This window comes from Ornithinibacillus jepli (assembly GCF_047228935.1).
In the GTDB taxonomy this organism is placed as follows: Bacteria; Bacillota; Bacilli; order Bacillales; family Amphibacillaceae; genus Ornithinibacillus.
The window spans coordinates 1-115343 of the sequence record NZ_JBFEGG010000003.1 but is presented as its reverse complement, the minus strand read 5'-3'; the positions used below and the strand labels follow the sequence as shown (position 1 = coordinate 115343).

Here is a 115343-nt window from a genome sequence, read left to right as displayed (position 1 = left end):
TATATCAAAGTAACACCCATGGAACAGATGTATTCATTAGTCTTCATTATGATTACTTTAGTGATTCTAATGTAAATGGTATTAACACATACTACTATAACGAAGACACAAGCAAAGAACTTTCTGAGAATATCCATACAGCATTGGTTGATGAGCTTGATATGACAGATCGAGGAATAAAAAATGAAGCTTATTATGTTCTAAAACACAATCAAAATTCTGCTGTACTATTAGAATTAGGCTTTATGTCTAATTCAAGTGACCTTGAAAAAATACAAACAGAAGAATACCAAAGAGAAGTTGCGGAAGCAATTACGAATGGACTAGTGGAATACTTCGACGATGAACCTGATGAATAGTTAACCCTCCCTTATTATATAGTTGCACCAGTTTAATTTCTGGTGCACTTTTTTTGTGGCAGAATAAGATTAGGAGCTGTAAAACATTATTACAAGCTCCTCTCAAACTACACCTCATATTCTAACTTTTTAAAGCGAAATTCTTCTAATGCTGCTTCATCAATTTCATACCCTATACCTGGCGACGTCGGAACTTTGATTACACCATTTTCTACTACAACTTCAGGTTTAATAATATCCTTTTCCCAATATCTAGAAGAACCAGCAGTGTCACCTGGTAATACAAAGTTGGATAACGTCGTAATAGCGACATTATGAGCCCTTCCAACTCCCGCTTCTAGCATGCCTCCACACCATACCGGAATTCCGTGTACTTTACAATAATCATGAATTTTAATCGATTCAGATAATCCACCTACACGCCCAACTTTAATATTGATAATTTTACAGCTTCCTAGTTCAATTGCTTTCTCAGCATCATACAAGGAGTGAATACTTTCATCTAAACAAATTGGTGTATGGAGTTCCTTTTGTAGCTTTGCATGATCAATAATATCATAATGTTGTAGAGGTTGTTCAATCATTAATAAATTTAGATCATCCAGTTGTTTTAACATATGAATATCATCTAATGTATATGCCGAATTGGCATCTGCCATAATCGGAGTATCCGGAAAAGCTTTACGAACTTCCCTTAGCATGTCCACATCATGACCTGGCTTAATCTTTAACTTAATACGCTTATATCCTTGATCTAGAAATCCAGCAATTTTTTTCAGCAACTCATCTATTGTTGGTTGGATTCCTATACTAATTCCGACATCTATTTCCGTCTTCTCTCCACCAAGTGCCTGTGCTAACGATATACCTTCCCTTTTAGCAAAAAGGTCCCATACTGCACCTTCAATAGCAGCCTTTGCCATATTATTTCCACGTAATCTCCCAAAAAGAGGAAACACTTCATTCGGATGTTGTATCTCATTATCTCTTAAAATCGGAATCAAAAAATCTTCAATAATATTTAAATTAGACTTTACTGTTTCTTCTGTATACCATGGTATCGGAAATGCAACACCTTCACCAAATCCGCGGTTTCCATTAATGTCGACTGCTTCAACAAGGAAGAACTCCTTGTCCTGCATCGTACCGAAGCTAGTAGCGAACGGATCAACCATACGCATATTTAATCGATGTATGATAAATTTTTTAAATGGAATTACCATCCTACACCCTTCTTCCTTTTTATTTTACAAAACAATAATAGCTTACATTTTCATCACGAATAACATATCTACCTTTATACCCATTAGAAAATAATAATTGGAATAGTTCTCTTGTCATTGTTCGCCATTTAATTGCTAACTCCAAGTTTTCCTCTTTTATTTCTTGAATGTTTTTAGGAATAGCTATGAACCATTTATCACTCTCATTTTGAAAGATGACATTCGTTCTAATTGGTTCCTTATTTTGATCCATTTCTACTAGTACCTTGGATGGATCAAACGATACCGCCAATGCTTCCTGTTCCTGTTTACATTTCCACTCCACAACAAAACGGTCTGAAGCTAGTCCTTTATTTAACCCGTCATCCATCATCCCATAATAATTTTCTTTATAGGTAGTAGCTATAGCTCCTAATTTATGTAAATTCAAGAAAGCATTTACGCTGTGGAGTGGATCAAAGGTCCAAATCATTTTATCATATCCTTTGTGTGCTGCTACATCTCGCTGCTTACGTTTTATTTTTTCCCCAATGCCTGACTTACGATATGCTGGAAGAATGGCTAATGAGTGTGAAACTAGATAAATCTCATTGCCATCAAAGCCAGGAAAGCTATATTGAAAGCCAATCATTTCCCCTTTTAGGAAAGCACCAATTATAACACCACCATTACGCAGTGCCGTTAATGTTTGATGTAACGGTATAGGGGTTTCCTGCCAGACTACCTCTTCTATTCTCTGCATTTGTTCCAATTCTTCTATCGTTGTAATTTCTTTAATTTCTATTTTCATCAGATCACCCTAAACCATGGTACTTTTTTACCGTCTTCTTTAACGCCTTTACTAAAATTTCAACACTAGGCTTAATGGCTTTATGATTAAACGTCATTTGTGGATGATGAAGTCCTGGCTCTAAATCACAACCTATCGCAAGCATTGTAGCTTTTAGGGATGGTCTTTTTATCGTATAAAAGTGAAAATCATCTCCACCTGTAGTGGTAATCATCGGTATCATGTGCTCTTTTCCAATCGTATCTATGATCGCTTCCTCCATTAATTTACTTGCTTCCTCATTGATAACAGCTGCAGCCACACTAGAAGTGATAGTCAGATCTATGTTAACTTCATGGTACTCGGAAAGCATTATAGCGATTCGCTCTACTTTTTCCAATAATTGTTCCATCGCCTCATTTGTTTGTGCTCGCATATCAACTGAAAACGTAGCATTACCTGGAATGATATTGGTACTCTCACCACCAGCATGAAAGCTTGTCATCTTTACAGAGTGAGGGATCATTGGATCAATATAAATATTATTTAAATGCTGAAAAAACTCTGCACCAACTTGAATCGCATTGACATTAAGATGTGGTCTTGCACCATGGGCGTCTTCTCCCGTAATGACCCCTTGAAGTGACCACGAAGCACCATGCCTAATTGCAGGCGAAAATTGACCATGCTTTAGCTCTTGTATCGGACGCAAATGCAGGCCATAAAGGTAATCAACATCATCCACAACACCTTGTTCGACTAGAGTTAATGCCCCTTCTCCCTTTTCTTCAGCAGGCTGGAAAATAAATCGGAATGTTCCTTGGTCAGAAATCCCTTCTTCTAATAAGGTAAATAAAACACCTAATACAATCGTCATATGAGCATCGTGCCCACAAGAATGATTTGCTCTAAATTCACCGTCTACCTCTTGCCATAACGCATCAATATCCGCCCTAACTGCCACAACTGGCTTTCCACTTCCAATTTCTACGGCTAAACCCGTTATGTCTTGGAATGTTTGAATATTTACTTCCTTATTTTCTAACAATCCTTTAATATATTCTGTTGTTTGATATTCCTTCCAGCTAATCTCTGGATTACCATGTAAGTATTCAAAGATTTCTTTTAATATTGGTTCTAAATTAACATTAGATATACTCATGATGTCCCCTATACCCCTTTCTACTTCCATCTTATGCATTATTTTATCTTTTTCTATTCCCTAAATTGCACATGTTGAATCCTTTTTCTCTTGTTGTCAAGCTTAGGACAAAAAAGGAGTAGAGTCAATGTCAGTATGTTTCTTACTTTAATAAAATGTGATACGATGTAATGGAAATTTAAGTTGTTGGGAGAGAGCTTATCCTTGATAGAAATATATACGGACGGGGCATCTAGTGGAAACCCTGGTATAAGTGGAGCAGGCATTTACATAAAAGCAGCTGGTAAACATCTTCAATACAGTATTCCACTTGGTGAAATGACAAATCATGAGGCAGAGTTTCATGCTGTAATAAAAGCACTAGAGATTTGTGAAAAAGATTTTCCAAATGAAATTTTGTCCTTTCGATCTGATTCCCAAACGGTGGTACATGTAGTTGATAATGATTATACTAAAAATAAAACGTTCCTCCCTCTACTCGAAATGATTCGGGAGAAAACAGCGAAGTTTCCCTATTTCTTCATTAAATGGATACCAGAAAAAGAAAATACACACGCCGATCGCTTATCTCGTAAAGCTATACAAGATCAGAGGATATAATGACTCCATCATAATGCTTACTTGGAATCATGAACAAGGTTAATAAAAGTAAACTTACATTGAACAAAAAAATAATCTAAGGAGTTAATACCTATGGAAAGAGTATGCCTAGCAGAAGATTTATCTTTTTCTAGAATCATTCACGGATTTTGGCGTCTAGCAGATTGGGATTACAGCTCAGACCAAGTACTAGATTTAATTGAATATTGTATCGAGCAGGGGGTCACTACGTTTGATCATGCCGATATTTATGGTGGATTTGTATGTGAGGAGCTATTTGGGAAGGCACTAGCACTGAAGCCAGAACTTAGAGAAAAAATGGAGATTGTAACCAAATGTGGAATTGTATTTCCATCACCTAACCGACCAGAACGTAAATCACACCATTACAATACTTCAAAAAAACATATAATCCAATCTGTAGAAAATTCCTTAAAAAATTTCCAGACAGATTATATTGATACGTTATTAATCCATCGACCAGATCCGTTTATGGATCCGGAACAGGTAGCAAGTGCTTTTCATGAATTAAAGGCCACTGGTAAAGTAAGACACTTTGGCGTATCCAATTTCAAACGTCATCAGCTAACAATGCTAGAATCCTATCTAGATGTTGAACTAGTGACGAATCAAATAGAAATCTCAGCGTATGAGTTAGAAAACATTGAAGATGGAACATTAAACCTTTGTCTAGAAAAGCGGGTAGCACCAATGGCATGGTCACCATTAGCTAGGGGAAAAGTCTTTACAAGCGAAGATGAAAAGGCTGTTCGACTTAGAAACGTATTAGAGAAAGTAGCAAGTGAAATAAATGCAAATGGTATAGATGAAATATTATATGCATGGTTATTAAATCATCCTGCTAACATCATGCCTATTGTCGGGTCGAGTAAAAAAGAAAGAATTCAAAAAGCAGTAACTGCACTTCAAATCGAACTATCATTAGATCAATGGTTTGAAATCCTACACGCTTCCATGGGACATGAAGTACCGTAAAAAAATAACGCCGCACCTATAGAAGGCAAAAACTCACCTCTTAGGTGCGGTACATGTTATTACTTAATTTAACTCTTCAATATCTGTAACCGTAAAGTTATTCTTATCTAAATCAAGTCTAATTTTTTCCGCCAATACTTCATCCACTTCTTTTGGTAATACAATACAAACCCGTCTTACATATTTTGAATTATTATTTAAGGAAATAACACTTTGAACATTGCAATGACGGTTTACTACTTTTAGCATTTTTTGTAGTGCACCGGCATATTCGATTGTACCGATTGTAAAGGAGTAGCTACCATTATGTACTCCCCAGGCATTTTCTAATACTTGAATTACATTACCGTTTGTTAAAATCCCTAAAAAGTCCATGGATTCATTGACAACTGCTAGATAAGGGAGCTTTTTAATTGATGAGAATACTTTAAAGAATGGGGCATCTTCCTTAATATATCCCTCGCGATCAGATACTAATTCTGATAACGTGCCGACCATTGAATGATCAAGCTCATACTCTAATAAATCAACTTTATAAATATTCCCTACATACTTCTCTCCTGTTTCATCTAGAACTGGAATACAGCGATATCCAGAATCATCTAATGCCTTCATAACGGATTCTAGGCTATCATTTTCTTTTACGAACACAACATCTTTCTTGTTAACATAATCATTTTTTACTAGCATTGTTATCCCCCCATGACTTTTTGGGCACTTTAAAACTTTTTATATGCCTTCAACTCATTTTCCTATATTTTCTGTAAAATATCAATATCCTTCATTCTACGAACAAAGGATTCATATATACCAGATTATGAAATAAATGGAGCCATTATTCTTTAAAATACAATAAAAAAGACTAACAGCCAGTTTCACTACTAAGCTATCAGCCTATATTATTTAAAGCCTATTCATCTTCTTCTAAAAAGTCAAATTCTTCTATTAAGTGATCATAATGCTTTGCAACTGCATCACTTTTCTCTTCTGATATAGTATTTAATTCCACTACCTCAGCATCCAAAGCTAACAATTCTTCTTCTGAAATATTTGGATCAATTAGAGCATCAAAAAATTCTTTTTCTTTTAAGACAGCTGCTTCAATAGAACTAGCCAACTCTTGATTCAGTTTGTGATATTCTTTTGTTGCATCATGTTCTGCTGTTTGGGAATCATAAAATCCGATTATTTCATTAACTAATGGAATTATTTCATTATCATACATATCAATTACTTCTTCTTCTGTTTCTACAGAATTCATTTGATCATAAATACTCGTTAATTGATCTAGTTTAGGATGAATTGTATCTACCACAGCATTATGGTATTCTAATACTTCATCTGCCTCTGGTGAACTACAAGCTACAAGTACCATTGCTAGTACAAGCCCTGTAACTAATAATAATGTCTTTTTCATAAAACTATCCCCTTTGTTGTTTACTCTTATGTCATTTTAATGTAAATCCAAAAACTGTCAATTGTGCATAAAACACTAATACGAAATAAATAGTCAATTTGACTCACACCGAGCCAACGTTAGTAACGTTTTATTACAAAAATTCCCCATTAAAAAAGGAATATACACCCATAAAATTCCCATTAATTGGTAGAAATATAGTTATAAAGACTCATTTTACTAATTTAAATTAAAAATAATGTAATTTCCCCTACCTAAAAAATGCCTCCACCGAATTAGGTAAGAGGACATTCTAGTATTCTACGCTTTTTTATGGTAGTTTACGATAATAATACCAATAGCCACTAAAGCAATCGCTACAAGGATAAAGTTATTTAGCCTTTCGCCTGGAATAAAGATTGCGGATAAAATCGCTCCAGAAACCGGTACAATAAATTTATACATACTCAACTCTCCAGCGTTATTATACTTCAGTAACGAGTACCAAAGCGCAAATGCTAAAGCAGAAAGAAGTGCAGAATAAATAAATAGGCCTAACCCAAAATGTGTGTAAATAATATCTCCTTCCTTTAAGAAAGGAAATCCAATCACTAGCATGATGAAACCACCAATTGTTAATTGCCAACCTGTAATCGCAAAAGGATGGATTCCTGTCGCTAGCTCCTTAGCCATTATTGTTGCAATTGCAGCAGTTAATCCGGATAAAATCATAAATCCTTCTCCGTCCCACTGAAAGCTAATTTGGAACTCTTGCCCCCAATTAGCTACAGCTATTCCTACAAAACCTAAAATCAGTCCAACTGATTTCCTCCAGTTCATACGGTCACTCCTATAATAGAAGTGAGCTAACAATACGGTAAAAAATGTCCCAGCAGATGAAAGAATCGCACCTTGCATCCCCGTAACATTGGCAAGTCCATTATAGAAAAAGAAATATTGCAACGATGTTTGCACAATACCTAATATGATTAATACGAAAAATTGCCTTCTCGTGACCTTTATCCGCTTCCAGGTACTAAACATTAGAAAAAGCAGTACCATTAATCCAGCTAGTAAAAATCGACCACCTGCGAATACAATCTTGGCAGCTATATCATCTTGGGCCATTTGTAACTCCTCATAGCTAACCTTCAAAACTGGAAAAGCGCTCCCCCATAAAATAGAACAGAAGACAGCTATTCCAATAACAGACCATTTATGTTGAAAAATCCCTTTCAAGATTTCCATCTCCTAATGTATATTATTAAATTCCCAAATACGTATCATATGCCAAATTTCAACTAAAAGCAATCCATAAAAATTATTTAACGACGTGTAAGTTGCTCAATATCATTTCAATTGATATAGTGGTGGAAAATACTGTTAAAACATAAACAACACTGGAGGAGATTTTTTGAGGTTTTTGCTTCGTAGTTTAATGATCGTTCTCTTTATCTTCTTGGCTGCCTGTCAAAACGATGGAACAGATAGTGTTTATTTTGAGGATTACCAACTTGAAAAAATTATTCGTGCAGAAATTAACAAAGAAAATGATGACATTTTAGTAGAAGAATTACAATCGATTACAGAATTAGATTTATCAGGTAAACATATTAAATCATTAATCGGCATAGAGCATTTAGACGCCGTTACAAAGCTTAAATTACAAAACAATCAATTACAGAGTTTATCGCCATTAGAAGAAATGGATAGTTTAAAGACAGTATATGTTGGTGGGAATCCTTATGAAGAGTCAGACATAAAACGTCTTGAATCTAAAAATATAACCGTCATAACTAAAGTGGAAGTTGAAGTTCGAGGCGAGTTAGACGGTCCTGGAGGATATTTATGGAAAATTCAAAATGGTGATACGACCGTTTTTTTACAAGGGACTATCCATTTAGCTACAGAAGACTTCTTTCCTTTAAATCGCAAAATTGAAGAAGCTTATGCAGAAGCAGATGTAATTGTTCCTGAAGTGGATCTGAATAATATGGATATGTTTGAAATGCAAGCAATCTATATGAAATATGCTATTTATGAAGATGGATCTACTATTCAAGATCACGTTTCTACAGATTTATATGAAGAACTAGTTCACACATATGCAGAATTAGGTTACTCTATTGAGATGTTCGCACAATATAAACCATGGTTTCACTCTACATTAATACAAAATCTCATGACAGAAAAGCTTAAGTTTATTGATGGAGTTGACATGTATTTCTTAAATCGGGCAGAACAAGACCAAAAAGATATAATCGCATTAGAAACTGCTGAAGACCAACTTTCTATTTTTGCTGAAGTATCTCCGGAATACCAAGTACAAATGCTAGAGGAATCACTAATTGAAATGGATGAACTTGAAACACAAATGTTAGAAATGTTTAGCTTATATAAGGCGGGTGACGGGGAAAAACTATTGAATTATTTTATGGTTGAAGGTGAAGCAAGTGCAGAGGAGCAAGCTTATATAGAGGCGTTAAATGATAACCGAAACTATAACATGGCGGAAAAAATTGCGACATTCTTAGAAGAAGATAGTGGAAGGACATACTTTGTTATCGTTGGTAGCCTTCACCTACTACAAGAACCCCATATCCGTTCCATTTTAGAAGAAGAAGGATATACAATTCAACAAGTATTATAAGATTAATGCTGGGACAAAAGTGATTTAGTCCCAGCATCTTAATTATTGTTCTATATTATATTCGCAACTAACTCACTATACACATTCAGTACATTTAATTCATCTGCTCCAAACTCTTTTAATCTTGCAGGGACAGAAATATACATAACTCCTTTTATTTCCCTACCTGTGGTAATTGGTACAGCTAGTATAGAATCCCAATCAGGTAATCCATTAACGGTATTAATTTTCTCCGTAGCTTCCCAATCAATCGTATATATACCACGAACTTCTTTCATTACAGTCGAAATGATTTTTTGATTAAACGTATTTTCCACTACCCAATCCTCATCTTGAGACTTTCTACCATAAGTTTGGGTAATCGTTTCACCATCGGCCAGTAAAATATATCCGTATTGTGCTTCAATAATTTCAATCATTCTACCGAGGAATTGATAGATTTTCTCTTCTACCGTAATACTCTCATTTGTCAATTGGATTAGTTCTACTAAAGCTAGTACATTTCTAGCATCTCTTATTTCATCACCAGAAATGATTCCCGTTAATTTATTTGCAGGCTTCACATTATCTTCAAAGTCTTTTTGCCAAACCTGAGAATTGTTGCGCCCATTTTCTTTCGCCATATATAGTGCTTGGTCTGCTTTTAGAATTAGCTCACGAACGGTTTGACCATGTTCCGGGTAAGACGCTAGTCCCATACTTAACGTTACTTCGTGTTTATCACCTAATAGTTTTTGACTTTGGACAGTGGAACGAAGCTTTTCCGCGATTTCCTTCGCTTTACTAACTTTGACTGATGGAAGAATAATAATAAACTCTTCTCCACCATACCGACCAAAAAAGCTGTTCTGATCGAGATGATTTAAAATAATTTGGGAAACCTCTCTTAGTATTTTGTCACCAATTTGGTGTCCATAACGATCATTAACCCCTTTAAACTTATCAAGGTCAAACATAATAATACTGAATTCATTTCCATTTTTTCTCGTAAACTCTAAAGTATTTTGTAAGGCATCTTCTAAATATTTCCTCGTCAGTGCACCCGTTAATTTATCAATAGATGCAGAAATAGTTAATTGGCGTTTCTCCAATAGCAATACGAGGAAATTCACTAATTGCATGCAATTTTTTAGACCTTGTTGATTAAAATTATTTACTATTCTATCGGTTTCCAAATAGATATATCCTAAAATCTGTTGATTCTCACCAATAAGAGGCTGACTTTCTAATCGCTTAATAATCGGAATACATAAAACAGCCTTCCTATCATCTGGTAGAAAATGTGGTTCAAGTTTATCATCGTTCGCCCATCCTGATAGAAGAGACGGCTTCATCGTAGATCTTACCCGATTAAAGATAGATACATTATCAGGTATACCATTACTCCCATCAACAGAGGAAAGTACCGTTAGTTCTTGACCTTTTTCTTCTGCAATAATATATCCTTTAGTCGCAAGTAATCTACCAGCAAGAAACTTCACTATCATTTTTAGATTTTTGGACACATCACTATCAAGGTGCTTGAATAAATCCTCTTGACGGAGTATCCCATCTGAAAGTTTCTCCATATACTTACTACTAATTTTTTGCATAAACTGTTGATTCTCAATAAAGTCATCGACCACAGTAACATTTAAGACACTCTCTAGTTCTTCAAGAGATGTAACTTTCGTAATTATTGCATCCGTATCTAGTATATTTTCTTGTATTGATTCTAGCCATTTCTTAATTTCTGCTAATCGGTAAAATTCCTTTGAAAAATTTCGTCCGTTAATATAGTCTAATTTATACTCATCAGGAAGCTGCTGTATTAACTCTTTTACCCCTTCTAATCCTTCTAAGTAATAGTAAGCAGCATCATAATACTTTTCTAACACAAAGTAACTATTTCCTAAGTCTGCTTGTATTCGAGCAGTTAGTTCCTTATTTTTCGATTTTTTGGCTAAATGTAAGCTTCTTTCTAAATAGCTAATAGAATTTTCTCGATTTACTCCAAACTCTACTATCCCTTTAGCATGCTCATATACAGCCCGTAGTCTGTATGGTGTAGCTTGAGTAATGTAACCATCGACTTTAGAAAGCAATAGTTGTGTTAGGTTATATTTCCCTTTTCTACCTAAGTGCTGAATAGCTTCACATAGTCGCTCAATATTAACCGCCTTATTGGTAATTTTTTCGGCAATGATTAGTATTTGCTTCACTAAATAATCATCGAAATCCCGTCCTGGCCCTTGCAATTGATTTATCAGCACATCAACTGTTGCAGTATACTTTAGAATATTTTCATGTTCACTATGGAAATGAATAATCTTTTGGTTGTAACGTTCTGCTTCAAAATAATTACCAAGTGCCTGATAAACCCTAGCACAAGTCTGATAATAGTTACTAATATCAAACCCTTTATTTGGATTGTCATGTAAATCCTTTTTTAACTTTTGGAAATAGTCTAGTGCATCTGCAAAATTATTTCTTTCCAAACTTACTTGTGTTAAATAGTTTAATAGCATATATTTCTCTAATACGAGATTATGACGCTCGGCTTTCGTTAAAGCTAAATTAAAGTGATCAAAAGCAGTATCAAAATCATATTGATTTAAATAAGACTCGGCTATATTAATCAGAGCAAATACTTCACTTGTATAAATTCCATATTCTTCGCTAAGGCTTTTCACTTGAAGGTGGTACTCCATTGCCTTATCAAAATCATCATAAACCTCTGCATAAAGTGCACCTATATTATTTAGTGAGAATAATATACCTCTAGCATTATTAATTTCACCTAATAATTTACTAGACTGATGGTACATTTCTAAGGCCATATCTGCTTTTCCTAGTTGAACATAAATAAACCCTAATGTTCTATAAGCATTTCCCTTAATTTTTTTATATTGATCTCCACACTCTTCAATTAACTCTTCAAACATTTCGCGAGCCTCAAAGATTTGATTATCTTCGGTAAGTAAAACTGCACGGATTCGTTTGATTTCTAGCTCAGCTGCTTTACTCGGAAAATAGTTTATAATATTTTCAACTTTATCAATATAACCTAATAACTTAGTATTATCATAGGAAAGAAGGCTTGTATTAGATAGGACCAAGTAAGTCTCTAATAAGAGCTTTTTATCGCCACTCTCAATTGCATGTTCTTCAGCAGTCTCCAAGTATTTAAAAGCTAAATTAGTTTCACCTGTATCAGTAAGTAAATCCCCGATTTCAATATTTAGTTTAATCCTTTCTTTTCTATTCTCAGTTATTTCTAAAGCCTTTTGCAAATTCTCAATTTGTTTTTTTGTGTTTCGACTAACTTTCATTTGCTCAGCTTTTTCTATATAATATGTTCTTGCCTTTTCAAAATTTTTCGAACTAGTGAAATGATAAATTAGTTCATCAAGGCTATTATCGAGATCAATATGCTCTTCTAAACTAGTAGCTGCAAGCTGATGTTTTACGACTCTCTCCTCTTCGTCAATTTTATCGTAAACAATCTTTTTCAAAACTTTTGTTCGAAAGTCATAAAGATAAGAGCTGTCCCCAATTAAACGTTGTAGTATTCCTTTTTTAATTAAATCCTCTAACCGCTCATTTAGATGTTCATTATGGGATAAAAACGTCGCTATTGCGTCGGCAGAAACCGGCTTGGAGAAGATAGAAACTGTTCTTAAAATCTCTTGACTATATGGGTCTAGGTCCGTCAACTGATTCATTAACGCATGCTCAATATTATCTGGTAAATCCAGTAAATTATAATCTCCTGACTCTTCAGGTAAATCAATTTGCCATCTTCCAGTTTCATCACTTATATAGATTACACGCCGGCTATATAGATCTTTCATAATTTCAGTTATAAATAGTGGATTTCCATATGACTGACGATAGATTCTTCGAGAAATTTTCTTAGGTGTAAAGGAAATAGATAAAATACTTTTAATCATCTCTCCAGTATGTTTTTCATCTAATTGCTCTAATCGAATGGTTTCGGAGTCTGAGCGTCTTTTCATGTTATAAATAAACTCAGATCCAACAGAATTAGGTGAAATCTCGCTGTCTGTGCAGGAGAAAATCAACGTTAAATTTGTGTTCTCTAACACTTCTGTACATAAATAATTAAACGTATCAATCGTAAAATCATCAGCAAGATGTATATTATCAATAATCATGACTGCAGGATGATTTTGTATACTTTCATTTACAAACCCAGCAATTCTATTTAAAAGGCGATATTTCATATTTTGCTCATTCGTATAATTAAGCGAGCTAGCATAATTTTTATCCATTAATTCAGGAAAATACTTCATTAATTCCGTTTTATATTTTTCAACGATACTATTATCTGTTTCCATTATTAATTTTCGTAAAATATCTATCCACATTTCTTTACTATCCGCGGAAGCGTTATTTAGGCTAAAACTAGAATAGACACTAGCTTTACTCAAATCTAATAAAAAATTTATTTCTTGAAGAAAACGTGTTTTACCTACACCACTAGCACCTTGTACAAAAAAGATTCGCTTACCTGGTTGGTAGGAAATCATTTTGTCATAGGCTTTCACTATTTCCTCAATATGCTCATCTCTACCAACAAGCTTTGTATATAGATTTAACCCATCAAATTCTTCCTTATTAATAATGGAATAGTTTGTTTCTAGTGCGTTGTTAAGGTCCACGATTAATTCATACAAATTCTGATAGCTATACTCATTATCTGTATTTAATAGGTTTTCAAGAACAGGAATTATTTTTGTTATATTTGGGTCTGTTGTTTCCTTAAGTAAGGCTAATTCCTTTCTAGGATCGTTTAAAGATGGTTTTTTTGTCAGCATAGCTAATAAGATTACACCTAAAGAATAGATATCCGACTCTTCATCTTCCGGCATACCCGCTAATACTTTTGGATAGATGTAGGCAGAGTCTTCAAGTTGCTCTCTATGGGTTAATCTTTCCATCTGAACAGTAGCAATATCTTTAAGTAATACTTGATAATCTCCATCTTCTACCTTCAGTTGAATAGAATGACGATTAAGTGAACTATAAATAAAACCTTTAGAATGAAGATAATAAACAGCCGTGCTTATTTTAATAAAGCATTCTATTATTTCTTTAAAGTTCATTTCATATGTCACATGGAACAGATCTTTGGTACCGACGATATAATCTGAAGTAAAAAAGTACTGTGGGTCTGCTTGTAGTTTATTATCGATATAGGAAACAGTATTAAAACTATAATTTTTAATAATTGCTTTACTAGTTAAACTTTTAATTTCAAGAAAACGATTAATAAAGAAGTCAATAATAGACTTCGGCAAATATTCAGTATTTAGTAAGTTTAATAGAATAATTCTATTTTCGTTACGCATATCATATGCAGAGTAAACCATGACATGCCTTTCTTGTTTCAATAGTTCTTTTAGCCTATATCTATTATTAATGATTTCCATTACCTTCACTCCACTTAAAAATCATTCTCATTTATATACGGATCGTTACCATAGATTAGTTAGTAAACCTTGGGAGTATGTATACTTTACCTTATTATTTTCCACCATAATAAAAAGCTATTCATATATGTGAATAGCCAAAAAACCGTTTTTGGTAGCCAGGCGATCATCGTTTTTTCAACATTAGACCCTAAGCTTTGCGTCCTATCCTTTCGAATAGTTTGCCTTTTTCAACATTCTTGTTATTCAGTTACTATTACTTATTACCTATTTTACACCAATTCAATAATAATTCAATAATTTGACAAAATAAATATTTAATGTTTCGTAAAATTATAAATTTAACATAAAATTCTAGTTCTATATACCCTATTTACTATTGAGTAAAACTTTTTTATATAAAATAAAAAAACAAACCTATCTAGTAGATTTGTTTTTTATTTATACTTAGATATTCCCGCTAGAAGAATAACAGTCCTATTGAAATTGGAATAAAGCTCCATAATAGTACCATGACGCAGAAGCCCATAATGTCACGGACTTTTAGCCCAGCTATAGCTAGTAATGGCAATGCCCAGAAAGGTTGGATCATGTTTGTCCATGCGTCCCCCCAAGCAACAGCCATAGCTGTTTTGGCAGTATCTGCTCCAAGTTGTGTAGCGGCTTCCATCATAATCGGACCTTGGATTGCCCACTGTCCACCACCAGATGGGATGAAGAAATTCAAAATACCAGCACTGATGAAGCTTAACCATGGTAATGTATATTCATTTGAAATATCAACGAAGAACAAGGATAATTGTTCAGACAATCCAGAACTAGACATCATACCCATAATCCCTGCATAGAACGGGAATTGAATAATAATCCCTCCCGCATTTTTCACAGCACCAGACACACTATTCAAGAAATTACGCGGTGTTCCATGGAATAAAATCCCTAAAAATAAGAATATAAAGTTTACTATATTTAAATTTAAATCAAATCCATTTTCCACAAAATGATAAATAACAAATGCTAATCCTAGTAAACTAATTAATAGTGATATGATTCTACTATTTTCCAAACGTTCTGCTGGAGTTGTTGCTTCTTTTGTTTCTAGCACTTCTTCATCAATTTCCATTGCTTTAGCCTGTAATGCTAATAATTCAGGATCAATTTGTCCTACCTTTTTAGCTGACTTCATCAATATTCTATTTAGCAATGGGAGCGATAATAATAAGGAAACGACAATAAAAATATTTGGAGCACCAAATAAAGTTTCCGTAACCGGTACTATACCAACTTTTTCTATTACTATATTTTTATCTCCTGCAATCTCTAGTGGAATTGAACCTGACAGTCCTCCATGCCAAAGTAAAAAGCCACTATATGCACTTGCCATTAGTAGGCGATAATCTGCTGAAGGTACACGTTTTGCGACGTGAATCGCTAGTAATGCCCCTACTACTAGACCGAACCCATAGTTGATTAAACAGGCAATGGATGCTACAAGTGTTACAAGTAATACTGCTTGTCCAGGAGAATTAGCTAATTTACTAATCTTTCCTAAAAACTTTTTTACTATCGGACTATTAGCAAGGATATATCCTGTCACGACTATGAGAGACATTTGCATGGCGAACTGTAATAATCCCCAGAAGCCACCGCCCCAGTACTCTACCATTTTAACTGGTGAGCTACCTGTAAATATCAAACCAAGTATAAACACAACGAACGTTAGGATAATTGCAAATAAAAACGCATCAGGTAAATACCTTCGAACCATTCGATCGAAAAAATTCGTGATAGCACCTAGCATATGTTCCCCTCCTCTTATTTAACTCATTACATTTTATTCTTCTAAGTAGACTTTATTCTCATTCCATTATTATAGTTTATTCGTTTTTATGTAAAAAACCAAGTATCTTAAGAGTTTTTACAAGATTGGTAGAAAGAGGCAATTTCAATGAAAAAAGCAACACATTATATTAACGCATTGCTAAATCACTTAATCTATTATTAAAAATAAATCTAACGCACCTACTGTATGAAATTCTAATGGCAATCTAATGACTTTCTCATAACCAAATAAATTTGTCGATCCTTCAATAACCGTTGGTGCCGTTATATCTGTCTTCAAACCACTTTGCCCAATATTCGTAGATAATCCTCCTGCAATGATATTCCCTAATTCACCACTTAGTGAAATAACCATCTCCTCTTGAATTGGCATACCAAACATTGCTTCTCCAATAGAACTGAAAACTTGCATTTCACCTGATAAAATTAATTTGCCTCTCACATCACCAGTAATACCTATTAATACACCAAAATGGAGCTGTAATGATTTACCTGAAAGCTCAGGTTTACCAAAATTTGATTCAATTGGAATCGAATTTTTAACAGACATCATCGTCCCGTTAAGTAAATGAGTAATGGCTTTACTCTTATCATCTGTTATGCTCAAAACTGCTCCCCCCCCATTTAAATCATGTTAGTATGTTTAATTTTTTCTATTTTTCAACATATTTGTTACTTGTTATTTTAGTATAAAGATAAACAACAATTAAAATCAACAATTTCCGACAAAAAAATCCACCTCTTTTAACAGAAGTGGAAATTATCTATTATTTTCTTTTTCGGAAAAGAAGTGCTGCTGCCACAACCGCTCCTGCTGCACCAACGTATTTCACACCAGTAATCGATTTTTGTAACCAAAAACGACGAATAGATTCCATATCTTGAATTATTTCAGAAATCTCTTCATAAAGGAATCTTTTTTCCATTGGAGTTAAATCTTTTCTCTTCAAGCTATTCTTTAGCTCATCTATTTTAGAAGCATGTTTCTTCTTATCTTTGTCTGTTATCTTGGTACTTTGAATGTTCATCTCTTCAAGAAAGGTGAGAATTTCATTAGCAAGTTTTATTGCGTCAGTACGCCTAATTAGTGTACTTATATAATTCTCTAACGCAAGCTCTCGCAACTCCCCTAACTCGTTGACAGCCTGACTAATTTCATTGCTAAACCCTTCTAGCTGAAAATCATGTCTCTTCCTTTGTCCCATTGCAATCACCCTACGTAGAAATTAAGTCAAATCTCTCACTTATCATACAACATTTCACTTCAAAATAGGATTACATTTATATTTCAAATCAAAAGGTTCTAGGTGCCAAATTTATCGGCACCACTTTTCTCCTTTTATACATAATTATGTATGAATTGCACATGAATAATTTGAGGTGAAATTATGCTAAATCGCGCAATGACTACTGCTTTAATCGGGATTGGTGCAGCACAATTTTTAAAAGTACCACTTCATTATAAGGAGACAGGAGTCTGGGATTGGAATAAGATGTTCGGTTCCGGGGATATGCCAAGTTCCCATTCAGCAGCAGTTACATCACTTACTACATATATCGGCTTAAGACGAGGCATTTCTTCTATGGATTTTGGTATTAGTAGTATTTTCGGGTTAATTGTTATGTATGATGCAATGGGAATTCGCTGGCAAGCTGGACAAACTGCTATTGCTGTAAATGATATGTATGAGGAGCTAGAAAAATTGGCTCAGCATCACCCAGATTATAAATATCGAAAACGAGAAAAAGAACTAAAGGAAATGCTTGGACATTTGCCAATTGAAGTATTGGGTGGTGCTATTCTTGGTATCGGTATTGGTGCAATTAGCCACCTTTTAGAAAATGGAGACTAAAGGATTGTCCCTCACACATTGTTATCGGAGGGGCATCCTACAGATCTCTTCAACGGTATAGATAAGCAGGTCAGGAAGTGATGACTCGGGGAGAAACTTGGTTTTGGTTTCGGTTTCTTTTTCCCACTTCCCTTTCAACCATTCTGTACATTGCTTCGCACGTATTCTTGGATCTAGATTACGAATCATTTCTGGCATTTCCAGATCAATTAATATTGACAATACCCCTAGCTCATTGGCAAACACCACATCATGGTCAATTCGGTCTCCAACATGGGCAATAATCTCATTATTGGCTGCTTGAAGTTGATTAACCATACTGGTCTGTGGTTTGCCATATCCTACCTTTTCAGGAGTGATGATAACATCAAATAACGCAGTAAGTCCCAGTTCATCCATGACTGGCTTTTGGTATTTCTCAAAACCATTTGTCACTACTGCTAAATGAAACCCTTGCTCTCGTAATTTACCTAATGCTTGGAGAACATTTCTCTCTAATAAGTACACTTTTGGACGAATCGAATGTTTAATAACTAATTCTGTTACATCAATAGATTCCGACATCCCAAATTCAAAAAATACCTTTCGTACAATATCGTCCCAATTATAAGCCTCCACAACAAAACCTTCCTGCATTCGCTTTCTATGTTCTTTAACAAGCCTATTATAAACCCCTTCCGTGTTACCTACTGCTTTTTTATATCGTTGAACAATCTCTGGGAAAACCCACTCACCGAAAGGATTTTGCATTAATGTTCCATCTAAATCAAAGGTAATCCATTTTTTCTTCATATTTTCATCGCTCCTCTCGTCATAGAATCTATAAATGTTTACGTAGCAAAGTATGTATTTCGTAAAAAAAAATGGGAATCATTAACCAAAAACAATAACAAATTTAGGAATTGACTAACAATTTACAGTTAATAAAAGTTACTTTATACTATTTTCATTGTCCATTATTTGGGAGAATTTTTAAAAATCATGGACGATAAACAGTATTATTTTTTTGAAAGACCAAAAGAAAACCATAATTATGAGAGGACCCGCGATGAAAAATTCACTGCAACTTTCTTTAATATATGAAGAAAAGCAAGCTACGAAGTGGTTTTTAGGATTATTCTATGGAACTTTTTTAATCTATGAAGTTTTTTATCATTACTTATTCCCAACGGTTCCTTGGGCTGAAGTTAATTCGGTTACAACATATATGTTTGACTACATTTTATATGTTGTCATGATCGCTTTAATTCCTATTTCATATGTACTAATGAAAAACGATAATCCTTCCATTATCAAATATATTTATTTTATAAGTTACACGATTATCTCCTTACTTAACGACATTTGGTTTTATTCTAATAACCCGGATGTTCCTTACAGTAGTGGAAATTTAGTAGAAGTAGTCATCATTTTATTCTCGCCTATCTTTATTAATACAAAATATTTTTACTTAGTATTCTTGGGGACGACCTTTAAATATTTTGTAGCTGGATTATTACTTAAATTTAATATAGTACTGCTACCTTTAGTAATAGTTGTTATCCTTTCATCAATTGTTTTCATCCTCCTTCTCCGCATTATAAGCTATGTAGAATCTGTGAAAGATTCGTATGATAAGAAAATCGAAGGCATCGTAAAAGGTATAATTACGACACTGGAGTTAAAAGACCCTTATACACGCGGCCATAGTGAACGAGTTGCAGAATACGCAATATTATTAGCGACAAAAACTGGAAAATTCGATAAAAAAGAGTTAAAATATTTTTATTACGCTTGCTTATTACATGATATTGGAAAAATTCATATTCCTGATGCCATATTAACAAAATCTGATAAATTGACAAAAGAAGAATATGACATTATTAAAATGCATCCCCTCGTTGGAGCTACTGCTGTACAAGAAATAGATGGTATTTCTGCTAATATTGATGTTATTTTACATCACCATGAAAGATGGGATGGTCTCGGCTATCCTGATGGACTAATAGGGAAGGAAACGCCAATTCTTGCTAGAATTACAGCACTAGCTGACGCTTTTGATGCGATGACTTCCTCAAGATCGTATCGCTCGGCTTTATCATTAGAAGTAGCATACTCCCGCATTCTAGATGGTAAAGGTACGCAATTCGATCCAGAGTTAGTGGAAGTGTTTAAAACTGTTTATCCTAAATGGAAAGAAATTCACGATAAATATAATCATATCTCACCCCTTTAATGGAAGGAGGTGCACTCAAATGAAAATCCGTAAACTTAAAAAAATTAAAACTACTTGCTGGTGGTGCTTTTTCGTACCAACTCATTAATTATTGAAGGATGCTATTTTATATTAGCATCCTATTATTTTGAAAAAGTGCGGTGTATCTATGAAATTAACACTTCAATCTAAGCTTAGCTTAATTGATCTAGAGATTCACAAGGATAAAAAGCATTATATTGTTGAAGACAAAGAGAATGGTGAATTTTATGAAATGCCTAAAGTTTGCATTGATGCCATTGAACAAATAAACAAAGGAAGAGATTTAACAGACATCGAGAATACTCTAAAAGAACATTACCCTGAGGAAGACATAGATATTATCCCATTTGTTCAACAACTAACCGATTTTGGATTAGTTAAAGAAATTAATGGTGAATCCGTTACTGTTCAAAAGAATAGCACTTCAGTTAAAGGCTTCGAATGGATATCATCTAATTTCTCAGGAATATTTTTTAATAAAGTATCTAATAAAATCTATACTTTGTTGTTTTTAACCAATTTCGGTATCATCCTTTTTAATCCTGCACTTCTACCAAATTATCACGATATTTTTCTATTTAATTCGATGGTAGCAAATATACTAACATACATGGCCATATCCCTCATACTCATTATAATCCATGAATTTGGCCATATTTTAGCAATACGTTCATATAATTTACCAACAAAACTTGATATTGGCAACCGATTATTTTTAATCGTTTTCGAAACAGATTTAACACCTGCTTGGAAGCTTCCATCGAGGGAACGAAACACACTTTATCTAGCTGGAATGTCCTTTGAACAAGCTGTACTCTTTGTTGCTTTCATTTTAACTATAGTAATTGGAGATACTCATCCCGTTCTAATAGGGTTACTAGGCATTGTTATATTGGATGTTTTCGTCAAAACGATTTACCAGTTCAGCTTTTTTATGAAGACCGATATCTATTTTGTCATGGAAAATTTGACTGGGTGCTATAACTTAATGGAAAGCGGGAAAGCTTACTTACGAAAATGGATTCCGTTCATCAAAAAAGCTTCTACTGAAAAGATTTTCGATAACGATATACCTGCTGTGAGATTATATAGTGTGTTTTATTGTTTAGGTACTTTACTTACGATATGCATATTTGTTTTCTATTTCGTACCACAAGTGGTAGAAGTATATTTTCATATAATCAAATACGTAATTAAGCCTAGTAGCCCCTACTTCTGGGATTCTATCATGTTACTAGGAATCTTTATGCTAATGTTTGGGCTTCTATTATATGCCAAGACCAAATCAAAAAGGGACAGCTCTTAAGCGCTTTAACTCTTGAAGCGCTTCTAGAATGTCCCTTTATTCCTTATTTCATCAACTCCGGTAAAAATAACACACCATTTTTAACGTATTACATTAATAATGTACCCCTTGACCCAACCATGCAGCCGCACTTTCAAATAAAGCTTCAGAAATAGTTGGATGTGGAAAAATCATCGAATCAAGTTCCTCTACTGTTCCTTCTAAATGAATAAAGGAGGTTGCTTGGCTAATCATTTCCGTCACATGTGCTCCTACCATGACAACGCCAAGAATTTCACCGTATTGTTCATCCACAATAATTTTCATAAATCCCTTGTTTTCAAAGGAAGCAATCGCCTTGCCGTTTCCAGCTAAATCTACCTTTTGAGTGCGCACCGAATATCCTTTAGCTATAGCTTGTTCTTCCGTCATCCCAACACTAGCAATCTCAGGGAAAGTGTAAACACACCGAGGTACCGCTAAATCAAACTTCTTACCCTTACCAATTATATGATTTATAGCGTGAATCCCTTCCTCACTAGCAACATGGGCAAGTTGGTAGCCTCCAATTAAGTCGCCAATTGCATAAATACCGTCTACGGAAGTACGCATATACTCATCAACTTTTACAAAGCGTCCATCAAAGGTGACACCTGTTTCCTCTATTCCTGTTGTATTAGGGATACGCCCGACAGACACTAATACGGTATCAGTTTCAATCGAAGCTTTCTCACCATTCTTTTCCAGTTCAACTAAAACACTTTCACCTTTTTTAAAGCCGGTGATCTTCGTTCCTGTATGAATGTTGATCCCTTTTCCAACTAATTGCTTCGTTAAAAATAGTGATGCATCCGGGTCCTCTGCTGGAATAACACGGTCAGCCATTTCAACTATATCCACTTCTGTGCCTAAACTATTAAACACACAAGCTATCTCTAGTCCTATGACCCCACCACCCATAATAACTAGCCGTTTTGGTACTTCATCTATATCAAATATAGTATCACTAGTATGGTAGTAAATATTTGCTAATCCAGGTATCGTTGGAACAAATGGCTTAGATCCAGTAGCGAGAATGATATACTTTGCTTCTAATTCTTCTTTGTTGTCGCCTGATTCAACCTTAACCTTTTTATCGTTATAAACTGTTCCGTATCCATTATAAAGTGTAATCTTATTCTGTTTCAGTAATCCTTTTATCCCATTCTGTAATTGCTTAATTACTTGATTTTTACGTGTTACCATTTCTGGAAAAGAAAAAGAGACGTTCTGTACAGAAATTCCAAATTGATTTGCATGATGAATTTGATTTAACACTTCTGCATGCTTTAGTAAAGTTTTCGAAGGGATACAACCTCGATTCAAGCAGGTACCACCAAGTTCTCTTCCTTCAACAAGAGCAACAGACAACCCAGACTTTGCAGCACGAATCGCTGCTACATAACCTCCGGGTCCACCTCCTATAATAGCCACATCAAATGATTTCATCGGCAATCCTCCTAAACCAACAAACTGAATGGATTCTCTAAGCTTTCCTTCAGCGCAGTTAAAAATTCTGCAGCAGGTGCTCCATCGATTACACGGTGATCGAATGATAAGCTTAGTACCATCATTGGTCTAACTTCCACTTGACCGTTTACAACCACTGGCTTTTCTGCTATTCTACCGACACCAAGAATTGCTGTTTCTGGTGGATTAATAATAGGTGTAAATCCATCTATCGCATACATGCCTAGATTACTTATCGTAAAGGTACTTCCACGCATTTCATCAGACGTAAGTTTGTTTTCACGAGCTTTCTTACCTAATGTTTTACTCATTTCGGTTAGTTCAGCTAAGCCCTTCCTATTAACTCGTTTCAAAGAAGGAACAATCAGCCCATTTTCAACTGCAACTGCTAGCCCAATATTTACATCCTCATTATAAACAATTTCGTTATCGATTAAGGAGGCATTTACTTTCGGGTGCTTACCTAGAACCTGTGCCACCGTCTTCATAATGATTTCAGTATACGATAAGCGATAACCTGTTTGTCTTTCTATCATAGGAAGTAATGCTTTTCGTACTTCGATTGCCTTAGTCATATCGACTTCACTAGTTAAAGTAACATGTGGTATTGTACGAACACTTTCGAGCATTTTATCTGCAATTGCTTTACGCAGCCCCTTTAATTTCACTCGTTCTCCTGTATACGGAGATGATTGTTGTGTTTTAGCATTATCAATAAAGTTCAGAACATCAGCTTTTTCGATTTTGCCATGTACACCTGTACCTGTCACCTCATTTAGATCTACGCCATTTTCTTGAGCTATTTTCTTCGCTAATGGAGTTACTAGCACTCTATTATTCTCTAATGCTTGTAAAACATCTTGTTGATGAATTCTTCCTTTTGGACCAGAGCCAGATACAGTGCTTAACGTTATATCATTTTCCCGAGCCACTCTTCTTGCCGCTGGAGTTGCACGTACTTTCCCATTAACAGTAGAAGTTGTTTCAGTCTCCAAAACTTTTCCAGTACTCGTTAGAGTCGTAGTGGTTTCGTTAGTGCTTTCATTTGAACTATTGAGTTTTTCTAAAGGTTCTTCCCCACTAACGCCCGGAGACTCTGCTGGTACCGATTCATTTTGGTTACCAATATATCCGATTACAGTATTTACAGGAATTTCATCGTCTTCTTGGAAATATTGTTTCAATAAGATTCCTTCCTCATAAGACTCTACTTCAATATTGATCTTATCGGTCATAATCTCAAATAATGGTTCACCAACCTCAACAGGATCGCCTTCCTCTTTAAACCATTGAAGCAATGTACCTACAGCCATTGTACTACTTAGCTTGGGCATGAATATTTCTTTTGCCATGTTGTTCCCTCCCTTATGTGCGGTTTACAGTTTCTTTTACTGCTTGAACAATATCTGGAACTTGTGGTACATGGGCTTTTTCCAAATCAGGATTATAAGGAATTGGCGATTCCGCTCCACCTAAACGTTTTATTGGTGCATCAAGATAATCAAATGCTTCACTTTCAGCTATGACACTAGCAATCTCTCCACCAAATCCACCACGTTTTACTGCTTCATGTACAACAACAACACGACCTGTTTTCTTCACTGATTCAATAATTGTATCCGTATCAAGTGGTACTAGAGTACGCGGATCAACTACTTCTACACTAATCCCATCTTTTTCAAGCTCTTTTGCTGCTTCTAGTGCTTTATGCACCATAATTGCTGTTGCTACAATCGTTACATCTGTTCCTTCTCGCTTAATATCTGCTTTTCCTAATGGAATGGAATATTGATCTTCAGGAACCTCAGAACTTGTTTTATAGAGTAATTTGTGTTCATAAAAAATAACTGGATTTTCATCGTCCATTGCAGCTTTTAAAAGTCCTTTAGCATCATAAGCGGTTGAAGGTTGCACGACTTTAAGACCTGGAATATGTGCCACCCAGGCTTCTAGACTTTGTGAATGCTGAGCAGCTGCCCCTGTACCAGAACCACTTGGAGTACGAACTACCATCGGAACTTTTCCTTTTCCTCCATACATGTAACGAATCTTCGCAGCTTGGTTAACGAGTTGATCTAAAGCAATTGTAATGAAATCCGAGAATTGTAATTCTAGTATTGGTCGCATACCTGTTAGGGCTGAGCCTACTGCTGTTCCCGCAATTCCTGCTTCACTGATAGGCGTATTACGTACACGCTCCGGCCCAAATTCCTCAATCATACCCCGTGTTACACCAAATGCACCACCGTAAACGCCAATATCCTCCCCTAAAATATAGACATCATCATTTTTACGCATTTCCTGACTCATTGCTTCCCGTACTGCTTCTAAGTAAGTAATCTCTCTCATCAGTTTCCCCCTCCTATGCATAAACATCCGTTAATAGGTCATCTAGTGTTGGTGCAGGACTTTGCTCTGCAAATTTTACCGCTTCTTCAATTTCTTTTTTCACTTCCAAGCGGATTTCTTCTGCTTTTTCTTCTGTTAGTAATCCTGCTTCAATTAGTACATCCTTATAACGCTTAATTGGATCCTTTTTACGCCATTCTTGTTCTTCCTCACGAGTTCGGTATTTCTTCGCATCACTCTTAGAATGTCCTTTCCAGCGATAAGTCTTTGCTTCAATTAAAGTTGGACCTTTTCCTCGTTTTACTCGCTTAATAGCTTCATCTGTAACATTCATCATTTCTATAATATCGTTTCCATCTGCCACTACGCCTGGGATTCCATATGCATGAGCACGGTCCGCAATATGTTCTACTCTCGTCATCTCTTTCACAGATCCCGACATTCCATACTGGTTATTTTCACATACAAATATGACAGGTAAATCCCAGATAGCTGCTAAATTTACCGCTTCATGAAAACTTCCTTCATTTGTAGCACCATCACCGAAGAAACAGACGGTTACATAATCAAGCTTTTTCATTTTCGCTGTTAACGCTGATCCAACTGCAAGAGGTATACCTCCACCTACAATTCCATTGGCACCAAGGTTACCCATATCTACATCTGCAATATGCATGGATCCACCTTTTCCTTTACAGTATCCAGTTGTTCTCCCAAATAACTCTGCCATCATTCTTTCAGCAGTAGCGCCCTTAGCAATACAATGTCCATGCCCACGATGTGTACTGGTGATTTTATCTTCTACCGTTAGTAACGCACAAACACCAGCAGCACTTGCTTCTTGGCCAACCGCTAAGTGAGTCGTTCCATGGATCATCCCTTTAGCAAAAAATTCATCTACTTTTTCATCAAATAGGCGAATTAACCACATTTGTTTGTATAGGTCTAGAAGTTTTTGATTACTAATCTCTGGGACTAGTATTTTTTCCTTTGTCAATTGCATAACCATTCACTCCTACTTATCACTTTTTTACATTTGTTCATTAGTGTTACATTTGTAAATATCGTATATCGTTTTTGTTTTTTAGTCAAGAAATAAAACGTTTTCAATTTCGAATTTTTAGTTAACAATAGGGAGAGGCTCTCTCAACTGGTTAAATACCTTAAAATGAGAAAGCCTCCTTTTTTTATTAATTATTTAATTTTTGTTTTACTTGTTCATACATGTCTTCAATACCGAAACCAGTTAACAATGGTACACCATCAATCACTTTATCTTTTACATTATCCGGGGTTAATGTAGTTGAAATCACTACATCATAATCATCAATTCTATTTATTTCATCAGAAATTTTAGACTGATAAAGTTGTACTTTATCTTCAAATCCATTCTCTTTTAACCAATCTTTCACCTTTCCTGTTACTACTGTTGAAGTTGCAATTCCTGTACCACACATAATTAATAATTTTTTCATGTTAAATTCCCCCTAGCATTTTATTTTTGACCATAAGATGTTGCATAAAAATCATGACACATTTCTATTACATCATGCGGCAGCGGCTTGATGGTTGGATTAAGTTGTAATGCATAGTATGCATATTCTGCTGTTTCTTCTAAGATAACAGCTGCCTTCAATGCTTTATTGATTGTTTTTCCAACAGTAAACACGCCATGATTCTTTAATAGAACTGCTGGTGAATCACCTATATTTTCCACAATTTCCCTACCAATTTCTTCGTTTCCAATAGATGCAAAATCCGAGCAAGGGACACTATATTTGAAAACATTAGCAGCAGTTGTCGTATAGCTTGGAATGCTTATTCCAGCTATGGCAAAACTAGTAGCAAATGGCGAATGCGTGTGAATAACACTTCCAACATCCTCCTTATGCTTATAGACATAGAGATGACTTGATGTGTCAACAGACGGTTTCAAATCACCTTCTACCACATTTCCATCAAGATCAACAATGACCATATTCTCAGGAGTTAAGTCATCAAAATCTAGACCACTAGGCTTAATGATAACTAGATTGGTATCTGGAATACGACAGCTAACATTTCCACTAGTCCAGCGTACTAATCCATTCTCTTTCAGTTTTTTATTGGCCAAACATACTTCCGTTCGTAAGGCATCATACATTTATGCCACTCCTTCATCAGAAGTTTTAATCTGCTTCTTCGGCTTAATTTTATTTACATAAATTAAACCACCTAGGATGATTAGACCGAGTAAGCCTATACCCCACCAGCTAAATACTTTTGGCAGCCATACGAATACGAATGTTGTCCATACTGCACCGTCAACTAGTGCAGAAATGCTTGTATTAGATCCCATATCAAAGTTCGCTGCAATAGCTGCATCCGTAAACAATGGAGATACCCATGTTGCAATATAAAGGCCAACTGCGATATATACTGAACCTGCTATCACTGTACGGATTATATTTCCTCTAAATACAGGTACCATTAAACAAATTAGAAATGGAATAGTTGCTAAGTCACCAAATGGTAAAACGGTATTACCTGGAAGAAACACAGCTAGGAATAAAGTTACCGGAACGATTATCAGTGATGCTGAAAGCACTGCCGGATGTCCTACTGATAATGCACTATCCATACCAATATATAAATCTCTTCCTGGGAAGCGTTTCTTTACAAAGTTCCCTGCCGCTTCAGATACAGGAGATAAGCCTTCCATTAATAAAGCTACCATTCTAGGCATTAACATCATCACCGCACCAGTCTGTACAGAAAGCTGTAGTACTTCGGAAACATTATAGCCAGCTAAAATACCAATAACGATACCAATCATAACCCCCATAACTGTTGAATCACCGAAGATTCCCATCCTTTTTTGGATTGTCTCAGGATTTGCTTCCAATTTATTAAAGCCAGGGATACGATCAAATAACCAGTTAAAAGGTAAAGCCACTAAAAATGAAGGTGCTGATGCCCCATGTGGGAATGTAATATTTTTGAATCCATAAAATTTCTCAATGTACTTAGCAAGTACGTCTCCTAAGAAGAAAATTAGTAAAATATGAACAATAATAGTTAAAATTGCTAGACCAAAATCACCTGTGAGCGCATAGACTAGTGAACCTGTAAAAGCACAGTGCCAATAATCCCAAACGTCAACATTCAACGTTCTTGTTAGCCCGATACCCAGCAAGATAACGTTAGCTGCAATACCAAGTGGAATTGCTAAACTCCCCAATGCAGTTCCGTAAGAAATTGCGGCAGCTGCTGGCCACCCAACATCAATGGTGTTTAATTGAAATCCAAAATTATCTACCATTGCTTGAGCTGCTGGACCTAAACTATCTGTTAGTAATCCTATGACTAGATTTAATCCAATAAAACCTATACCAACAGTTAAACCAGAGCGAAATGCTTTACCTGGTTTTGATCCTAGAATTAATGCAAAAACAAAGATAATTATCGGAAGCATGACACTTGCTCCAAGATCAACAAACCACTGTAAGAATTCCATCATTTTTCCTCCATCCAACTTATAATTTATTTATTATTTGTTACGGATCCCTCTGTAAACTTTAGAATTGAATCAATTACTTCACTTTTCAAATCACTGTTTGTTAACGCTTTCAAAAAATCTTTATTTTGAATCAAGCCAATCACTGTTTGTAACACTTCTAATTGATTCTCAGGCTTCTTTAGTGCTAACATAAATACTAATTGTACATTTACTTCCTGATTTCCCATGCCCATATGCCGGAATGGGACTGGTTCTTTTAATATTCCAATACAGATTGCTTCTTCATTTACATGTTCGGGATCTGTATGTGGTAGGGCAACACCTAAAGTCTCTGTAGCTAATCCAGTGGGGAACTCTTCCTCTCTTAATGTAATAGCTTTTAAATAACTAGTTTTCACGATCCCTCTTTCATATAACTTTTGAAACATTATTTCAAACAACTCATCCTTACTACTTACATCTAGAAAAAAAACTAGCTCTTCAGAGATTACTTTATTAAAACTCATAGTTTTCCTCCCTCCTACATTTTTAAGCCCTTACAAAAAACAGAATTAAAAGATAATTACATTTGTTATAAGGTGTTACGTTTGTAAAAATGATAACCTCTTTTAAAATTGTTGTCAATATAATTTTCAATTTACTCACTATTTGTTCACAAAAAAAACAGATATGGAATGCCCATTATCTGTTTTTCCTAATAACTGTTGTTGCAGTATCTTCATCTGTAACTAACACATCAATATATCCACCTCTAAGCATAGCTAGTAAGGCATCTGCCTTATACGTACCGGAAACTATCGCTATGACCTTATCAATATTCTTTATGTCATCAAGTGACATGCCTACTATTTTTTTGTCAAAAGGGTTTTCAACCTTATTACCCAGACTATCAAAAAATCTGAATCCTATATCTCCCACTACTCCTAAATCACGAAGCTGTTGAATCTCATGATCATCTATATATCCTAAACTCTTTAGAGTAGAATTTTCAAATGGGTTACCAAGGCTAATTAACGCCATATCAACATGTTTACCTTCTTCAATAACAGAATTAATGTCTTCCATACTAAGTAAATGATTCAATAATTCCTCCGACTCAACGATTGCCGGTGCATATAATAAGGAATATTCCGCTCCCATTTTCTTAGCTAATTCATAAGCCAATTGGTTAGCATGAATCTCTACTTTCTTCCTTCCCATTCCACCTTCAAGTGGAACAACCTTTATATCTTCCTTTAATTCATATGGGTATTCTTGTACAAAGGTAGTAAGGGTTTCCCCCCAGGATATTCCGATACTATTGATATGTTTGCTATTTTTATAAACGTAGTTAGCAGCTGCACGTCCTACAGATTGTACCGTTAGATCCGCTTTATTAGAATGGGATGGAACCACCTTAGCATCTTGCAGATTAAACTCTTCTTCCAGTCTTTTCTCAAGACTAACAGTTTGCATGGTTTCATCCTTTATATATACCTCAACTATGCCTATTTCTTTTGCCCTTTGAAGAGCCTTTGAAATAATTGGTCTGGAAACAGACATCTTCTTGGCTATTTGTTCCTGGGTCCAGTTTTCTTCATAATATAAATCCGCAATTTTTACCAACTGCCTTCTTTCTTCCCAATTTACCAATCTTATCTCCCTTTCACGCATGATCATTAATAACACTATATAGTAAAAAATTTACAACTAGCAACTAATATAATCTTTCTCAAATTAGAGAATCCTTTGCCTACCAGTTGTGGCATCTTAGTACAGCCATTATTGAAAACGCTATCATTTAGGTTCAATTTATAGTAAACCAAAAAACTAATGAATTGAGAAGTCATATGATTTAATATTTCAACTAATAGATTAAACAACAATCCCTCAACACTTTACAATTTATAAGTAGTGAGGGACTGTATTAGGTTACTAACTTATACTAAATTTTCACAGAGTCGAAGAATGAACGACTTCCTTAACAGATTCAACTATCTTAAAATCCTTCATCCCATTATCAATCACCAGTGATTGGGTTCTATATTTAGTAGATTCCATTTTAATACCTTTCAGGAAAACTGTATTGGTGATAGCAGTTGCAACAAATAGCCCTTCCTCACTTGCCATTAAATCTTGATGTTGTAAAGTTGCTTTTGGATCGGCAAATCCCATTCCTAAGCAACGATTATACTCCTCTTCATTACGAAACTTTAGTCTAGCCTGCATTTCCCCACCAAGACATTTTACAGCTACTGCAGATAATACGCCTTCAGGTGCTCCACCAATGTTGTACAGCATATCGTATTTATCTGGTTTCATACATGGTAATAGTGCTTTTAATATATCTCCATCTTGAAACAATTCTACTGTAACTCCATTATCTCTCATGATTCGTATAGCATCCGCATGTCTAGGACGGTCTTGAATTAAGACCGTTAGCTCGTCCAACCGTTTATTTTTTACTTTTGCTACAGCCTTTAAATTTTGTAAAAGTGGTGCTTCTAAATCAATAACACCACTTGCTTCCTTGCCTACTACCATTTTCTCCATATACATGTCAGGTGCATGTAATAATGATCCCCTAGGAGCCGCAGCAATAACAGCGATACCATTATCTTTTCCCTCAACTGTTGGCGTTGTGCCATCAATCGGATCGACTGCAATATCTAATTCTTCCCCATAACCTTTTCCGACTTTTTCATTAATATAAAGCATTGGTGCCTCATCAATTTCTCCCTCACCAATGACAACGACACTATTCATCTTCATTTGATTCAACTGATTACGCATTGCTGACGTCGCTGCTTGGTCAGCCCCATTTTTGTCCCCACTACCAACCCATGGTAGTGCTTGAATAGCTGCTTCTTCCGTCACCTTTAGAAAATCACTTAATAAATGATACACTCGTCACACCCCGTTGTTATATATCAGCTTATGTTCCTATCAAACTATACTATATTATAGATGAAATTTCTATACTGTACTGGATAACTTAATTTGTTTTTCGCTTCGTATATACTTTGGAAAAAAATTAGTAAAAAAGGATTCCACTATTTACATGTAAATCCTTGTTATTCGACTTTTTTCGTTATACTATTAATCTGTGATAATTAATTCATTTAACCTATCTTGTTACATAGAAAAGGAGATTATTAGAAATGACTAATTCTGTTGAACAATTATCGATTAATGCGATCCGAACGTTATCAATCGACGCCATTGAGAAAGCAAACTCTGGACACCCTGGATTGCCAATGGGAGCGGCACCTATGGCGTATACGCTTTGGACAGATTTTATGAATCACAATCCGAAAAACTCTAAATGGTTTAATCGTGACCGCTTTATCCTATCTGCTGGTCATGGTTCTATGCTTTTATATAGCTTACTTCATTTATCAGGCTATCAGGTAACAATTGATGACTTGAAAAACTTTAGACAATGGGGTTCTAAAACACCAGGACATCCTGAGGTAAACCATACAGATGGTGTAGAAGCTACCACTGGTCCATTAGGGCAAGGAATCGCTATGGCAGTCGGAATGGCAATGGCAGAACGTCATTTAGCAAGTAAATATAATAAAGAAAACTTACCTGTTGTAGACCATTACACGTATTCATTAGTTGGTGATGGGGACTTAATGGAAGGAATCTCCCATGAAGCCGCTTCCCTTGCAGGTCATTTAGGACTTGGAAAATTAATCGTTCTTTACGATTCAAACGATATTTCACTAGATGGAGACCTTAATCGCTCCTTCTCAGAAAACACACAAGAGCGTTTCAAAGCACTTGGCTGGCAAGTATTATATGTAGAAGATGGGACAAATATAGAAGAAATTAAAAAAGCTATCAGTACTGCTCAAGCGAACAGTGAACAACCTACCCTTATCGAAATTAAAACGATAATCGGGTACGGTTCACCGAATAAATCAGCATCCTCTGCCGTTCATGGTGCTCCACTAGGTGAAGACGAAGTAAAACTAACAAAAGACTTTTACGGTTGGGAACATGAACCTTTCCACGTACCAGAAGAAGTTTATGCTGATTTCAATGAAAAAGTGGTAAAATCTGGTGTAGAAAAAGAAGCAGCATGGAATTCTTTACTTGGTCAATATGAAGAACAATATCCAGAATTAGCAAAAGAGTTCAAGCTTGCAATCAATGGTGAGCTTCCTGAAGGATGGGAATCCTCTATTCCTACATTCGAAGCAGGTAAAGATAAACTTGCAACACGTGAATCTTCTGGAAAAGTTTTAAATGCTGTTGCAAAGGCTGTGCCTAACTTCCTAGGTGGAAGTGCCGATCTTGCTGGTTCTAACAAAACTACTATTAACGGTGAGGAAGACTTTACTAGAAATGATTATACAGGACGAAACATCTGGTTCGGTGTACGTGAACATGCAATGGGTGCTGCTTTAAACGGTATGGCATTACACGGAGGATTAAAAGTTTATGGTGGTACATTCTTCGTATTCAATGACTATTTACGTCCATCTATCCGCTTAGCGGCAATTATGAACCAACCAGTAACATATGTCTTAACACATGATTCTATCGCAGTTGGGGAAGACGGTCCTACCCATGAACCAGTTGAGCACCTAGCAGCATTACGTGCAATGCCTGGACTTTCTACTATCCGCCCAGCAGATGGTAATGAAACAGCAGCAGCATGGCGTTTAGCAGTAGAATCTACGGACACACCAACAGCATTAGTCTTAACTAGGCAAGCACTTCCTACATTAGAAGGAACAAAAGAACATGCTTACGAAGGAGTTAAAAAAGGAGCATACATCATCAGCGATTCAGAAAAAGAAACACCTGATGCACTTCTATTGGCTACAGGATCTGAAGTTCAATTAGCTGTTCAAGCTAAAAGTGAATTAAAAGCTAAAGGGATAGATGTTCGTGTTGTAAGTATGCCTTCTTGGGATCGCTTTGAGAAGCAAGATGCATCATACAAAAATAGTGTTATCCCATCTAATGTAAAAGCACGCGTAGCAGTAGAAATGGGCTCAACACTTGGTTGGGAACGCTATGTCGGCCTAGACGGAAAAGTTTTAGGAATTGACCGCTTTGGGGCATCAGCACCTGGAAATGAAGTTATCGAACAATACGGATTTACAGTTGAAAACGTAGTGAAAGCTGTAGAAGAAGTATTATAATTGATTAATTACCCCCTTTAAGTAGGTAGACTTTGGGTCTAGATACATAGAGGGGGTTTTGTTTTGGAAGCATTGTTAAATCGTTTTTTATTCTGTTGGACATATTTATATACTTTTTAGGCATGTTGGTATCTAATGGACATATTTTCTTTATTCTGCTCTGTTTTGTCTAATAGATTGAGTCTATTAAACAATAAACTCTTGTTTGTTTCATTTTTGTCTAATATAAAGTTGCTAATAGACAAAAGCTACTTCTTGTTTTCCGTTTTTGTCTATTAGATACATTCTTTTGGACAACATTCCACCCTCCATATGGATTTTGTCCAATAGCTGTGCATAATGAGTTTGAAATCGAAGTGCATCTGTTACCTTTTTCCGCCTCTCCATCTTAGTTTGGGTTAATAAATAGAGACCATATCTATTACCTTTTTTGGCTTCCTAATTCTATTTTGGGGTTAGAGAACCCATGTCTGTTACCTTTTTCGGTTTCTATATCCAAAATTGGGATTAGAAAACCGCTATCTGTTACCTTTATTAACCTCTCTTTCTATCTTTAGGCTCATACACCTTAAATCTTTCACTCTATATACCTAAATTCTGGTAATCAACATCAAAAAGCCCCCTGCTTCATCAACAGGGAGGCTACATTAAAAATCATCCGGATTCGAGCCAGATCTTTCATTAATATTTAATCCATCAATCTTCGTCATTTCTTCTTTAGTTAGTTCAAAATCAAAGATGTCGGCATTTTCTCGAATTCGTTCTTCCTTAATCGATTTCGGTATGGTGATAACCTGATTTTGAATATCCCAACGCAAAATGATTTGTGCTACGGATTTACCATATTTTTCCCCTATCTCTTTTAATGTCGGCTCATCTAGTAGTCTTCCCCGTTTTAAAGGGGACCAGGCTTCCATTTGTATATTTTCCTTCTCACAAAAGGCTTTTAATTCAACTTGAGTCAAATGTGGATGATATTCTACCTGATTAACCGCCGGCTTTATATTACAATCTACAAGCAAATCTTCTAAATGATGAATATGAAAATTACTAACCCCTATCGCACGAACTCTTCCATCTTCATATATTTTTTCCAAAGCACGGTACGTCTCCTTAAACTTTCCACTAACTGGCCAGTGCACTAAATATAAGTCTAAATAATCTGTCCCAAGCTTCTCTAAACTGTCTTCAAATGCTCTCAAAGTCAGATCATAGCCTTGTTGATCATTCCATACTTTCGAAGTAATAAATAACTCCTCTCGAGGTATTCCAGATTCGCTTACCGCCTTACCTACCCCACGTTCATTGTCATAAAAAGAAGCGGTATCAATATGGCGGTAACCAGATTCAATAGCAGCTCTAACAGCCCGGACCACCTGGTTACCATCTTCTACCTTGTAAACTCCTAATCCAAATCCAGGCATTTCCACACCATTATTTAAAACCACTTTACCGTCTAGACTAGAAATCATCTGCTACACCCTTTCTATTTCGAGGTCCCTCCTCTGTTATTCTACATTCTATCATTAATACGAATTTCCTATCACTAAATAGAACCTCATAAATATTAGCTTGGACATGAAAATTCTCTTTCATGAAATGAGCCGATCACACATACACTGATTAATACTCAAGAAGGCAGAAACGATATTTTACATTGTAAGTCATAAGATTTTTAATAAAAAAACACATAGAAATAACCGTGAAGCCTACAGAGCTATAAGCTCAATAAATTCTTACGGAGGGGAAATTTCGCACGTGAAAAGCTTACAAATCAAAAGACCAACCGTAATCAGAATCAGGAGAACGGTGTATAGTGAGGAGGAGTTAGAAGAAATTAAAAATTATGCAGAACGTGGAGGTGCACAGATTATCAGTGAAACTCCAGTACAGCACGGGCAGATGGTGTCGGTAATTCTTGAATTAGATAGAAAAAAAAGACAGTTTTGAGGCTAGAGAATCCTAACATAATAGGGACTGACTTCTCTGTATAACCACAATCTTACAGCAGAGAACAGTCCTTTTCATTTATCGATAAATATCTGAATTATTAAACTTTTATATAAAAGCCCTTACATTCAAAAAATGAATTGTCATATTAATTAAATAGTATTACTATTAAAAGCAACATAATTTTTCGTGTTTCGAAATAATTATGAAAAATAATGAGAAGAAGGTGTATGTATGTCCCAAATGCTAGCATTAGTTATTGTTGTTTTAATCCTATTAATCGGGGATTGGGTTGCTATTCGAACGAAGGCTTGGGTGCCATCTATGTTCATTAGTGCTGTTCTGTTCCTTATTGGTTACTGGACATTTTTCCCAAAAGAAATTGTCTCCACCGCTGGTATTCCATCAGTAGTGGCCACGATGCTAATGTATTTATTAATTACGAACATGGGTACACTACTTTCCTTAAAGGAACTAAAAGCCCAATGGAAAACTATTTTAATCGCTTTATCCGGAATTGTCGGAATTATCGTATTTTTACTCGGAATTGGTTCTCTAATCTTTGGACTTAAAACGATGATTGTTGCTATCCCGCCTTTAGTCGGGGGCGTTGTATCGGCACTGATTATGTCAGATGGTGCAAATGCAGCTGGACTTACTTCTTTAGCCGTTTTTGCTATCGTTATCTACGTGATGCAAGGTTTTGCCGGATACCCGATTACATCTATTATGTTGAAAAAAGAAGGTAATCGATTACTAAAAAAATATCGGAGTGGCGATTTAGAACAAGTAGAAGCAGCAGAAGAATTAGCGGTTACAACAGAACCTAAACTGAAACTTTTTAAAAACTTACCTGAGAAATATAACACGGAATTTTTTAAGTTTTTCAGACTTTCATTAGTAGCCTTTCTAGCATATCTAGTTTCAACATTAGTAGCTCCTATCGTTTCCATCAGTCCATTTGTACTTTGCTTATTATTCGGGATTATCGCAAAAAGTATCGGATTTTTAGAAAAGCAAGTATTACAAAAAGCTAATGGATTCGGATTTGCGATTATGGGTCTGATGTTATTTATATTTGATGGATTAAAACAAGCGACACCTAGCATGATGCTGGAAATTATCCTACCTCTAGTTGGTGCAATCGTGATTGGTGTCTTCGGGATGTACATTTTCTCCTTTATTGCAGGCAAATTCTTAAAGGTTAGTAAAGAGATGGCATTTGCTGTTTCCTTAACCGCACTATATGGATTTCCAGCAGATTATATCATTACAAATGAAGTAATCAATTCACTAACAAATGATGAAAAAGAAAAAGAAGTACTCACAAGCCACATGCTACCCCCAATGCTCGTTGGAGGATTTATTACCGTAACTATTGTTTCGGTTATTCTAGCAGGCATATTCGTAAGTTTCTTGTAAGAATCGGAGGAGATTAATTTGAATAACCTTCAAGCACGTATTGAAGAACATATTGAAACATTAAGTAAGTTTACTGCTACGCCTGGACAAGGCACAACTAGGCTAACTTATAGCAATGAAGACAAAAAGGCAAGAGAATATTTAAAAGAAAAAATGAAGGAATACGGTTTAAACGTTCAGGAAGATGGTCTCGGGAATATTTTTGGAAAACTAGATGGAACTCTCCCAGACGCCCCAAGTGTCTTAATCGGATCTCATTTTGATTCTGTTCCAAATGGTGGTTCCTATGATGGACCTGCAGGGGTCGTAGCTGGCTTAGAAGTAGCCGCGTTGTTTGCAGAGAATAATCTAAAACCGAAATATCCGCTAGAAGTTATTGCCCTTGTTGAAGAAGAAGGCTCTAGATTTGGCGGAGGATTGATGGGATCAAGAGGAATTACTGGTTTACTTAGTGAAGATGAGTTTAAAAATCTGACCGATCATGACGGTATTTCTACCGTGGAAGCGATGACGAAAATAGGGCTAGATCCAACACTTCCGATAAAAAGAGATCCTAAAACGATGAAAGCATTCCTTGAACTCCATATTGAGCAAGGGCCAATCTTAGAGGATAAAAACATTCCAATTGGTGTAGTAGAGACTATCGTTGGGTTAACACAATTTGAAATAACAGTAGAAGGCCAGGCAGGACATGCAGGTACAACACCAATGGATCGACGTTCAGATGCGTTAGTAACTGCTGCCAACATGATTGCGCGTTTCCCTTCTCTTGCAACCGAGGAAGGAGAAGGTACTGTCGTCACGACTGGTAAACTTCATGTTTTTCCAAATGGTGCAAATGTCATTCCGAAAAAGACTGTTTTCACCGTTGATATTCGTTCAGGAAAAGAAGAACATATCCAAAATGTGATAAAAAAATTAAATAGATTAATAGCGTCTTATAGTAAAGATGGGATTCACATAAGTGCTATCCAGCAATTATATATGAAGCCAAAAAAGATGAACCAAGAAATCGTTTCGCTATTAAAGCAAACTAGTAATGAATTAGATATAGACTATTTTCCTATTAATAGTGGTGCTGGGCATGATGCGATGGTGTTAGCGGATGTAACCGATGTAGGGATGATATTTATCCCAAGTAAAGACGGACTCAGTCACTGCCCTGAAGAGTGGTCTGACTCACGTGATATAGCAAAGGCCGTTGACATCCTATTTCAAACAGCGAAGAAATTAACGGAGGTAGAGAAGAAATGATTAACCAAGTATTAAAAACAGCCGTACAAAAATACAGTGATGAACTGACGGCCCTGCGCAGAAAGCTTCATAATGAACCTGAACTTTCTTGGGAAGAATTCCAAACTACCAATTTTGTTTGTGATTACTTAGACCAATTAGGGATTTCCTACCAAAGAGCGGAACCAACTGGCGTCATAGCAACAATAGAGGGTGCTAAGCCTGGTAAGACTGTTGCATTACGGGGCGACATGGATGCACTTTCCGTTGAAGAACTGAATGAAGATTTACCTTATGCATCTAAATTCCCTGGGAAAATGCATGCTTGTGGTCATGATGCCCATACCGCAATGTTGCTTATTGCTGCAAAAGTTTTAAATGAAAATAAAGCAATTTTACCTGGTAAAGTAAGATTACTTTTCCAGCCTGCAGAAGAAGTTGCAGAGGGAGCAAAAGCATTCGTCAAGCAAGGAGCAGTTGATGATGTTGACAACGTCTTTGGGATTCATATTTGGTCCCAAATGCCAACTGGTAAAGTGTCGTGTACACCAGGTCCATCCTTTGCTTCGGCTGATTTATTTAACGTAACATTCAAAGGAAAAGGTGGTCATGGTGCACTTCCTCATGATTGTGTGGATACCGCTGTTGTCGCTTCTTCGTTTGTGATGAATGCCCAAAGCATTGTATCTAGAACGATTGACACACAACAGCCGGCAGTGTTAACGATTGGAAAGATGATTGTTGGTACACGTTTCAATGTTATTGCTGAAAACGCAGAAATCGAAGGAACAGTCCGTTGTTTTGATCCAAAGGTACGTGACCATATTGAAGCACAACTTAAACATTATGCAAACCAAGTCGCTGCTCTCTATGGAGCAACTGCCAAATTAGAATATACTCGAGGAACACAAGCGGTTATTAACGATGAAGATAGTGCTCTGTTAGCTCAAAATGTTATAACAGAGGCATTTGGTACAAATGCCGTATATCATGAAAAGCCAACCATGGGTGGTGAGGACTTCAGTGATTATTTCGAAAAAGCTCCTGGTTGCTTTGCACTAGTTGGTAGCGGGAACCCTGAAAAAGATACCGAGTGGGCTCATCACCATGGCAAATTCAATATCGATGAAGATGCTCTAGTAATTGGGGCAGAGTTGTATGCTCAGTATGCTTGGAGCTATTTAAATACGTAAATGGTATTTATTATAGTCAGTTCCACTTTTTTTGAGTTGGAACTGACTATTTTATTGGACAAATCCTATGATAATCTATGTTTTTAGTGCAAGTGAATCCCTCTATTGGACAAATTCACACTCTTTTTTTAATATTGTCTGATTGAAGGCTTTTATTAGACAACTCTAAAACTTATTTTTTTCTTTTGTCTAATATAACGTTTCTATTAGACACTTTATACTTCTCGAGTTGTAACCTTGCCCAATAGAACCTATTACTTATAGCCTAACTCACGCCCCACTTCTACTAGATTCATAAGCCAAAAGCGCAACCTCCAACGCTTTCAAGCCGTCATAGCCAGATATCGATGGCTCTTTACCACTTTCTATACAGTTCACAAAATCCTTTATTAAGGATAAGTCCATATCCGTTCCATACAAAACATGTGTTAATGGTTTATCAACACTCCTATACATACGGAAGTATTCTCCAAAGGCACTCGCACTAGCTGATTGTTTTGTCCCGATAACTTCAATAGTTGCATCACCCCAAATTGGATATACATGAGGTCTCGACCAGCTGGCATCATGGGAGGCAATCACACCATTTTCAAATTCCAAAGTTAGCAAACAAGCATCATCAATTTCACCAGCACCAAAAAACGTATCTATTAGTGCATTAACCTCTACAACTTCTTTCCCTAAGAACCAGCGCATAATATCGACCATATGGACCGTATGGTCTAACACCGCTCCCCCACCACTTATGTTTGCATCAACAAACCAACCTCCTGGATTCTGGCCCCGATTTGTGGTGCGAAACGCGACAATCTCCCCTAACTCTCCACGATCGATTAACGTTTTCAAACGCATAATTGGCTCACTAAACCTCACAGGAAAAGCAATTTGCAAAATGACGCCGTTATCTTCACATGCCGTTATCATCTCTTTCGCATCAGCAAGATTAGTAGCAATAGGCTTTTCACATAAAATATGTTTACCAGCATTTGCAGCACTTAGCACCATCTCTTTATGACGGTTGTTTTCACTGCAAATAATGACTGCATCCATATCCAGCGATAGAAAATCATTCTGATCAACGTAATATTTTGTATTATAGTGATCTGCCGCTTCCTTCCCGCGAATGACGTTATCATCAAATATCCCAACGAAATCTACATTCGTAAGTTTACCAATGCAATCGGCATAACTGTAGGCGTGCATATGAGCAAAACTCATGATTCCAATTCTCATTTCCCCTCGCCTCCTATCAGCCTTTGATATTTCATAAATGTGTCTATAACGGAATCTATCTCCTTAGCATTTTTTATAATAGAATCTACACGATATTGAAGTGGCATTAACTTAGGCTTCATTGGTGTTAGATCATCACTATGAAATTCAATCAACTTCCCTACACCACTCCACTCTATCTCGACAAGTTCTTTCCTGAGATACGTATATTCAACATGGGCAATCACACCTTTATAGTGGATCATTAAAATAATATGGGACGGTTCCACCCCTTCACGACTCCGCTTTATTACCATATTTTCCGGTATATCAAAAATAGATTCGAGTACACATAGATCACTAGAAATTACTGCACTAGCTTCCACATTTTCAAACACTCGCCTAAATCGAAACACACCTTTCGACCCGCCATCCTCTTCAATTTGACCTCTTATTTCTTGAAAAAACGGCAGCACAGCAAGCTCATGATAAACATATATGTCCCCAACCAATTCCAATTCAAGTTTGCTAGCTGGAGCATAAACGCGATGGTCAACCAGTTCACTTAAAGTACAGGAATTCAAATCCATTAGTACTGTTTCAGCGCCAACTCTATCAACGGAATCAACTAGTTTAAAATCACTAGTTTCTACGTTAACCCTGTTCAAATCTACAAGAATAACATTACCCATTACACTACCTCCACTACAATTAATTATCTAAATGAAAAAGAACAGGAAATTATCCTGTCCCAAATCTTACTTAAGCAGTCTTTTGCTTTCGTTGCAATAACACAGCAACTATTACGATAACACCTTTAAATGCCTCTCTAAGGAAAGGCGGTACTCCGAATAAGTTTAGTAAATTATTCATCACAGCAATAATTAACATCCCGTAAACTGTACCAAGAATGAATCCACGACCACCAAGCATATTTGTTCCACCAACTACCGCAGCAGCAATCGCATCCATTTCCATTCCTCGCCCCGCATTAGAGAAGTCCATCGAGCCAATACGAGACACTTGAATAATAGCCGCAATCGAAACTAATAGCCCCATTAAACCATATACCCGAAGCTTTACTTTATTCACATTGACCCCAGAAAGCTTCGCTGCTCGTTCATTTGACCCAACTGCAATAATCTGTCTTCCGAATATCGTACGCTTTGAAACATAGTAAAGAATTGCCGCTATAATAATCCAGTAGATAATTGGCATAATCATATAGTTACCGATTTTAAAGCTAGAAATCTGTAAAAACTCCGTTGGAACAGTTGTGTTATAGCCCTGGGCAAAATGCTGTGTGACACTCCGGAAAATCATCATAGCACCTAGGGTTGCAATAAACGGTGGCACCATTCCCTTTGTAATGGTTACCCCTATAAGGGAACCTAACAAATAACCAAAGGCCATTACTAATAACACAGTAAGAATAATTGCAGGAACTCCGGTTACACCTACACTCCCTAGAATCCCTTGTGCACCGGTATCAAGAAGATACATAGTGAATGCACCTGTAATAACTAAAGTAGAACCAACGGATAAATCAATACCCCCGGTCATAATGACAAAAGTCATTCCTAACGCAACAATCCCTATCCCTGCATTATTTCGCAAAATATTGATCCAGTTATTTGTCCAAGCTTGGAACCATTCACCGAAAGAACCATAGTCAAACCCAAGTGTTAACGTTTGTAAGATAACCATAATGATAAGGGCAATAAGAATACTAAATAACGGATCGTTTTTCCATTTCCGTTTAAACCATCCAATGAATGTCTTTTTTTCTACTATCTCACTTGAATTTACTACCTTAGGCTCCATTTCTGGTTTCATTTCTGATATACCCCCTTTTCTTCATCCAGCCTTCCACCTGTAGCTAGCCGCATTATCGAATGTTCACTCATTTCTTCCTCGGTGAGTTCCCCTTGAATTACTCCATGATACATAACGAGTGCTCGGTCACATACCCGGATAATTTCTTGTGCTTCACTAGACAAAACAATTACAGCTATATCTTCTTCCGCTAACTTTAGAATAATATCGTAAATGTCTTCCTTAGCCCCTACATCCACACCTTGAGTCGGGTTATCTAAAATAAGCACCTTAGGACTTGCAGCTAACCATTTGGATAATACTACCTTCTGTTGATTGCCCCCGGAAAGACTTGTAATACTATCGGTTAATTGATCCATTTTAATTCTAAGCGCATCTCGATGTCCCTCGAATACTTGTTTATGTTTTACTCGATTTATAACACCTCGTTTTGCAAACATTGGCCAGGTTGCAATAGAGGCATTTTCAAGAATATCCATATCCTTAATAATGGCATTCTCTTTCCGATTCCGGGGTAAATAAGCGATTCCTTCTTTAATCGCCTGATATGTCGTATTTATCGCAACTTCTTTTTCATTTAAGTAAATTTTTCCAGATTGATACTTATCTGCACCAAAAATCGCCTGAAAGAGCTCACTTCTACCATCACCTAAAAGTCCTGTAATCCCTACTATTTCACCAGCGTGAACCGAGAAGCTTATATCCCGAAAATGCTGTGCATTTGTTAACCCATCTACTCGTAAAACTTCTCTTCCAATAGCTTCTTTATCTTTGTTCCTGCGTAAAGATTCTGTCCTAACATCAAAACCTACCATGAAACTTGCCAAATCTTTTTTGGTTACATTAGCTACATTTCCTTCTGATACAAGTTTTCCATCTCGCAAGACAACATATTGATTACAAATTTCCAATACTTCATTTAATTTATGAGAAATAAAAATAATACCAACATTGTGATCCACAAGCGTCCTCATCATCCCGAAAACTCGTTCAATCTCTGAGTCTGTTAAAGATGTCGTTGGCTCATCCATGATAATGATAGAGGCATTCATCATCATTGCCCTGCAGATTTCAACGATCTGCTTATAAGAAGCATCAAGCTCCCCGACCATCTTTGCTGGATCCAAATCCACATTCATTTTTTTAAACATTTCATTAGTTTGGTCATACATTTGCTTCAGGTCTAGGCTTCCTCTTTTCGATTTAAGCTCCCGACCGAGGAACATATTTTCATAGATAGGCAAATCATTTATTAGGTTTAATTCTTGATGAATAAAAGCAATACCTGATTCCATTGAATCTACTGGATTGGCAAAGTTCACCACTTCCCCGTCAACTAGAATTGAACCAGAATCCATTGGAATTACACCACCGAGAATATTCATTAATGTGGATTTTCCAGCACCATTTTCTCCGAGTAAAGCACAAATATCTCCACCCTCAAGAGAGAAAGATACATCCTTTAGTACATCATTACTTCCAAAGGACTTGTATATATGTTTCATCTCAATTTTCATGCAATCACTTCCATCTTTTTTATAAATGGATTTTTATAAACTTTTTTAGAAAAGGAGGGCTATAGCAATGCCATAACCCTCTTTAAGTTATAATCCTTAATATGGAGATTCAGCATCTAAAAATTCTTCATAATTCTCCCTATCCACCACAGTAGTAGGAATAATAGTCTCCATCTCTACATCTTCACCTTTAAGAATTTTAACCGCTGTATCCACAGCATCCTTTACCATTGCAGGACTATAAAGTGCAGACTGAATCCAAATATCCTCATTTTCTGGCATCATGTTGAAGTATTCTTGCATACCGCCACCACCAGTTACAACTTTTATATCTGTTCTTCCTGCTTCATCGATAGCTTGTAATACGCCAATAGATGTTTCATCATCTAAGGAATAAACTGCATCAATATGATTTAGACTAGTTAAAATATCCGCAAAATCCTTCAATCCGTCTTCTCTAGTAAATTGTGTTGCATAAGAATGTAGATTCATTTCTGGAGCAATTTCCTCGATTGTTTCAACGAATCCTGCTGTTCTTAGCTCGGATACAGATCCTGATGTAGGTACTTCTAAAATAACTACTTCACCTTCCGTACCAATTTTATCCACGATGTAATTGGCACCTTGAACACCCATATCATAATTATCACCTGCAACACGATATACTCCATCAACATCAATCACAATATCGAAGTTTACTACTTTAATGCCTTCGTCCAAAGCACGTTGAATCGGCACTTCCATTCCTTCCCATTGCGGGAAAGCTACAATCGCATCTGCACCCCATGTAATAAGATCATCTAGCTGTGAAGTCATTTCCGACTCATTACTACTTGTATAAATTTGATAATCAATCTCGTCAGATAGCTCCTTGGCACGGTTTTCAGCATGGTATGCAACCGCTGCTACCCAACCATGTGTTACTGCTGGGGCAAGAATTCCTACTTTGTACTTTTCCCCTGAGCCACTACTACCTGACCCACAGGCTGCAAGTATCGGTACCATGAATAACACAACTAAAATAAATACTTTAACAAACTTCCTCATTTCATAAACCCCCTCAATTTTTTAAAATTATAGTAAAAAAATATGAAACCAATAGTAATCAAATCTTTACTACTTGACCTGTATTAAGTGATTTCTCAATTGCTTCTAGAATCTCTAACACATATAAAATGTCCGAAATCGGAACGACTGTATTTTTTTGATTATGATCAATACAATCAATAAAATAACTAAGCTCTTCTTGAAACGCATCGGTTTGTTTTATTTCCACTTCTGTAATTTGTTTTTTTTCATACAGGAGAAAATGGCTATTATTAATGCTTTCGATATTTTCTCCAGCCTTTAACTGAAAATCTAATGTATCTTCTTGATTTTGCATCCGGAATCCCATTGTAAAGGGATAACCCTTTGTCATACGATGAGATGCCTCTACGAATGCTTTTGCACCATTCTGAAAAGAAAGCGTTGTCATTATGTGGCTCCATGCACCGTATTGATTTTGTGTTCCTACTGCATATACTTCATCCACTTTTCCAAGTAAGTAATATACAAAATCAATATCATGTAAATGCAGGTCAAACAATGCACCTCCACTTTTATCCGGTTGCTGGAACCACTCACTCCAAGATGGTAATTGTCCTAACCGCTGTGCATGAACTATGTCAATACTTCCAAGTTTTTTCGTTTCACTATATGCCTTTATTGCGCTATACTCAGGCCAAAACCTGAGTACCTGCCCTACAAATAATCGTACACCAGCCTTCTGAACTTCTTCATATATCCTATGTGCACTTGCCCTTGAAAGAGTTAAAGGCTTCTCGCAGATTATATGTTTCTTTGCTTTAGCGGCTTTTAGTATGAATTCTTCATGTAAATAAGTAGGTATGCATATATCCACAACATCAATCTGATCATCGCTTAGTAAGCCTTCATAATCCGAAACAAAGTTATAAGAAGATAACGCTTCCTCATCATTTCTACTTTTTGTATAAATAGCGGTAACCTCAACATTTGGAATATGATTATATGCTTCTAAATGGCTCTTTCCAATAAAACCTAATCCAACAAGCCCCACTCTTTGCATTAGCATCCACTCTTTCAATCTATTATTTGGTCGATTGAATCAAAGGAAAACCTATCAAAGTCATCCCTGGAGTATTTTTTCAATCACTTTCAAAGAAGCTATTGCCTCTCGACCAGTGACGAGGGAATCTTTATCATGTACAATACAATCAATAAACGCATCAATAACTCCCGTGCTTGTTTGGTTATCATTTGTTTGTAGTTGTTCAAGCTCATATTTCACAACTGAGCCATCATGCATTTCTATAATTAGTTGTGCATCTGGATCGTGATAGATTTTGAGTAATCCTTTTTGGCAGTATATGGTAGTTGAATTATCCTCCGCTCCGTAATATGTCCACGAAAAGGATGCGGTACCGAGCCTGCCCTTTCTCGTTTTGAATGCACAAACTGCATTATCTGGTACCTCAATCGGATTCCTATTCTCATCCACTTTATCAAGTGCACCGTAAAAAGCTTTTACATCCTCAATCTCATCATCCAGTAGCCAATGGATGAGATCAATTTTATGTATACCTAAGTCCCCAGCAACACCGGAATGAGAACGTTCTTTTCTAAAGAACCAGGTGGCGTTTGATTTGGTCACACCCCAACTCTCTGGCCCCTTATGGCCAAAGGTAGTCTTAAATGTCAGTACGTCTCCTAATTCTTTTTTCTCAATAATTTCCTTTGCCTTTGTATGAGCCTTTGTAAATCGTTGGTTATGATCAATCATTAAAATTTTACCTGACCTACGCTCTGCTTCGATGATTTCTTCAGCTTGCTCCACACTAATTGCTAGTGGCTTTTCGCATAACACATGCTTTCCGCTTAGTAAAGCTTTCGTTGTGTGAAAATGATGGGCTTCATTGGAGGAACAATCACTAATTGCAACGATGGAAGGATCGTTTAGTAGCTCATCTAAATCTTTTGCAACCCGACCATCAAATTCTAATGCTAAACTCTTTGCACGCTCAATATTACGATCATAGAAAACTATTTTCTCTACATGTGGATTTGCTTTATATTCAGGAGCGTGGCGATACCTTGTAATGGAGCCACATCCGATGATACCTACATTAAATCTCATCAGCAAAACCCTCCTCATTAATGGTTAGATGTTTCTATTACCCCATGGTAGATTCACGAATGATTAATTCATGATCCAATACGATATTCTCCACCTTTTCCCCTTTCATACTACTCATCAGCATTTCGGCAGCGTTACATCCCATGTCATACATTGGTTGAGATACCGTTGTCAGAGTAGGATTTGTCATACTAGAAAAGGTAATATTATCAAAACCAACTACAGCAATTGGCCCCAAATCCTTCGCTTCATTATTGATTGCTTTAAGCGCACCAATTGCTAACGTATCAGAAACAGCAAATACCGCGGTCGGTTTTTCCTCTTGCTGAAGTAACATACGCATCGCATGAACACCATGTTGAAAATCTAATCCTTTTGTATGATAAATCCATTCATCACGAATGGGTAGATGAAATTCTTTTAATGCCCGCTCATATCCTGCGCGTCTTTGTCTAGCATACAAAAATTTTTCATCGGAATTAATGAGTGCAATTTTTTCATTACCAAGCTTAATTAAATGCTTTACCGCTTGATAAGCAGCTAGTTCACTATCGACAGTAACATATGGAATACAACCACCCTCTTCATATTCACTACAAAGAATGACAGGATGTTGTTCAGCAAGTTCATTAAGTTTTTTCATGTTAATAGTCGGGTCCATTGAAATAACACCATCGGCAAGCTTGTTCTTAACCATATTAAAATATATATTTTCTCGTTCAGGTTTTGAGTCTGTTTCGCATAACAGAATATTATATCCTTTTGAAATGACAGTATCCTGAATGCCGTTGATAATTTCTGAATAAAATGGATTAGAGAAATTCGGTAAGAGAATTAATATGAGTCGGCTCTCTGAATTTCTTAAGTTCCTTCCTAACATACTCGGTTGATAATTTAATTCTTTAATCGCATTTTCCACTCTATTTCTTGTTTTAGGTGATACAGTCGTTGCATTATTTAAAACTCTAGAAACCGTTGCAACTGACACACCTGCCCTCTCGGCGATTTGTTGAATATTTGCCATGATGATTCCTACTTTCAGCAATAAATGTAATCGATTACAATTTGATTGTAATTTTATAAGAATTGTTTGTCAATACTGAAATAACCATTTATTTAAAAAATTATATTGATTTTGATTGTTTTTATGTATAATAGATGTAACGGATTACATTTTGGGAGGTATTGAATATGAAATTAGGGGTGTTTACTGTATTATTTTCAGATAAAAATCTGGAGGAGATGCTAGATTATGTTGCAGCAAAAGGAATAGAAGCAGTCGAGTTAGGGACTGGTGGATACCCAGGTAATGCTCATTGTAAATTAGACGATTTACTCGAAAATCAAGAAAAGCAAGAGGAATTCATGAGTAAAATTAACAATCTGGGATTAATTGTAAGCGCTTTAAGTTGTCATGGTAACCCGCTTCATCCACAAAAGAATATAGCAGATGAAGCAGATAAGACTCTTACGAAAACAATCAAACTTGCAAGTCAATTAGGTATACCAGTAGTTAATACATTTTCAGGTTGTCCTGGAGATCATGAAAATGCAAAATATCCAAACTGGCCAGTTGCACCATGGCCAAATGAATTCCAAGAAATTTTAACGTGGCAATGGGAGCAAAAAATTATCCCGTATTGGAAAGAGAAAGCCGCCTTAGCAGAACAACATAATGTAAAAATTGGTCTAGAGCTTCATGGTGGTTTTTCCGTTCATACACCGGCAACACTATTACGATTACGTAAAGAATGTGGACCAGCAATTGGTGCTAACTTAGATCCTAGTCATATGTGGTGGCAAGGAATTGACCCAGTTGAATCCATTAAAATTCTAGGTAGAGAAAATGCCATCCATCATTTCCACGCTAAGGATACAATCATCGATCAACCAAATGTGAATAAAAATGGATTAACCGATATGACCTCTTATTCCGATATGCAAAATCGAGCTTGGTACTTCCGCACAGTTGGATTCGGGCATGACGGAAAAGAGTGGGCAGATATGATTAGCACACTTCGCCTTTACGGATATGATTATGTTGTAAGTATTGAGCATGAAGACGGATTAATGTCCATAGAAGAAGGCTTCACAAAGGCTGTAGAAACGTTAAAACCAGTAATGGTAAAAGAATCTGTTGGAGATATGTGGTGGACGTAGGGTAATCTAATTCTATTGAAAGTTATAAAAAGACACCAACTGCCTTAGTGGACTCTTAGGCACTTGGTGTCCTTTTATCTAAAAAATAGGGGGTATATATCAGTAAACCTGAAAGCGACAATTGAAAAAGTAGTAATCCTTACTACACTTTTAATTATAATTACCATTTATTACCTCAACATTAACCCGTTGTAAACTCTTTGTTAACTATTAAACTTATGTAATATACTTCCATCCTCTTTTATATCATGAACCTCACTTATTAATAGAAACATTGAGGGACTTTCTCCCCTTCATGTATAATCAAGAAGGGGGCCTTATCATGGACTTTACATTTAAAATCGCAGGTGACCAATCAATCTTACTATCGTTTCCTAGTGAAATAAATGATGAGACTAGTAAGTTAGTAAGAAAACTAGCAGAGCATATCGAGTTGAAAAAGCTAGAAGGAATAGAGGAAGTGATTCTAGGATATTCAAGCCTTCTTATACACTATAATCCAATCAAAATTGCCTATAAATCAGTTCAACTAAAACTGGAAGAAATGATTCATGCTATCGACTTAACCGAAAAGGAACAAACTAACTTGATTGAAATTCCCGTATTATATGGTGGGGAACTAGGTCCTGACATAACCGATGTAGCAAGGATTAATCATCTTACCGAAGAAGAAGTAATTGAAATTCACACCGAGCCAATCTATATGGTTAACTTTTTAGGATTTACACCAGGATTTCCATTTCTAAGTGGCCTTTCTAGCAAGATTCATACCTCTCGACTTCGAGACCCACGAACAAAGATTAAAGCAGGTAGCGTTGGAATTGGAAACAACCAAACTGGCATCTATCCAGTTAGTAGTCCTGGGGGCTGGAGGTTAATCGGACATACACCAATTACATTGTACAACCCAAAAAGTGAACGTCCGTTTTTACTATCACCTGGAGATATGGTTAAATTTAAAGCAATTACAAAAGAAGAATACGATAGACTTGGTGGTGATTCCAATATTTGAAGTATTAAAACCCGGTCTTTTAACATCTATTCAAGATTTAGGAAGAAAAGGATATCAAAAATTTGGACTTGCTGTGTCTGGTGCAGCTGACCCGTATGCACATCGAATTGCGAATATTCTTGTAGCAAACCCAGACAACGAAGCAACAATCGAAGTTACGTTGTTTGGCTTGCAAATAAAAGCTCTAAAAAACATGGTAATTGCTATAACTGGCGGAAACCTTCAACCTGAATTAAATCAACAACCAGCACCAATGTGGACTTCCTTTTCTGTTAAGAAGGGAGATATTCTCGCCTTCAAAGGAGGTTCTTCTGGATGTCGTTCATACATTGCTGTAGCTGGAGGAATAAAGGCAGATCAAGTAATGGGAAGTAAATCAACCGATTTAATTGGTGGCATAGGTGGAATGGATGGGAGAGCATTGCAAAAAGGTGACATAATTGATACTTTCAAAGATTCTTCCTACCAATCATATAGAAGAAGATTACCAATAAGCCTAATCCCAACGTATCCAAATCATATTAAAGTTCGCATCCTCCTTGGTCCACAAGATGATAAATTCACTGAAAATGGAATCGATACGTTTCTTTCTTCTGAATATGCAGTATCAACCTCTTCTGACCGTATGGCTTGTCGTCTAGAAGGGCCAACAATTGAACACATGTGTGGAGCTGATATTCTATCTGAAGGAATGTTCCACGGTGCCATTCAAGTCCCGCAGAACGGACTACCTATTCTTTTTCAGGTTGGGAGACAAAGCGTTGGTGGTTATACGAAAATAGCAGGCGTTATTACCGTAGACCTTCCGAAAATAGCCCAATTAAAACCGGGGGACCTGGTTTCCTTTCAGAAAGTTACATTGGAAGAGGCACATCAACTATTACGCAAACAAGAAAACATGTTTAAAATCCTGAAAGCAAGTCTAAAAGGAGGGCAATCATAAAAATGAAATACATCGATCTAAATTGTGATATAGGAGAAAGTTTCGGAGCCTATCAATTAGGAAGAGACGATGAAGTAATAAAACTAGTGTCTTCTGTCAACATTGCTTGCGGATTTCACGGAGGAGATCCGGATGTTATGGACCGCACCGTACAGATGGCTAAAAAATATCATGTTGGTGTTGGTGCACACCCCGGTTTTCCAAACCTTTTAGGATTTGGTCGTTGGAATATGGATATACCACCTAAGACACTAACTAATCTCATTCTCTATCAAATTGGTGCATTAGATATATTTTGTAAAAAACATGGGGTAGCTATGCAGCATGTGAAGCCTCATGGTAACCTTAACAACATGGCAGATACGAATACTAGTATTGCTACTAGTATCGTAGAAGCAGTTCAATCGGTCGATATGAATTTACCTATTTATGTTAAACCTAATTCTGAACTAGAAAGAGTAGCAAAGCAAAAAGGTCAGCCTGTTCTTTTAGAATTGTTTGCTGATAGAGCCTATAACAAAGACTTAACTTTAGTATCACGAAGCCAGCCAGGGTCTGTAATCAATGAACCAGAACAAGTTGCTAGCAATGTTCTAAAGATAGTAACAGAAAATAAAATTACAGCGATAACTGGAGAAGAAATAGATGTAGTCGGAGAAACTATTTGTGTTCATGGTGATACTCCATCAGCGGTCGAGATGATTAAATTATTGCGGGAGAAATTGGAGCAGGTTAATATTTCAATTAAATCTAGTTTTAAACGTTGACCCTGAAGCAGAACCTCTTACAACAAGACGTTCTGCTTTCCTTTGCCAATTACCCGCACATATTACTTACAATTCTTTCAGTACCTCACCAGTCTCACCATCTTCAATTCTACCCTCAATTAACTTCTCACTTTGTCCATTGATAATGAGTATTACCTTTTCATTTTTACTGTTGATCAGCTGAACTTCCCATAATTCAGCACCTAGATCATTTTCTTTAATTGGAATAAATTTAGTTGAAAGAACTTCATCAAATTCTGCTGGGACAAGTTCTTTTGCCAGTTTAATTGCCTCTTCTTCATTCATCGGTTGAGTTAACATTAACCCCCCAAATAGGATGATTGTTAATACTAAAACTATGATCCACGGAGTTCGATTACTAGATTCTTTTTCCAATACGTATCCCTCAAATTTTTTATTTTTTCTCTATTCTATCACAAATTCCCTTCCATGTAGATTAGAGACTTGAAGAATCGTAACCCCTTCTATCGTTAATGACAATATATTGTTCTGGAGAAAAGGATATTAATTCCATTCAAGGTTTACCAAGATTGGGAATAGACTGATATATTAATCCAAATCCCTATCTGTACTTGAAACTTCTTTCCTCCATTTTATAAATTCTATGATGGATCGTAGTTCTTGAATTTTTTCTTTTTCATTTCCGAACTTTCGTAGTTCTTCAATGAAATCCATCCATTCTATATCCATTTCAACATTGGTTGACGTCTTATTATCTACCAATGTTTGAATATCGACATGTAATGCTTTTGAAATTCTTTCTAATACCTGAATGGAAGGATTCTCATTTAAGTTTCGTTCGATATTACTTAGATATGATTTAGAAATAGATGATTTTTCAGCAAGCTCTGATAGGCTAAGTCCCCTTACTAACCTTATTTTTTTTAGATTTTTACCAATCATTTAGAATTACCTCTTTTTCATAGGTTTGATGATGACCTTTCCTATATCCATTTGGATTGAGCCGCTGCCACCTCCATGTATCTTCACACATTGCTACTACGTTTTTCCTGGCCATCCAACTTAATTCCTCTCGTGCCTTCGATACATCTGCATAACATATAGCGACATCACCCTTTCGACGCGATACAATTTTATACGGAATTTTTCTTTTAGATACTTGTTCAAAAGCCTTTATCATTTCCAAAACTGTATAACCTTTTCCAGTTCCTAAGTTGTACGTATCAAAACCTATTGATTGTGTCACTTTTTCAAGAGCACAAAGGTGCCCTTTCGCCAAATCTACAACATGAATATAATCCCTTACCCCTGTTCCGTCCTTTGTTGGATAGTCGTTTCCATAAATAAAAAGCATCGGTAATTTACCGATAGCGACATTCGCGATAAATGGAACTAAGTTATTAGGTATTCCCTTTGGATCTTCACCTATTAGACCACTTTCATGGGCACCTACTGGGTTAAAGTAACGTAAAACACTGATGCTCCAGGTAGGATCAGAGTAGTATAGTCCTTTTAAGATTTCCTCAATCATTTGTTTTGTGTGTCCATATGGATTGATAGCTCCTAATATATGTTCCTCTGAAATGGGTTCATGCAGAGTGGTCGGAGCATAAACGGTTGCTGATGAACTAAATACTAGTTTTGTCACATGAAAACGCTGCATAACCTCACATAGATTAATTGTCCCTGTAATATTATTCGCATAGTATTTTAATGGAGTTGAAGTAGACTCACTTACGCATTTATATCCTGCTAAATGAATAACAGACTCAATACTCTCATTAGTAAAAACCTGTAACAAACTTTCCTTATCTATTAAGTCTACCTTATATACTTTAATTTTCTTTCCAGTAATTCTTGTTACACGGTCTAGTGCTTCCATCTTACTATTAGAAAAATTATCGATGACCACTACATCATAGCCAGCTTGAAGTAATTCGACACAAATATGGGTACCTATATAGCCAGCACCACCTGTTACTAATACGGACAATTGCTTCACCCCCATCATCATAATTAATATGACATTTCTGTTTACTCTTTCATTCTTGAAATGCTTCAGTATTAAGGCAGAGCTCCTCTGTTTTCTTCGCTTTTGCTAAAATGTATAGATAAACAAACACGTATGTAAAAAATTGAATGATAGATGAAACTAGTACCACATAGACCGCACCAACTACCCCATATGTTGGTATAAATATAAAGCCGGTTATTAAACTAATAATGATCCAAAAAAGTGATAGAAATGGCTGAATCTTAAAGTATCTTGCGGAATCAACAGCAGCATCTAGAAACATTAGTGGATATAAGAAAACCCCCGACACCATTACCAATACAAACTCATCCTTGTAAAGAGTGTATTCTGAAGAATAGATTATCGTTAGAATCCACTCTCCTAAGAAATAGGAAAGCATCACCCCAACAATACCTATTAAAAATCCTACTAAAACTAATTTAATCAAAAATTGATTAAACTCTTTTACAGCTTTCTTTTCATAGAGACTAGATAAAATAGGAATAGTGGGTTGCCTCAATGCATTAACAAATCGATTACCTGCAAATAATAAATAAAGAATCGCACCGAAAAAACCGAGCACTTCTTTTCCTAAGTAATATTCTACAAAGTAAAAGGGTAGGTTAGTATTTAATGTTACAAGAAGTGTAACAACGCCTAGTGGAAGACCCATTCTTAGAAGTGATTTCATAATTGGTAAGTGAAACAGTGGTCTCGTGGAGATATATCGTTTTAATACAACTCGATCAAATAGTAGAAGTACAAATACCCAAACGATTACTTGACCAATTACTGCAATAACTAAGTTTTCTGTAAAAAAAAGAAGAAGTAAAAATACCAATAAGGTTAAAGTTCCTTTTAAAATTAGTGATATCGATATAAAATCCATTCGCTCAAATCGCTGTAATTGTCCATGAATAATATCACTAATAGATTCCGAAACTTTTGCCAATCCAATAATGATAATAATAAACGTTGTCAATAATTTATAATCGAATATGATGGACATTAGACAAATCGTTGTGATAGCCAAAAATAAGGAAATCATTCTAGTACCCAAATAATGACTAAACTCCACACTATTCTTTGCATCTGTTACTAGGATAACGCGCAAGTCCATTTCGAAAAAGAATATAATAGGTGCAGTAACCGCTAAACCTAGCATGTATATTCCCATTAGTTCTGGTGTGCCTAACTTCGCGAGAATGATAAGAATAAACCATTGTGACAAAGAATAATAAATATTCCCGAATACTGTCCAAGACATGTTCTTCCATAAAGGTAACTTTTCAATTATCACGATTTTCTCCTTATACCCCATCATATTTTAAATCCTCTAGGGTTTAATAACTTCTAAGTCCGGTTAAATTTTCTTTAGATATATACTCTGGTCGATTTTTAGCTTTCATTTTATAAAGGAAAACAGCACACTTTCCCAGAACAGTAGATCCATACATTCTAGTTAAAACATCCACCAACTGCCCACCGAATTCCATTTTAAATTGATTAATCGATTGATGTGGAATATCCTTTTTGTCCGTCGATATTCCACCAAAGTTATACCATTTTAATCCTTTAGCTTTCGCTAGTTTTATATCTTGCCAATGCAAGTATCGATTCGCTCTTCCTATCAAATTTCTTATTTGGGAATTTTCAAATCTTGCTGATGCCGAATATAGTAAACAACTGTAATCATTAACGATATAGTGTATATGTGTACATAGTATCCTTTCTTGATTATCTGTAATATAGGACAAAACAATAGCATGTTGATCTCGAAAAGACTTTAATCTCTCTAGGTTAGCTCCTTGAATTCTTTTATGCTTTGCAAAATTGTTAAAGAATACCACAAATTGTTGAAGTTGATCATCCGTAGGAAAGTCTGTTACATGATAATGAATTGGATCACGTTTTTCAGCACGGTTAATTTTGTACCTTGTATTTTTATGAATATCAGCAAAGATTTCTTCTTCCTTCCTATCAATATCAATAAGGGAAGTTTTACCGACTAAAATTACTCCTGCTACTTCAAGAAGATGACATTCTATCTGTTTTCCAGGGAATATCACATTAGTAGTGATCACGGCATCCCCAGACTTACATTCATTAATATCGGTTACTTCAAAGCCATTAATCATTTTTAAAAATCCTCTATTATATGAAACTTGTAACATATTTTCCATCCTTTCTTTCTATGGAGCACATTATCCTCTCGGAAAATAGTAGACTCCATTCAGGGTTGATAAACAATCTTTCCCCTTAGATATTCTGGTCTTTTACGAATCTTCCACATGTAAGCAAAAGCTACTATTCTTCCTATTAGCGAACAGGCATGAACAAGCTTCCATTCGTTTACTTCTATACCTCCAAACTCCTTTTTAAATTGGTTAATCCTATTCGTTTCACTTGTTGATGGATCCACAAATAATCCGCCAAAGTTATACCAGTTTAGACCACTATTCTTGAATTTTAAAATATCTCTCCAATGAAGATAACGATTTGCTCTTCCAATTAAATTCTTCATTCCTTTATTATCAAATCGACCAGAAGCAGAATAAAGCAAGACAGCTGAGTCCTTTACAAAATAATGGACGTGACAGCAAAGAATTCTTTCTTCTTCATCTTTTATATAAGATAAAATAATCGAATGTTGATTTCTTAATCCTTGAAGTTTTTCTAGATTTGCAGGAGGGATTTTTTTTTGTTTGGCAAAGTTATTATAAAACGAACAAAACACCTCTAAATCCTTATCAGTTGGTGATTCTATCTCTGAATACGTAATCGGATCTCTTTTCATTGCTCTATTAATCTTATATATAGTATTTTTATGAATCTCTTGAAAAATTTCATCTTCCGTTTTATGCAGATCAATTAGTAAAGTTTTACATTTCTGAACGACTATCTTGCTCATTTTTCTGACATCTACAAGTGGATTATTCTGTTTTTCAAATGGAAAGATAACATTTGAGTATAAAGCAACATCAATCGATCTTGATTTCTCCATTTGTTCATATTCCATGTTTTCTGAAATTCTAAGAAACCCTCTCTTATAGCGAACGCTTAACATACCATTAATCCCCTTTAGCTATTTAATTCCCATAATAATAATGATCATTTTTCTTCATTTGTTTTTTTCCGTTTAAAATAGCACCAAGTATATTAGCTCCTGCCAAATTAAGTTGCTCTTTCACCTTTGCAACATCCTTCACCTCATTTTTGTTCACTCGGACAACTAATAATGTCCCATCACACTGGTTTGCAACTAAAGTAGCGTCCGTTACTGCTAAAATAGGTGGGGTGTCAAAAATCACTAAATCATACTCTTCTCTTACCTCGGAAATAAATTCATCCATTTGCTTAGAACCAAGTAGTTCTGGTGAATTTGGCGGTGTTAGTCCACTAGTAATAATCTCTAAATTCGGATACACATTTGTAATGATAGAATGAATATCCTTTTGTCCGATAAGATGATTACATAAACCATATTGATTAGATAATCCGAACAAATAATGAACACTGGGCTTCCGTAAGTCAGCATCTACTAATAATACCCTTTTTCCCTCTTGACTAAATACCATGGCAAGGTTTGACGCTGTCATTGTCTTTCCATCACCTGGGCTGGGGGAAGTAATCACAAGTGTTTTGATACTCTTATTAAAGGAAGCAAAATGAATATTTGACCTAAGGCTTCGAAACTGCTCTGAGCTTTGCTTATTCTTTTGTTCAATGGTAACAAGGTTACCTCGTCTTTCTTCAACCTTCCTGCGCATCTAGCCTCTTCCCCTCCTCTCTTATATCATGCCTTGTTTTTCGTCTGTTTCTTGTTCGTTTAGTATTTTTTATGTTAGAGACGACACCTAACACAGCTATACCTAATTCTTCAATATCTCTTTCCACCTTCACCTTCGTATCTAAAAGCTCTAAAAATAATGCCAACCCAATACCTGTTGCAATTCCAACAAAAGCTGCAATCATCATGTTCATCATTGGCCTTGGTGCAATGGGTTCCCGTGATAATGAAGGCTTTGCTTCCGATAAAACCAACACATTTTCAACCCTCATGATATCCGGAATTGTACGTTGAAACTGTTCTACGACTGTATTAGTAAGCAAAGCTGCTGACTCAGGACTTTTCCCAATAGCAGATACAGTTACTACCTGTGAATTCTCCCCACTGGTTACATCAAGTTCCTTCCTGAGTTCTTCCGGAGTTATCGAAAGATTTAATTCGTCTATAACCTGCTCAAGAATATATGGACTATTAATAATCTCCATATAGGTGTTAATCAACTCCAGATTAGTTTCTATCTGACTAATACTAAATTGGATATTGTCATTTTGTTGCTCAATAACCATAAACTGCGATGAAGACTGATACGTAGGTGCTATTACATAGTAGCTAAGTACTACCGCAATAATAATTAATCCAATTGTGATTCCAATGATGAATACACTTCGTTTTTTTAAGGTTTGTATAATATCTTGTATGGAAAGGCTATCTTTCATTTCTTCACCTCCAGATGCTGCGCATATAAAAAAGTTCCCTGATTAGGTACATGTCTAATGAATACAAAAGCAATGGTTAAAAATAGCCAAATAAAACGGATGTTTTCAATATTTATGGATATCGCTTGAATTGCAATGGCAATCAGCCCAATTAGAAGATAGAAGTACACCTTATTCCCGCTACTTACGACACCAGTCACCAGTTTACTAATGAGATACAGCGGAAACCAAATGAAGGCACAAAACCCTAAAATTCCAGTCTCCGACAAAAAGGTTAAATACGTATTATGTGGAATATTGTAAAAGGTATATCCAAATATCTCAGGCGAATAGGAAATGAATTGACCAATTCCAACACCTATGATAGGGTTTCTTACCCACATTTCAATGGCAGATTCCCATAAAAACACCCGGTAAGAAGTACCATCTCCCTCGGATCCTATATTGGTTACTCTCTCCACTGCAAAACTAATCATGCTAGAATAAGAATTTACCCAGTACACAATCAGACAACCGATAATTGCAATGCTTACAAAGAGAATAAGTTCCTTCATTCTACCTGCCATGAAAACAATAAATAGAACTGCCATAACGCTAAGAACAATACTTAAAATGCCACCACGTGAAGCGGTAGTAAAAAGAGCAACTAAAACCAAAATCATGGATAGATTAATCGTTACTTTTTTCTGTTTTAGAATCGAATAAAGAGCTATGAAAGATAGAGATACGATTAAGTATAATGCTGCTAGATTTGGGTCATTTAAGGTCGCTAGCGCGCGTCCTTGTAGGGTTAATCCATTATCGATACCCACGCGATACAATAAAACACTCCCAATACAAATGATTGCAACTACCAATGCCGTATACTTCCACCAGCGTAAAACATGTAATAGAATTTTCTCTTTGTATTTTTCGATATAGACCAAAAATATAAATACATACATAAAATTGACCGATAGCTTCAAAACAGCTGATACACCATACGGAAAATCTACAAAAATATTGGTAAAATAGTTGATCATACTTACCAAACAAAAGTAGATTAATAATAGAATATAAATGATAATCAGATGGTATTTTGCCAGTACACTTGCAATGATTCCTCGATTTTCTTTATTCGCTATGGCCCAAAGTAATACAAAAATGATGAGTACATCGCTTATAGAAGCATTTAATTGAATGATTACTTGCAGATGAAACATAATTGGTAAGCAAAATACCAATAATCCGATTAGGAAGAAGTCCATTTTTCTTGAAGAAAACATTGTAAACACCACATTTATTATTTTTTCTATATAATTTGGCTTTCAGGTATTGCTTTATTTGATAAACGTTCACTTACTTCCCGCATCGTTAAACTTTCCATTCCATACTGATTTCTCAGCATGCAATAATGCTCTAAGATATGCTCAAGCATTTTTATATTTTTTTCGAGATCCGCACCAAAGTTATGCGGATGCCACCAAAGATGGTACAGCTTCCCTTCTAGTGCAGCCTTTGTCATACTTGTCTTAATTCGTTTTAGTTTTAAACCTTCAAATAATTTTAGCTGTTTGGAATACGGTCTCATAAATCGGCTAGAGGGAATATTAACAAGAGAACGTTCTTGCTTCCAATCCGCCATGTTATAGATATGATGACCCGAAAGGTTTATATAGCTATCTAGTAACCTAATTGCTCGTTTTATCTTTCCATCATAATCTTGTTTTATTTGATATAACCAATGTTCCTCACAACCTCGATATGCAGTTAAACCGTATGATTCACATACGTTTAAATAATCCTGGTTTACCTGATTGCGTGGGAAGATTAGTGTTTTGATAGAAATTCCATGCTGTTCAGCAATGGTGATGGCTGATTGTAAATCAGCTTCAAAAGTATGCGAGTATTGCCCTTTGGCCAGACAATAATAATGGCTAAAGGTATGTGAAGCAATTTCCTGATTTGGAAAACGTCGAATATGATTGATTAAAGATAACCCAAAATGATACGGATCCTCCACTTCATTTTCACCAATATGCTGCAAATGTTTATAGGCTGACAAACTTTCTTCCTTATAAAGTGGTTGTTCTTTTGGTATCCACTGCAATAGGGATTCTTTATTCGAAAAAAACAAGAACCCGACAATGGCCCATGTGGCATGAATATTATACTTTTTGAATTTACTTAGCATCATTGGAATAGATTCTCTAGCACCAATTAAATTCTTTTCGTATTGATTACATTTATAAACGTCAAAAACACCCCAATTTAATTCAAAATCAAGCGAAATAACAAATTTACCTCTATTAAGCATTATTCACCACCGTTAGCTACAATCAATCGGTATGGTTGATTGTTTTTATTTTCTCTGTACGAATACCGCTTTTGATTGGTTTATTTACTTGGATGCTTTCATAAACGATTCTCGTTTTCTCGAGGATCACCTTTACGTCATACTTCGCTAGAACCTCCCGTCTCCCATGAGCTCCCATCTCTTCTCTTAAATCTTGTTGATTGAGTAATATCGACAGTGCATTCATTAGCTTATGAGGACTTTTAATTGGAATACGTAATCCATTGACACCATCAAGAACTAGCTCTTTATTACCTCGGATATCGGTAGCTACAATCGGAATTTCCATGGCCATCATTTCCATTACCGACTTAGGAAGCCCCTCTCTTAATGAGACCAACAAGCCAACATCCGTAATGCTTAGAATAGCTCGAATGTCTTGACGAAAGCCTAGACAACGAACATATTCTGTCAGCCCCCTTTGAGCTATCTCACGTTTAATATCATCTAACAATTCCCCGTCTCCGACTAATAAGATGATAAAATCCTCGTATACTTCTTTTAATTGTTCAGCTGCGTTTACTATATCCATTTGTCGTTTATTCTCATTAAATTCTGCAAGATGGGTAATAACTAATTTATTCTGTACTATTCCTAAGCTTTGTTTCATATTTACTCTATCAATCTGTGAAATGTTTTTTGGATTATAATAATTAGAATCAACACCAATACCATGTATGAAGTGAATATTTCCACTGTCTAAGATACCTTGTGCCTTCTGATAATCTTCCTGATTCATGACGATTAAACGCTGGGTTTTTTTTCCGGCAAATTTCTCCGCTAGAAAAAATACTTGATTACTAAATTTAGAGCCATTTTCATTAAAGTGAAATCCATGTGCAGTATAGACAATAGGGATTGTACTAGGTGCTGCTAATCTTGTAACAAAAGATGCAATAGGGGAATGTACATGAACGAAGTCAAAGGACTCCAGCCGAAATAAACTTTTAATTTGAAAGAAAGCATGAACATTTGATACGCTTTGAATTTTTCGTGAAAAGGAAATATGTTGGAGAGAGACATTGGGTAGCTTTTCTTGAAGTAAGTCACTATCCTCTATTGAAGTCGCGATAGTTATTTGGTAGCCCATTTCCTGTAACAATTGAATATGTGGAACCAAAAATAATAAGACTTGTCGCTCTAACGTTGTGACAATTAAACATTTCAATTAAAGTCCCCCTAACGTGATCATTCTTACCAGTTTACAGACTGAACTTTATCTTGATCCATATCCAGAACAAACGACTTTAATCGTTTTAAATAAAATCTGCATATCCAGTTTAATCCCCATTTTTTCTATATAATATAAATCCAAATTTAACTTAACTTTTGGTGAAATATTATATCCACCACTCACTTGTGCTAATCCGGTCAAACCTGGTTTCACTAGTAATCTTTTTGTAAACCCTGGATATTTTTCTTCAAACTCTGCTGTAAATATAGGACGTTCAGGACGTGGTCCAATCAATGACATTTCTCCTCTTAATATATTGATAAATTGGGGGAGTTCATCGATTTTAGTCCTTCTCATAAACCTTCCAACCTTTGTTACTCTGGGATCTTTTTCTAAGGCCCATTTTGGGCCATCTTTTTCTGCATCAATAAACATCGATCTTAGCTTATACACCTTAAAATATCGCCCATATTGCCCCACTCGTTCCTGAATATAAAATAAAGGTCCAGGCGACTCTAACTTAATTAGAATAGAAAAAATTCCAATCAATAAAATAGCAAAAGGTAAACAAAAAACTGCAAAACTTATATCAATAATCCGTTTTAAGAAAATAAAAATATTTAACTGTTGTTTATAATTAGGTTGTATCATTCCTATTGACGAAGTGTATTCTTCATAAAAGCTAGTTGGAGTCGAATTACCATCCAACGTAAAGACCTCCCTCTTTCATGGATAAAATTAATATATATGGGCATCTAACCCACCCTCACATCAAACTATCGACGACAAGCGTCTAAGGTTTACTTCAACCCACAGCCTGACCGAGTGCCTACAACGATAGTGGCATAGTAGACATCGCCAAATTTGTTCTATATATAGAACATAACTTTAAAATAAAAACACCCACATAAACCTCCACAGTCCAACTAAGTGCATAGTTATGTTCTTTATACAGAACATAGTTATAGCATAAATTATAATATGTTTCTTGGCAATAGTTAATTTATATTTTTTATAAGAAAGATTATACAACCTTTATACTTCTATAATACTTTTGTCTCACGATATTATGTCTATTTTTCTGTTTTTATCAAAATTATTCCATTTTTGTATAAAAAGGGATAGTTATATACCACATACAATCATCTCTCCGAGTAAATAGCGGGCATCCTGCTTTGTAAATACTAATTTTGAACTAACGATTTCCGATAAATTCATAGAATAATAGAATCATTCATAACAGAAAGAGCTACTAGCATCTATGCACTAGTAGCTCTTCTATATCGAAATAGTTCGGGTTGTGACTTTCTCCTTCAACGAATCACTCCGCTGGCACGAGTAGCAAATCTAATCCTTCTACCTCATTCAGTCTTGTTTTATGATAGTTCCCTTCTACCCAATCATCTATTTGGTCGTGGTACCATTCGCTCCTGAAGTGTCCAGCTTGACCAGGCCCAACTATATGGTATCCTGTGCCAATATCGCTCATATCAATGACAAAGCGCCATGAGGCCCCATGGTCGACTTCACCAGTCTCATTCTCATAACTTGTAGCCATCGGAGTTATACCACTACCACCAACCGGAATTGGCTTTTCTCTATTAAAGAAAAACTCCAACAATGGGCTAGCACTGGATAAAGGATGGTAAAATTGAACTTTATGGTAATCGCCCCACTCCCAAGCAGAAAGATCATTACCATACTCAGTACTCAACTTTGTCACTGTCGTTTCTAATGACGTTGCCAATAGATTTTCTAAACCACCTGTTTCAGTTATCCAAATCAATTCTTCTCCACTTGCGGCTTTTCTTAACAAATTATCGACGGCTTGCCCCTTCCCTTCAAAAAGCCCCATCATCGAATCTGGAATATTTTTCTCAAATAGCATATCCTGAATTTCCATCAACCAGTGTTCAAAAATTAGTGGCTGGGGCTTGTCAACTTCATCCACAAAATCCCAGTTAGACAGCAATTTCAAAGCCGCTTCTTCTTTTTCACCAAGTTCCGTACTTGCTAATGCTTCCTGGAAAATCGGTACAAACTCACGTGCCCTTAAATCGGTTTGATCCATTTGTAATGCTTGCATATCCTCTACAGTAAAATCATCTCCAGACTCCAGTACTTCCTCAATTCGCTCATAGCGATAAGGCTGTGCCCAGACATTACTAATGTGATACGGATAACTGTCTGGCGCAATCTTATTATTGGCAGTTGCGATAAATCCTTTATCCGGATTAACTACCGTTGGAAGCTCATCAAACGGAATAAAGCCCTTCCATTCATACGCTGACTCCCAGCCAGGAAGTGGAAGTAATGCATCTTGTCCATCTTCATAAATCGGAATTTTTCCATTCGCTTTGTAGGCGATCGTACCATCTGTAGAAGCAAACACAAAATTCTGTGCAGGAACTAGAAACTTTTCCAATCCTTTTTCAAATTCCTCCCAGTTCGTTGCCTGGTTAATCGTTAAGATAGCCTCTAGTTCTGTTGAAGGATCTAACGCTGTCCAACGTAATGATAAGACTGTATCTTCCCCTGTATCCTCAGCAAACTCAGAGATGACCGGGCCGTGACGTGTTTCAACAACTTGATAATCAATTGTTTCTCCATCCTTTACCTTAATTGGTTCGTCGATTACCGTTGCTTCCTCCCATTTCTCTTCATATAAAAACTCGTTCTCATTGTCTGGATTACGTTTTTCGATATACAATTGCTGTACATCTGGCCCTGTATTCGTAACGCCCCAAGCAATATCTTCGTTGTGGCCAAGTATGATTCCTGGAACCCCCGCAAAAATAACCCCACTAACATTCATTCCAGTTTCCGATTCTAAATGCATTTGTAGCCAGATGGATGGTGTAGCTAGCCCTAAATGGGGGTCATCTGCCAGGAGTGGTAAACCAGATTCTGTTTTCTCTCCGCTAACTACCCAGTTATTACTACCATTAAACGTATGTGGAATAACCGCATGTTCGAAGCTAGAAGCAATATCTATTTCTTCCTCTTTAATAATTGTTGGTCTGTTTTCCGGATATGCAGGAAACAGCTCATATGCTTTTTCTTCATCAAATTCATTTAGCAAATAATAATTAAACGCCTGTTGCTGCCAATGACCTGCTAAGTCAAATGCCATGTATTTCCCAATCGTTAAAGAATCAATTGGACTCCAATCATCCGGCTCAAAGCCTAATAGCGTAAATTCTATTGGTAGCTTATTTTCTGCCTTCGCCTCATGTATGTAGGTAGTTACACCTAAAGCAAACCAGTCTAGAACCTCTTTCGATTCATCTGAATAAACCTCATATGAATCCTCAGCTGCTCTCCTTAATCCCAATGTTCGAAAATATTTATCCTGATTCACGGATAATTCTCCAATCACTTCACTCAATGTACCCGATGCCTGCCTTCGTGATAGCTCCATTTGAAACATGCGTTGCTGAGCTTGTACATATCCTTGTGCTATGTACAAATCACGGTCGTTCTTCGCCCTTATATGTGGAACACCATTTTCGTCCGTTATAACTGCAACCTCATCTTGAAGAATATCAATCTCTATTTCTCCTTCTAATTGGGGTAGTGACTTATTTATGTATACGTTTACAAAAATGATTGCAATTATACCTAAACCAATAATTGTAACTAAAGTCCATAGCAGAATCTTCTTTACGTTTCTCTTTTTCTCTTTCTCTACCTCTGGCATTTCTTGAATCTCTTCCATAATATCCCCCCTCAAATGGAATTGTTTATAAATTCAGATAAATGTATCATATCACTTTTGGGTAGCTTGTCAAGGGGGACAGTTCTGTCTTTCTAATAGGAATAAAAAAGCACTAAGACGTTAAAAAAGGGTCTTAGTGCTAAATTAGTTTTATTATTTTGTTACCAATGAAATAAACATCTTCCCAATATTTATAATTGCACGTTCATCCACATTGAACTTCGGATGATGATGCGGATAATCACCATCTAACGCTTCACTTCGACCACCGACCGTAAAGTAAACAGCGGGAACTTCCTTAGTGTAGAATGCAAAGTCCTCACTCCCCATCATCGGAGCATCCGTAGATAAATTTTCGGCACCAAACAATCCTTTAGCAATTTCTTGTACTATCTTCGTCTCTTCTGGATCATTATAAATAGATGGACAATCTTTAATATATTCATAATCCACTCTTGCACCATTTTGACTACAAGTGGAACGGGTAACACTTTCCAACGCTTCCTCAATAGTCGTACGAGCTTCCTCATCAAACGTACGAACAGTACCTTTAATGACAGCCGTATCCGGAATTATATTATTTGCTTCCCCACTTACAAACGAGCCAACTGTTAAAGCTGCTGCTTGCTGTGGATCTACTCGACGACTAACGATTTGTTGTAGATTAACGACAAGTTGGCTTCCTGTTACAAGCGGATCAACGGTTAAATGTGGTTGTGAACCATGTCCACCTTTTCCATAAATCGTAATATTAAAGTCATCCTGTGCAGAAGAAAAATATCCTTCTTTTACACTAACCGTACCAAGGTCTTCTGTCGACATAACATGGGCACCATACATAACATCTACCTCGTCTAAACATCCATCTTCTATCATCGGCATCGCACCGCCAGGAGTAGCTTCTTCAGCAAACTGATGAATAAACTTTACTGTTCCAGATATCTCATCCTTAAACTCACTTAATACTTTTGCAACACCAAGAAGTGAGGCAGTATGAAGATCATGACCACATGCATGCATCACACCAGGAACTCGTGATTGATATGGAAGTCCTGTCTCTTCTTGAATTGGTAAGGCATCAAAATCCGCACGTAACGCAATTGTCTTACCAGGCTTTCCACCTTTTAGTGTCCCAACGACACCTCTGCCACCAACTTCTTTTCTAACCTCTATGCCAAGATTTTCTAGATATTCTGCGATTTTCTTTGGCGTATTTACTTCATGATGGGAAAGCTCCGGATACATATGAAAATCACGACGAAGCTCCACTAACTCCGGATATATATCTTCCAATCTTGCAAATAACGACTCTAGCATATTGATTCCTCCGATGTTTGAATCTGTTAATTTTTATAGGCTAGACTACTTTGATAGTAGCCTAGCCTCAGTAACAAACGTTTCCATTATATTATACCTTAATTTGACTATGATGACGTCTATCGCGCTTCTCATTCCCCTATAAAATGTACATGAGCTTCTCCCTCATGACACTTCTACCAAATAAATAAATGTGCTATTGTTACAAAAATAGCTCCCAATGCATACTGAATCAACACTAATGGTAGAATCCACTTCATCCATTTAATCCAAGGGATTTTTGCTAGTGCTAAGGAAGCCATTAATACGCCAGCTGTAGGTGTGAAAGCATTTGAAATTCCATCACCATATTGGAAAGCTAAAACTGCCGTTTGACGGCTAACACCAAGTAAATCACTTAAAGGAGCCATGATTGGCATACTAATTGCTGCCTGCCCACTCCCAGAAGGAACTATAAAGTTTAATAGACTTTGAACAATGAACATGCCAACAGCTGCAAATGCAGTCGGTAAATCTGCTACTAAATTCGATACAAAATAAAGTATTGTATCGATTGTATTCGAGTCTTGTAAAATCCGTAATATCCCATATGCAAAACCAACAATTAATGCACCTTGTACCATTTCTTCACACCCTTTTACAAAGGCGTTCGCAATCTCGTTCAGTTTAAATCTTGCAATAATACCAACGACAATTCCCATGATTACAAATAGTGCAGTGATTTCTGTAATATACCACCCTTGTAAAATAACCCCTAGTGCAAGGCCAACAATCGTTAGACCTAAAACTACTAGAATAGCAATTTGGCTTTTTGATAAACCTTTGCTACTTTCTTCATCTAGACTTACATCACGCTTCTTATCTTCAGCATACATTAAACTACGTGTTGGATCTTTTTTCACTTTTCTCGCATAAAACATGACGTAAACAATTGTCACTCCAACAAAGATTAGCCAAAATACGAAACGTACTCCCATACCAGAGAATGTTGGTAATCCAGCAATTCCTTGGGCAACTCCTACTGTGAATGGATTCATAAATGCAGAACCAAATCCAGCATATACTCCAACGATAATCATTGCTGCACCAGTAATAGAATCAAATCCCATACGCATCGCAAGTGGTACGGCAATTAAGATGAATGGAATGGTTTCCTCAGCCATCCCCCATGTACCACCACAAATAGCTAAAAATATCATAATAACTGGAATAAGTATAATTTCTTTTCCATTTAATTTTTTCGTAAGCGAACCAAAAGCAGCTTCAATTGATTTCGTAGCAGTTAAAATACCAAACGAGCCACCTACAATAAAAATAAAGAAAATAATGCTAGCTGCATCAACCATCCCTAAATGTAACGATTCAAATAACTGCATAAACCCTGTTGGAGTCGATTCAATAGTTTGATAGGTTCCATCGGCTACAACCGTACGACCATTTTCATCCACTACCCGTTCATATTGTCCAGCTGGGATTAGGTATGTAGTTATAGCTGTAATAACCATTAATCCAAATAGAATAATAAAACTGTGTGGAAATTCAAATTTCTTCCGTGTCTTTCTTGCGTTTGTACTCATGTTGCACATCCCTTTCTGTACTTATCTTTTTTTTGGGTGCGCATAGAAAACTTGAGAGAGGGATTATAATTTGAGGTCTTTTTTGTTCTGATATTAGAAAAGTCGGGGTAGCTAGTCCAATGTTCTAGACAAAACAAAAAAGACAACGAATAGGAAAATAACCTACCATTGTCTTTAACACAATACGTTATCCTCCATCCTGATCAGTAGTTCTCCATGCACTTAAAAATTGCATGACAGTATGCTCCTTATTCAGAAAACACACCAGCAATAATGAAATTGACCTTCATTACGCTTCGGCAAATAATCCTTTCAGGCAATCCTCATCGATGTCATACTCCGATTGCTTACTCTTATTATCCGCACCTCTACCTCATCGAATGACAAGGTTCAATATGAAATTGAAATATAATTCAATATAATAACAGAATTAAGTCGTTTGTCAAGGGAATCTTGTTAGTTTCGAAAAATACCTTTCCAATTGTATCAACCTTATTCCTTTGAGTTTACTCCAACATTTCTGGAACTGTTTAATCTCAGCCCCCCTTCTCTCTCCGTACAACCTCATCGTTCAATCCCCACCAAAAAGCGACTACAATCCCTGTGATGATCACTAAAAATGGAGCTACAAAGATTAAAAAAGTATCCATTCTACCTCACCTCAATGTTCATGTTCCGATTTCCCACTAACATAATCTTTATTAAATAAGAACAACCTAAGTAACAAATAAAGAGAAGGAATCAACAATGCTAACCCAGCAATAAACGCAATAATAAGTGAAATGGCCATAGCTTCATTCGTAAAGCTATCATATAATGTTAAATGCGGATAAAGTAAATATGGATAATGTGAAATACCATATCCATAGAACGCAAAGACAAACTGCCCAATTAGGAGGACAAAAGCAATGCCATAATTCCTCCGTTTCCAAACAAGCCATACCGTTCCAACAAACAACAGACCCGAAATCATAAACATCCACCATAATCTTAAGATGCGTTCGTAGTGCTCAGGATTATGAAAGCTTAGCTCATAGATAATTCCACCTGCCGCAACAATCGTTGGCAACGCCCAAATCAGCGCATAACGACGAAGTAAATTAGCAGCTGGTTTATCATTTGCTTTATTCGCATACCACGTTAGGAATACTGCAGAGATATAAAGCACTGCAGAAATACTTAGCACAACAATACTCCAGCTTAACGGACTAGTGAACAATAGCCAATAATCTAACACTGGACTTTCATTTTGCATAAAAACAAATCCACCTTCAGAAATCGTCAGCACTATAGATAGTGCCGCCGGTAAGAGCAAGCCAGATAACCCATACATGAATGCATATCCTTTATGTGACCGGGAGCCATATGTCTCAAATGCATAATAGGAACCTCGCACGGCAAGTAGCACAATGGCAATACTAACTGGAACTAGTAAAGTCGTGCCATAATAAAAGGCCGTCTTCGGGAAAAAACCAATCATACCAACGAAGAAGAAAACGAGAAATACATTGGTCACTTCCCATACCGGAGAAAGATACCGCTGAATGATTTTAGTTAAAATATGTTGTCTATTGGTAAATATCCCATAAGCATTGAAAAAGCCCGCACCAAAATCAATCGATGCAACAATGATATACCCAAATAGAAATGTCCATAGTACAATAATTCCAATAATCTCTAAGTCCAAACTCATGTTGGTACATCCCCTTTTCGTTCCGCTAGCTCTCGCTCAACAGGATTCTTACGGAACATTCTTGTCAAAATGACAACTGAACCAATCCCAAGTATAATGTACAGACCGCAGAATAAAAGTAACATGATATCAACATCATTACTTGTAGTTGCTCCTTCATGAGTTCGCATAATCCCACGAAGGATCCAAGGTTGTCTACCAACCTCTGCTAGCCACCATCCTGCTTCAATCGCAATAATTACTAACGGGCCACTAAACACAATCAACCAACGAAATGGCTTTGAATCAATAAAGTACCAACCACGATATCCACTGAAAATATATACGAGTGCCACAGCAATCATAAGCATACCTATGCCAACCATAATATTAAACAGATAATGAATATATAGCGGTGGAATTTCATCTTCAGGGAACTGATCCAAACCAATCACTTCCGCTGTAGGTGAGCCGTGTGCAAGGATGCTTAAAGCATAGGGGATTCTTAACGCATATTGTACTTCCCCCTCCTTATTCATAATTCCTAATAAAATCAATTCTGCTGATTCACTCGTTTCAAAATGCCATTCTGCAGCAGCTAGCTTTTCCGGCTGATACTCTGCTAAATATTTACCTGATAAATCCCCCACAATTAAGGATGTAACAGAAAAAATAAACCCTACCTTCATTGTTAATAACAGAGCTTTCTTATGATAAACATGATTAGAACCTTTTAATAAACGAAATGCGGCAATAGCAGCAAGTACAAAGGCAGATGTCATATAAGCAGTCCCTACTACATGGGAAACTTTAGTAGGCATTGCTGGATTAAACATCGCCGTGAGCGGATTCACATTCACCAGTGTCCCGTTTACTAGATCAAATCCTTGTGGTGCATTCATAAATGCATTTACAATCGTAATAAAAACTGCAGAAAACGATGCTCCAATTGCAACTGGTATTAGTAATAGTAAATGCTTACGTTGATTTTCAAATCGATCCCAAGTGTATAAATAAATCCCTAAAAAAATAGCTTCAAAAAAGAATGCAAATGTCTCCATGAATAATGGGAGCGCTATAACATTGCCGGCCAACTCCATAAAATTTGGCCATAACAACGAAAGCTGTAATCCTATTGCTGTTCCAGTTACAACCCCAACTGCAACAGTAATAATAAATCCCCTCGTCCACCTTCTAGCGAGTAATATATAATGTTCATCATTTTTCTTAATACCAACCCAATGAGCAATCATAATCATTAAGGGAACTCCTACCCCTAAAGTCGCATAAATAATATGAAAGGATAGCGTGAGTTCCGTTAGAATCCTGCTGTAATACACCGCTTCCTCATTAATCAACTATTTTCCTCCTCTATCCACTAACCAATCTACCGATGATTGATAAAAGCATAATTGCCGCTACTATAAAGGATAGCCAGACCAATTTCCTCTCATGATTTTGATATATTGGTTTTGTTCCAGAAGCGTCGCTCCTCCTTGCTGCGATTCTTCTATTTTGTTTCATCAACATCATCCTTTTTAGTGACTGTGTCCTATCAAATTTATTATGGAGCAAATCAATAATATTATCCTTAATCTGGAAGTATCTATATATTTGGAAACTGCATTTTCATCCATTCAACATGAAGCGTCTATCCCCGACTCTAGATAAAGTCATTCATAGTATTTATTTCCCTCTTCAATGAAAATCGGAATAATATTAATACCTACTAGGAACTAATGAACAAGGAACCAGGAACAAGCTCTTTTTTAAAAAGTTGTTTAAATTCTAATAATTTATAGGTATAATGGTCTAAATAAGAATTTTGTAGAGTTTTGTCGGAAGTAAGTACGTTTTCGTTCATTATTAATAGGGGGGATATGAACATGAAGAGGTTTAACTTAATTAAATTCAAGCTACCAATGATGATGGCGGTGTTACTCATTATTCCAGTTAGCATAGTAGGTTTTTTAAGCTTTAGTGAGACAAAAGTATTAGAACATGCAGTAATTGACAAGGAAGTTATGGAGAATGTTGATTCTACCTTTGAAGATATTTTCGAGGAATATGAAGGCATCCTTTCTAGTATTATTGAGATGGAGGAATTACATTATCAGCAATATGAATTCCCAACCGAAGGGAATAGTAGCGCAACAAATATGCCATCTGTAAATGATCCGATCAAAACTAACTTTTATCAAACGTTTTTAACCAATGTAGAAAATCAGCATGAATATTTACTTAATACGTATCTAGCAACAAACCAGGGAGAATTTTATCTTTCTAATATTCCACCAGCTGAAGTGGATTTAACAAGCTTTGACCCGAGGCAGAGAGATTGGTACATAAATGCGGAGGCTGCAAATGGAGAGGTTATTTGGACCGCACCTTATATGGATACAGGCACCGGTAAGTCAACCATTACCTTAGCACAAGCAATGAAAGATGAAAAAGGAAATATAATCGGAGTAGTTGGACTAGATTTTGATATGCAAAAGCTGGCCACATTAGTACGATTTGAAGTAGTTAAAACTACAACAATAGTCGGCGGTATTGCACTTGTACTTGGCATTCTTTTAGTCTATTTATTTGTTCGTCGTTTCAACCGGGATCTTACAGGTATTCAAACAGGCATGGAGAAGCTTGCTACTGGTGATTTAACAGGTGAGACCATTCATACGGTAAAGAAAGATGAACTAGGACAATTAATTAATAGCTATAATAAAATGCTTACTAGTCTTAAAGATTTAGTAACCAATGTAATTGAGACCTCTGAACAAGTTGCTGCTTCTTCTGAACAGCTGAATGCAAATTCGGAAGAAACATCTAAAGCAACAGAACATATTACGATGTCCATACAAGAAGTTTCAGCAGGTACAGAAAATCAATTGGTTAGTATGAAAGAATCTATGAACTATGTACATCAAACGTTAAAAGGATTTGAACAAATACAAGATAGTTCTAAAGCTGTTGCTATAACATCAGAAAACGGATCCCTCCAAGCAAAACAAGGACGCGAGATTATTCAACAAGCTGTAAAACAAATGCAAGTTATAAGTGAAAACACGAAGGACACATCGAGTATTATTGATGACCTAGATAGCCGTTCAAAAGAAATTGAAAAAATCCTTACGATTATTAATGATATTGCAGAGCAAACGAACCTTCTTGCACTAAATGCTGCCATTGAAGCAGCAAGAGCTGGAGAACATGGAAAGGGCTTTGCGGTGGTAGCAGATGAGGTTAGAAAATTAGCTGAGCAATCAAGTAAATCTACAAGTCAAATTTCCGGAATAATCGAGGAAATTCAAGAACGTACTGGAGAGGCAGTTTCTTCGATGAAGATTGGCGAAAGAGCTGTAGATAAAGGATTAGAATTTGTAGATACGGCAGGAGATACGTTTAAAAACATATCTGATTCCATTGATGACATTGTAGAGAAAATGAATGGAGTTACAAATGCTATATCTGAAATCAGTTCTAATACGGATCAATTAGTACAGTCTATGGAAAATGTTTCTTCTATCTCTGAAAGAACCTCTAACCATATGCAGGAAGTCGCTGGATCCACTGAAGAACAAACAGCTTCGATGCAAGAAGTTTCAGCAGCAACAAGAGTCCTTGCCGATATGGCTATGGAGTTACAGGAAATAGCTAGTAAGTTTAAAATTTAGCTTTATTAATGAAGGAACAGGAATCTTTAGCCTGTTCCTTTTTTGAATGCCTAAATATAAAAATGGAGAGACTACGGATTCAGGATAAGATGAGGTACCTCTCACCAAGGTTTTCATCCAATTAATAAACTTTGCCATTATTCTTACTTATATTGCAATTCTTCCCGTATACCTTATCTACTAACATATATCGAACTTCTGGCCATATGCTTGGTCTAAATCTACCAGACTCATCATACGTAGAAAATATTCATTGTACTAGACTCCTAAGCTTTCAAAAACATGAATAATTTACTATATTTTGGAATAGCAATTTAATAGAAAGTTAATCTAGATTCTTCATCAAAAATATAAGAGGAGGAATTGTTATATGAAGTATGCCAATCCGAATACAGAAGGGGCATTAGTTAATTTTAAAGAACGGTATGATAATTTTATCGGTGGTGAGTATCGTCCACCAGCTAGTGGTGAGTACTTTAAAAATGTAAGCCCTGTCACAGGAAAAGTATTTTGTGAGATTGCCCGCTCTACAAAAGAAGATGTGGAATCAGCACTCGACGCTGCACATGCGGCAAAAGCTGCTTGGGGAGCTACATCTGTTGCGGAAAGGTCCAATATCTTAAATAAAATTGCCGATCGTATTGAAGAAAATTTAGAAATGCTAGCCGTTGCGGAAACTTGGGATAATGGAAAAGCAGTACGAGAAACATTAGCTGCTGATTTACCACTTGCAATTGATCATTTTCGCTATTTTGCCGGGGCTATCCGTGCACAAGAAGGAAGCATTAGTCAGATTGATAATGATACAGTTGCTTATCATTTCCATGAACCATTAGGAGTAGTCGGTCAAATTATTCCGTGGAACTTCCCGCTACTTATGGCTACATGGAAATTAGCACCAGCACTTGCAGCAGGTAACTGTGTTGTATTGAAACCAGCTGAGCAAACACCTGCCTCCATTCATGTTTTAATGGAATTAATCCATGACTTACTACCGCCAGGGGTAGTTAATATTGTAAATGGCTTTGGATTAGAAGCAGGAAAACCGCTTGCTACAAGCAGCCGTATTGCTAAAATTGCTTTCACAGGGGAAACAACAACAGGTCGCTTAATCATGCAATATGCTTCTGAAAACATTATTCCTGTCACATTAGAATTAGGTGGTAAATCACCAAATATTTTCTTTGAAGATGTGATGGATAAAGATGATTCCTTTTTAGATAAAGCAGTGGAAGGTCTAGTAATGTTCGCTTTGAACCAAGGGGAAGTATGTACTTGTCCTTCTAGAGCGTTGATCCATGAATCGATTTATGAACAATTTATGGAACGTGCTATTGAACGAGTGAAGCAAATTAAAATCGGACATCCACTGGATACAGATACGATGATGGGAGCACAAGCTTCCTCAGAGCAAATGGAAAAAATCACATCTTATTTAGATATCGGTAAACAAGAAGGTGCAGAGGTTCTAATTGGTGGTTCGGTCAATAAGCTTGAGGGTGAACTGGCAGAAGGCTATTACGTACAACCGACTATTTTCAAAGGAAATAATGACATGCGCATTTTCCAAGAAGAGATTTTTGGCCCAGTACTTTCCGTTACGACGTTTAAAAAGAAGGAAGAAGCACTAGAAATTGCTAATGACACCTTATATGGATTAGGTGCAGGAGTATGGAGTCGCGATATTAACACAGCTTACCGCTTCGGTCGTAACATTGAAGCAGGAAGAGTATGGACGAATTGCTACCACCAGTACCCAGCCCATGCAGCATTCGGCGGCTACAAAAAATCCGGTATCGGCAGAGAAAACCACCACATGATGCTCTCCCACTACCAACAAACTAAGAATTTACTAGTAAGCTACAGCGAAGGACCGGCCGGATTATTTTAATGGGTCAGGGGGACAGGTCCAGTGTCCCAGCAAGGATGAAATTGGAATGCCATTCTAATAAAAAATGGCATACTAAGTCAATTAAACTAGTAATGTAAGTGTATATATAAAACTAGGAATCTTTTTCATCGAGTCTGAGTAAAACATAGTTCAAACCAATTCATGTTATGTGGGACATGGAACCTGTCCCCCTGTCCCACCAAAAAGAGGTGAAAGGTATGGTTGAGCGTGTAGTTGCTACGGAGGAGACGCTTCATCTACTTGATAAGTTAAAACGGTTTCATGGTGACTTGATGTTCCATCAATCCGGGGGTTGTTGTGATGGAAGTTCACCAATGTGCTATCCAAGGAATGAATTTCGAGTTGGGGATTCGGATATTCTATTAGGGGAAATTGGAGATACACCATTTTACATTTCCAAGGATCAGTATAATTATTGGAAGCATACACAGCTTATTATTGATGTTGTGGATGGTAGGGGCGGCATGTTTTCTGTGGAAGGACCAGAAGGCAAACGATTTTTAACCAGGTCGAGAGTATTTACGGAAGAAGAGAGAAAAATAATAGTAAAAGAGCCACTGTAAGTAACACTCACAGTGGCTCTTCCCTATTTTATACCTTCACCAGATTAATTATCTATGATTCAACATTTGTAGGCTCTACTAAAGCATCAACTTCAGCACCAGCTAAGTCTTCCTTATCTTCATCCTTCCCCTTAACCAGAATCGTATCTCGATCCCGGTAAAGAAGAGCTGCAGACAAGATAAAGGATAAAACGTCCGAAATAGGAAAAGCCATCCAGACACCAATTACCCCGAAATAGTGCGGTAAAATAAGGACTAACGGTATTAAAAATAAAATTTGTCTTGATAGCGATAATATTAATGCCTGTTTCGGTTTTCCTAATGCTTGATATAAACCACCCGCAACGACCTGTACCCCAACGACAAAGAAAGTTAAGAACAGAACTCTCATTGCCGCTGATCCTTCTGTAATTACTTCTGGATCAGATGTAAAAATTCGTAAAAATGGAGATGGTATTAATACTAATAATAATGTAATGATAGTGGCACAAGCTGTCACTATTTTCAATGTAATCCATATCGTTTCTCTCATTCTCGCAAACTGTTTCGCACCATAGTTATACCCGACAATTGGCATCATTCCTTGCATAACACCCATTATTGGAATGATGGTAAACATAACAATCCGTTGAATGAGCCCATAAATACCTACATAAAACTCACTACCAAACTGAATCAACATCTTATTGATTGCAATCATCATTAAACTTCCAGCAGCTTGTTGAACAAATGCAGGCATTCCAATTGCCATGACTTCTATTACGATTTTCCATTTAATTTTCAAGTCTTGAAATGATAAGCTTAACGAACTTTTTCCTTTTAAGAAATATTGAAAGATCATGAGTGTAACACTTGCCTGTGAAATAACCGTTGCGATTGCCGCCCCTTGAACTCCCATGTTAAATACAAAGATAAAAATCGGGTCCAAAATAATATTAATAACGGCAGGCACAATCATCGTCATCATCGCAAATTTGGCATTTCCCTCGGAACGCACGATATTATTCGTTGCAAAGCCAAATGAGAAGAAAAACGTACCAAACATAATCGGGAACATGTAATCCATCGCATAACCTAGTGTTGAAGGAGTTCCCCCAAATAAAATTAGTAGTGGTTCCAATGCAAAAAAGGCGATGATCAAGCCGACAACACTAACAATGATAATTAGTGAAATAATATTTCCAAATACTCGGTTTGCCTCATCTCCTCGTTTCTCCCCTAAACGGCGAGAAATAACCGAGGCTCCACCCATACCTAGTGCAGCAGAAACAGCCATTACAATCATCATTAGTGGAAATGAAATTGTCGTTCCAGCTACTGCATCAATTCCAACACCATACGATATAAAAATCGTATCGACTACATTATACAGCGTCATCACAAACATCCCGATCATTGCCGGAATGGATAAATTACGAAGCAAAGTTGAAATCTTCTGCGTACCAAGTAATTCCGTCTGCTTTTTTGCTTCCAAATTATTTCCCCTCTTTCATTTCCACTATATTTGTTCTAATTTTCTTTAGCCAACATCTCATTAGAGCAATTTCTTCGTTAGTGAAACCCTTTAATATTCGCTCCTCTGTACCTGCCATACTATCCCACAGGCTTTGGTCTATCATTCTACCTTTATCTGTTAAGCTAATTACTTTCGAACGTTTATCATGGGTACTATCGCTTTTTTCAATCAGTTGCTTATTTAATAACGTTTCAATAATTCCGTTCATTGTTGAGGCTTTTATATACAATTGTTGCTGGAGTTCACCTTGTATTTGTGGTCCCTGTTCGACGAGTATATATAATACTCTAGCTTGAGCCACTGTCATATCATATTTGGCTAGCTGCTCATTGTATTGATTTTGGTATAAATGGGCAACAATCCCAAGTATATACCCGATTTTTTCTTCAATATCCCTCCCCAAAATACTTAGCCCCCTAAACTTTTTCACCTTACCAATACTAACACCATTAAAATTCAAACGCAATATGATAATTAAAATTAGTTAGCAACCTAATTTTTTAGGACAAATTATACGTGGACTACCATATCATCCAAATGTCACTTCCACTCGGTACCCTAGACTACTAAAAAACTCCTCCAAAACCTTTCTAGCATTCTCCTCTGCTGATTCGAACAAACCTACTTCAATAGCTTCTTCCTCCGCTTTTTTCTGAGCTTCAGCTGCTAAATTAAATCCTTCTCCCCACTTCACATCGCCACGAAATAACCCATCATCGGAAAATGCCGTTACTCCGTCCATTTGAATAGCAGGTTTTTGTATCAGTGTTGCGTTCGGTAAGGAGATTTCAATCTCTTTCTTTTTTTCATCCACTTTTATATCATTTCCTTCTAAACCCTTTAGGTCTATTCCGGCGATTACAGTTGTCGGTACAATTAATAACAACTCTCGCTTAGTACCTGGAAAATTAAACGATATATCATTTCCAAATAGTTTATTATCACTTTGCTCTATAACCACCTTTAAATGGGCTTGTGCAGTTACTAATGTTGCAAGTGCCTGAACTTGTTCCACATAGGTAGTCGTTTCCTTTTTAAACGTACTTCCTGAAAACGCCCAAATCGTACCGACTAAAAAAAACGCTAGAATGATAACGAATACTAAAATTTTCCTCCCCCAAAATCTAAAAAAGAACTTAAACAACGACCTAAAGCCTTTATCTCCCCTTTTTCCACTAATAGCTTGTGTACTTGCACTTTCTTGGTTTCCTTTTAACTCAGCTAGTATATTCTCAAGTTGTTCCACTAAAGCATCATTCTTCTTGTTCATTATTTTCCCCCTCTTAAATTGCCTAAATTTATTTCTAGCAAATTTTCTGAATCCAAGCATTAAAAAAAGACTACAGCACACTAGGTAGTCAAATCTCTCTCTATTACTATCGAATTAATTGCTTAAAAGTTTCATAGACATTAAACTTCCTTCTAAGAAACTTTTCTATTATCATTAAATTTAATCGTACGACATTCCTCATTATAGTATATATCGACATCATTGTCTGCAAGATTTAGTGAAAAAAGAAGAAAGTTTCTAGACTGAAAGTTTACTCACTTTATCGATTCAAGTGACTAATTTTAAACTTAAAGAGTGATTCCAATGACTATATCAAACCAACCCAATTCCTTTATAATTCGATTGCCATATCTATTAGCTTTAATAGTAACCATTCTCCTTGGTTTAGTATCTAGAATCTATGGTGAAATCCTTCCCGCATTTCTGTCTGAAAACGCTGGCGATACATTTTGGGCGATGATGGTTTATTTCGGATTTCGCTTTTTATTAGTCAGACATAGTTTACGTGTTTCGATTTTGCTCAGCTTCGTATTCAGCTTTGGGATTGAATTTAGTCAAATTTACCAAGCAGATTGGATTAATCAAATTCGTAGTACGACAATTGGAGCTTTAGTTCTTGGCAAGGGGTTTCTTGTAGTAGATTTAGTAAGGTATTCGGTAGGAATCATACTTGCAATGCTCATCAATAAACTGGGACTACTCATATGGAATTCCTATAAAAAATAGGAGAGTTCACCTTTAAATAAGGTACTCTCCTATTAGAATTCTTACTCTTCTAAAATAGCATCAAAAGCCTCTGACACTTTATCAAATTCTTCATCCGTTTCAATTGCGGATAATTCACCTTCAGCATCGATTTTTAGGAAAAAGATATCAATATCCTCTTCTGTCTCTTCCTTTAAATCTTCTACAAAACTTACCGCGACATAATCCGTACCTTGTAATGTTACTTTTGCGATTACTTCGACTTCGTTTTCTTCATTATTCTCATCACTTATCGTAAACACTTCGCCTACTTCAATTGGATCCATCTCTATTCCTCCTTTACGTTCCTAGTATTATTTTCCACTTGTGTCCGGTAATTATACCAGTTAACAGTCAAAATAAAAAGGAATAGTACCAAACAATACTATTCCTTCGCATGATTTAACTTACGATACAACCGGTTGTGCCTCTCCGTCACCTTTTCCCTGCTTTTCAATTTCATATACAGCTTTATCACTTGTATCCACACGTTTAATAAACAATGCAAGAACTAATGCAACGATGTTAATTCCAAGGGCAACATAAAAAGAAAACTGAATTCCGTTAAGCAATGCTTGTTGGGACATAGAAGCAATTGATGCTTCAGTTAATGTAGAAGGATCAACCCCACTCATTAAGCTTTCTCCCTTTGAAGTTGCTACAGAAGTCATAATGGTTACCATAACTGCTGTACCAATTGAGCCAGACACTTGTTGTGCAGTATTATTAATTGCCGTTCCATGTGGATTTAATCTAGTTGGTAGCTGATTCAATCCATTTGTCATAATTGGCATCATAACCATAGACATACCTAACATACGTAAGGAATATACTACGACGATAAACGTGTAAGTAGAATCAATTTGCACATGTGCAAGTAAATAAGTGGAAATACCAGTAATAATAAGTCCGACTACCGATAAAGCTCGAGGACCAAATTTATCAAACAGTTTCCCTGTAATAGGAGACATGATTCCCATAATAATCGCACCTGGTAATAACATTAACCCTGAATCCATTGGTGAAATACCACGAACATCCTGTACATAGGCAGGTGTTAAAATCATTCCAGAGAACATCGCAACCGCATTAACCATGGCGATGACAGATGCTAAAGCGAACATCGGATATTTATAAGTGCGTAAATCTAATAACGGCTCATCCATCTTCAACTGACGAATGATAAAGAGAATTAATGCAATTCCACCAACTACTAATGTCGTAACAACGACTGAATCATTCCAACCGTTAGAGCTTGCTGTACTTACTCCGTACAAAATCCCACCGAAACCAATACTAGATAACACAACAGATAAATAATCAAGGGTTGCATTTTTATTTTGTTCCATGACATTATCAAATTTCCAAATAGCTAATAGTAAACTAATAACCGCTAATGGTAAAATCATTTCAAATAATAAGCGCCAATTATGGTATTCCACAATATATCCTGACAAGGTAGGACCGATTGCAGGTGCTGCGATCATAACCATACCAAAGACACCCATTGCTGCTCCACGTTTTTCACGTGGGAAACTTACTAACATAATGTTCATTAATAATGGTCCCATTACGGATGAACCTGCAGCTTGAATCATACGTCCTGTTAACAACAAACCAAAGTTAGGAGCAAAAGCTGCAATTGCTGTACCTAACGTAAAGATTGCCATTGACGTGATAAATAAACTACGGTTTGAAAAACGAGTAATTAAAAATGCCGATGCTGGAACTAAAATTCCACTAACGAGCATATAGCCTGTCGCTAACCATTGTACAGTTGAGTAATCTTTAATCTCTAAATCTACCATAATCGATGGTAGTGCTACATTTAATAATGAATTATTAAGAAATGATACAAAAGCACCAATAAATAAGATACTAATCATTAAATATGGTGGTTTATTCATTTGTGTATTCATGATTGTTCCCTTCTTCTCTTTTAATTTGTTTGCATTTGATTATTTTATACCCATAGTTCAATTTTTGCAACGTTTTTTTACTTATAGTATAAAAATATTGTTTTCTAGCCTAAAGAAACGTATACTACAAGTAGAAAGGACTGGATTATAATGAACGAGCGTAAGCGAAAAGTTGCGAGTATTGCCTTAAAGTTATTTATCGAAAAAGGGTTTCAACAAACCTCTATTCAGGAAATCATTGATAAAGCGAATATTTCCAAAGGAACATTTTACAATTACTTTTCTTCTAAAAATGACTGTATTGCAAAGATCTTAGAGAACATCCGTTATGAGGCTAGTCAACATCGTGTTGCTATGCAAATCGATAAAGACCCGAAAGATCGTGAAGTATTAATTGAACAAATTACGATTTTAATGAAATTAGATGCGGAAAATAATCTGCGGGCTCTATTTGAAAATATTCTTAATTCGGGAGAAGCCGATTTAAAAAAGCTAGTATTGCAACATAGAGTAATAGAAATGGAATGGTTAGCTAATCGACTAGTGGAAGTGATGGGGGAAGATATTCGCGAGTATGCAACAGAGGCAACAGTACTGTATTTCGGAATGATGCATTATATGTTATTTACGCTCAACCTAACCAATAGTCCGTATTCCTTACACGATTTAATTGAAACTATTTTATCTTATATAGAAGTTATTTTAAGTAAGATGCAAGAAACAGGTACTACCCTCTTAAGTAATTTTGCAACCGATTCACTGAAGTCTACAGTTCATAAAAAAGCATTGACGAAGTCGGAATTACTGGACATGGCAAATCACCTAAAGGGGCATTATGACTTTAACGAGGAACAGCAGGATTTATTCGATGTCATACTAAGTGAATTAGATAGGGAGCGAATTCGTAAAATTGTTGTACAAAAACTATTGAAACCATTTGTTCAATCATTTGCTGACACCCCTCTAGCTTCCCAAGTACAGCTATTCACAAACGCCGTGTGGAATTATTTAAAAATCATATAGTGGGACAAGGGGACAGGTTCCTTGTCCCACCCTTTCATACTACTTCCTCACCTTTGGCGTCAATCCGCTCATGAACAATTTCTGTTAACTTCTCCTTCATATCCCTAGATATAACAATACAACTTATATTGGTTAAACGTTTTTTAATAATCATCTCATACCCATTATCATTAACTTCCTTAGAATGACCATAGTATCTGTGATTGATATCTATCCGTTTAAATTGAATGGATTTCACTTTTTTCCAAGGAATAAATCTACTACCCGCCATAAGACCATCTTCTAAAATAGCAAACATATTGAAGAGATCATGAGAATGGGAAAACGGCAACAGAATAAATAAGAAAATAATCCAATTATTAAATCCTTGGACAAATAAACCAGCCAATAATATCCCTACCATGAACAACAACAAAAATGTGTAAAAGATAATACCTATCTTCTGTGCCTTGTAAGTTGCTGGTTCTATTTTCTTATCTGGAAATTTCCTTACTGCCAAGGCTTCCATTTCATTAGTAGGGAATATAACGTTTTCTTTCATTTTGAATAACACTCGAATAAATTGATATGAATGATATATGAGTACAGAGACAAACAGGATTCCTATAACGATTTTCATATAAACTCCACCTTTGTCTTTTTTTATAAGTAAATTATAACCTAGTTTATTAGTCGGTTCATATTCAAAGGAAGAACGATTTGCAAAATATGAACTTATTTTCACAAAAAAATCAGAAAAAACAACATAAAATTGTTAATTTGTGGAAGAATACCTCCTGAATAAAAAAGCGGCAAGTTTGCTTATGAAGGGAGGTAACGAAAGAGTGTCGAAAAGTAAGAAGAATCAATCCCAGTCAGCAGTAACGAATAACACAGGTGATACGGAATTTGGGGTAGAATTCTCCCAAAGTAAGAAAGCCAGAAAACGAGCGGCTAGAGAGCAAAAGAAAAATAAATAGTCGATCAACTAGAAAGGGATCATCATATCACCTATAACTACGTGGTATGATGATCCCTGACTAACGAACCCTATTCTTTTCTAAGACTCTTTCACATTTCCCGGGAAATATCGACATATTCCAAAAACATTGTCGACCAAGGGAACTTCACGAAAAATTCTACCCTATAAACACTAGATACCCAAACCCTAAACTCATGATAACAAGCCCGATTGGAACACCATATCGAACCCATTCTCTGCTAGTAATTTCTAACTTACTTGCTGCGATGATATTTGGAATATTACCCGGAATCAGCATTCCCCCGCTAATAATTAAACTAAGCAAGATAAATCGAATTGTCTCAACCTTCATGGATGGGCTAATTTCCGCTGCGGCAAGGGTCGCATTATCTAGCACCGCAGACACCATATTACTCCAATACAAAATAGTCGTATTTAAATCTAGCAAATAACGATCTACCAGATTGCTATAGCTGGAACCAAGTAAGGTTAACGCCATTACAAATAAATAAATCTTTAATGTCCGAGTAATAATCTCTGTATAACTTTCAGCCTGCCCATTTCCCTCTATCCTATCTGTTCGCCTTGGCTTTAGGAAAAACACAGCAAAAATCCCAATTCCAAGCACTCCAACTATGGCTTCTAATCCAATAAGGTGAAATAGAAAGAAGAAGTCCTCATTTAGCTTGCTAGTCGTAATCGTTGCTAAAGGCTCCCCGACAGGCGTTAGGACAGATCCAAATGCAATAGAAAAACAGGATAAAATAACAGTTCGAATTTGAGTATCTCGATCAATTCTTACCATACTAATGATAAAAACCAATACAATCGCAGCGACAATTGCCGTAATGACACTAGATAATAATCCTAAAATTACAATCATCAAGGTGAGGAAAACATTCATGTCCAAACGTCGGGTAACATATGATACTCCTCGCTGAATTAGTTTCCTTAACCATTTAAATAATATACTTGCGATGAGTACGACTAACGTTATTTTAATTGGATTTTGAACTGCTTTCATCCATAAAGTAGAATCTAGCACCCCACTACTTATCGCAGCGATAAACCCCATTACAAATAAAAACACCTCTAGATTGCGTTCAATGGGTTTGACGAAAAAGGGTAAGAATAAAACGAGTAGTAAAATAATTAGTAGAGTCCAAGTCAATGTGAAAATCTCCTTTTCTGTGGAAAATACTTGTCTACCTATACATATTTGATTTTCACATTGAATATTCACTTAAAAGAAAGGTTTCATCGGAAATGAATAACTGAAGAAATAGTCTCTGGAGGAAGGGGGGAAATTTAGTCATACTATGTAATAAGTACATATCCACACCCTTACTGGGACGAGGAACCTGTCCCCTTGTCCCACTCGTTGATTTGTTGGTCTAGTTGTTGGATGAGTAATTGTTCTTTTGGTTGATCGATGTTTCGGTAATGGTGTAAATTTCCCGGTTGTTTGTCTTTTTCGTCAGCTAAGTGGACGACTTTTTGTAACGGGGTAAATTGAAACTCTCCTTGTGGAAGTGCGGAGTCGGTATGAAATAAAATTGCATGTGCGATTTCTTTAGCAGCTTGCTTATCTTCGCCTAACCGTACTAATAATTTATGAGCACGCTCTGCCCCCTTGATTGGATGGATATCATAATCACGATAGAGCTGATAATCCCACTCCCCGTCACTATACCATTCATAATGTCCGATATCATGTAGGAAACCTGCTTTGGCTGCCCAATCTGGATTTACCTTATATTCTTTAGCAATATGAAACGCATGATAAGCGACGGAAATCGCATGTGCCATTCCGGAACGTCTAACATATTTTTGCGTAATTGGATGATTGTAAATGTCAGTTAAAGTTACTGATCTCAAGTCCAATTCCTCCCTTCAAACGGTAAATTATCAGTATACTAACATTATTATGTAGATAAATCAATGAAAAATTACATCAAAATCGCTCAGGAGACAGGTCCCTTGTCCTTATAGATCCCAGCAAACTCTGGACTTTCACCACCCCAAATTTTCCGTTTAATCCAATCTCCTTCGGAAACACTAACCACAAACGAATTTTTACAAGGAGCGAAAACATGACTTTTTCTGATAACTATCGTACGGAAAAAGATACGTTAGGAAATATCCAAGTGCCAAAAGATGCTTATTACGGGGCACAAACGCAACGTGCAGTTGAAAACTTCCAAATTAGTGGCAAACGTCTCCCTCGTTCCTTCATTCGAGCACAAGGAATCATTAAAGCTTCTGCTGCGAAAGTTAATATGGACCTTGAAATCCTACCTTCTTCTATTGGTAAGGCTATTATTCAAGCTGCAGAGGAAGTAATCGAAGGGAAATGGGATGATCAATTTGTAATTGATGTGTATCAAGCTGGAGCTGGCACTTCTCAAAATATGAATGCTAATGAAGTCATTGCCAACCGAGCAACTGAATTATGGACCGCTAAGCAAAATCATAAACGAATTCACCCGAATGACCATGTAAACAATCATCAATCAACAAACGATACCTTTCATTCTGCCATGCAAATCGCTGCAATAGAAACGATAGTTCATAAGCTATTACCATCATTAAAAGAACTACATTCCGAGCTGGATAGAAAAGCAACTGAATTTATGCCTATAGTCAAATCAGGTAGAACACACTTACACGATGCCGTCCCCATGCGTTTAGGCCAAGAGTTCGAGGGATATTCGTCAACCATCCATTCGATGATTCAACAAGTAGAACAATCAGCAGATAAATTATATGAAATCGGTCTTGGTGGAACTGCAATCGGTACTAAAGTAAATACCCATCCGGATTATGCTAAAAGGGTACTAGAAGAAGTTAAAAAACGTACCCACCTTCCTTTTAGAAGTCCCGAAAACATCTTTGAATTTATGCAAAATACAGGTGCACCAATCCGGGTTATGACGACTTTAAAGGAATTATCGATTCATTTGATAAAAATAACGAGTGATTTAAGATTACTCGCTTCTGGTCCACGAACAGGACTTGCCGAGATTACCTTACCATCAGTCCAACCAGGCTCCACCATCATGCCTGGAAAAGTAAACCCAGCAATTCTTGAGATGACACACATGGTTTGTTGCCAAGTAATTGGATTTGAAGCAGCCATAGCACATGCTGGAACAGCTAGCCAACTTGAAATAAACGTCATGATGCCGATGATTGCATATACATTATTAGAATCACTGGACATTATGTATAATGCAATATCAACTCTAACAATCAAATGTATCAGTGGAATTCAAGGTAATGAGGAAATTTGTAAAAAATGGATGGAATCCAGCCTCGCCCTAGTCACAGCCCTAAGTCCAATAATGGGTTATGACCAAGCCTCCCAAATAGGGAAAGAAGCAGATGATCAGAATGTAACGATAAGAGAGATATTACAGCAAAAAGGGCTTTTAACACCAGAGATAGAAAAGGTCCTAAATCCCAAAGCACTGATTTAAAGGCGGGACAGGTTCATTGTCCCACCAAAATGCCCAACCGCGTGACCGCTCTATCCAGTATACTCAAAGGTGGGACGAGGAACCTGTCCCTCTGTCCCACTACTCAACGCCAAATATAATGCCATTTTCGTTTCTCACTTTTTCAGTAATTCGTAATACTTCTTGGCTAATTGTTTGGATTGTTTGATATTTTTCTTGATCATCAGATTGAATGATTTGAACAAACTGGTCAATCTCATAGTACATATCATGGTGTGATTGATTTTCAAAGATTACTTTTTCCTCCAATGTGTGAATATCTTTTAATTTCACCTCAGAAAAAGAACCTATATCATTTATGATAATAGTACCGTCTTCCCCTTGAATTTCTGATAAATTATAAGTTGTAGTGATTTTCGAACATAGTATCGTACAAATAAATTCTGGATAGCGTAATACTAGAGTACCACCGCCGTCAACTCCTGTATCGATAATTACTGGAGAATATGATACTTGATCAGGTCTTCCGAATAAGGCAATTGCTGCAGATAAAGGATAAACTCCTAAATCAACTAAAGCCCCACCAGAAAATTTTCTCGAAAAAATATTCGGTTCTTCCCCATTTCGCACCTTGTTATAGCGAGAAGAATATTTGGAATAACTCCATATAGCACTTCTCAGCTTTCCGACTTTTTCTACGTTTTCTTTTAAAGACTGAAATCCTGGCATATATAAATTTCGCATTGCCTCAAATAAAAAAACGTCATTTTCTTTGGCAACTTCATATGCTGCATGTAATTCTTTCAAGTTGGAAAATATTGGCTTCTCACAAATGACATGCTTTTTATGTTCAAGAAACAGTTTTACTTGTTCAAAATGTAAAGAATTAGGAGATGCGATATAGACACAATCAAGTTTATCCGACTTTGCCATTTCCTCTAAGTCCGTATAATAATATGCTGCACCATTTTGTTTAGCAAAATCCTTTGCCTTTTCTTCCTCTCGCGAATAGACCCCTACTAATGTTAGACTCCCCTGTTCCCGTGCAGCCTCGATAAAGTTATTCGTAATTATACTCGTTCCAACTGTTCCATATTTCATTACTAGTCCCTCCTTCTTTACTTAAAAAGAAGACCCATCACCAACTTATTGGAAGTAGGCCTTTATAACTTTCCACGTAACTAAAGCTCTATAGCTCAAATAAAACCTTCATAAAATCTTGATATGTCCTTACTTTAATGAGTTTTTCCACAATCGCATGATTATCTATAATTCCGCCTAACATTTCATACATAGACTGCAAATCTTCCTGACTATTTCGTTTAACACACAATAAGCAAATGAATTGCGCAGGTTTATCTTTCCACATAATAGGTTTTTCCAATGTACATACTGCCAAAAAAGTTTTATCTGTTTTCGGCGTGATTGGATGTGGAATTGCTACTAAATTCCCAAATGAAGTTGGTGCTACCTTTTCCCTCTCATAAACAGCATCTAAAAAAGTTGCCTCTACTAAACCTTGCTCCTGCAGTTTAGCATGGAAAAAGTTTAGTACTTCTTCTAAAGATTGAAGTTTCTCCCCAAGAAATAATAAATCCTGATGAAAGTAGTCAAATACTGACTTATTTTTCTTCATAACAAATTTTTCAATTAGATTAATATCCTGTTCCCCTACTATTGCATTTACTTCTAGAACAGGGACAGATATGTTATCTGGAATCGGTATGGAGCTCACAATAAAGTCAATATCATTTAAATTATATTCATGTAGCCTATAATACTCAGTAGTTCCAATTACATCTAAATCCTTACCAAAGAAATTTTTTAGCTTATAATAGATTAACTGTGCTGTTCCTAGCCCAGATGCACAAACAATCAGACACCGCATTGGCCCTGACTTCAATTTCCTCCGCTCCATCGCCGCTCCTATATGAAGCGCGATATAGCCAACCTCATTCTCATCTATCTCTGTTCCTGTTTCATTTCCAATCGTAATTCCAGCAATAACCGCTGCTTCAAATGCCAGTGGATAATTCTTTTTAATATCCTCAAGCATCGGATTACGTATATTCATACCATACTTATACCTGTTAACAGCTGGCTTTAAATGAAGACTAAACCCAAAAATCAATTCCTTATCATTGCTGATTCCAAGATTAAACTCTTGCTCAATTTTATCTAACGCTTTTGTTACGAGGTGAAGAATATTCTCATCCATCACATCTTCTACAACATCATTTGCTTGAGAAAGCATTTTTGTTCCGAGCAAGTGTAGTGCTATATATGCAACTTCTTCCTGAGGAAATTCAACCTGAAACGTTTCCTCTATTTCAGTTACAATTTTCTGAGCGACACTATATTCCCTCTGGTTTAAAATATCCTGTAAATCCTTATTGTATATATTCACATGATTACCACTCTTAATCCGCTTATAAGCTATCGTTATATGGACAAGTAAATTATTTAACGCGATATCAGATAACGTAATTTGATGAGAATTTATTTGGTTCTTAATAATTTCCAAAAAAGCATCCAGCTCATTCTGTTCAAAAGAGGCAAGATGTGGATCCATCAATTGTTCTCCCATCCCCTCATTTCGGTCAAATACATATTCAGACATACAAAAGCGCAGCTTCATTTCATCACCTTTAACCTTCAGTCCATAATTCGGCCGTACATCAAGGCTTAGATCATAAGAAGCTAAAATATTTTTTACGTGTTTCAAATCATTTTGAATCGTAGACTTACTTATATACATTTCATCCGCCATATCATCTAACTTCATATAATTTTCATTAAGCAAAAGACGAATGATCAGATATTTAATTCTTTCTTCTGGTGTTTTTGGAACAAAGTTGTTCAACTGAAGCTCATGTGTTGATACTTCTTTTAAATAATTACGGAAAAGCTTTTCATCGATTACTTCTAGCTGATAGCCTCTTCCCTTCAGCGAATCAATCTTAGCACCATTCTCTTCTAGCATCATTGATAGATTTTTTATATCTTCTCTTGTCGTACGGGTGGTTACTTGGTTTAATCTAGCAAGGAAAGTACCTGTAATAGGCTCTTCTGCTGTCATTAATTCTCGTAGTATCGTTTTCATCCTATTATCTAACATCACTTCTGACTTCACCTTACTTTCGGTGTGAGTATGACTAATCAAGGTATCCTGTAAGAACATTTTTCCCCTTATTTCTTATAATACCAACAATAGGCTCTGATTCAAAAGTAGAACCAGAACCTTCATAAAATATTCTATTATATAACCGTCTTTTCGAAAAATTGAGGCAAATAATCCTTATGAGCTTCAAGCATTTCGTCTACTATCTGCTTTGCTATGGTATCTGAAGGGACTAATGGATTAATGGTCATCGCAAGTATAGCTTGATGATAATCTCCTGAAACAGCTGCCTCTACTGCTACTCGTTCAAAAGATTTAATTTGTTGTACTAACCCTCTAACAGCAACTGGAAGGTCTCCTACACTAATAGGTTTTGGACCGTCTTTTGTAATAACACAGCTAACCTCCACTGCGGAATCAGCAGGAATACTAGCAATAGCCCCATTGTTCCGAACATTGACAGGTTGAATATCACGTTTATCATTATAGATGGAATTAATCAAGCTACATGCAGCATCACTATAATATGCACCACCACGCTCCTCTAATTGAGGTGGTTTAATATCAAGTTCTGGATTTTTATACAGTTCAAATAACTCTTTCTCCAAGGCTTGTACGACTTGAGCACGTGTGCCTTTTTCTGTCAGTTCTTTTTGTTCTTCCTCTAACATTTTACTAGTTTGATAATAATAACGATGATATGGACAAGGTAAGATTCTAAGAGCCTTAATAAAGTCCTTTTCCCAGCCTAAATCAACAATATTTTTCATTGTTAATTCCGCACCAGCTGATAAAATATCTAACACTTTATCTGTTACAGCTTCACCGTCTAAATAAACATTAAGCCCGTAAACCATATGATTTAATCCAGCAAAATCGATATGGACTCGTGAAGCTTCTACCCCGAGCATTTCCGCAACACCCATGCGCATACCAATTGGCACATTACATAATCCTACCGTTTTAATTTTACTATGACGTAGAACTGCTTCTGTTACCATACCAGCAGGATTGGAAAAGTTAATTAACCAGGCATTTGGGCAAAGCTCTTCCATGTCTTTGCATATATCTAATATAACTGGAATTGTTCGAAGACCTTTAAACAATCCCCCTGGACCATTTGTCTCTTGTCCGATAACACCGTATTTTAATGGAATTAACTCATCCTTAGCACGTGCTTCCAAAAGTCCAACACGAATTTGTGTCGTAACAAAATCCGCCCCACGTAATGCTTCTCTTCTATTATAAGAAAGCTTTATTTCCATTGGAACGCGGGCTTTTTTCACCATTCGCTTTGCCAGTGCTCCAACCGTTTCTAGCTTCTCTTTACCCTCGGGAATGTCTACTAACCACAATTCACGAATAGGTAGCTCATCATATCGTTTAATAAATCCTTCAATTAACTCTGGCGTGTAGCTTGAACCCCCACCAATTGTTACAATTTTAATACCTGCCATTAAGTCCAGCTCCTTTTTTTAAAAGTTAGCTATCCAGTTACATTAATAGCCCAAATACACTTCGACTCAACTTTCATTCTCTGTGTATTCGGGCAGTATCGTACATTCTATTTATTCTTCTTCGCTAGTTAGAGAGATTAAAACCCATTATTCTTCGATACTTCTTTGATCCAATGTGCACTCTTCTTCGGTGTTCGTTTCTTCGTCTCAACGTCCACGGAGAAGAATCCATAACGATTCTTATAAGCGTTCATCCAAGACCAGTTATCCATGAATGTCCATAGATGATAACCTTTTGCATTACAACCTTCTTCGATTGCTTTATGCAACCATTTTAAGTGTTCTTGGATAAATTCGATTCGGTAGTCGTCTTGAATTTGACCGTCTTGTAAGAAACGCTCTTCATCTTGAACACCCATACCATTTTCCGAGATAAAGGATTCGATATTACCATAGTTTTCTTTTAAATTAATCATAATATCATAGATACCTTTTTCGTAAATTTCCCATCCACGGTAAGGATTCATTTTTCGACCTGGCATCTCATAGTTATCAAAGAACCAATCCGGCATGAATGGCCCATAAGGATTTGGTAAATGTTCTTTTGCCTTAACACGACGTGGTTGATAATAATTCACCCCAAGAATATCAGCAGTGTTTACTTTCAGTAGTTCCTGATCACCATTTTCTGATACAGGTAATTGACCATGCTCACGTAGAATTTCAACTAATTCTTCCGGATATTCCCCTAATACTGCTGGGTCTAGGAAGCTACGGTTGAAAAATAAATCCGCTATACGTGATGCTTTTAAGTCTGCAGGATTTTGACTACGTGGGTAAGAAGGCGTTAGGTTTAAAATGATACCTATTTTTCCATCTCTAATTGAAAAAGTACGGAATGCTTCAACAGCTTTCGCATGAGCAATCATTGTATGATATGCAACTTGTACCGCACGTCTTCCATCCACTATATTCGGATAATGAAAATCATATAAATAACCGCCTTCAACAGGAACAATTGGTTCATTAAACGTGAACCATTTCGAAACACGGTCTCCAAATAATCGGAAAGCTTCCTTGGCATATGCTTCATACGCATCGACTACCGCTCTACTCTCCCAGCCGCCTTCTTCTTGTAATTCAAACGGCATATCAAAGTGATAAAGGTTAACAAAAGGCTCAATTCCGTTAGCAAGTAATTCATCGATCACATTATTATAAAATGTTACAGCCTCTTGGTTCACTTCTCCACGTCCACCTGGGATTAAACGAGACCAAGAGATAGATAGACGGAAAGTATTATGACCAATTTCCTTCATTAATTGGATATCCTCTTTATAACGATGGTAAAAGTCAGAAGTGGACTCAGGTCCTACCCCTTCAAAAAAACGATTCGGTTCAATTTCATACCAATGATCCCAAATATTTTTCCCTTTTCCACCTTTATTTGCTGCACCCTCAATTTGCGTTGCAGATGTGGCGCTACCCCACCAAAATCCTTTTGGAAACTTATACTGTAATGACATTCGATGTACCTCCTAATTATTTGATGCGATAAATTTCTACTATTTCTGTTGCTAAATCACGGACAGTCATGGCATTCATTAAATGATCTTGAGAATGAATTAAAATAACATTCACCTGGGTACTTTCTCCATTAGCCTCTGCTTGGATTAGTTTCGTTTGATAGCCATGTGCTTTACTCAGTTCTTCGCCTGCTTCCACTAGTTTGCGGTCGGCCTCTTCAAAATTACCCTCTTTTGCCTCTTGAATTGCTTCCATTGCATTAGAACGTCCATTTCCTGCATATAAAATAATTTGAAATGCGATTTCTGTTATATTGTCCATTTATTTCACCTCTCTAAGTTGCTACTCCATCGATAAATAGGTTGGCCCCAAGTTCGGGGCCATTACATGAATTACTAGTTACCTTTTTTCTCTGTTTCATAATAGTTCTTATCCAAAATTTTAAGGAATGGCCACCAAATAATCATGACAACCAATAAGTTAAATGCTTGAAGAGCCGCCCCTTGCCATGCATTACCTGTTGCTAAAAATCCACTAAGGAGTGGTGGAGTCGTCCAAGGTACAATAATACCCGCAGGTTTTGGAACAATTCCCGTTGACATCGCAAAGTAGGTAATGAACGTTACCACTACAGGAGCTATTATCCACGGAATAAGCACTAACGGATTCATAATAATCGGTAACCCAAAGATCATTGGCTCGTTTACGTTAAATACTCCAGCTGGAGCACCTAATTTACCTAATTCTTTAAGCTGTCTGCTTCGACCTATCATAAATATTAGAATAATAACTGCTAACGTCATACCAGATCCACCCATACCTACTAAGAATGTATCGATAAACTGTTTTGTAACAACGTTAGGTAGTTCTAGACCTGCTTGGAATGCTTGTAAATTTTCGTCATTTAATGTGTACCAAATTGGGTCAAACACTGAGTTCACGATAATTTGACCATGTAGACCAAAGAACCAGAAAACTTGAATTAATAGAACTGCAATAATCGTTGCTGGTAAGCCACTACCTAATGCAGTTAATGGTTGTTGAATAATGGTATAAATAAAGTTCTGTACAGTTTCAAATGGTGTATAGCTAAAAATAATACGAATAATTAAGAAAAATGATAATGTCAATGTAATTGGAATTAATGCACTAAACGATTTCGATACAGCATCTGGAACGCCTGGTGGCATTTTGATTGTCCAATTTTTTTGTGTAAAGAAACGGTAAAGCTCAGCGGAAACAAACGCTGTGAAAATTCCTAAGAACATCCCTTGCGCACCTAAGCTTGCAGTTGGGATAACACCTGACACGCCTTCTAAAACTTGTGGTGTTAAGATTAAGAATGAAGCAATAGCAACTGCTCCTCCATAAATCGCTTCTAAACCATATTGCTGGGTTAGTTTATATCCGATTCCAATAATAACGAACATCCCCATAATACTTAGAGTTGCTGCAGATGCAGGTCCTAATGCACTTTGATAGGATGCAAATGCCTCTTCTCCAATTAGCTTATCTAAGAATGGTAGATTTGCTAAAACTACGAAAATAGAACCGAAAATAATTAATGGTAATGACACCATGAATCCATCACGTAATGCTGTCAAATATCTGTTATTATTTAATTTATCCGCAATCGGTAACAGAATATTTTCAAGAAATTCCATAAACTTATTCATCTGTATTTCCCCCTCTTATTGGTTATTCACCAATTAACTCTAATGCCTTATTTAATACTGCTTCTCCATCCACTCGGCCATAAGCCACTGGATCAATAACATCTAACGGAATCCCTACTTGCTCTGCTACTACAGCAAATTTCTTTTTCATAAATCTCATTTGTGGACCGATTAATAAAACATCTGCTTTTTCCATTTCAGTTGGTGCTTTGTCTTGTGCAACAGCCCAGATAGTCACGTCAATCCCTTTCGCATCTGCTGCTTCCTTCATTTTGGAAACTAAAAGACTTGTTGACATACCTGCTGAACATGCTAGTAATATATTTTTCATATATAAATCCTCCTAAGATAGTGTTGTAAAATATTGATTTATGATTCTATATTTAGATTAATACTAAAGCGCTTTCAGCTACACACATTAAATTTCCCCTATGTAGAGGAAATGATTAAAACGTTTTCATTTCTTTTTAAAAAACTAGACTTCCCACCTAGTTATTACACCTTAATTTAATTAGGAACTTTAGTCTATTCTTTCTCAATACGTGCTATCATGTTATTTTATAGTGGAAAAGATATACGTATTTAGGAGATGAACATTATGTTTATAGGTGGAATTGAAGCTGGTGGAACTAAATTTGTTTGTGCTGTAGGTGATGAATCCGGAAATATTATTGATAAAACGACTTTCTCTACTGAAGACCCTGATATAACATTGAACAAGACAAAGCTATTTTTCAACCAATACAGCATCAAGGCACTTGGTGTTGGTAGTTTCGGTCCTGTTGGCTTAAACAAAGAAGAGAAAACATATGGATACATATTAAACACACCAAAATTGAAATGGAAGCAGTTTGATCTTTTAAGGCGCTTAAAACAAGATTATGATGTACCAATTACATTAGATACGGATGTTAATGCTGCAGCTCTTGGGGAATATAAATTTGGTGTAGCAAAAGGTTCAAAAAGTGCACTTTATATAACTGTCGGTACAGGGATTGGAGCAGGATTTGTGAAAGATGGGCAAACCTATATAGGCCAAACCCATCCCGAAATGGGACATATTTTTATCCAACAAAGAAAAGATGATGACTTTGATGGAATATGTCCATACCACGGTAATTGTTTAGAAGGTCTTGCCTCCGGACCAGCAATCGAAAAGCGGTATGGTAAAAAAGGATATGCTTTAGGAACGGATCATAAAGCTTGGGAGTTAGAAGCAGATTATTTAGCACAAGCAATCATCAATTACCTTCTCATTCTTGCACCAGAGAAAATAATTATCGGTGGTGGGGTGATGAAACAGGAGCAGCTTTATCCGCTTATCCGTAGTAAAGTACTTGCGCTTTCAAACGGCTATATTGGGTTAGAACATATCGAGGAATTGATTGTTGCACCTGAGCTAAATGATGAACAAGGGATTAAAGGTGCTATTGCGCTCACTTTATAATGATATTTGAAAAAGCTGTTGCAAGTTTGGCAACAGCTTTTTTATTACGTATGCGAAACAATGAATTCTGCTTTTCCAACTAATTCATATTCCTTAACACCATGAGGTAATATGAAGTGAGTTCCTTTTACAATTGGGAATGCTTTCCCATTTACTATAATTTCAGCACTTCCTTCTATTACACTTACTTGTAAAAAGTCATTTTCTAATGATTGAACTACCTTACCATTTAAATTCCAATGATAAACCGTAAAATAATTTTCCTTTACTAGCTTCTTGCTCGTTAGCCCCTCGACTGTAACTACTTGTTGTTCAGTCTCAGTGGGTTGATGCGGTACAGTAGTCACTTCTTTCGCCCGATCAAGGTGTAACTCACGTTTATTACCAGCTCCATCTGTACGATCATAATCATATACACGATAAGTAATATCTGAGCTTTGCTGGGTTTCTAATATCACAATGCCTTTACCGATCGCATGTATCGTACCACTTGGGACATAGACAAAATCTCCCGCACTTACCTTCTCACGTTTCAGCAAGTTGTCCCATTCCCCATTATCCATCATCTTTTCTAATTCCTCACGTGAACTAGCATGATGTCCTAAAATTAATTCAGCACCTTCTTCAGCAGATAAAACATACCAACATTCCGTTTTTCCATATGGTACACCTTCCACTTTTTGGGCATATGTATCATTAGGATGTACTTGTACGGACAATTCATCATCCGCATCCAATATTTTCACAAGCAACGGATAATCCTCCACATTTTCAAGGTCTTTATTAAATAATTCACCATGTTCCTTCCAAGCATCTGCTAATGTTTTCCCTTGTAATGGTCCATTTTGAATTTCACTAGGACCATTCGGATGTGCCGAAACAACCCAAGCTTCCCCCGTTTTTTCAAATGGAATATCATAATTAAATTCTGTCTTAAGCTTCTGTCCACCCCAGATTCTCTCCTGAAATACAGGCTGTAAAAAAATCGGTTCGTTATACATAATTTCCCTCCACCACAAAATACTGTATGTATGATAGTAACACAAAATGGGAAAGGTGGACAGGTCGATTATCGCTTCAACGACATGGGACAAAAAAGAGACTTCCTCCCACATCAATGTTCATTCTGGGACGAGGAACCTGATCCTTTGTCCCGTAAAACGTCTGTGATTATTTCGATATGAAGGGCTGCCCACGCCTTTTCTCTAAAATGAGAAATGGTACTTAAGGTTAAGAGGATTAAATATATGGTGATAAAGATTACCCAAAGCTTACTTCCATCATGAAACAAAAAATCTTGGACTTTACCAGAAAATAAAAATAGAAGCCAAGGAATGGATGTTACATAGATAGGAATAATCCCTAATCCATTCTGCTCCTTAATCATTCGGTAATATACTAATTTCAATGTTTCATAATTAAGTGATTCATAAAAAACCTTAATCTCTAAAGCTTCCTTTAGCTTTTTGTTGGTGTCTACACTGTGTTGCTTTTGTAATTCAAGATATAATTTATGGCCATCTCCTCGAGAAAAAGGCATGTTCTTTTCCTCCTATTGCATTTTAAAAAATACATGATTGGTAGACAGTATTGGCAATGAGTTGGAAAAATAGACCTGTTTTTGGGACAAGGGAACTTTCCCCTGTCCCACCCTCAAAAGTAGAGCTATTTTCGTGACAAGGAACCTGTCCCCTTGTCCCATATTTTTTCTTGAATTTGTGTTACTGTATCGGGGTCTTCTAGTCCTGTTATATCCCCAGTTACCGTACCTCTCACGACAATTTCCTTTAGTAATCTACGCATGATTTTTCCACTTACTGTTTTAGGGAGTGTTTTCGATACAATGATTTCTTTCGGTCTTGCGATAGATCCGATTTGTTCCACAATACTAGCCTCAATATTTTTTAACAGGTAACCTGATTCATCATATCCATCCGCTAGACGTACAAAAACAACTGGCACCTCGCCCTTAATCGTATCCGGTACCCCAATAACCGCGACCTCGGAAACACCTTCCACCTCTAAAACTGCACTTTCCATTTCCATCGTACTTAACCGGTGACCAGCAACATTGAATGCATCGTCCGAACGACCAACGACCCATATATAGCCATCTTTATCGATTAAAGCTAAGTCAGAAGCAAAATAACATCCTTCAACTTGGCTGAAATAAGCATTATAGTAACGTTCTGGCTCTTTCCATAACGTTCGGCATAGCATTGGGAATGGTTTTCTAATAACGAGATTACCTAATGTATTAGGTCCAACGGGATTTCCTTCATTATCTACAACCGCAACATCGGCACCTAAAAATTGTATTCCTGCTGACCCTGGCTTCATCGGTGTTAACCATGCTGCACCAGCAATTGGACAACCAGCTGTTTCGGTTTGTCCCCACGTATTATTTACCGCGATATTCTTTTTCCCAAGCGTTTCATAAGTCCAGCGCCAGGTTTCCGCATCAAATGGTTCACCAACTAACGAAATTACATCAAGGTCACTTAGGTCATATTGCTTCAACACTTCATTACCTAAACTTTTTAACATACGTAACGCGGTTGGTGCTGTAAAGAGCTTATTAACACGATATTTTTCCATGATTTGATAAAAGCGATTCTTTGTTGGGTAATCTGGGGCACCTTCATATACAACGGTTGTAACCCCGTTCGCCAAAGAGCCTACAATTCCCCAAATATGCATCGTAAGCCAACCAATATCAGCTGAACACCAAAACACATCGTCATCCTTATGGTCCATATGGTATTTGGCATAAATGTAGTTTTGGACGACAAAAGCCATACCTGAGTGTACAACCCCTTTTGGCTTACCAGTTGTCCCACTTGTATAAAACACAATGCCAGGCTCATTTGCCTCGATTCGCTCCGGCTCGCAATCTTTACTCATTCTTGCTCGTAAATCTTCCCACCAGTAATCACGACCTGCCTGCATATTGACTTCAGTACCAAACCGATTAACCACAATAACCGCTTCAACGGAAGAAATTTCTGGTACGACGTTATCTACCTTTTCCTTTAAATAAATTTTATTCCCACGGCGCTGGGTTGCATCTGCTGTTACCATAACTTTCGGTTCAAAGGCGGTTAGCCTGTCCTTAAGTGATTTCTCCGAATATCCTGAGAAAATGGCATTGTATACCGCACCAATTCGAAAACATGCCAAAACTGCAATAAATGCCTCTGCCAAGTTCGGTAAATAAATCGCGACACCATCCCCTTTTTTCACTCCTAATGAGCGTAATGCATTAGCAAAACGATTTACTTCCGCTAGTAACATATTATAGGTGAAAAACTTGGTGTCGCCGTTTTCACCTTCCCATATTAGTGCTGTTCGGTTTCCCGCTCCCTTTGCAATGTGCCGATCAAGTAAGTTAACGCTAGGGTTGCTAATTCCTCCCTCAAAGAATCGGAAGTCAGGCAAATTCCCGGTCATCGTCTTCTTCCATGGCTCAAACCATTCAAGCTCACTAGCAACACTATCCCAAAAGCTTGCAGGGTCTTCTTGAGATTTTTTTAATAGTTTCTGAAAGGCATTTGTAGATCCAATTGATGTCTTACGAGCTTTTTCTTCGTTTGGGTAGACTAGTTTACTATTTTCGACTACTTGCAAGATTCCACTAACATCCATTTTATTGCCTCCTCATATTTCAATTTATTTCTCTAGGAGCATTATAACAAATATTCTGAAATATAGTATGAAACTTTAGTATGAATTATTATTATCTGATACTAGAATTATTTCATTTCATCCCAACTTCATTTCAATCTTGACAAAACATTTAAGCCTAATGAAATAAACACACCGACAATAATCCCTAAAAACACGTCAACCAATAAAGTTGTAGCAAAAGTAACGACATATAATATTGCTTCTGATATTCCATGTTTCATACGTAAAGGATGAAAATTAATTAGATTCTTTACCGCGATAATAATAATGGCACCAAGTGTAGCTTTCGGGAGAAAATACAACATTGGGGTAACATACAAGATAGCTAGCAGCATAAACAATGCAGTAATGATGATAGATAAATTACTTTTTGCACCAGATTCATAGCTCACTGCTGCTCGTGATACAGCTCCGCCAACCGGAATGGAGCCAACGAATGAACTTGCTATATTCGCAAAGCCAATCCCAACCAACTCTTGATTGGGATTGATAGATTCTCGTTCCTTATCTGCCAATGTTTTCGCTACGGAATACGATTCAAAGAAAGATATGAAGCTGATCGTTATTGCTATTGGCAAAAGTGACCATACTATATCAAGTGTTGGAAATTGAAAAGTTGTCCCAAAAATATCCCGTGGAATGAAACCAACAATTTCTGTTCCTCTCTTTTCTAAATCGAAGTTATCGACAATAAGTACCGAGAGGATGATTACAAATAGCGGTCCAATTTTTACGTCCATTTTTTTCTGAAATAAGAAAAGGATGAATATACTCCCAATCCCGATTGCGAATGTTACCATATTTGTCATAGAAAGATGCGTTACCACCTCTTCCACATAACGGAAGAACCCTTGATACTTCGGCAATTTCACTCCAAGAATGGACGGGATTTGATTTAACATAATAATGATAGCTAATGCTGAGGTAAAGCCATAGGTTACGGAAGAAGAGATATACTTTAAGATTGTTCCAACCCTCCCTATCCCCATGACTAATTGAATAACACCAACTAAAAATGCCAGTACAATGATTAACATCAGATATTCAGAAGAGCTTGGCTGAGCTAAAGTGGATAATCCGGTTAATGATAATAAGGAGACAACAGACACCGGTCCAACTGTCAAATACCTAGACCCTCCAAATATAGCGTATATAACTAAGGGTATAGTAGCTGCAATGAGCCCCATCGAAATAGGTACTCCAGCAACAAGTGCATAGGCCATACTTTGAGGAAGTAAAAGAAGCGTAACAATAATAGCTGCAGTGATATCATTGGTTAAATAGGTAAGACGGTACGTTGATAATTGGCTTAATACAGGAAACAGATTATACATATAAAGTTCTCCTTGTCCAAGCTATATCTGTACTATATTAAACTGTTATAAATTTTATTACATTTAAATGTCTACCGAAAGTTAGTCACATGAAGGGGAATGACTTTGTTTTGTCTAAGTAGGGGAAAATATTGATTTAGGAGATACGTAGATTTTGTTATTTGTTTGTAGTGGGTTCATTCATTACGAAATGAAAAGAAGTTCTTGAAAAATCCAAATAAAACTTCAAATATAAATGTTTTATTTCTATACAGAATTAAATATATACATAATTTTAAAGGGATAGTTTTCTCGAAAACTATCCCTTTACCTTTAATCAGTATTCAAGCGGGGAAAGACATTTAAGTCACCTATCCACTTATCAAATTCGCTTTTTGTTGGTCGTTTCGTAGTTCCCATGCTATTCTAGCACTTTCTTCTAATTCTTCTAGTGCGTAAAAAGCAGATAATAAATCCTTATCGCCTACTACTGGTCCATGATTTTGTAAAATATAACCATCGCTATCATGAAGTCGCTCTTTGAAGAAATTAAATAGTGTTTCCGTGCCAGGTTTTCCATATGGTACTAAACCTATAGTTCCGATCTTCATTTTTAAATATGGGGTGTAAGACGGAATAATATCTTTTTCATTTTCATGCTTTAAGCATGACCATAACGTTGAATAAAAGCTATGTGTATGGATAACAGCTTGTATGGAATTATCCTTATCATAAAGCGTTTTGTGAAGAGGAAGTTCCTTGCTCGGTTTAATACCAGTTAAGTGTTCCCCTTCTAAGCTCGTTACCGAAAAATCATCTTTAGTTAAATTCCCAAAGCAAGTTCCACTTCCAGTAATATAGATCTTCCCTTCGTGCAGAAAACTCATATTAGCAGAAGAGCCTGTAGCCTTGTCTCTGTCAAATAAAGCCTTACCAATCCAAATTGCATCAGCTATTTTTTTCTCCAAATTAGTCAAGAGAATCACCCTTTGTCATGTTTGCAGCTTTAACAAAGAAATCCTTGTCTCCAAAGTTCCCTGATTTCAACACTAATCTTATATCTTGGTTCTGGGTTGGAACCATAATTGGAACACCCGGATCAATACTATCTCCAACTAAATACGAGTTGTACCCAAGTGTCTTAGTTACTGCACCTGATGTTTCACCACCAGCCACAATGATTCGATTATAGCCATTAGCTACTGCATTCTTCGCAAGAAAAGCTGTCGTTTGTTCCAATAATTGGGAGACCTTCTCTCTTCCTACTTTTTGTGCCTCTTTAACATTCTCTGGCTTATCTGAGCTATATACTAAGACCTCATCTTCCTCCGAAGCTTGAATTTGCTCCCATAGCATTTCTTTTGTTTGTGTTCCATCTGCCAACAAGAATGGGTCAATTCTAAATGATGGCTTGTTTAGTTTTTGAAATTCCTCAATTTGTTGAAGAGTTGCTACAGAACAACTTCCCGCAAGAACGATAGCTTTTCCAGTAGTAGAACTTCTATAAATTTCCGTTTCAGAATGTTCACTGCTGTATTTTCTACCAAGCTCTGTCATCAATCCCGATCCACCAGTTAATAGCGGTAAATCACCAAACAATTCGATAATTTTTTGTGCATGTTTTTCCTCTATATAATCAGGAATAATATAAAAATGCGCTTTATCTTTGCCAAAATCTTCAATTATGGACATAATCTCATCATTACTTAATTCCAGCTGTTCATGGCTAATGTTAAGACTCGGATACTTTCCTTGAGGTTCGATTAAACTTGCTATATCTGAATCCCACATTGGTGTTAATGGATGGTGTTTCATATGTGTTTCATTTAAAGGAACACCATTAACAATTAATTGTCCATCCTTCACAATTCGTCCATTTACAGGAAGTGCTGGGGCAAGAATTGTATAGTGAATATTATACAGCTCTAATACCCCATCAATGATAGGTCCAATATTTCCTTCTTTTGTAGAATCGAATGTGGAACAATACTTACTATATAATTGAGTTGCACCATGATCCTTCAGCCAGCGAAAAGCTTCTAATGATTCAGAAACTGCTTTGTTTTTTTCTTCCGTTCTAGTTTTTAATGCAATGACAACGGCGATATTGTCACCATCAACTTGGTGCTCTTCTCCTGGTATACCATTGTACAAATAGGTTTTGATACCTTGTTTTGCCAAGAAAGAAGCTGCATCACTTCCGCCCGAAAAATCATCCGCTACAATACCTAAAATAATCTTCCCCATATCTAAAATTCCTTTCCTCTAACTATTTTTTTCCTATGTTAATATCTACTTTGTGAAAATAGTTGTCACTTCAGGAACAAACGTCACGAGTAATAAGACAGCAATCATAATAGCCCAGAATGGTAAAAGCTTTTTCGATAGTTCCATAATTGGTACTCCTGAAATATTACTGGCAACATACATAGAAGTTCCAACAGGTGGTGTTAGTAAACCAATCGTCAAGTTAATAACCATTACTAAACCGAATTGTACCGGATCCACCCCTAGACTTCCTGCAACAGGTGCTAGAATCGGCGCTAATAACATAATAGCCGGACCGCTATCCAAGAACATCCCTACTACTAACAATATTAGATTAATAATTAGCAATAACAATATTGGATTATCTGTAATACTTAATAGTGAAGATGTAATTTGTTGCGGAATTTGTTCACTGGATAATAACCAACCAAATAATGATGTAGCAGCAATAATAGTAGAAATAATTGCTGTACTTAATGCTGCGTCAAAGAATATTTTAGGTAGGTCTTTTAATTTTATTTCTTTATAAACAAACGCACTAATAATAAAAGCGTAAACAGCAATAATTGCTCCACCCTCAGTAGCTGTAAAAGCTCCGCCTCTAATACCAACAATGATGATTATTGGCATCGCTAAAGCAAAGGCAGCCCTCTTAAAGCTAGTCCAAACGCCTTTGAAGCTTACTTTTCCTTCTTTCGGATAATCTTTCTTTTTCGCCACAAAATAGGAATAAACAAAGAATCCTAATCCAATTAACACACCAGGAATAATACCTGCCACAAATAAGTCCCCAATGGAGGATTGTGTTGTTACACCATAGATAATTAAGGCAATACTAGGTGGTATAATCAGACCGATACTTCCAGAAGCAGCTACCAATGCCGCAGAGAACCCTGGATCATAGTTTCTCTTCTTCATTTCTGGGACCATAACCGAACCTAAAGCAGCTGTATCTGCTACACCAGATCCAGAAATACCTCCCATCATAATTCCACTTGTAGCTACAACATGCCCTAACGCACCTTTAATATTTCCTACAATAGATAATGCAAAATCTATTATTCTTCTAGTGATTCCACCATGTCCCATAATAGAACCAGCTAACATAAATAAAGGAATAGCCATAAAAGGGAATGAATCTAGTGCGGTAAATAATCGTTGACTTAGTACCACTATAGGATAATCACTTGCAAGCATAGCACCAATGGAGGATAATGCTAACACAAAACCGATTGGTACGCCTAGTACCAGTAAGACTACAAAAGCTCCAAAAAGTATGGCACCCATTTCTATTCATCCCCTTTCTTCATAATATTTTGTATCGTTTCACTTAAAACAAAATAGATTAATAGAATTCCCGAAATAGGAATAACCAGGTAAACGATATCCATCGGTAATGATAAACTTGGACTAGTTTGTCTAGCTCCTAATTTCACAAATTCAAATCCACTGTATGTTAATATTCCTGAAAATACTAAAACCAATAAATTATTGAAGACCATTAATGATTTACGGCTAATGCCGGTCAATTTTCGGGCTAACATATCCAATGCAATATGAGATCCATACTTAACTGCTATAGCCATTCCTAAGAAAGATACCCAAACAAAAGTATAGCGAGCAAGCTCCTCTGTCCATGTAAATGGGCTATTAAATAGATACCTCGATATTACTTGAGCTGTAACTACCGATACCATTAAAAACATAAGTAATCCACATACATAGTACAACGTTTTCACCAGAATGTTATCTAGCTTTTTCAACTTTTACACCTCGCAATCCGTAATAAAGGAGGAGTAAAGAAAACTCTCTTCACTCCTACTTCTTTTTCTATTTAAGTGCATCTACGATTTGGTTATAAAGATCAATATCAATCGTTTTCGCAAACTCCTCATGAGACTTTCTTGCTTCCTCAGCAAATGCTTGTACATCAGGCTCTACTACTTCTAGACCTTCACTTTTCATAGTCTCAAGAATCTCATCTGTTTGTTCACTTACTAATTGATTTTCATAATCAGTAGCGATATCTGCAGCTTCTTGAATAATTTCTTGTTGCTCAGCTGTAAGCTTAGACCAAGTCATATCACTCATAGCTAGTGTAACGTACTCGTATTTATGAGCTGTTAATGATAAATACTCTTGTACTTCGTGAATACGTCCACCATAGATAAATGGAATAGGGTTTTCTTGAGCTTCAATAACATTTTGCTCTAAACCAGTGTAAACTTCATTCCATGCCATTGTTGTAGGAGAAGCTCCCATTGCTTGCCAAGTATGTTCCATTGCCTTGATTTCTGGAATTCTCATTTTCAAGCCTTTAATATCTTCCAACGTATTGATTGGTTTATTTGCCGTAATATGTCTTGGTCCACGGTCCCACCAATTTAAAATTCTAATATCTGATGCTTCTAAGACGCGATTAGCAATTTCCTCTCCAACTTCACCATGAATAACTTTGTTATATTCTTCTTGACTACTAAATAAATATGGCAATTCTAATAGTTGAATAGAGTCTTCGAAGTTCCCAAGAACTCCCGCAACTAAAGCAAAGTCAACAGTTCCGATTTGCATACCTTCAGCCATATCTCTATCTCCACCTAGAGTAGAGTTTGGATAAATCTCTACTTTCATGTTACCTTCTGAAAGTCGCTCCACTTCTTCTTTAAACTTTAATGCTCCATCATGCCAAAGGTCATTCTCAGATTGAATATGACCCAATTTCAGTGTTACTGCTTCTCCTCCTTCTGATGAAGAAGAATCATCTGAACATCCCGCCATCACAATACCAATAATGATTAAAAGTGCAATTAATTTTATTGAAATCCTTTTCATTTTTCATTCTCCCTTTCTATTTATCTACTTCAACTATAACTTTAACTACATTTTCTTTCTTTTCATTAAGGATATCTAAAGCTTGCTGTGATTTCTCTAGAGGTAGTCGTTGTGTAATGAAATCGCTTAAATCTAATCCATCATTAACTAACTCGCTTGCTTTTTCAAAATCCTTGGTTTCATAAGTCATTGCTCCAAATAAGGAGATTTCATTGAATACAAAGCTATACGTATCAACTGGTATTTGCTTAGTAATCATTGCTACAATACCTACTTCTCCACGTTTTCTTACGATAGAAGATGCTTGGTCAATAATGCCTGGTGCATCCGCAGCAACAATTGCCACATCTACCCCTCGACCATTCGTAAATTCTTTTATTCTAGCCACTACATCATCTTCTAAAGGATTTAACGCAAGTACTGCTCCCTGTTTTTTAGCCATTTCCAAGTTAAAAGGCTGTGTATCGGTACAAATGATGTTTTTATATCCTGCTTCTCTAGCCGCTACTAACGTTAGTAGTCCAATAGTTCCAGAACCTAATATAGCAATAGTATCTTTCTCTGGAACAGTTATTCTTTCAATAGCGTGAATACCTACTGCAAGTGGCTCAACTAATGTACCAATCTCATAGCTTATATCATCTGCTATTTTATAAACTATATCTTCTGGTGCATTAAAGTACTCCGCAAATGTTCCAATCCACCCTGGAACACCGGGTGCCTTTTTGCCAGTACATAGATTTACTAGATTTTTTTCACAATATTCGCATTCACCACAACCAATATGTGGCTCTACTGTCACACGATCACCGACGCTAAACTTTGTTACGTCCGAACCAACTTCCACTACTTCACCAGCAATTTCATGTCCTAATATTGCCGGCGGGTTACGGAAAGCGTGTGTCCCTTTAAATAGATGTAAGTCTGAACCGCAGACACCTACTGTTTTTACTTTAATAAGTACTTCATTGGAAGTAATTTTTGGAACCTCTATGTCTTGAATTTCAATTTTAGTAGGTTCTACTACTACTGCAGCTTTCAATTATGCTCCCCCCAGAGTTAGTATTAAAAAACTTACTTTTCATATTAACACAATCTGAAGCGCTTTCACATATTTCAAAGATATTTTTTGTTTTATTATGAAACAATTTAAAAATTATTATTCTTCAATATTAGAATTTAGTTTCATTTTAAAACGTTTACTTGTTTGAAAATTAAAATGTGGTAGAATGTGAGTATGATTATAGAACTAGAGGTGGTCACAATTGAAGAAAATCAAAATACTCGCAATAGCACCCTATTACGGTCTTAAAGAGCTTATTGATAAAGTGGCGGATGAAATAGAAGAGATAGAGGTTCATACATATGTTGGGGACATGCTGAACGGAGTAAAGCTTGTACAATCGAAATCAAATTTGGGTTATGATTTTATTCTTTCTAGAGCCGGTACTGCAGAACAGATTCAAAAAATAACAGATTTACCAGTCATCGATATGAAGCTATCCATTATCGATATGATGCGAGCAATTAAACTTGCACAAAACTATTCTGGAAGGTTTGGAATAGTAGGTTTTAAAAGTATAACCGAAACCGCTGAAATAATTGGACAGCTCAACAATATTGATCTTGAAATTCAAACGTTACATTTTATTGCAGATATAGAAAATGCCATCAACCATTTAAAATCTAATGGTGTTAGTTTGATAGTAGGAGATGTAATAACCGTTAGTCATGCCAAAAAATTAGGGCTTCACTCGATCCTTGTTACATCTGGTAGAGAAACCGTGCTAAATGCATTCTCTGATATCATCTCAATTAATAATCATTTATCCAAATTGAAAGAAAAAACATTATTAACCGAGGGAATTATTCAACAATCAAATGAAAGCGTTTTAGCATTTAACAAGGAGCGACAGGTAATTTATTCAAGTATAAAGGAAAATGACGAGGTTACCCCTTTATTAGTTAAAGAATGTACTTCGGCCTGTGACAAGATAACAGAAGATGAACTTGTGATAGTTAAGACCATTCAACATGATTCTTACCACATTACAGGGAAAAATGTTTTGATAGAAGGGAAAAACTCCCCTACATTTTACATTAAAAGGCATAAATCACCGTTTAAGCCTATGGATAAATCTATTATTTATAAAAATAGTACTGATAGTCCACAAGTAGACTTAGATACGTTTACATCATCAAATATAGTATTTACCAATGTAATTCATAATGCAAAATCACTTGCCATAACAGATACACCGATATTGTTGTACGGGGAAAAAGGAACTGGAAAAGATACTTTAGCACATGCAATCTATCAAAGAAGCAATTACCATAATAAACCTATGGTAATTATCGACGTAATGTATATGAATAATAAAAAATGGGAGTTACTTTTCGAATCTGACAACTCACCTTTTTTACAGGATGATCTGACCATTTACATCCGTAACCTTCATTTACTTAATGAAGAGTATCAAATTTTACTAGAATCGTATTTTTGCAATTCCTATGTACACAAACGGAACCGTTTAATTTTCTCATTCGATAGTACTTATTCGAAGACAATTGAACAAGGGCCGTTTGTTCTATACTTAAGAAATGATTTAGGGGCATTCCCACTATCACTGCCTTCTTTAAATGAAAGAACAGAAGATATTCCAAGCATTGTAAGTTTGTTCTTAAGTGAAATGGCCCCTAAGTATGGTAATCAGATACTAGGATTAAAGCCAGAGGCGTTGAATCAATTACAAAAATTTCACTGGACATTTAACTTAGATCAACTAAAAAGAGTTGTCGAGGAATTATTTATATTAACCAATGATTTTTATGTTGATGAATCTACCGTCAATATAGTTTTAAACAATAAGAATATCACAAGTACAGAATCACCTAATTCTCTTATCCAACCGAATAAAACACTAGAGCAAATAAATAAAGAAATTATTGAACAGGTACTCTTAGAAGAAAACTACAACCAAACTAAAGCAGCAAACAGATTAGGTATTAGTAGAAGTACACTTTGGCGGAAGATTAATTAAGTTGTTGAATAATAAAACCGAACAATTACAAAGGTATCTCTGACCTTGATTGTTCGGTTTTTAATGACTTAAAATATATAAACAATCTAATCCATTAAAAGTTATCTCCATCCACCTCAAACCCATCAATAATCAAACAGCCTCTCTCTATCGCAGGCTGAAAATAGCTCATATACCTCCGCTCAAATTTTTCCAAATAACCCTCCATTTTTTGATTTTCATCATTATCCTGATCAATTAATATAAGCACAAGTTTCGCCCGAACATCATTCCGCTTCATATAAAGATTAAGATCGTTCAACATATTTTGAACCCGATCCACGTTTGCCATGTTAAATGGAGAATACATCACTTTAAAGAAATAATGTGCTTCACCAATATTAAGAAATGCATCATACGTTTTCCGCTTTTCCATGGAATACTTATCTGGAAAATCAATCCTTACGTTATAATTGATTTCATGTAAAGAGAGTCCTAGTTTCTTAACAGTCTGTTTCAATGCTTTTCGAACAGTATTCTCTTCTGTGGTAGAAACCGTGTTTCCTGTTACGGTCTTACTGCTTTCTTGCTTCATTGTAGGAATTGCCTCATTATCTTCAAGTGGATGATTAGGCGATTCATTTTTAGGGTGGTCCATGGGTCCATCGTTAACCTCCCCCTCTGAAGCAGGTACAACATTTGCACCAGTGTTAATCGTTACGGTCTGGTTGCTCAACTGATTGGAAATTTGATTCATAGAATTCACCATAAATGTAAGCATTTCTTGTTTGAATCGACTGTTTTCAATAGTTAATCGGTGATTTTCTTCCGTTAATTCCTCCTGCTTTTCCTCCACCTTTTTCATTTTCTTTTCCACAGAGAAGATTTTCCCAATGCTCAATTTGTCAAAGGAAAAACTGAGTCCAATGAGTGCGATAACTAGTATTAAAACGACATGTTCAGGGGTTAGGATAATATTTTGGTATAGCGACCAGATGATGATGGAACTGATGAAGAGTAAGATTAGGGTGGTTATGAGGTAGTGGAAGTTAATCTTCATTATTTTCATGTATCCTCCTAATGCTGATTAGTAGAAAATTTGTTAGTTCCATCATATGGTGATTAATTTAAAAAAATGTTACATAATTTTCGGCATTAACTTGATATCATATGTACTAGTATAATCCTCCCGAATCATAAGGAACCCGTCCTGTTGTCTTCCTCATGAAGTGACAATTCCCTCTCCAATGTCCTATAATAAAACTATCAACTATAGATTGGGGATCATTATGTATAAATTAATAGCAATAGATATGGACGGCACTCTATTAAATGACCGTCATGAAGTACCTGAAGATGTAAAAAATGTAATAAATGAAGCAAAAAAACAAGGCATCAAAATAGTACTTTGCTCAGGACGTCCAATTGGTGGCATGCGTGGCTACATTGAGGATTTAAACTTAGACGAAGAAGGCGACTTTGCCATTGCATATAACGGTGCATTAGTACAAAAAACACATTCAAACGAGGTTGTAGCTGAGTTATCGCTTTCTCACGATGATTTGGAAAATCTTTACGAGCATAGTATTGCGCTGAACTCTCCAATGCACTTCTTTGATGTCAATGGTCTTTATACACCTAATGCCGACATTAGTAAGTACACAGTGCTAGAATCATATTTAAATAATATTCCACTAGGATATCGTAAAGTGAGCGATGTTCCACAAGATACTTCCATACCAAAAGTTATGTATATTGATCAACCGGACAAGTTAGAGCGAACTATTCAATTACTTCCGGTGAGCCTTAAAGAGCAGTACAACATTGTACGAAGCTCACCATACTTCCTAGAATTTGTTCACCCAAGTGTAAGTAAAGGAAACGCTGTAAGAAAGCTAGCAGAACTACTCAACATTAAACAAGAGGAAGTAATGTGTATTGGTGATAACGGTAATGATCTATCCATGATTCAATATGCAGGATGCGGCGTGGCGATGGGGAACGCAATACCCGAAGTGAAAGCAGTAGCAGATTTTGAAACTCGTACTAATAATGAAGGCGGCGTAGCATATGCGATTGAAAAAATAGCGCTGAAACAATTAAATGATAGTTACAAATAAGGGTGGAACAGGTTAACTGTCCACCCCTATTTTTTAAGGAACATTTATGAGAAATAACAACACATCGATTCGTCCTTGTAGAAGAATCCATTTTAATTCTCGTATACACCTTATCCAATATAAAATAACCAAATAACTTTAAAATCTTGCTTTCTTTACTATCTCGTACCCCATTTGCTCAAGGGCATATGTTACTCCTCGTTGAAGTGTTGAAAAGGAGGAAATGCTGGATATGTCAATAGATGACGAAGTGATTTTTAAACTCAACTCATTGGATATCCCTACTAAAACACACTCTCCACCTAGTAATCGAATTGCCTGAACTAAACTCTGAATACAGCTAATGGTATATGCCTCTAAATTGGTCAGGCCAGTTAAATCAATTAGCAGGTAATTAGCCTGTTGCTTGGTCACTTCAACCAATGCCTTTTCCATTAAATCCGACATCCGTTCCTCATTAAAATTCCCAATCATGGCTGTTACCAGAATACCTGGTAAGACGGGAATAATCGGTGTGGATAGTTCCCTGACTAAAGAGGTCAATTCCGCTGTCCTTTCGTTTACCTTCTTCTCCAAATCTTGAATATGCTTCATTTCAGTCTGTCTAGTTAATTCATGAATATTTTTGGTTACAGTAATTGAAGAAACGAAAATCTCAATTTCATCATACATATCACCGTTCAATTGGCTTTTGGTAATGTTATACCACATATTTTCTTTAAATAACCCTGCAAAAATGCCAGCCCAGTGACTTGGTAAGAGAACTCCAGCTTTGTCCCGATCCGAATGTTTAAAAATCCGGTGCTCCCAGCTGTTTGTTAGCCGGACAATTGCTCTTTTTTCGTCAAAGGAGTAATCGACTATCGTGAAGCTACCCCATCCAGCATTTCTATAAACATCATTGTATTCTTCAAGAACTCCCTCTATATCCTTACGTCCTTCATAATAGCTACTTACAAGATGCCCCATTCGATAACCAGTAGCTTCAAATACTGTCTTCGATACTTCAGAACCTGAAACCTCTTCAATTGTGTTCATAAAGAGTTCAATAGCAGATTCCCAAAACATTAGCATTGGTCCTTTATCAAAAGTTAACAACCCTTCATTTGTATGCCACATAATTTCATTTGAATTCACGTGAACTTTCACATCTGAATTAGTCATTACCCACCTCACAGATTTTTGATATTATTAATAGATATGTAATCACTGAATATATTTAACGTTCTAATTATATCATAAGTTCCATTATCACTAATTTCCGATGAAAGTAAATAAGAGCTTAATTTATCTAGTAAACTACGTAATTCCAAAACTGATTTTAGCTATTACCTTGGTTTTATATCCTATTTACATCTCACTCGATGTCACGTTATAAAGAAATCTTAGTATTGAAAGCAACAAGAAATCCTACATAAAAAAAAGATTATAATTAGGAAAGGAATTCCTAATTATAATCTTTTCAGAAGAAACTTCTGGGATTAACTACTTCTAGATCAAGGGAAATGCTTTTGCTCTCCCAGCAATCAAAAGTGCCCTATTTATTTTAACAATAGTAACGCGCCCTAGAGGATTCGAACCTCTGACCCACAGCTTAGAAGGCTGTTGCTCTATCCTGCTGAGCTAAGGGCGCAAAAAAAATATATCAACATACAATTGTATGGAACTAGTATGACTGGAATCAAGATTCTATTTGATTAATGGGCCTGAGTGGACTCGAACCACCGACCTCACGCTTATCAGGCGTGCGCTCTAACCAGCTGAGCTACAGGCCCATATTATATATGGAGCGGGTGATGGGAATCGAACCCACGACATCAGCTTGGAAGGCTGGAGTTTTACCATTAAACTACACCCGCATAAATGGTGGCTCGGGACGGAATCGAACCGCCGACACACGGATTTTCAGTCCGTTGCTCTACCGACTGAGCTACCGAGCCTTATTATTATGAAGTTAATCTTTATAAACAAACTTTCTTACCATGTTTTGACCCCTGCATCTACTAGCAATATCAAAGATGTTTATTCTTCGGGGTAACTCGTAGTTTAATTCGGTGGAAGTATTGCTTGTTGCTCTACCGACTGAGCTACCGAGCCATTCATATGGTTTAGATGGAGGAGGTAGAGGGATTCGAACCCCCGCGCGGTTTGACCCGCCTGTCGGTTTTCAAGACCGATCCCTTCAGCCAGACTTGGGTATACCTCCATTTTAATAATGAATGAATTATTTCATTTTTTTCAGAAGCGTTAAATAGCAATCTATTAAATTACTCTAAGTAAAGAGCAGTTTGATAATATGGAGCCTAGCGGGATCGAACCGCTGACCTCCTGCGTGCAAGGCAGGCGCTCTCCCAGCTGAGCTAAGGCCCCTTCTTATTAGTGGTCGGGAAGACAGGATTCGAACCTGCGACCCCATGGTCCCAAACCATGTGCTCTACCAAGCTGAGCTACTTCCCGTTTCATGGCGCGCCCGAGAGGAGTCGAACCCCTAACCTTTTGATCCGTAGTCAAACGCTCTATCCAATTGAGCTACGGGCGCTAATGGTGCCGAGGACCGGAATCGAACCGGTACGGTAGTCACCTACCGCAGGATTTTAAGTCCTGTGCGTCTGCCAGTTCCGCCACCCCGGCACTTTAACTATATATGGAGCGGAAGACGGGATTCGAACCCGCGACCCCCACCTTGGCAAGGTGGTGTTCTACCACTGAACTACTTCCGCTAATTGGAGTGAAATTAATGGTGAGCCATGAAGGATTCGAACCTTCGACCCTCTGATTAAAAGTCAGATGCTCTACCGACTGAGCTAATGGCT

General features: G+C 36.5%; 102 protein-coding genes, 10 tRNA genes and 2 riboswitches (1 of these 114 running past the window's edge). Of the genes, 26 read left to right on the top strand and 86 right to left on the bottom strand.

All coding sequences use genetic code 11. From position 1 onward, the window contains the following. Positions 1 to 359, top strand: the 3' portion of a protein-coding gene (locus AB1K81_RS12390) for an N-acetylmuramoyl-L-alanine amidase (protein ID WP_412976964.1). The gene continues 703 nt to the left of window position 1, outside the view; only the last 359 of its 1062 coding nucleotides appear in the window; its start codon lies off the left edge, out of view; the stop codon is at positions 357 to 359. 107 nt (positions 360 to 466) lie between these two features. On the opposite strand, the gene menC is transcribed toward AB1K81_RS12390, so the two are convergent. Genes menC through AB1K81_RS12375 form a run of 3 tightly spaced genes read right to left on the bottom strand, consistent with a single transcriptional unit; the run spans position 467 to position 3513 of the window. Next, positions 467 to 1582: an o-succinylbenzoate synthase gene (menC, locus tag AB1K81_RS12385; protein WP_412976963.1), complete on the bottom strand. Its 1116-nt coding sequence runs from the start codon at positions 1580 to 1582 to the stop codon at positions 467 to 469. 19 nt (positions 1583 to 1601) lie between these two features. Further along, positions 1602 to 2372 carry a GNAT family N-acetyltransferase gene (locus AB1K81_RS12380; RefSeq protein ID WP_412976962.1) on the bottom strand — a complete coding sequence of 257 codons (771 nt, stop codon included), beginning with the start codon at positions 2370 to 2372 and terminating at the stop codon, positions 1602 to 1604. Between the two features lie 4 nt (positions 2373 to 2376). Beyond that, on the bottom strand, positions 2377 to 3513 hold the full coding sequence (locus AB1K81_RS12375) for a M20 peptidase aminoacylase family protein (RefSeq protein ID WP_412976961.1): 1137 nt from the start codon (positions 3511 to 3513) through the stop codon (positions 2377 to 2379). A 204-nt stretch (positions 3514 to 3717) separates the two neighbouring features. Between AB1K81_RS12375 and AB1K81_RS12370 the strand changes: the two genes are divergently transcribed. Together AB1K81_RS12370 and AB1K81_RS12365 are read left to right on the top strand one after the other, a co-directional pair. Next, the gene (locus AB1K81_RS12370) at positions 3718 to 4113 is read left to right on the top strand and encodes a ribonuclease HI family protein (RefSeq protein ID WP_412976960.1); all 396 of its coding nucleotides are present in this window, start codon (positions 3718 to 3720) and stop codon (positions 4111 to 4113) included. 93 nt (positions 4114 to 4206) lie between these two features. Then, positions 4207 to 5109, top strand: a complete 903-nt coding sequence (locus AB1K81_RS12365) for an aldo/keto reductase (protein WP_412976959.1) — start codon at positions 4207 to 4209, stop codon at positions 5107 to 5109. A gap of 63 nt (positions 5110 to 5172) precedes the next feature. On the opposite strand, the gene cbpA is transcribed toward AB1K81_RS12365, so the two are convergent. From cbpA to AB1K81_RS12350, 3 genes are all read right to left on the bottom strand, one after another. Then, positions 5173 to 5799, bottom strand: a complete 627-nt coding sequence (gene cbpA, locus AB1K81_RS12360) for a cyclic di-AMP binding protein CbpA (protein ID WP_412976958.1) — start codon at positions 5797 to 5799, stop codon at positions 5173 to 5175. A gap of 220 nt (positions 5800 to 6019) precedes the next feature. After that, the gene (locus AB1K81_RS12355) at positions 6020 to 6526 is read right to left on the bottom strand and encodes a hypothetical protein (protein ID WP_412976957.1); all 507 of its coding nucleotides are present in this window, start codon (positions 6524 to 6526) and stop codon (positions 6020 to 6022) included. 300 nt (positions 6527 to 6826) lie between these two features. Beyond that, positions 6827 to 7744: a DMT family transporter gene (locus tag AB1K81_RS12350; RefSeq protein WP_412976956.1), complete on the bottom strand. Its 918-nt coding sequence runs from the start codon at positions 7742 to 7744 to the stop codon at positions 6827 to 6829. A 175-nt stretch (positions 7745 to 7919) separates the two neighbouring features. Here AB1K81_RS12350 and AB1K81_RS12345 point away from each other — a divergent pair, with 175 nt between their 5' ends. Continuing rightward, positions 7920 to 9155 carry a TraB/GumN family protein gene (locus AB1K81_RS12345; RefSeq protein ID WP_412976955.1) on the top strand — a complete coding sequence of 412 codons (1236 nt, stop codon included), beginning with the start codon at positions 7920 to 7922 and terminating at the stop codon, positions 9153 to 9155. Between the two features lie 50 nt (positions 9156 to 9205). On the opposite strand, the gene AB1K81_RS12340 is transcribed toward AB1K81_RS12345, so the two are convergent. From AB1K81_RS12340 to AB1K81_RS12325, 4 genes are all read right to left on the bottom strand, one after another. Further along, positions 9206 to 14590, bottom strand: coding sequence for a diguanylate cyclase (locus AB1K81_RS12340; RefSeq protein ID WP_412976954.1), 5385 nt, complete (start codon positions 14588 to 14590; stop codon positions 9206 to 9208). 150 nt (positions 14591 to 14740) lie between these two features. Beyond that, a riboswitch (cyclic di-GMP riboswitch) is annotated at positions 14741 to 14826 on the bottom strand. Between the two features lie 224 nt (positions 14827 to 15050). Next, a complete protein-coding gene (locus tag AB1K81_RS12335; RefSeq protein ID WP_412976953.1) occupies positions 15051 to 16391 on the bottom strand; it encodes a short-chain fatty acid transporter in 1341 nt (446 codons plus the stop codon). 189 nt (positions 16392 to 16580) lie between these two features. Next, positions 16581 to 17039, bottom strand: a complete 459-nt coding sequence (locus AB1K81_RS12330) for a chemotaxis protein CheX (RefSeq protein WP_412976952.1) — start codon at positions 17037 to 17039, stop codon at positions 16581 to 16583. A gap of 160 nt (positions 17040 to 17199) precedes the next feature. Then, a complete protein-coding gene (locus AB1K81_RS12325; protein WP_412976951.1) occupies positions 17200 to 17637 on the bottom strand; it encodes a hypothetical protein in 438 nt (145 codons plus the stop codon). A gap of 183 nt (positions 17638 to 17820) precedes the next feature. Between AB1K81_RS12325 and AB1K81_RS12320 the strand changes: the two genes are divergently transcribed. Then, on the top strand, positions 17821 to 18285 hold the full coding sequence (locus AB1K81_RS12320) for a divergent PAP2 family protein (RefSeq protein WP_412976950.1): 465 nt from the start codon (positions 17821 to 17823) through the stop codon (positions 18283 to 18285). 21 nt (positions 18286 to 18306) lie between these two features. On the opposite strand, the gene AB1K81_RS12315 is transcribed toward AB1K81_RS12320, so the two are convergent. After that, the gene (locus AB1K81_RS12315; protein WP_412976949.1) at positions 18307 to 19077 is read right to left on the bottom strand and encodes an HAD family hydrolase; all 771 of its coding nucleotides are present in this window, start codon (positions 19075 to 19077) and stop codon (positions 18307 to 18309) included. A 256-nt stretch (positions 19078 to 19333) separates the two neighbouring features. On the opposite strand from AB1K81_RS12315, the gene AB1K81_RS12310 reads away from it, so the two are divergent. After that, positions 19334 to 20500: an HD-GYP domain-containing protein gene (locus AB1K81_RS12310; RefSeq protein ID WP_412976948.1), complete on the top strand. Its 1167-nt coding sequence runs from the start codon at positions 19334 to 19336 to the stop codon at positions 20498 to 20500. 148 nt (positions 20501 to 20648) lie between these two features. Then, entirely contained in the window at positions 20649 to 21827 is a 1179-nt protein-coding gene (locus AB1K81_RS12305) for a peptidase (RefSeq protein ID WP_412976947.1), read from the top strand. A 93-nt stretch (positions 21828 to 21920) separates the two neighbouring features. Here the strand turns inward: AB1K81_RS12305 and lpdA are convergent, their stop codons facing one another. The 10 genes from lpdA to glpX all read right to left on the bottom strand — a co-directional run bounded on the left by lpdA (position 21921) and on the right by glpX (position 32049). Further along, positions 21921 to 23294, bottom strand: coding sequence for a dihydrolipoyl dehydrogenase (gene lpdA, locus AB1K81_RS12300; protein ID WP_412976946.1), 1374 nt, complete (start codon positions 23292 to 23294; stop codon positions 21921 to 21923). An 11-nt stretch (positions 23295 to 23305) separates the two neighbouring features. Continuing rightward, entirely contained in the window at positions 23306 to 24667 is a 1362-nt protein-coding gene (locus tag AB1K81_RS12295; protein ID WP_412976945.1) for a dihydrolipoamide acetyltransferase family protein, read from the bottom strand. A 13-nt stretch (positions 24668 to 24680) separates the two neighbouring features. Further along, the gene (locus AB1K81_RS12290; protein WP_412976944.1) at positions 24681 to 25664 is read right to left on the bottom strand and encodes an alpha-ketoacid dehydrogenase subunit beta; all 984 of its coding nucleotides are present in this window, start codon (positions 25662 to 25664) and stop codon (positions 24681 to 24683) included. Positions 25665 to 25677: 13 nt separating this feature from the next. After that, positions 25678 to 26667, bottom strand: a complete 990-nt coding sequence (locus tag AB1K81_RS12285) for a thiamine pyrophosphate-dependent dehydrogenase E1 component subunit alpha (protein ID WP_412976943.1) — start codon at positions 26665 to 26667, stop codon at positions 25678 to 25680. 187 nt (positions 26668 to 26854) lie between these two features. Then, positions 26855 to 27139 (bottom strand): PTS sugar transporter subunit IIB, encoded by a 285-nt coding sequence (locus AB1K81_RS12280; RefSeq protein WP_412976942.1) that lies wholly within the window; start codon positions 27137 to 27139, stop codon positions 26855 to 26857. Between the two features lie 20 nt (positions 27140 to 27159). Further along, positions 27160 to 27807, bottom strand: coding sequence for an L-ribulose-5-phosphate 4-epimerase (locus AB1K81_RS12275; RefSeq protein WP_412976941.1), 648 nt, complete (start codon positions 27805 to 27807; stop codon positions 27160 to 27162). Further along, positions 27808 to 29160 carry a PTS galactitol transporter subunit IIC gene (locus tag AB1K81_RS12270; RefSeq protein ID WP_412976940.1) on the bottom strand — a complete coding sequence of 451 codons (1353 nt, stop codon included), beginning with the start codon at positions 29158 to 29160 and terminating at the stop codon, positions 27808 to 27810. 26 nt (positions 29161 to 29186) lie between these two features. Beyond that, entirely contained in the window at positions 29187 to 29669 is a 483-nt protein-coding gene (locus AB1K81_RS12265) for a PTS sugar transporter subunit IIA (protein WP_412976939.1), read from the bottom strand. 175 nt (positions 29670 to 29844) lie between these two features. Then, complete coding sequence (locus AB1K81_RS12260; protein WP_412976938.1) at positions 29845 to 30795, bottom strand: sugar-binding transcriptional regulator; 951 nt, start codon at positions 30793 to 30795, stop codon at positions 29845 to 29847. Between the two features lie 300 nt (positions 30796 to 31095). Continuing rightward, positions 31096 to 32049 carry a class II fructose-bisphosphatase gene (glpX, locus tag AB1K81_RS12255; RefSeq protein WP_412976937.1) on the bottom strand — a complete coding sequence of 318 codons (954 nt, stop codon included), beginning with the start codon at positions 32047 to 32049 and terminating at the stop codon, positions 31096 to 31098. A 254-nt stretch (positions 32050 to 32303) separates the two neighbouring features. On the opposite strand from glpX, the gene tkt reads away from it, so the two are divergent. Then, the gene (gene tkt / locus AB1K81_RS12250; protein WP_412976936.1) at positions 32304 to 34304 is read left to right on the top strand and encodes a transketolase; all 2001 of its coding nucleotides are present in this window, start codon (positions 32304 to 32306) and stop codon (positions 34302 to 34304) included. Between the two features lie 647 nt (positions 34305 to 34951). On the opposite strand, the gene AB1K81_RS12245 is transcribed toward tkt, so the two are convergent. Next, entirely contained in the window at positions 34952 to 35776 is an 825-nt protein-coding gene (locus tag AB1K81_RS12245; RefSeq protein ID WP_412976935.1) for an aldo/keto reductase, read from the bottom strand. Between the two features lie 286 nt (positions 35777 to 36062). Between AB1K81_RS12245 and AB1K81_RS12240 the strand changes: the two genes are divergently transcribed. The 4 genes from AB1K81_RS12240 to AB1K81_RS12225 all read left to right on the top strand — a co-directional run bounded on the left by AB1K81_RS12240 (position 36063) and on the right by AB1K81_RS12225 (position 40102). Beyond that, positions 36063 to 36254 carry a hypothetical protein gene (locus AB1K81_RS12240; RefSeq protein ID WP_412976934.1) on the top strand — a complete coding sequence of 64 codons (192 nt, stop codon included), beginning with the start codon at positions 36063 to 36065 and terminating at the stop codon, positions 36252 to 36254. A gap of 234 nt (positions 36255 to 36488) precedes the next feature. Continuing rightward, entirely contained in the window at positions 36489 to 37676 is a 1188-nt protein-coding gene (locus AB1K81_RS12235; RefSeq protein WP_412976933.1) for a hypothetical protein, read from the top strand. 18 nt (positions 37677 to 37694) lie between these two features. After that, positions 37695 to 38930, top strand: a complete 1236-nt coding sequence (locus AB1K81_RS12230) for a Zn-dependent hydrolase (RefSeq protein WP_412976932.1) — start codon at positions 37695 to 37697, stop codon at positions 38928 to 38930. After that, complete coding sequence (locus tag AB1K81_RS12225; RefSeq protein ID WP_412976931.1) at positions 38927 to 40102, top strand: amidohydrolase; 1176 nt, start codon at positions 38927 to 38929, stop codon at positions 40100 to 40102. The genes AB1K81_RS12230 and AB1K81_RS12225 overlap by 4 nt, the downstream gene beginning before the upstream one ends. Positions 40103 to 40372: 270 nt before the next feature. Here the strand turns inward: AB1K81_RS12225 and AB1K81_RS12220 are convergent, their stop codons facing one another. The 8 genes from AB1K81_RS12220 to AB1K81_RS12185 form a co-directional block, all read right to left on the bottom strand. Next, positions 40373 to 41335, bottom strand: a complete 963-nt coding sequence (locus tag AB1K81_RS12220) for a Gfo/Idh/MocA family protein (RefSeq protein WP_412976930.1) — start codon at positions 41333 to 41335, stop codon at positions 40373 to 40375. Then, a complete protein-coding gene (locus AB1K81_RS12215) occupies positions 41332 to 42006 on the bottom strand; it encodes a hypothetical protein (protein WP_412976929.1) in 675 nt (224 codons plus the stop codon). Before AB1K81_RS12215 ends, AB1K81_RS12220 begins: the two co-directional genes overlap by 4 nt. Before the next feature lie 70 nt (positions 42007 to 42076). Next, entirely contained in the window at positions 42077 to 43150 is a 1074-nt protein-coding gene (locus AB1K81_RS12210) for an ABC transporter permease (protein ID WP_412976928.1), read from the bottom strand. Further along, positions 43147 to 44667: a sugar ABC transporter ATP-binding protein gene (locus AB1K81_RS12205; RefSeq protein WP_412976927.1), complete on the bottom strand. Its 1521-nt coding sequence runs from the start codon at positions 44665 to 44667 to the stop codon at positions 43147 to 43149. Before AB1K81_RS12205 ends, AB1K81_RS12210 begins: the two co-directional genes overlap by 4 nt. A 96-nt stretch (positions 44668 to 44763) precedes the next feature. Then, on the bottom strand, positions 44764 to 45714 hold the full coding sequence (locus AB1K81_RS12200; protein WP_412976926.1) for an ABC transporter substrate-binding protein: 951 nt from the start codon (positions 45712 to 45714) through the stop codon (positions 44764 to 44766). A 58-nt stretch (positions 45715 to 45772) separates the two neighbouring features. After that, the gene (locus AB1K81_RS12195) at positions 45773 to 46756 is read right to left on the bottom strand and encodes a Gfo/Idh/MocA family protein (RefSeq protein ID WP_412976925.1); all 984 of its coding nucleotides are present in this window, start codon (positions 46754 to 46756) and stop codon (positions 45773 to 45775) included. A gap of 60 nt (positions 46757 to 46816) precedes the next feature. Next, positions 46817 to 47824, bottom strand: coding sequence for a Gfo/Idh/MocA family protein (locus AB1K81_RS12190; RefSeq protein WP_412976924.1), 1008 nt, complete (start codon positions 47822 to 47824; stop codon positions 46817 to 46819). 37 nt (positions 47825 to 47861) lie between these two features. Beyond that, entirely contained in the window at positions 47862 to 48848 is a 987-nt protein-coding gene (locus AB1K81_RS12185) for a LacI family DNA-binding transcriptional regulator (protein WP_412976923.1), read from the bottom strand. Positions 48849 to 49015: 167 nt separating this feature from the next. Here AB1K81_RS12185 and AB1K81_RS12180 point away from each other — a divergent pair, with 167 nt between their 5' ends. The 4 genes from AB1K81_RS12180 (at position 49016) to AB1K81_RS12165 (ending at position 52706) form a co-directional block, all read left to right on the top strand. Next, positions 49016 to 49984, top strand: coding sequence for a sugar phosphate isomerase/epimerase family protein (locus AB1K81_RS12180; RefSeq protein ID WP_412976922.1), 969 nt, complete (start codon positions 49016 to 49018; stop codon positions 49982 to 49984). Between the two features lie 322 nt (positions 49985 to 50306). After that, complete coding sequence (gene pxpB, locus AB1K81_RS12175) at positions 50307 to 50996, top strand: 5-oxoprolinase subunit PxpB (protein WP_412976921.1); 690 nt, start codon at positions 50307 to 50309, stop codon at positions 50994 to 50996. After that, positions 50977 to 51939 carry a 5-oxoprolinase subunit C family protein gene (locus AB1K81_RS12170; RefSeq protein WP_412977371.1) on the top strand — a complete coding sequence of 321 codons (963 nt, stop codon included), beginning with the start codon at positions 50977 to 50979 and terminating at the stop codon, positions 51937 to 51939. Before pxpB ends, AB1K81_RS12170 begins: the two co-directional genes overlap by 20 nt. 2 nt (positions 51940 to 51941) lie before the next feature. After that, positions 51942 to 52706 (top strand): LamB/YcsF family protein, encoded by a 765-nt coding sequence (locus AB1K81_RS12165; RefSeq protein WP_412976920.1) that lies wholly within the window; start codon positions 51942 to 51944, stop codon positions 52704 to 52706. 66 nt (positions 52707 to 52772) lie between these two features. Here the strand turns inward: AB1K81_RS12165 and AB1K81_RS12160 are convergent, their stop codons facing one another. The 19 genes from AB1K81_RS12160 to AB1K81_RS12070 all read right to left on the bottom strand — a co-directional run bounded on the left by AB1K81_RS12160 (position 52773) and on the right by AB1K81_RS12070 (position 72525). Continuing rightward, positions 52773 to 53102: a hypothetical protein gene (locus AB1K81_RS12160; protein ID WP_412976919.1), complete on the bottom strand. Its 330-nt coding sequence runs from the start codon at positions 53100 to 53102 to the stop codon at positions 52773 to 52775. 174 nt (positions 53103 to 53276) lie between these two features. Next, positions 53277 to 53630 carry a helix-turn-helix domain-containing protein gene (locus AB1K81_RS12155; protein WP_412976918.1) on the bottom strand — a complete coding sequence of 118 codons (354 nt, stop codon included), beginning with the start codon at positions 53628 to 53630 and terminating at the stop codon, positions 53277 to 53279. Further along, a complete protein-coding gene (gene galE / locus AB1K81_RS12150) occupies positions 53620 to 54681 on the bottom strand; it encodes a UDP-glucose 4-epimerase GalE (protein WP_412976917.1) in 1062 nt (353 codons plus the stop codon). The genes AB1K81_RS12155 and galE overlap by 11 nt, the downstream gene beginning before the upstream one ends. 49 nt (positions 54682 to 54730) lie before the next feature. Continuing rightward, a complete protein-coding gene (locus AB1K81_RS12145; protein WP_412976916.1) occupies positions 54731 to 56026 on the bottom strand; it encodes an oligosaccharide flippase family protein in 1296 nt (431 codons plus the stop codon). Between the two features lie 19 nt (positions 56027 to 56045). Continuing rightward, on the bottom strand, positions 56046 to 56876 hold the full coding sequence (locus tag AB1K81_RS12140) for a peptidoglycan bridge formation glycyltransferase FemA/FemB family protein (protein WP_412976915.1): 831 nt from the start codon (positions 56874 to 56876) through the stop codon (positions 56046 to 56048). Between the two features lie 59 nt (positions 56877 to 56935). After that, positions 56936 to 57769 (bottom strand): hypothetical protein, encoded by an 834-nt coding sequence (locus tag AB1K81_RS12135; RefSeq protein ID WP_412976914.1) that lies wholly within the window; start codon positions 57767 to 57769, stop codon positions 56936 to 56938. 22 nt (positions 57770 to 57791) lie between these two features. Beyond that, the gene (locus AB1K81_RS12130) at positions 57792 to 58472 is read right to left on the bottom strand and encodes a CpsD/CapB family tyrosine-protein kinase (protein ID WP_412976913.1); all 681 of its coding nucleotides are present in this window, start codon (positions 58470 to 58472) and stop codon (positions 57792 to 57794) included. Next, positions 58456 to 59208 (bottom strand): YveK family protein, encoded by a 753-nt coding sequence (locus tag AB1K81_RS12125; RefSeq protein ID WP_412976912.1) that lies wholly within the window; start codon positions 59206 to 59208, stop codon positions 58456 to 58458. The genes AB1K81_RS12130 and AB1K81_RS12125 overlap by 17 nt, the downstream gene beginning before the upstream one ends. Continuing rightward, the gene (locus AB1K81_RS12120; RefSeq protein WP_412976911.1) at positions 59205 to 60473 is read right to left on the bottom strand and encodes an O-antigen ligase family protein; all 1269 of its coding nucleotides are present in this window, start codon (positions 60471 to 60473) and stop codon (positions 59205 to 59207) included. Before AB1K81_RS12120 ends, AB1K81_RS12125 begins: the two co-directional genes overlap by 4 nt. A 26-nt stretch (positions 60474 to 60499) precedes the next feature. After that, the gene (locus tag AB1K81_RS12115) at positions 60500 to 61504 is read right to left on the bottom strand and encodes a polysaccharide deacetylase family protein (RefSeq protein ID WP_412976910.1); all 1005 of its coding nucleotides are present in this window, start codon (positions 61502 to 61504) and stop codon (positions 60500 to 60502) included. Between the two features lie 22 nt (positions 61505 to 61526). Beyond that, positions 61527 to 62711 (bottom strand): glycosyltransferase family 4 protein, encoded by a 1185-nt coding sequence (locus AB1K81_RS12110; protein WP_412976909.1) that lies wholly within the window; start codon positions 62709 to 62711, stop codon positions 61527 to 61529. Positions 62712 to 62759: 48 nt separating this feature from the next. Then, entirely contained in the window at positions 62760 to 63368 is a 609-nt protein-coding gene (locus tag AB1K81_RS12105) for a sugar transferase (RefSeq protein ID WP_412977370.1), read from the bottom strand. A gap of 670 nt (positions 63369 to 64038) precedes the next feature. Beyond that, positions 64039 to 66435: a penicillin acylase family protein gene (locus tag AB1K81_RS12100; RefSeq protein ID WP_412976908.1), complete on the bottom strand. Its 2397-nt coding sequence runs from the start codon at positions 66433 to 66435 to the stop codon at positions 64039 to 64041. Between the two features lie 153 nt (positions 66436 to 66588). After that, positions 66589 to 67752 (bottom strand): M20 metallopeptidase family protein, encoded by a 1164-nt coding sequence (locus AB1K81_RS12095; protein ID WP_412976907.1) that lies wholly within the window; start codon positions 67750 to 67752, stop codon positions 66589 to 66591. A 176-nt stretch (positions 67753 to 67928) separates the two neighbouring features. After that, positions 67929 to 69329 carry a YfcC family protein gene (locus AB1K81_RS12090; RefSeq protein ID WP_412976906.1) on the bottom strand — a complete coding sequence of 467 codons (1401 nt, stop codon included), beginning with the start codon at positions 69327 to 69329 and terminating at the stop codon, positions 67929 to 67931. Between the two features lie 199 nt (positions 69330 to 69528). After that, positions 69529 to 69708, bottom strand: a riboswitch (Lysine riboswitch). 157 nt (positions 69709 to 69865) lie between these two features. After that, positions 69866 to 69979, bottom strand: a complete 114-nt coding sequence (gene cydS / locus AB1K81_RS12085) for a cytochrome bd oxidase small subunit CydS family protein (RefSeq protein WP_412976905.1) — start codon at positions 69977 to 69979, stop codon at positions 69866 to 69868. 11 nt (positions 69980 to 69990) lie between these two features. Beyond that, positions 69991 to 71016, bottom strand: a complete 1026-nt coding sequence (locus AB1K81_RS12080; protein WP_412977369.1) for a cytochrome d ubiquinol oxidase subunit II — start codon at positions 71014 to 71016, stop codon at positions 69991 to 69993. Positions 71017 to 71018: 2 nt separating this feature from the next. After that, positions 71019 to 72359, bottom strand: a complete 1341-nt coding sequence (locus AB1K81_RS12075) for a cytochrome ubiquinol oxidase subunit I (protein ID WP_412976904.1) — start codon at positions 72357 to 72359, stop codon at positions 71019 to 71021. Positions 72360 to 72372: 13 nt separating this feature from the next. After that, complete coding sequence (locus tag AB1K81_RS12070; RefSeq protein WP_412976903.1) at positions 72373 to 72525, bottom strand: hypothetical protein; 153 nt, start codon at positions 72523 to 72525, stop codon at positions 72373 to 72375. A gap of 362 nt (positions 72526 to 72887) precedes the next feature. On the opposite strand from AB1K81_RS12070, the gene AB1K81_RS12065 reads away from it, so the two are divergent. From AB1K81_RS12065 to AB1K81_RS12055, 3 genes are all read left to right on the top strand, one after another. After that, positions 72888 to 74675 (top strand): methyl-accepting chemotaxis protein, encoded by a 1788-nt coding sequence (locus AB1K81_RS12065; protein ID WP_412976902.1) that lies wholly within the window; start codon positions 72888 to 72890, stop codon positions 74673 to 74675. Between the two features lie 370 nt (positions 74676 to 75045). Further along, positions 75046 to 76566 (top strand): aldehyde dehydrogenase, encoded by a 1521-nt coding sequence (gene adh / locus AB1K81_RS12060; protein ID WP_412976901.1) that lies wholly within the window; start codon positions 75046 to 75048, stop codon positions 76564 to 76566. A 218-nt stretch (positions 76567 to 76784) separates the two neighbouring features. Beyond that, the gene (locus AB1K81_RS12055; RefSeq protein WP_412976900.1) at positions 76785 to 77150 is read left to right on the top strand and encodes a DUF779 domain-containing protein; all 366 of its coding nucleotides are present in this window, start codon (positions 76785 to 76787) and stop codon (positions 77148 to 77150) included. Positions 77151 to 77202: 52 nt separating this feature from the next. Here AB1K81_RS12055 and AB1K81_RS12050 read toward each other — a convergent pair whose 3' ends face one another. The 3 genes from AB1K81_RS12050 to AB1K81_RS12040 form a co-directional block, all read right to left on the bottom strand. After that, the gene (locus AB1K81_RS12050; protein ID WP_412976899.1) at positions 77203 to 78624 is read right to left on the bottom strand and encodes an MATE family efflux transporter; all 1422 of its coding nucleotides are present in this window, start codon (positions 78622 to 78624) and stop codon (positions 77203 to 77205) included. A 1-nt stretch (position 78625) separates the two neighbouring features. Continuing rightward, positions 78626 to 79069 (bottom strand): MarR family winged helix-turn-helix transcriptional regulator, encoded by a 444-nt coding sequence (locus AB1K81_RS12045; RefSeq protein ID WP_412976898.1) that lies wholly within the window; start codon positions 79067 to 79069, stop codon positions 78626 to 78628. A gap of 126 nt (positions 79070 to 79195) precedes the next feature. Beyond that, entirely contained in the window at positions 79196 to 79936 is a 741-nt protein-coding gene (locus AB1K81_RS12040; RefSeq protein ID WP_412976897.1) for a DUF4230 domain-containing protein, read from the bottom strand. A 324-nt stretch (positions 79937 to 80260) separates the two neighbouring features. Here AB1K81_RS12040 and AB1K81_RS12035 point away from each other — a divergent pair, with 324 nt between their 5' ends. Continuing rightward, a complete protein-coding gene (locus tag AB1K81_RS12035) occupies positions 80261 to 80683 on the top strand; it encodes a ribosomal maturation YjgA family protein (RefSeq protein ID WP_412976896.1) in 423 nt (140 codons plus the stop codon). Between the two features lie 41 nt (positions 80684 to 80724). Here AB1K81_RS12035 and AB1K81_RS12030 read toward each other — a convergent pair whose 3' ends face one another. Then, positions 80725 to 80988 (bottom strand): DUF1292 domain-containing protein, encoded by a 264-nt coding sequence (locus AB1K81_RS12030; protein ID WP_412976895.1) that lies wholly within the window; start codon positions 80986 to 80988, stop codon positions 80725 to 80727. A gap of 120 nt (positions 80989 to 81108) precedes the next feature. Next, on the bottom strand, positions 81109 to 82620 hold the full coding sequence (locus tag AB1K81_RS12025) for an MDR family MFS transporter (protein ID WP_412976894.1): 1512 nt from the start codon (positions 82618 to 82620) through the stop codon (positions 81109 to 81111). A 150-nt stretch (positions 82621 to 82770) separates the two neighbouring features. Here AB1K81_RS12025 and AB1K81_RS12020 point away from each other — a divergent pair, with 150 nt between their 5' ends. Continuing rightward, positions 82771 to 83643, top strand: coding sequence for a TetR/AcrR family transcriptional regulator (locus AB1K81_RS12020; RefSeq protein ID WP_412976893.1), 873 nt, complete (start codon positions 82771 to 82773; stop codon positions 83641 to 83643). Positions 83644 to 83677: 34 nt separating this feature from the next. Here the strand turns inward: AB1K81_RS12020 and AB1K81_RS12015 are convergent, their stop codons facing one another. Next, complete coding sequence (locus tag AB1K81_RS12015) at positions 83678 to 84262, bottom strand: hypothetical protein (protein ID WP_412976892.1); 585 nt, start codon at positions 84260 to 84262, stop codon at positions 83678 to 83680. A 205-nt stretch (positions 84263 to 84467) separates the two neighbouring features. Here AB1K81_RS12015 and AB1K81_RS12010 point away from each other — a divergent pair, with 205 nt between their 5' ends. Further along, positions 84468 to 84602: a hypothetical protein gene (locus AB1K81_RS12010; RefSeq protein WP_412976891.1), complete on the top strand. Its 135-nt coding sequence runs from the start codon at positions 84468 to 84470 to the stop codon at positions 84600 to 84602. 159 nt (positions 84603 to 84761) lie between these two features. Here AB1K81_RS12010 and AB1K81_RS12005 read toward each other — a convergent pair whose 3' ends face one another. Further along, the gene (locus tag AB1K81_RS12005) at positions 84762 to 85775 is read right to left on the bottom strand and encodes a DUF1646 family protein (protein ID WP_412976890.1); all 1014 of its coding nucleotides are present in this window, start codon (positions 85773 to 85775) and stop codon (positions 84762 to 84764) included. A 173-nt stretch (positions 85776 to 85948) separates the two neighbouring features. Continuing rightward, positions 85949 to 86482, bottom strand: a complete 534-nt coding sequence (locus AB1K81_RS12000) for an HD domain-containing protein (RefSeq protein WP_412976889.1) — start codon at positions 86480 to 86482, stop codon at positions 85949 to 85951. 215 nt (positions 86483 to 86697) lie between these two features. Here AB1K81_RS12000 and AB1K81_RS11995 point away from each other — a divergent pair, with 215 nt between their 5' ends. Further along, entirely contained in the window at positions 86698 to 88083 is a 1386-nt protein-coding gene (locus AB1K81_RS11995; RefSeq protein WP_412976888.1) for a class II fumarate hydratase, read from the top strand. A gap of 99 nt (positions 88084 to 88182) precedes the next feature. Here AB1K81_RS11995 and AB1K81_RS11990 read toward each other — a convergent pair whose 3' ends face one another. From AB1K81_RS11990 to AB1K81_RS11960, 7 genes are all read right to left on the bottom strand, one after another. Then, positions 88183 to 89163: a Gfo/Idh/MocA family protein gene (locus AB1K81_RS11990; protein WP_412976887.1), complete on the bottom strand. Its 981-nt coding sequence runs from the start codon at positions 89161 to 89163 to the stop codon at positions 88183 to 88185. Between the two features lie 88 nt (positions 89164 to 89251). Then, complete coding sequence (locus AB1K81_RS11985) at positions 89252 to 91243, bottom strand: BglG family transcription antiterminator (protein ID WP_412976886.1); 1992 nt, start codon at positions 91241 to 91243, stop codon at positions 89252 to 89254. Between the two features lie 77 nt (positions 91244 to 91320). Next, positions 91321 to 92640 carry a 6-phospho-beta-glucosidase gene (locus AB1K81_RS11980; protein ID WP_412976885.1) on the bottom strand — a complete coding sequence of 440 codons (1320 nt, stop codon included), beginning with the start codon at positions 92638 to 92640 and terminating at the stop codon, positions 91321 to 91323. Between the two features lie 137 nt (positions 92641 to 92777). Then, the gene (locus AB1K81_RS11975; RefSeq protein ID WP_412976884.1) at positions 92778 to 94166 is read right to left on the bottom strand and encodes a glycoside hydrolase family 1 protein; all 1389 of its coding nucleotides are present in this window, start codon (positions 94164 to 94166) and stop codon (positions 92778 to 92780) included. 16 nt (positions 94167 to 94182) lie between these two features. Beyond that, positions 94183 to 94488, bottom strand: coding sequence for a PTS sugar transporter subunit IIA (locus tag AB1K81_RS11970; protein WP_412976883.1), 306 nt, complete (start codon positions 94486 to 94488; stop codon positions 94183 to 94185). 74 nt (positions 94489 to 94562) lie between these two features. Then, on the bottom strand, positions 94563 to 95843 hold the full coding sequence (gene celB / locus AB1K81_RS11965; RefSeq protein ID WP_412976882.1) for a PTS cellobiose transporter subunit IIC: 1281 nt from the start codon (positions 95841 to 95843) through the stop codon (positions 94563 to 94565). Positions 95844 to 95865: 22 nt separating this feature from the next. After that, positions 95866 to 96174 (bottom strand): PTS sugar transporter subunit IIB, encoded by a 309-nt coding sequence (locus tag AB1K81_RS11960; protein WP_412976881.1) that lies wholly within the window; start codon positions 96172 to 96174, stop codon positions 95866 to 95868. A gap of 267 nt (positions 96175 to 96441) precedes the next feature. Between AB1K81_RS11960 and AB1K81_RS11955 the strand changes: the two genes are divergently transcribed. Continuing rightward, positions 96442 to 97290 carry an ROK family protein gene (locus tag AB1K81_RS11955; protein WP_412976880.1) on the top strand — a complete coding sequence of 283 codons (849 nt, stop codon included), beginning with the start codon at positions 96442 to 96444 and terminating at the stop codon, positions 97288 to 97290. A gap of 44 nt (positions 97291 to 97334) precedes the next feature. On the opposite strand, the gene manA is transcribed toward AB1K81_RS11955, so the two are convergent. The 10 genes from manA to AB1K81_RS11905 all read right to left on the bottom strand — a co-directional run bounded on the left by manA (position 97335) and on the right by AB1K81_RS11905 (position 108432). Beyond that, positions 97335 to 98291 carry a mannose-6-phosphate isomerase, class I gene (gene manA, locus AB1K81_RS11950; protein ID WP_412976879.1) on the bottom strand — a complete coding sequence of 319 codons (957 nt, stop codon included), beginning with the start codon at positions 98289 to 98291 and terminating at the stop codon, positions 97335 to 97337. 113 nt (positions 98292 to 98404) lie between these two features. Further along, on the bottom strand, positions 98405 to 98830 hold the full coding sequence (locus AB1K81_RS11945; protein ID WP_412976878.1) for a hypothetical protein: 426 nt from the start codon (positions 98828 to 98830) through the stop codon (positions 98405 to 98407). Positions 98831 to 98955: 125 nt separating this feature from the next. Continuing rightward, entirely contained in the window at positions 98956 to 100935 is a 1980-nt protein-coding gene (locus tag AB1K81_RS11940; protein WP_412976877.1) for an acetate--CoA ligase, read from the bottom strand. Positions 100936 to 101063: 128 nt separating this feature from the next. Further along, a complete protein-coding gene (locus AB1K81_RS11935) occupies positions 101064 to 102311 on the bottom strand; it encodes a SulP family inorganic anion transporter (protein WP_412976876.1) in 1248 nt (415 codons plus the stop codon). Between the two features lie 350 nt (positions 102312 to 102661). Next, positions 102662 to 103267, bottom strand: a complete 606-nt coding sequence (locus AB1K81_RS11930; protein WP_412976875.1) for a class II aldolase/adducin family protein — start codon at positions 103265 to 103267, stop codon at positions 102662 to 102664. After that, complete coding sequence (gene otnK / locus AB1K81_RS11925) at positions 103260 to 104537, bottom strand: 3-oxo-tetronate kinase (protein ID WP_412976874.1); 1278 nt, start codon at positions 104535 to 104537, stop codon at positions 103260 to 103262. The genes AB1K81_RS11930 and otnK overlap by 8 nt, the downstream gene beginning before the upstream one ends. A gap of 45 nt (positions 104538 to 104582) precedes the next feature. Continuing rightward, positions 104583 to 105845 (bottom strand): TRAP transporter large permease, encoded by a 1263-nt coding sequence (locus tag AB1K81_RS11920; protein ID WP_412976873.1) that lies wholly within the window; start codon positions 105843 to 105845, stop codon positions 104583 to 104585. A gap of 2 nt (positions 105846 to 105847) precedes the next feature. Beyond that, complete coding sequence (locus AB1K81_RS11915) at positions 105848 to 106321, bottom strand: TRAP transporter small permease (protein ID WP_412976872.1); 474 nt, start codon at positions 106319 to 106321, stop codon at positions 105848 to 105850. A gap of 67 nt (positions 106322 to 106388) precedes the next feature. Further along, entirely contained in the window at positions 106389 to 107390 is a 1002-nt protein-coding gene (locus AB1K81_RS11910) for a TRAP transporter substrate-binding protein (protein WP_412976871.1), read from the bottom strand. A gap of 16 nt (positions 107391 to 107406) precedes the next feature. Beyond that, positions 107407 to 108432: a zinc-dependent alcohol dehydrogenase gene (locus AB1K81_RS11905; RefSeq protein WP_412976870.1), complete on the bottom strand. Its 1026-nt coding sequence runs from the start codon at positions 108430 to 108432 to the stop codon at positions 107407 to 107409. A gap of 223 nt (positions 108433 to 108655) precedes the next feature. Here AB1K81_RS11905 and AB1K81_RS11900 point away from each other — a divergent pair, with 223 nt between their 5' ends. Beyond that, entirely contained in the window at positions 108656 to 110431 is a 1776-nt protein-coding gene (locus tag AB1K81_RS11900) for a sigma-54-dependent Fis family transcriptional regulator (protein WP_412976869.1), read from the top strand. A gap of 94 nt (positions 110432 to 110525) precedes the next feature. Here the strand turns inward: AB1K81_RS11900 and AB1K81_RS11895 are convergent, their stop codons facing one another. After that, positions 110526 to 111479, bottom strand: a complete 954-nt coding sequence (locus tag AB1K81_RS11895) for a hypothetical protein (protein WP_412976868.1) — start codon at positions 111477 to 111479, stop codon at positions 110526 to 110528. Between the two features lie 220 nt (positions 111480 to 111699). Between AB1K81_RS11895 and yidA the strand changes: the two genes are divergently transcribed. Then, positions 111700 to 112530, top strand: a complete 831-nt coding sequence (gene yidA / locus AB1K81_RS11890; RefSeq protein ID WP_412976867.1) for a sugar-phosphatase — start codon at positions 111700 to 111702, stop codon at positions 112528 to 112530. Positions 112531 to 112668: 138 nt separating this feature from the next. On the opposite strand, the gene AB1K81_RS11885 is transcribed toward yidA, so the two are convergent. The 11 genes from AB1K81_RS11885 to AB1K81_RS11835 all read right to left on the bottom strand — a co-directional run bounded on the left by AB1K81_RS11885 (position 112669) and on the right by AB1K81_RS11835 (position 115250). Next, a complete protein-coding gene (locus AB1K81_RS11885; protein ID WP_412976866.1) occupies positions 112669 to 113694 on the bottom strand; it encodes an STAS domain-containing protein in 1026 nt (341 codons plus the stop codon). A gap of 395 nt (positions 113695 to 114089) precedes the next feature. After that, positions 114090 to 114163, bottom strand: a tRNA-Arg gene (locus tag AB1K81_RS11880). A gap of 68 nt (positions 114164 to 114231) precedes the next feature. After that, positions 114232 to 114305, bottom strand: a tRNA-Ile gene (locus AB1K81_RS11875). 10 nt (positions 114306 to 114315) lie between these two features. After that, positions 114316 to 114389: transfer RNA gene (locus AB1K81_RS11870), tRNA-Gly, on the bottom strand. A gap of 5 nt (positions 114390 to 114394) precedes the next feature. Next, a tRNA-Phe gene (locus AB1K81_RS11865) sits at positions 114395 to 114470 on the bottom strand. 173 nt (positions 114471 to 114643) lie between these two features. Beyond that, a tRNA-Ser gene (locus tag AB1K81_RS11860) sits at positions 114644 to 114736 on the bottom strand. Positions 114737 to 114827: 91 nt separating this feature from the next. After that, positions 114828 to 114900 (bottom strand) — tRNA-Ala (locus AB1K81_RS11855). 10 nt (positions 114901 to 114910) lie between these two features. After that, positions 114911 to 114987 (bottom strand) — tRNA-Pro (locus AB1K81_RS11850). Between the two features lie 5 nt (positions 114988 to 114992). Continuing rightward, positions 114993 to 115069: transfer RNA gene (locus tag AB1K81_RS11845), tRNA-Arg, on the bottom strand. Between the two features lie 3 nt (positions 115070 to 115072). Then, positions 115073 to 115161: transfer RNA gene (locus AB1K81_RS11840), tRNA-Leu, on the bottom strand. Positions 115162 to 115175: 14 nt separating this feature from the next. Further along, a tRNA-Gly gene (locus AB1K81_RS11835) sits at positions 115176 to 115250 on the bottom strand. Positions 115251 to 115343: the final 93 nt, after the last annotated feature.

Bases quoted from the DNA above. Each gene is read 5' to 3' on its own strand.
- menC (WP_412976963.1), bottom strand. From the start codon at position 1,582: ATGGTAATTCCATTTAAAAAATTTATCATACATCGATTAAATATGCGT.
- AB1K81_RS12380 (WP_412976962.1), bottom strand. From the start codon at position 2,372: ATGAAAATAGAAATTAAAGAAATTACAACGATAGAAGAATTGGAACAA.
- AB1K81_RS12375 (WP_412976961.1), bottom strand. From the start codon at position 3,513: ATGAGTATATCTAATGTTAATTTAGAACCAATATTAAAAGAAATCTTT.
- AB1K81_RS12365 (WP_412976959.1), top strand. From the start codon at position 4,207: ATGGAAAGAGTATGCCTAGCAGAAGATTTATCTTTTTCTAGAATCATT.
- cbpA (WP_412976958.1), bottom strand. From the start codon at position 5,799: ATGCTAGTAAAAAATGATTATGTTAACAAGAAAGATGTTGTGTTCGTA.
- AB1K81_RS12355 (WP_412976957.1), bottom strand. From the start codon at position 6,526: ATGAAAAAGACATTATTATTAGTTACAGGGCTTGTACTAGCAATGGTA.
- AB1K81_RS12340 (WP_412976954.1), bottom strand. From the start codon at position 14,590: ATGGAAATCATTAATAATAGATATAGGCTAAAAGAACTATTGAAACAA.
- AB1K81_RS12335 (WP_412976953.1), bottom strand. From the start codon at position 16,391: ATGCTAGGTGCTATCACGAATTTTTTCGATCGAATGGTTCGAAGGTAT.
- AB1K81_RS12325 (WP_412976951.1), bottom strand. From the start codon at position 17,637: ATGGGACAAAGGAAGAGACATGATTTTCAGCTAGAAGGGTTTAGCAAT.
- AB1K81_RS12320 (WP_412976950.1), top strand. From the start codon at position 17,821: ATGCTAAATCGCGCAATGACTACTGCTTTAATCGGGATTGGTGCAGCA.
- AB1K81_RS12315 (WP_412976949.1), bottom strand. From the start codon at position 19,077: ATGAAGAAAAAATGGATTACCTTTGATTTAGATGGAACATTAATGCAA.
- AB1K81_RS12310 (WP_412976948.1), top strand. From the start codon at position 19,334: ATGAAAAATTCACTGCAACTTTCTTTAATATATGAAGAAAAGCAAGCT.
- AB1K81_RS12305 (WP_412976947.1), top strand. From the start codon at position 20,649: ATGAAATTAACACTTCAATCTAAGCTTAGCTTAATTGATCTAGAGATT.
- lpdA (WP_412976946.1), bottom strand. From the start codon at position 23,294: ATGAAATCATTTGATGTGGCTATTATAGGAGGTGGACCCGGAGGTTAT.
- AB1K81_RS12295 (WP_412976945.1), bottom strand. From the start codon at position 24,667: ATGGCAAAAGAAATATTCATGCCCAAGCTAAGTAGTACAATGGCTGTA.
- AB1K81_RS12290 (WP_412976944.1), bottom strand. From the start codon at position 25,664: ATGAGAGAGATTACTTACTTAGAAGCAGTACGGGAAGCAATGAGTCAG.
- AB1K81_RS12285 (WP_412976943.1), bottom strand. From the start codon at position 26,667: ATGCAATTGACAAAGGAAAAAATACTAGTCCCAGAGATTAGTAATCAA.
- AB1K81_RS12280 (WP_412976942.1), bottom strand. From the start codon at position 27,139: ATGAAAAAATTATTAATTATGTGTGGTACAGGAATTGCAACTTCAACA.
- AB1K81_RS12275 (WP_412976941.1), bottom strand. From the start codon at position 27,807: ATGTATGATGCCTTACGAACGGAAGTATGTTTGGCCAATAAAAAACTG.
- AB1K81_RS12270 (WP_412976940.1), bottom strand. From the start codon at position 29,160: ATGGAATTCTTACAGTGGTTTGTTGATCTTGGAGCAAGTGTCATGCTT.
- AB1K81_RS12265 (WP_412976939.1), bottom strand. From the start codon at position 29,669: ATGAGTTTTAATAAAGTAATCTCTGAAGAGCTAGTTTTTTTTCTAGAT.
- tkt (WP_412976936.1), top strand. From the start codon at position 32,304: ATGACTAATTCTGTTGAACAATTATCGATTAATGCGATCCGAACGTTA.
- AB1K81_RS12245 (WP_412976935.1), bottom strand. From the start codon at position 35,776: ATGATTTCTAGTCTAGACGGTAAAGTGGTTTTAAATAATGGTGTGGAA.
- AB1K81_RS12235 (WP_412976933.1), top strand. From the start codon at position 36,489: ATGTCCCAAATGCTAGCATTAGTTATTGTTGTTTTAATCCTATTAATC.
- AB1K81_RS12225 (WP_412976931.1), top strand. From the start codon at position 38,927: ATGATTAACCAAGTATTAAAAACAGCCGTACAAAAATACAGTGATGAA.
- AB1K81_RS12220 (WP_412976930.1), bottom strand. From the start codon at position 41,335: ATGAGAATTGGAATCATGAGTTTTGCTCATATGCACGCCTACAGTTAT.
- AB1K81_RS12215 (WP_412976929.1), bottom strand. From the start codon at position 42,006: ATGGGTAATGTTATTCTTGTAGATTTGAACAGGGTTAACGTAGAAACT.
- AB1K81_RS12210 (WP_412976928.1), bottom strand. From the start codon at position 43,150: ATGAAACCAGAAATGGAGCCTAAGGTAGTAAATTCAAGTGAGATAGTA.
- AB1K81_RS12205 (WP_412976927.1), bottom strand. From the start codon at position 44,667: ATGAAAATTGAGATGAAACATATATACAAGTCCTTTGGAAGTAATGAT.
- AB1K81_RS12200 (WP_412976926.1), bottom strand. From the start codon at position 45,714: ATGAGGAAGTTTGTTAAAGTATTTATTTTAGTTGTGTTATTCATGGTA.
- AB1K81_RS12195 (WP_412976925.1), bottom strand. From the start codon at position 46,756: ATGCAAAGAGTGGGGCTTGTTGGATTAGGTTTTATTGGAAAGAGCCAT.
- AB1K81_RS12190 (WP_412976924.1), bottom strand. From the start codon at position 47,824: ATGAGATTTAATGTAGGTATCATCGGATGTGGCTCCATTACAAGGTAT.
- AB1K81_RS12185 (WP_412976923.1), bottom strand. From the start codon at position 48,848: ATGGCAAATATTCAACAAATCGCCGAGAGGGCAGGTGTGTCAGTTGCA.
- AB1K81_RS12180 (WP_412976922.1), top strand. From the start codon at position 49,016: ATGAAATTAGGGGTGTTTACTGTATTATTTTCAGATAAAAATCTGGAG.
- pxpB (WP_412976921.1), top strand. From the start codon at position 50,307: ATGGACTTTACATTTAAAATCGCAGGTGACCAATCAATCTTACTATCG.
- AB1K81_RS12165 (WP_412976920.1), top strand. From the start codon at position 51,942: ATGAAATACATCGATCTAAATTGTGATATAGGAGAAAGTTTCGGAGCC.
- AB1K81_RS12155 (WP_412976918.1), bottom strand. From the start codon at position 53,630: ATGATTGGTAAAAATCTAAAAAAAATAAGGTTAGTAAGGGGACTTAGC.
- AB1K81_RS12145 (WP_412976916.1), bottom strand. From the start codon at position 56,026: ATGATGGGGTATAAGGAGAAAATCGTGATAATTGAAAAGTTACCTTTA.
- AB1K81_RS12140 (WP_412976915.1), bottom strand. From the start codon at position 56,876: ATGTTACAAGTTTCATATAATAGAGGATTTTTAAAAATGATTAATGGC.
- AB1K81_RS12135 (WP_412976914.1), bottom strand. From the start codon at position 57,769: ATGTTAAGCGTTCGCTATAAGAGAGGGTTTCTTAGAATTTCAGAAAAC.
- AB1K81_RS12130 (WP_412976913.1), bottom strand. From the start codon at position 58,472: ATGCGCAGGAAGGTTGAAGAAAGACGAGGTAACCTTGTTACCATTGAA.
- AB1K81_RS12125 (WP_412976912.1), bottom strand. From the start codon at position 59,208: ATGAAAGATAGCCTTTCCATACAAGATATTATACAAACCTTAAAAAAA.
- AB1K81_RS12120 (WP_412976911.1), bottom strand. From the start codon at position 60,473: ATGTTTTCTTCAAGAAAAATGGACTTCTTCCTAATCGGATTATTGGTA.
- AB1K81_RS12115 (WP_412976910.1), bottom strand. From the start codon at position 61,504: ATGCTTAATAGAGGTAAATTTGTTATTTCGCTTGATTTTGAATTAAAT.
- AB1K81_RS12105 (WP_412977370.1), bottom strand. From the start codon at position 63,368: ATGATACAACCTAATTATAAACAACAGTTAAATATTTTTATTTTCTTA.
- AB1K81_RS12100 (WP_412976908.1), bottom strand. From the start codon at position 66,435: ATGGAAGAGATTCAAGAAATGCCAGAGGTAGAGAAAGAGAAAAAGAGA.
- AB1K81_RS12095 (WP_412976907.1), bottom strand. From the start codon at position 67,752: ATGCTAGAGTCGTTATTTGCAAGATTGGAAGATATATATCCGGAGTTA.
- AB1K81_RS12090 (WP_412976906.1), bottom strand. From the start codon at position 69,329: ATGAGTACAAACGCAAGAAAGACACGGAAGAAATTTGAATTTCCACAC.
- cydS (WP_412976905.1), bottom strand. From the start codon at position 69,979: ATGGATACTTTTTTAATCTTTGTAGCTCCATTTTTAGTGATCATCACA.
- AB1K81_RS12070 (WP_412976903.1), bottom strand. From the start codon at position 72,525: ATGAAACAAAATAGAAGAATCGCAGCAAGGAGGAGCGACGCTTCTGGA.
- AB1K81_RS12065 (WP_412976902.1), top strand. From the start codon at position 72,888: ATGAAGAGGTTTAACTTAATTAAATTCAAGCTACCAATGATGATGGCG.
- adh (WP_412976901.1), top strand. From the start codon at position 75,046: ATGAAGTATGCCAATCCGAATACAGAAGGGGCATTAGTTAATTTTAAA.
- AB1K81_RS12055 (WP_412976900.1), top strand. From the start codon at position 76,785: ATGGTTGAGCGTGTAGTTGCTACGGAGGAGACGCTTCATCTACTTGAT.
- AB1K81_RS12040 (WP_412976897.1), bottom strand. From the start codon at position 79,936: ATGAACAAGAAGAATGATGCTTTAGTGGAACAACTTGAGAATATACTA.
- AB1K81_RS12035 (WP_412976896.1), top strand. From the start codon at position 80,261: ATGACTATATCAAACCAACCCAATTCCTTTATAATTCGATTGCCATAT.
- AB1K81_RS12030 (WP_412976895.1), bottom strand. From the start codon at position 80,988: ATGGATCCAATTGAAGTAGGCGAAGTGTTTACGATAAGTGATGAGAAT.
- AB1K81_RS12025 (WP_412976894.1), bottom strand. From the start codon at position 82,620: ATGAATACACAAATGAATAAACCACCATATTTAATGATTAGTATCTTA.
- AB1K81_RS12020 (WP_412976893.1), top strand. From the start codon at position 82,771: ATGAACGAGCGTAAGCGAAAAGTTGCGAGTATTGCCTTAAAGTTATTT.
- AB1K81_RS12015 (WP_412976892.1), bottom strand. From the start codon at position 84,262: ATGAAAATCGTTATAGGAATCCTGTTTGTCTCTGTACTCATATATCAT.
- AB1K81_RS11995 (WP_412976888.1), top strand. From the start codon at position 86,698: ATGACTTTTTCTGATAACTATCGTACGGAAAAAGATACGTTAGGAAAT.
- AB1K81_RS11990 (WP_412976887.1), bottom strand. From the start codon at position 89,163: ATGAAATATGGAACAGTTGGAACGAGTATAATTACGAATAACTTTATC.
- AB1K81_RS11985 (WP_412976886.1), bottom strand. From the start codon at position 91,243: ATGTTCTTACAGGATACCTTGATTAGTCATACTCACACCGAAAGTAAG.
- AB1K81_RS11980 (WP_412976885.1), bottom strand. From the start codon at position 92,640: ATGGCAGGTATTAAAATTGTAACAATTGGTGGGGGTTCAAGCTACACG.
- AB1K81_RS11975 (WP_412976884.1), bottom strand. From the start codon at position 94,166: ATGTCATTACAGTATAAGTTTCCAAAAGGATTTTGGTGGGGTAGCGCC.
- AB1K81_RS11970 (WP_412976883.1), bottom strand. From the start codon at position 94,488: ATGGACAATATAACAGAAATCGCATTTCAAATTATTTTATATGCAGGA.
- celB (WP_412976882.1), bottom strand. From the start codon at position 95,843: ATGAATAAGTTTATGGAATTTCTTGAAAATATTCTGTTACCGATTGCG.
- AB1K81_RS11960 (WP_412976881.1), bottom strand. From the start codon at position 96,174: ATGAAAAATATATTACTAGCATGTTCAGCAGGTATGTCAACAAGTCTT.
- AB1K81_RS11955 (WP_412976880.1), top strand. From the start codon at position 96,442: ATGTTTATAGGTGGAATTGAAGCTGGTGGAACTAAATTTGTTTGTGCT.
- manA (WP_412976879.1), bottom strand. From the start codon at position 98,291: ATGTATAACGAACCGATTTTTTTACAGCCTGTATTTCAGGAGAGAATC.
- AB1K81_RS11945 (WP_412976878.1), bottom strand. From the start codon at position 98,830: ATGCCTTTTTCTCGAGGAGATGGCCATAAATTATATCTTGAATTACAA.
- AB1K81_RS11940 (WP_412976877.1), bottom strand. From the start codon at position 100,935: ATGGATGTTAGTGGAATCTTGCAAGTAGTCGAAAATAGTAAACTAGTC.
- AB1K81_RS11935 (WP_412976876.1), bottom strand. From the start codon at position 102,311: ATGTATAATCTGTTTCCTGTATTAAGCCAATTATCAACGTACCGTCTT.
- otnK (WP_412976874.1), bottom strand. From the start codon at position 104,537: ATGGGGAAGATTATTTTAGGTATTGTAGCGGATGATTTTTCGGGCGGA.
- AB1K81_RS11920 (WP_412976873.1), bottom strand. From the start codon at position 105,845: ATGGGTGCCATACTTTTTGGAGCTTTTGTAGTCTTACTGGTACTAGGC.
- AB1K81_RS11910 (WP_412976871.1), bottom strand. From the start codon at position 107,390: ATGAAAAGGATTTCAATAAAATTAATTGCACTTTTAATCATTATTGGT.
- AB1K81_RS11895 (WP_412976868.1), bottom strand. From the start codon at position 111,479: ATGAAAATAATGAAGATTAACTTCCACTACCTCATAACCACCCTAATC.
- yidA (WP_412976867.1), top strand. From the start codon at position 111,700: ATGTATAAATTAATAGCAATAGATATGGACGGCACTCTATTAAATGAC.
- AB1K81_RS11885 (WP_412976866.1), bottom strand. From the start codon at position 113,694: ATGACTAATTCAGATGTGAAAGTTCACGTGAATTCAAATGAAATTATG.